Genomic DNA, 90,714 nt, shown 5'->3' with positions numbered 1-90,714 from the left:
CGAGTAACTCGTAGGCTCATTATGCAAAAGGCACGCTGTCATCCCGACGAATCGGGACTCCAACCGTTTGTAAGCACATGGTTTCAGGTACTATTTCACTCCCTTAATAAGGGTTCTTTTCACCTTTCCCTCACGGTACTGGTTCACTATCGGTCACGAGTGAGTATTTAGTCTTAGGAGATGGTTCTCCCGGATTCCCACAAACTTCCACTTATTTCGTGGTACTTGGGAATATATTTGGAAGAGTCATAATATTTTCGCTTACGAGGCTGTCACTCTCTGTGGCCGGTCTTCCCAAACCGTTCAACTAATATTATGATTTTTTACTCTCCGAGTCAATGGCAATAGACTCAAAATATATCCCTCAACCCCGTCAATCCTACGGTTGCCACCATTAACAGATTGATCGGTTTAGACTCTTTCCCTTCCGCTCGTCACTACTCAGGAAATCACTATTGTTTTATTTTCCACCGGGTACTTAGATATTTCAGTTCCCCGGGTTAGCCTCAACTACCCTATGTGTTCAGGTAGAGATAAGTGCGTATTACCGCACTTGGGTTGCCCCATTCGGAAATCTACGGGTCGGAGACTGCTTCCGTCTCACCGTAGCTTATCGCAGGTAGCCGCGTCCTTCTTCGCCTACTCGTGCCAAGGCATCCACCATGTGCCCTTAGTAACTTAACCAAAAAATTTATTCTAATGTTATGCTTTTGTTCGCATTTATATGAAATTGTTAAATTTCTATGGACATGATATTTGTATCCTAGTAAACTGATTTATAAAAATCAGTCTTACTCTTTCAATATTTCAAAGAACAACCTTGTGGAGCTAAACGGGATCGAACCGTTAACCTCCGCCTTGCAAGGGCGGCGCTCTCCCAATTGAGCTATAGCCCCTTAATAATCATTCATTAAGGGATTTTCGGTTTTGAGCTTTAGAGAACATCCCAATTTGTGGGCCTGAGAGGAGTTGAACCACTGACCTCACGCTTATCAGGCGTGCGCTCTAACCATCTGAGCTACAGGCCCAAATCTAAAGACCTTGCGGTCCTGAACTCATACAGTATTTAAAGAACATAAAAAAATGGATACATCCGGGAAGGGATGATAAAATGACGCTGTTCTCTTAGAAAGGAGGTGATCCAGCCGCACCTTCCGGTACGGCTACCTTGTTACGACTTAGCCCCAGTCACCAGTTTTACCTTAAACAGCTCTCTCCTTGCGGTTGAGTCACTGTCTTTGGGTACCCCCGGCTTCCATGGCTTGACGGGCGGTGTGTACAAGGCCCGGGAACGTATTCACCGCGCCATGCTGATGCGCGATTACTAGCAATTCCAACTTCATGGAGTCGAGTTGCAGACTCCAATCCGAACTGAGGCCGCTTTTTAGGGATTGGCTCCATCTTGCGATTTTGCAGCCCGTTGTGGCGGCCATTGTAGCACGTGTGTAGCCCTAGGCGTAAGGGCCATGCGGACTTGACGTCATCCTCACCTTCCTCACTACTTGCGTAGGCAGTTCCATTAGAGTGCTCGGATTGCTCCGGTGGCAACTAATGGTAAGGGTTGCGCTCGTTGCGGGACTTAACCCAACACCTCACGGCACGAGCTGACGACAGCCATGCAGCACCTGTACTTATGCCCTTGCGGGAAAGCTGCTTTCACAGCCGGTCATAAGCCTTTCAAGCCTAGGTAAGGTTCTTCGCGTTGCATCGAATTAAACCACATGCTCCACTGCTTGTGCGGGCCCCCGTCAATTCCTTTGAGTTTCAACCTTGCGATCGTACTTCCCAGGTGGAGTGCTTAATGCGTTAGCTGCGACACCGAAAAAATCCGGCATCTAGCACTCATCGTTTACAGCGTGGACTACCAGGGTATCTAATCCTGTTTGCTCCCCACGCTTTCGCGCCTCAGCGTCAGTTATGGACCAAGAAGCAGCCTTCGCAATTGGTGTTCTTCCAGATATCTACGTATTTCACCACTACACCTGGAATTCCGCCTCTCTCTTCCACACTCAAGTACAGCAGTATCAATGGCAGTTTTGCAGTTGAGCTGCAAGATTTCACCACTGACTTGCTATACCGCCTACGCGCCCTTTACACCCAGTGAATCCGGACAACGCTTGCCCCCTACGTATTACCGCGGCTGCTGGCACGTAGTTAGCCGGGGCTTCCTCTGAGCATACAGTCATCCAAATTAATAATCTGTCTTTCGTCTGCTCTCACAGGAGTTTACGATATAGAATACCTTCATCCTCCACGCGGCGTTGCTGGGTCACACTTTCGTGCATTGCCCAATATTCCTCACTGCTGCCTCCCGTAGGAGTCTGGACCGTGTCTCAGTTCCAGTGTGACTGATCATCCTCTCAGACCAGCTACTGATCGTAGCCTTGGTGAGCCATTACCTCACCAACTAGCTAATCAGACGCAAGCCTATCCCAAGGCGGTAAACCTTTAACAACATATCCATGCGGATCCGCTGCATTATGAGGTATTAGCGCCGATTTCTCGACGTTATTCCTTACCTTGGGGCAAGTTACTTACGCGTTACGCACCCTTGCGCCACCATCAGGTCAGATTGCTCCTTCCCTCAAGTTGACTTGCATGTGTTAGGCACGCCGCCAGCGTTCGTCCTGAGCCAGGATCAAACTCTCCGTTGTAAATTGATTGTAAGCCTTTATAACAGTTTTTGTCATTCTATCATCTGACTTCCGCCAGATGCATCCATTATGTAAAAGAACATTTTTTCGTTTGCTGAATTTTTCAGAAACGGGCTTCCAACTTACGAAAAACTTCCTATTCAAGTCAAGCAAATTAAAAATTAATTTTACTTTTTTTTATAAAAACTTTTTCGTGTCAGTACCGCCCGGTTAAGCGTCATTCAGTATGTTTAAGAACTAAAAATAAACAGTCTTCAAACTTACGACTTTTTCAAATTCTGTGCAAGAGCAAAATCAAATATTTTTTATTTTTTTTGCTTTTTCCTTGGCAGTTGCCTCGTTTGCGCACATTCATTAAGAAAAGAACTTAAATAATTCTAAAAATTTGAGCCACTAATAAAAGGGTTTTCCTCGTAATTTCCAAATTATTTCTTCATTATTTTTTATTTTTTTTGGATCAGTTCTGCTTTTTATCCGGATTTTGTGCACCAGTTCAGTCCTGTTTCTGAGGATTTGGTTCCCGTAAATTTATGTTTTTACAACAGGTTAGCACTGATTTATTTGCCGGTATTATACACTGTATTTTATTGAAATATTTTCCGTGGTAGTGCCTTGTAGAACTGGCTTCTACTATACAGATTAGGTTCGATTACAGTGAATTTGGAGGAAATGGAGAACGGTTGTCTTTTGAATTAGAACTCTGAATTTGAAAATCGACGAACTTTACCGACTGGTAAGCGACAGAAATACATTCATTTCTTCGTCGCAATCCCCCCACTTGTGGTTAAAGCCAACAGGCTATTTTTTTCAGCCTTCAGCAATTCAGCCCTCAGCCTTCAAATTTTCAGCCTCCTGCCCTCAACCCTCAAACTTCAAAGAGTGTATTCTTTTTCTAAGTTCCAGATAGTTGGGGAGGATTTTTCTGAGTTCGGCGTGGAATCTGGCGGAGTGGTTCATTTCCTTGAGGTGGCAGAGTTCGTGGATGATTACATAGTCAATGAGTTCGGGTTCGAGCGCCATTAGCATGGGAGAGAGGAAAATTTCCTTTTTCATCGTGCAGAAGCCCCACTTCCCCCGCATTTTTTTCACTCTGATGAGATTTGGCTTAAAGCCATGTTTCGCTGCAAGATGCTCTGCACGGGGTATGAGATATTTGGCGGCCGTTCCGCTTAGGAATCCCTTGTAGAGCTCTGAAGTGGTCTCCCCGGCACCCTGCGGGCTCTCAATGGTGAGTTCCGAAGTGTCGCGATTGAAATTTACGATATGCTTCCTGAGGAAAAGATTGTAGTAGTGGTTTACTCTAATCTCTTCCCCAAAAAGTTTGTAAGGCGATTCCTCTTTTTTAACGAGGAGGTGGAGGTGTTTTTCGAGAAATTTCTTCTTTGAATCGAGAAACTTTCTTGCCTCTTCAAATGAACCCCTCTCGGGAATAACCAGCTCAAAGAGACCATACTGATTAATCCTTATCGCAACACTCTTCGCCCTTTTGCTCCTTCTTACAGAGCAACGGATTTTGTGCCCCGCGATCTCAATTTCGAGCAAATCGGCGTGTGGTTTCATCTGTTCTTTTTATAGGTTGAACCCTCTTTGGTATCCTGAAGAGTTATTCCCAACGCATTCAGCTCATTTCTGATCTTGTCTGAAAGGGGATAATTCTTTTCTTTTTTTGCATCAATACGGAGTCTGATCAGCAGTTCAATCAGTTCGTGTTCCAAACCTGCATCAGCAGCTTCAACTTTCTCCGTGCGAAGAATTCCAAGGACACCCTCGGCAGTCTTTTTCAGGAATTCAAGAGCGCCCTCATAAAACTCGCGGGTTAAACCCTGTCCCGATGCAATTATTGTATTTACTTCCTTTATAAAGTCATAAACAACCGCAATTGCCTTGGGCGAGTTGAAATCGTCATCCATTGCATCTTTAAAAGCCTCATAACTTTTGCTGAAATCGTATTGGGTCGCACTCGAAGCGGGTCCCGATGCAAGTCCTTGTTTAAGGTTCTCAAACAGATTATTGAGTTTTTCAAGTCCTCTGTCAGCACTTTCCAAGGCTTCGGCAGTAAAGTTAAGGGGCGACGCATAATGAGTCTGAGCATAAAAAAAGCGAAGTGTCTCAGGTTTGTATTTTTTAACCATATCTCTAAGATTAAAAACATTACCGAGCGATTTCGACATCTTTTCATTGTCAATATTCAGAAAACCATAGTGCATCCAGAACCGTGCGAAAGGCTTTCCTGTGGCTCCCTCACTTTGGGCAATCTCATTTTCATGGTGAGGAAAGATCAAATCACTTCCGCCGGCATGAATATCAAAGGTTTCACCGAGATGTTTGCACGACATCGCCGAGCATTCGATGTGCCAGCCGGGTCTCCCTTTACCCCATGGACTTTCCCACCACGGTTCTCCCGGTTTCGCCGATTTCCAAAGTGCAAAATCAAGCGGACTTCTCTTAATCTCATTGACTTCCACACGGGAACCCGACTCAAGATCATCGATATTCTTTCCCGAAAGTTTTCCGTAACCGGGAAACTGACTGATTTCGTAAAAAACATCGCCGTTTACTTCATATGCTTTTCCGTTTTTTATCAAAGCCTCAATCATGGCTATGATTTCAGGTATGTGCTCCGTTGCTCTTGGATTAACATCCGCACGCAATAACCCGAGCTTGTCTATATCTTCGAAAAAAGCATCCGAAAACTTTTTCGCCACTTCCGTGGAATCAATTCCGAGAGCATTCGCCTTGTTTATGATCTTGTCATCAATATCCGTCAGGTTCATAGCAAATTTCACCTTGTACCCTGAATAGATCAGGTATCTCCTGACAATATCCGACATCACAAACGAGCGGGCATTTCCTATATGAAAATAGTCATATACCGTTGGTCCGCAGGAATAAACCGTAACATGCGGAGGATTCAAAGGAATAAATTCTTCTTTTTTTCGAGTAAGCGTATTGTAAATTTTTAACATAACTGTCTGCTATTATTTAAATAATGTAAAACCTGTATTAATTCCAAAACCAACCAGCTCATAGATCATAGCTAATACCTAATACCTAATACCTGATCCTCAGTTTTTCGATAAGCTGTTTGATGTCATTCGGCAATTCCGAATCGAAACGCATAAATTCTTTGGTGTGGGGATGAATGAACCCGAGAGTTTTAGCGTGAAGTGCCTGCCTTGGCATCAGATCGAGGAGGTTATCGACTCTTGCCCTTATTCCGGGAAGCTGATCGCCGTATCTTATTACTCTTCCGCCATAAAACTCATCACCGAATATAGGATGTCCCGTTCCGCTGAGATGAACCCTGATCTGGTGGGTTCTTCCTGTTTTTAATTTCAAACTTAAAAGTGTGGCGAAGTCGAACTCCTCAATCACTTCATAAAAAGTGTGGGCAAACTTTCCTTCGTTTTCAGTCATCGTGAAAAGTTTTCTGTCCCTTTTGCTTCGGGCAATATATGACTGCACTTCCCCTTTTTTCTCCTTGAAAATTCCCCATGCGACCGCCTGATATTCCCTTTCGATGGAATGCGCGGAAAACTGTGCTGCGAGCCTGTGATGGGTTACATTATCTTTTGCGATAAGGAGCAGACCGCTCGTGTCTTTGTCAATTCTGTGAACGATTCCCGGTCTTGTTGCCGGATCGTTAATATCACTTAGTTTCTGATTGTGGAAAAGGAGCGCGTTTACCAGAGTCCCTGTGTAATGTCCGATTGATGGATGAACAACAAGTCCCGGAGGCTTGTTTATTATCAGCAGATACTGGTCTTCAAAAACTACATTTATGGGGATATCTTCAGGTTCAGCAACTTCGGGTCGGGGGGCAATTGGAAGGGTAAGAATAATTTCATCCCCCGGATTCACCTTGTAATTGGATTTTATTATCTTCCCGTTCGCGGTTACGAGGCCTGCTTCAATAAGTTTTTGGATTCTGGTGCGGGTTGCGTTCTCAACAGAATTGGCGAGAAAAGTATCTACCCTTTCCTTCTTTTTCCCGTCAGGAATGTCATATCTAAAGATCTTTTCGGTTATTATCTTCGACATCTGCAGGTTTCTCAGCCTTTACTTCAACCGTTTCTTCTGAAATACTGATCTGTCTGGCAGTCGTTACCGGTTTTTCTTCCGACTCTTCAGAAGTGTTTCCTGTCTCTTCGGAGGTGCTTCCTGCCTCTTCGGAAGTGTCGCCGGCTTCAGGTTCTGTTGCCTTTTCTTTATGCTCTTTTCCGTAGAAGATAAAAAGAACGGCCACACCGAGAGAAACTGCCACATCTGCTATATTAAAGATAGGGAAACTGTCTATGTAGTAACCAAAAATCTTTACATCGAACACTACATGGAAGAAATCAACTACATGCCCGTAGAAAAGAGGAGCATAGCCGTAAAGCACACCATAAAACACCCTGTCGATCATGTTGCCGATGGCTCCACCCAATATCAGGGCAAGACCAACAGCAGCACCCTTGTTTTCGGATGCTATCTTGTTGATGTAATAAATGATGAATCCGCCCGCAAAAAACGAAACGAGCGAAACCAGCACTTTAACAATGGGGTTAAGTTCTATTCCAAAAGCGATCCCTTTGTTTTCCACGAAAGTTAAACGGAAAAAATTTCCAAGCACTGGCATGGTCTGCCCAAGATACATCCCGTCATATTCGATTCCGAGAAAAGGTATGGAAAACCCCTTCACCGCCAGTTTGGTTATCTGGTCGATTACAACGAGTATAAATGCAAAATAAATTAACTTTCGTGCGAACTTGTCGCTGATAAAATTCTTAATACGGTTTCTTCTTCTTTTCTTGTTTGATCTTGATTGGGAGACAATGCTGACTGTGAGGCACCGCAAGGAGTCTCTCTTTTGGAATCAGAGGACAAGTCTCGCATAAATTCTGAGGCTCATCAATACATTCAACACACAAACCGTATGTGCCTGCATCAATTCTCTTCAGCGCTTCATCAAGATAGCCAAGAAATTTCCCTTCGCGCTGTGCATAAAGAAAGGTTTTTTCACGCTCCATGGCATCAGTTCCCTGTTCTGCCATGTGGAGAGAGTAAGGTGAATTCTCGTTGATATACTCTCCTGTAGTCGGGTCCATCATTCTGTCGCGTAAATTTTGTAATTGAACGATGATCTCGTCTCTTTTTTCAAGTATTACAGCGCGGAATTCTTCCAACTCCTCTTTACTATATCTTGTTTTTTTGGGAGAAGTATTTTCTCCGCCCGGAACTTTGGTTTCTTCCATTGGAATCTCCTGTTCGTATCCTTATGATTTGTTAATTTCGATTAAGCAAGTAAGCTCGCCGATTTTCCATTCCTGTTTATAACCTGAGTTGAGCTCACCTGTGGTCAATTCCTCGGCTAATGTTTCACCCTGTATATATGACTGAAAATTGCCAACAGCGGTCTTTAGTTCCATATCACCGGAATAATTAATTCTGATTTTATCAGTAACCTCAAATCCGGCATCTTTTCTCATGTTTTGCACACGGTTCACAAACTCTCTCGCGATACCCTCTTCCTTCAGTTCACTTGTTATCTCTGTGTCGAGAGCAACGGTGAATGAACCTTCGGACTCCACGAGCCAGCCTTCAATCTCTGTACTTATAATTTCTACATCAGACGGTGCCACTTCAATTTCGCCACCGGCAACCGAAATATACACATTCTCTCCTTTGGAAAGGATGGATATCTCGTTATTGCCAAATTCCCTTATCGCTGCAGCTACGGGTTGTACACCCTTGCCGTGCTTAGGTCCGAGTGTTTTGAAGTTCGGTTTTGCTGTTTTTTTCACAATTCCCGAATCATCGGTCAGAATTACAAGTTCTTTGATGTTAACTTCCTCAAGCACCACATCTTTCATTGTCTCCAATGGTTCCTTCAAATCACCCGAGACTGCAACCATAATTTTCTTTAACGGTTGTCTTACTTTAAGATTGTGTTTTGCCCTCATGGAACGCGTGATGTAAACCACTTTCTGAACGGCTTCCATCTTGGCTTCAAGGTCAGTATCTATATAAGTCACCTGCGGGAAGTAACAAAGATGTACCGATTCGGGTTGCCCTTGCTCTGCAGCAGTCAACCTCTGATACAAATCTTCTGCCATAAAGGGGGCAAAAGGTGCGATCAACTTTGAAACTGTCATTAAACACTCGTGTAGTGTCTGATAAGCTGAAAGTTTGGCGTCAGTAAGCTCCGATTTCCAGAATCTTCTTCTGCTTCTTCTAACATACCAATTAGAAAGTTCATCTATTGTATAACTCATCACAGCCCTTGCAGCTCTGGTTACATCATAGGCATCCATCGAGGTTTCATACTCTTTTACGAGCGTATTCAACTTGGATATGATCCAGCGGTCGATCTCGGGTCTCTTTGTGTAATCAACGAGCGGCCTGTCATTCGCAAACTTGTCGATATTGGCATACAGTGAAAAGAAAGAATATGTATTGGCAAGTGTACCAAAAAACTTTCTCTGTATGTCGCCAAGGTCTTCTTCATTAAAAAGAGTCGGTTTCCATGGCGGATTGTTTGCCACGAGATACCAGCGGGTTGCATCAGCTCCATATTTATCAAACAGCATGAACGGATCAACTGAATTGCCGCGGCTCTTCGACATCTTCTTCCCCTCTTTGTCGAGGATCAGATCGTTCACCAGAATGTTTTTGTAAGCAGGTGAATCGAAAAGCATTGTCGAAATAGCGTGCAGTGTATAAAACCAGCCTCTTGTCTGATCAATTCCCTCGGAAATGAAGTCAGCGGGGAAATTTGCTTCGAACCACTCCTTGTTTTCAAACGGATAGTGATACTGTGCAAATGGCATCGCACCTGAATCGTACCATACATCTATCAGTTCGGGTGTTCTTCTGAAAACTTTTCCGTCCTTTTCAAAAACTATTCTGTCCACAAAAGGTTTGTGAAGATCGACAGAATCAAGTTCTGAAACCGGTGTCCGTTTTCCCTCATACTCGTAAATACCCTGTTTCAGCTCTTCAATGCTGCCAACTGCGAACATATCCTTTCCGTCATCAGTCACCCAGATCGGAAGTGGAGTCGCCCAGTATCTGTCTCTCGAGAGAGCCCAGTCCTTGTTATCCTCGAGCCAGTTGCCAAATCTTCCGGAACCTATCTCTGGTGGTGCCCAGTTGATGGTTTTGTTTAGTTCCACCATACGGTCAGCAACAGATGTGGTTTTTATAAACCACGATTCTCTTGCGTAATATATAATGGGCACATCGTCGAAACGCCAGCTAAAGGGATACGAGTGCTCGATGGTCTCTTTTTTATAGAGTTTTCCTTCGGCTCTCAATTTTTGTATAATTCCGTTGTCGGCATCCTTAACAAACTGATCTGCAAAGTCTGTTACCTCTGCGGTGAATCTTCCTCCACGGGTAACAGGTTGGAGCATCGGAAGTCCGTAAACTTTTGAAATTTCATAGTCATCCTGACCGAATGCAGGAGCGATATGCACAATACCGGAACCGTCTTCCGTACTTACAAATCCGGCATTAATGGTGTAAAAGGCTTTTTTGTCAGGGGTTACATAATCCATCAACTGTTCGTAATCAGTACCTGCCAAATCCTTGCCCAGGTAACTTTCAAGTATTTCATAATCTTCACCAAGAACAGAAAGTCTCTCTTTTGCAAGAACGATTTTTTTCTCTTTGTGCAATACTTTAACATATTCAACTTCGGGACCAAGCGCAAGCGCAACATTTGAAATGAGTGTCCATGGAGTTGTTGTCCAAACGAGAAAATGGAAATCCTGATCTTTCGCTTTGAAAAGAACATAAACCGATGGATCTTTAGTCATCCTGTAACCAAGTGCAAGTTCGTGGCTCGAAAGCACAGTCTCTGCTTTTGGATCCTGTGGAACTATCTTGTAATCTTTAAAGATAAGTCCCTTGTCGAAAAGTGTTTTAAGCGACCACCATACCGATTCGATGTATTCATTTGTACAGGTTACATAAGCCGACTCCAGGTCGATCCAATAGCCCATCCTGTCGGTCATCTTTTCCCACAAATCTTTATATGTAAAGACAGAGTGACGGCAGGCATCATTGTATTTTTCGACACCGAATGCAGGAATATCCGATTTGCTCTTTATCCCAAGCTGTTTCTCCACCTCAATCTCAACGGGCAAACCATGTGTATCCCAGCCGGCTTTCCTGTGCACCTGATATCCCTGAAGAGTTTTGTAGCGGCAAATCAAATCCTTCAGCGTTCTCGCCATTACATGGTGAATGCCCGGCTTGCCGTTTGCTGTTGGAGGACCTTCGTAAAAAGTAAAACTTTTATCCGCAGGTCTCGTTTCAACTGACTTCTCAAAAATCTTCCGGTCTTTCCAGAATTCAAGAACTTCACTCTCTATTTCAGGATACTTAAAATTCTCAGGATATGGCTTATACATCTTTTCTGTTATCTCTTTTCTTTATTACGACTGCTTTTTATACTGCTCAAGTAAATTCTTCTCGGTATAAATCAGCATTTTTATTTCGTTTTCAAGTTTTTCTTTTTCCTGCTGTTTCTTCAGCACTTCCTGTTCGGCATTAAACCTGATTTTCTCTGCCTCAAGCTTCGCCGATTCTATAATAAGGTCTGCATTTTTTTCAAAAAATGTAGCTCCAAATATAGGGTCTTTTTCTGAATCTTCATGCGAAATTTCTTGTGACCCTGATTCAAGGGGCCGGTATTCTTCTCCCGGAGATTCTCCCTCATATTCAGAAGTTTCCAAGGTTTCTTCCTCAACCGGCTCCTCAGCAACCTCCTCTTTAACACTAAACTTAAGAGTTGGCACAGTTCCACCTGCAGGTTCTTCACCTGCTTCCGGTTCAGAACCGGCGAGACGGAGTGCACTGCTGTTTCTTCCGAAAAGCACAAACGACGAGACAATCACCCCGTTTATTGCTGCGTTTACAAGATATCTGAAGGTTTCAGTATCTGTGGTTTTTCTGACTACAAAGAACATTTCGTGGCTTATTGCCCCGAGTATCCCCAACAACATCCCGGTCAAAGCGAAAAGAAATGAAGTTCTTCTGTCGAACCCCTCCCCGATCAACCATCCCGCGACAAATGAGGCTATCAGCAAAATGAAGATCCTTGAGTAATATACAGAATCAACTTTGAATACCCCGTCAAGGAAGTATGCCGAACTTGCAGCAACCGCAACCGAGAGAATAAAGCCGACTGTTCCGACAAATTTTCGTGTTGTCATTTTATTCTTTTTATTACCTCTGTAAATATTTTGGTCATTCTCGGCTCTGCAACTGCTGCCGCATCAAGCATCTCCTGAAGTGTAACCGGTCTAAGTGATTCGGGGAAACACTCATCTGTCACGATACTCATTCCCAATACTCTCATTCCCATGTGGTTTGCAACTATATTTTCGGGAACAGTTGACATTCCAACCACATCAGCACCGATAGCCCGCAAAAATCTGTACTCGGCTCTCGTCTCAAGATTTGATCCCGATACAGCCACATAAACTCCCTTATGGACTTTAATTTTGTTATCAAGAGCAACATCTTCCGCTAAAGCTATCAGTTCGCGGGAATACGGTTCGCTCATGTCAGGAAATCTTGGTCCAAACTCTGTGTAGTTTTTCCCTATCAACGGATTGTCTCCCAGAAGATTTATGTGGTCAACCATGATCATCAGGTCGCCTCTCCTGTAATTGGGATGCATGCCACCACAGGCATTCGAAACAAATAGTGTGTGCACTCCCAAAAACTTCATTACTCTCACAGGCAGAGTGATCTGCTGCATGGTGTACCCTTCGTAGTAATGAACCCTCCCCTGCATCGCAACCACTTTCTTGCCAAATATGGTACCAAAGATAAGTCTTCCTTTGTGCGAATCGACAGTCGGAAGCGGGAAATTGGGTATCTCTTCATAATCAAGTGTGAATTCTATGTCAATTTCTCTCGCCACACCTCCCAGACCGGTTCCCATGATTATGCCAAATTCGTAGTTCCCGGTTGTCTTTGTTCTGATAAATTCAACAGCTTCTTTTACTTTTTCCAACAGATTTGTCATTTTAGTCTTCCACAATATTATTTATGTCAATTTTATCTGAACTTCCCGTAAAGAAAAGCTCCGACAATTTTTTTCGTTTTTCTTCTTCAGAAGCGGCAGTATCATTTCCTTTTATCTCTGACTGAGCAACCTCTTCCCTGACCGGAAGGTGATCAATAAAGCCGGCTTCTTCAACTGATTCGACTTTTACGGGAGATTCCGGAACCGCAGTAACGGCCGGTGTCTCTCCGATTACAGATTCCTGTGTCTCTATAATAGCAGATAGTCTTGCGAGTATATAAGCCCTTCTTTCTTCCAGTCCGGCTATATGCTGTTGCAGCTCGATCGCTTTTTGCTGAGAATCCGCCAGAAGCTTTTCAGCCTCCAATTCAGCGCGTCTTACAATCTCCGCAGCTTCTTCATGTGCTTTTTGAAGTGCCGTTCCCGAAGATTCCTGGGCAGCAATCAAAGCCTTCTGCAAACTGTCCTCAATGGTTTTATATCTCTCCACATCAAGATTAAGATGATCTATTGTTCTTCGGAGAGTCTCATTCTCTTTGATGGCAGATTCCACCTCATCGGCTACTTTCTCAAGAAAATCTGTGACTTCCTTTGTGTTGTAGCCTCTGATTTCTTTCGAAAACTCCTGCCGTTTGATGTTTACGGGTGATAATTTCATTCTAATTTCTTTCACCAAAAATGGCTGTGCCAATTCTTAAAAAAGTCGTTCCTTCTTCAATTGCAACATTGTAGTCCCCTGTCATCCCCATCGACAGCTCTTTCACAGATGTGTAACCCGATCTGATCAGTTCATCACGAAGCACCCTTGTTCTCACGAAGGCATCCCTTATTATTGTAATGTCATCAACAAAAGGAGCCATCGTCATCAGTCCTGTAACCGAAATATTATCCATCTGCGATGCTGCTTCAGCCAGGGAAAAAATTCCTTCAGCCTCACTTCCCGATTTGGTCGCTTCAAACGACGACTTAAATTCAAGGAATATCTTCTGTATCACTCCTTTTTTCTCTGCCTGCTTTTGAATCTCGGAAAGAAGTTTCAATGAATCAACTGAATGGATGTATTCAGCATTCCCGGCAACATACTTCACTTTGTTGGTCTGAAGTGAACCAATGTAATGCCAGACAATATTTTCTGACGAAAGTTCAGCAAATTTGTCCCTGAATTCCTGGGCGTAGTTCTCCCCGAAATGGGTCTGACCGGCGGATATCGCTTCGCGAATCCGGTCTGTTCCAAATAATTTGCTTACAGCAACCAGAGTAACTGAATCAGCTGCCCTGCCTGTGGCAAGACATTTGTTGGCAATCAGTTCTTTTAAATATTCTAAGTTTTTTCTAATCATAATAAATAAGTCCGCTAAATTAGAATTTTCCCGGCAATTAATCAATTGTTTTTTGGATTTTGGAAAAGTTGAGAGAGTGAGAAGGGATTAAAACAGTTTAAAATGATAAAAGCGGGATGAACCCGCTTTTATCAGACTTATAATCATCAAAAAGATTACAAGAAATATTCTCCGGAGAGATTATTTTTTCTTTGTTTCTTCTTTTTTGGTAGTGTCAGCTTTTACAGTGGTGTCAGCTTTAGCAGTTGTGTCAACTGTTGGTGCTGGAGCTTCAACTTTTACTGAATCAGTAGCTGGTGCAGCTTCTTTCTTTTTTCCACAGCCTGTAAGAACGAACATTACTGGTAACAAGAGAACGAGACCGAATTTCACGATTTTCATTTATTTACTCCAATGAGTTTGGTTAAGAATTAAGTGTTTGATTTTTTTGTAAAATTTTGCTTTTTGAAGAATGTCAAAAAACTACAGTGGAAAAATACGATGCATAAAATCGTTGCGCAATAGCTGTGACATCTTTTTACAATTCCTTGACTTTAAGCGACAATTGCAACACTTTACCCCCCGTTTTAGTCACATATTTTGAATTTTTACAGCTTTAAATTTGCGGAAAAATTCATTAATAACAAAAAATAATTTGATACCGGTGAATTATCCCGGATTTTTGGTAAACTGTCTCGATGTGATAATGAATGATTCTTCACATTTCGTTAATTTTAAGTTGTCTTTAAATTATTTTATTTGGAATGAAAAATGAGTGAACTCGAATTATTAGTAAAAATCAGGGAAAACGCTGCCCGTAAAAAGCGTACAATCGTCCTCCCGGAATCGCATGACGAAAGAGTCCTTAAGGCTGCAGAAATTATCACCCGTGAGGGTATTGGAAACGTAATTACACTCGGCAACGAGGAAAAGATAAGAACCTCTGCCGCTGCACTTGGCGTCAATCTGACAGGTGTCAGAATAATCGATCAGGAAAAATCGGAAAAACTCAGCGACTTCACAAACATCTTCTACAATCTCCGCAAACACAAAGGTATGACCATTGAAGAAGCGCGTGAGACGATGAAGAGAGATATATTCTTCGGTGCCATGATGACAAGAGAAGGTATGGCTCAGGCAAGCGTTGCCGGTTCAACAGCTTCCACGGGTGATGTAATGCGTGCGGGAATTCTTTGCATCGGTACAAAGGAAGGAATTTCTATTGTCTCGAGTTTCTTCCTGATGGTTTACCCTGAGATAACATACTCTTTTGGTGACTGTGCAGTAGTTCCCGATCCTGATGCTGCCCAACTCGCTGATATAGCCATCTCAACTGCCGACAACCATAAAATCCTGACTGGTGAAGAACCTTATATTGCGATGCTCTCCTTTTCAACCAAAGGTAGTGCAAAACATAAACTTATTGATAAAGTTCTGGAAGCCACAGCAATTGTAAAAGCAAAAAGACCCGATCTTAAAGTTGATGGTGAGCTCCAGTTCGATGCCGCTATTGTTGAAGGTATAGGGAAGAAAAAAGCTCCGGGAAGCGAAGTGGCAGGAAGAGCAAATGTTCTGATCTTCCCCGATTTGCAGGCAGGTAATATAGGTTACAAAATAGCCCAAAGACTCGGAAAAGCAGAAGCCGTTGGCCCGGTAGTTCAGGGTCTCAAGCTCCCCTTCTTCGATCTCAGCCGCGGTTGCAGTGTAGAAGATATCGTAAATACATCGGCTATTGCTCTCCTGATGGCGGGCAACTAACCAAATATCATTTTTCAGGAAGAAGAGACCCGGATGGTACCTCCATTCAACTCTCTCTTCTTCCTGATAAAATCAACTTCACTATTTCCCTATCTTGTCCAGCTCTTTTTGTACTTCATCCATTTTTTCATCGAGCTGCTTCTTTTTCTGATCAAACTGCTTTTTCAGTTTCTCTTTTTCTTCTTTCACTTTATTTGAATCGAGCAGATCGTTCAGTGTAAGGGTATCTCTTCCTTTAACCGAGTCTTCTGTTTTTGTGCTGTCCTTTAAGGGGGGCCCCTCTTCTTTTTTTGCTTTGCACCCGGTAATTACAACCGCTGCCAAAAGCAATATCACGACAAGTGAATATTTCATTATCTTTCTCCGAATCTTTTATTGTTTGACCGTTCTTTTTCTTTGACTTCTTAAAGTCTGAAATTGTTGCTGTCAAAATTATGAATGTTTAAAATAAAAAAACCCGCCTTTTTTACGAGACGGGTTTTTATTAGCTTGTTTGCTAAATCGTAGATAATACCGGAGTGTTGAATCCATTTACCTTCACTGTTTCTATAGTCACATTGGCTACGCCTGCATCTATCATGTCCAATGCCCTGGCTGCTCCTTTTGAGAGATCAAGCTCGAGACTGTAATGTCCGGGACCTCTGTCTGTAACTGTAATTATAACGGACTTGCCGTTTGCTTTGTTTGTTACCCTCAATATGGTACCAAATGGGAGCGTTCTGTGTGCTGCAGTAAATTTCTCCTGATCAAATACTGCACCGCTTGCGGTCATCCTTCCATGGAAGCCGGGCCCGTACCAGGTAACTTTCGCGTCTTTAGGATTCGAGAATTCAAGAATTGAAGAATATTTCCTGACAAGCTCTGCAGATTTTGCAGGGATTTTCGAAAGGGAAGATTCTTCAGCTTTTGCTTTCGGATTTTCAACACTAAAACCGGTTAATATCAAGAGCAACACAAACAAGAATGATTTAAGCACTTTGCTCAAGTATAACCTCATTATTTTTAAGAACATTTTATTTTTATGATGCAAATGTATCTGAAGCCGTTTCCCCTCTTCAATGAAAAATCACATTTTTTGGCTCATTTATGAGGTTCCCGAATAATCGAACAATTTGGTCTTAAAGTCGGTTTCGTTGTCCCCAAACTTAATCAGACACTTAAACCTTTTTATTATAACAGGTTAGAGTCTTCATCATAATTTTTTCTCTCCTGATTCTTTTATTACCTTATTCTGACAATCTCAAATTTTTTAGCTATTTTTCGGGCACAAATCTGTCAGTTAATGAGTATAAAAAAATAAAAACGAGAGAATAAAATGTCCGGAAAAAGATTTTTTTCAATTTTTGCTGCTCTTTTGATGGCAGCCGCTGCATTTGCGGGTTTCAAAATACAGGACTCGAAGGAACAGCCTGCCATGTTCAGACTCGCTGCAAATGGGCAATTCAAGCCCGGTGACACAGTCAATTTTCAGATTGTGAACAACACCGAGGATGAGAATTTTCAATTCACTGTCTACACAGTCTCAAAGGAATATGAATTCATCAGTGAATATCTCGCAACGAGAGCTTACGGCAGATTTGACATCTGGACGAAAGATGGCACCTACCTCAAGTTCATGGACAAAGTGAGGGAATTCAGCAAGATAGTGACTCCGAGCGGAAGTTATTATTACGATGCCACCACGGTTTCGGCAGGTGTGTTCGATAAACCCGGCATATATATTATTAAAGCATTCAATTCAGGCAAAGTTGCCTACCTTCCGGTCTATGTCTCGGCAAAAATGATGATTGTAAAAAAAGGAGAGAACAACCTTCTTGCATTTACAACGAACGCTGAAACAGGTGAAATCCTTATTCCCGAAGCCACTACTCTTTATGCAGGCGGCAGCAAGATTGCATCTGTTACCCCCGGTAAAGACGGTCTTTCAATGATGGATCTGAAAGGAGTTTCAGCGAAAGAGAACGCCAGCAGCCTCATAATTTCTAAAGTTGAAGGTGAACTCGTTTATTCCGATCCCTACATCTTTTTCGGACAGGGTGAGGGCAAAAGATATTTCTCATCAATTTACACCAATCAACCCGTCTATCGCCCCGGTGCAGTGATTAATTATAAAGGCATCATCCGTTACCGTGAAGACGGAGAGATGGGTGTACCTTCAAAAGAAAAAGTTTCTGTTAAAATATCCGATCCGGCAGGCACTGAAGTATTGAAAGAGGAACTTCTTCTCGACGATTTCGGATCCTTCTATTCGTCGTTTAAAACCAATACATCGTTCAAACCGGGTACATATTACATTAATGCCCAATATGGTGAGAACTACTTCTACTCTTCCTTTTCAATTGAGGAATACAAAAAACCTGAATTCCGTGTAGCCGTTAATACTGAGAAATCGTCCTTCTTTAATGGTGAAGAAATAAAGGGGAAAGTTCAGGCTGACTACTACTTCGGGCAACCTGTTGCAGGTGCAACTGTAAAAATAAGAGTTATGAGAAAACCTTACCGTGTGCCATGGTGGCTTGGAAGTGAGTATGCCTGGTACTATAAGGCATGGTATCCTTATGATTATGGGAATTACGAATATCTGAAGGAAATTACCGGTACTTTAAACAGCGACGGATCATTCGCCTTCTCCTTCAATTCCATAAATGATTCAGTGGCAAGTTATACTTACTCATTTGAAGCCAATGTTACCGACCAGTCACTACGCGAAATCAAAGGATCTTCTTCGGTCACTGCCTCGGTTACTGATTTTATTGTGACTGCAGGTTCGAGCCGGTATTTTGTAAAACCGGGATCAGAAGTGACGATAACCGCCAATTCTTATAACTTTGACCTCACTCCTGTTTCAAAGGAATTGTCAGTCGTCATAAACAAAACCACTTACATCGAAAATAAGCCACTGACAGAGACAGTCTACAAAACAGAAGTGAAAACCAACGACAAAGGTCTTTCTTTCATCAATTACACTCCGCAATCGGAGGGTTACTATACCGTAATGGTATATGGCAGAGGCTCAAACGGAAGATCCACACTCGATGAAACCTCTTTCTATTGCTTCTCGGGAAGTGGCTGGTACTGGTATGGCGAAAGACAGGAAGCCAAAATCGTCACCGACAAGGAAACCTATATTGCAGGTGATACCGTTAAAGCAATGGTCTTCCTTCCGGGGAAACCACAGGCTGGAGTTATCACAATAGAGCAAAATTCAATTATTAAAGCCGAAGCGATAAAAATCGTCAATGGTTATGGTGAATATTCATTCATCGCCGACAAAAAATACTATCCGAGCTTTAATATCTCATTCTCCGGAGCTTTCAACTCCTCCTTCGTTTACGCTTTTAAAAAGGTCGGTGTCATAAACGAAGAGGCTAAACTTGATGTGAAGATCAACCCCTCAAAATCGAAGTACAAACCGGGTGAAGAGGCTGAATACCTGGTGAAGGTTACCGACAACAACGGCAGACCCGTTAAAAACGCACAATTGTCTTTTGGTTCGGTGGATGAAGCCATTTATGCGATCAAAGCAGACAACACACCTTCTCTTTATGAGTCTTTTTATAAAGACGAATACTACTACACTCAGACCACAAACTCACTTGAAGGAAAATACGGTCAGTCTGTCAGCAGACCGGTCTCTCTACTTGACACTAAATATTCAGCCGAAGATCCTGCAAAACCAGGTTCAGGAACTTCTTCACTTGAAGTTAAATTCAAAACGGCAGATAAGGAAAGTCTGGAAGATAAAACAATCGAGATACTCATTACCAATGGTTCGATTATACGGAAAGGGGGAGTGGATGGTATAAACTTCACCCGTTTTACGAATCTGCCCGAAGGAGAATACGATATTTGTCTCTCTTTGGTCAATGTCGTATATCCGATTAAAAAAGTGGTGCTTGCCAAAGGTAAAAGCACCTCTGAAGAGATTTATCTTGATCCCTACAAAGAAGAGATGGAGTTTTATTTTTCAGGTTACCTCGGAGGCGGAATGGTAAATAAAACCATGTCTGCCGATGGTGCCGCAATCGAAGAAAAATCGTCTCCCTCTCCTCCATCCACAAGAGACGGTGAAAAGGAAGTGGTGGTCAGGGAAAACTTCAGTGATGCACCTTACTGGAATCCCGCGGTAATTACCGACGGAAGTGGTGAAGCCGAAATTTCCTTCAAACTTCCCGACAATCTTACTTCGTGGAGATCCACAGTAAAGGTTATCACCAAAAACACCTTCACGGGCGACGCCATCAACAATATCTTTGCAGCCAAAGACCTCATGATCCGTCTTGAAACTCCCCGGTTCTTTAAGGAAGGGGATACGACAACCATAATCGCCAATATTCACAATTATCAAAGTTCTGAAGCAAAAACAAAATTTAAATTCAATTTTACAAATCTTACTCCCCTCTCGTTTGAGGTAAAAGGGGTGGTTGCGTCGAAGAAAACTGCCAATTCGTTTGAAGCACCAATTCCAACAAAGGGACTTGCAACTGTCGAAATAAAAACAGTAATACCTTTTGTTAATTACACCAGCGAAATATATTTCGAAGCAATCTCAGACCAGGAATCTGATGCCGTGAAAATCACGGTACCTGTCATCCCCATTGGAATCAAGGCAGTCAATTACCTCAATTCCATTTTGCAGACCAGCGACAATGAAAAAACCGTCGAGTTTAATATCCCTCAGGGTGTGAACCTCAAAACGGTGAATCTGTCTCTTGCCCTCAGTCCCACTCTGGCTACTTCACTTCTCCATTCTCTTGATGGACTGGTGGACTACCCCTATGGCTGTGTGGAGCAAACGATGAGCAGATTTCTCCCTGCTCTCATAACCGCAGGCACTCTGAAGCAATTGAATGTCCCGATCAGCTCTTCGACTCTGGAAAAACTTCCCGATGTCATAGATAAAGGACTCGCAAGGCTCTACGATTTCCAGAATCCACAGGGCGGCTGGGGATGGTGGAAAAATGACCCGGTTAATCCTTATATGACTGCTTATGTTATGTATGGATTCAACATGGCTCAGAAACTTGGTTACAAGGTTGATCAAAACAGCTACAAATCAGGTTTCAATGCGTTGACAGGTTTGTTGCAGGAGAAAAATGTGGACAGGGTTACCGCAGCCTACATTGCATGGGTCTATTCTGAATGCGAACCTACTGCCAAAAAGAATCCAGTCTTCAACAAATTGATCGACGAGCTTCTTGCTGATTCCCTGAACCCATATGCTACCGCAATTCTCGGACTGACTTACAACACCACAGGTGATAAAAAAACAGCAGCAGCAGTCCTTCAGAGATTGATGAAATCCGCTCAGGAAGATCAGAACTTCATCTCCTGGGGAAGGGATAAATATTACTCATGGCAGCAGGATAAGGTGCAGTCAACTGCTTTTGCCCTGAAACTTATGCTCGCAGTTGATCCGAACTCACCCGCAATCATCAAAGCGGTAAGAACACTGATCAGGGAGCAAAAAGGAAAGGGATGGCATTCAACCCAGCAAACTGCAACTGTTATTTTTGCTCTGACTGACTATCTGAAAATGACAAATGAACTTGAACCCGACTATTCCGCCGAGGTATTTATTAATGGAAAACAGGTGAGAAAAACCTTCTTCGAGAAGGACAGACTCGCTCCCGATGATGCCAACATCAAACTGAGTTATGCCGCATTTCCGTTTGTACACGGTAAAAATACCATAAGGATAGTGAAAAAAGGGAAAGGGACTCTGTATGCGGGTGCCGAAGTGGAGCTCTACTATCCCGACATCTCCTTTACCAAGGATCAAAATTTCACCATCACAAAAGAAGTTTTCAAACTGACCGAAACAAGATCGGGAAACAGCATCATCTATAAAAAGTCGAACCTCGACAAAGTCAAATCAGGCGATCTTCTTCTTGTGAAAGTGAAAGTGAAAACCAACAGAAGTGACGATCAGTACATGATGGTTGAGGATATGTTCCCCGCCGGCTTCGAAGTGGTGAATGATGACAACCTCTACAATATCGAAGGTGAGTCATCGTACACAGGTTACTGGCCCGGCTACTGGAACTGGTTCTATGCTGACAAGGAAATTCGTGACTCGAAAATAACCTGGTTTGTCACTTACGCACCGCAGGATATGGAATTTACATATATCATCAGGGCCCAGGTTCCCGGATACTACTCATCAGCTCCTGTGTATGCCGGTCTGATGTACTACCCTGAAATAAGAGGCTACGGCCCGAGAACGCTCTTCCGAGTGCTCCCAAACTAAAAGGTCTTAAATAAACGAAGGGCACACATAATAAATCATTGATCCTTATGTGTGCCCTTTAATATTTTACATTCAAGGGAAATATAGTGCCGGTTAAAGCGAAAGCATCTCTTTAAATTTAATCGACTGCCTTCTCGAAACTTCAACCTTCTTGCCATCTTTCATCTTCACAAGCAGACCACCGTTGAGCCAGGGCTCTATGTTCTCGATATATTTAAGATTGATGATATGCTTCCTGTTTGCCCGGAAAAAAGTGCGGCTGTCTAGTCTCTCATCGAGATAATTTAGAGTCTTCAGTATTAATGGCTTTTGATCCCTGAAAAACAGTCTTACATAATTGCCTTCCGACTCGAAAAGCCTGACTTCTTCAAGTTTCACAAACCAGCATCTGTCACCGTCTTTTACAAAAACCTGATCTTCAGCTTTCAACTGCTTGCTTGCATATCGGAGCTCAAGTTCTTCATCCTCTTTTTTCTCGAGCTTTATCTTCTTCAATGCCTCGGTCAGTCTTGCCGGATCTATCGGTTTAAGAAGATAATCGAGAGCGTTAAACTCAAATGCCTTAATTGCATATTCATCATAGGCAGTAGTGAAAATCACCCGGGGCGACCTGTCAAGCTCTTCCAAAAGGTCAAATCCGGTCTTCCCCGGCATCTGAATGTCAAGAAAAATGACATCAGGGTCGTGAGTCTTTATCTTTTCAACTGCTTCATCCACATTCGCGGCTTCATCGAGAATCTCCACTTCTGGATGCTCTGAAAGAAGTCGCCTTAACTCATTTCTCGCTAAACGCTCATCATCAACGATAATAGCTTTCATTTTCTATTCCTCCGGTTGGGATTTTTATTTCTGCTCTTACTTTTCCGTCACTTTCCGAAATGGTGAACGATGCCTTCTCTCCATAGAGGATAGAAAGGCGGTTCTTTGTGTTTGCCAAACCGAAACCTTTCGAGTCTGCCATCAATTTATCGTCAAGTGAACCGGAATTTAATATTATTAAAACAAGATCATCTTTTTCTTTGTAAGCCCTGATTTGTACTTCCCCGCCTTTGGGAAGTTTTGATACCCCGTGCTTAATGCCGTTCTCCACCAGCGTTTGTACCATCATCGGTGGTATCTCAACAAAATTGACAGAGGGATCAACTTCTATCAAGAATCTCAATCTCTCTTCATATCTTACCTGCTCAAGCGAAAGGTAGTCGTTAACGGTACGGATTTCATCTTCGAGGGGAACGGTCTCGCTCCTCTCTATATTAAGAGAATATCGAAAAATATTCGAAAGCTGTGTAATCGATTTTTTGGCTTTTTCAGGGTCTTCCTCTATCAAAGCCCTAATTCCGTTCATCGCATTGAACATGAAGTGGGGGTTCAACTGCGATTTCAAAGCCTTCAACTCAAAATCCTTCACGGCTGCTTCCCATATCAATCGCTCGATTTCAACTTTCTGGAAATTCTCGAAAAAATGAATCGCAAAATAGAGAATCGACCAGAGCAGCACTATTATCGAGAGATTGATCCAGTTTATCAAAATGTTGGGAAGTGTAAATAATTCCCGCACCGATTCCCCTGCGAGCAGGAAAAAAGCCATAACCAAAAGGAAAATGAGTATCGCCACCGTAATGGAGCCAAGGAAAACTCTGGGCGCCAGGGCTCTTGGTTCAAGTTCCGCCCAGCCATATATCCTGATTATCTCTCTGTAGATATGCGTAAACAGAATTCCCGATATAGTAAGAGTCGGAATTATGAGATAAAGAAACCGGTCGGTGGATTCGGAAATATTTCCGTCAGCGCGGGCTGAAAGTACAATCAGCAGATTCAGGAGGGAGTAACCGCCCCATCCCGATAATTGGGAGACCCAATAAACTTTCTGTCGACTGTCCTGCAGGAAGTTTCTCATTTTCAGCCGTTTATTGATATGTAAAATGCTTAATCTGCTCCCCTTTTATTCCAAGATCCGTCATCGCTTCTATCCCGAGTTCCAAATGCAATGCTGCAAACTTTCTCGTAACTTCCTTGTCCGACTCTTCGGTCTTAATTCCCTCAGGTAACATCGGTGTATCAGAGACCAAAAGCAGGGCACCTCTTGGAATCTGATTTACAAAACCAACCGTAAAAAGGGTGGCAGTCTCCATATCAATTGCAATGGCATTTATCTCCTGAAGATAATCCTTAAACTCTTCATCCCACTCCCACAGTCTTCTGTTGGTGGTGTAGATAACGCCGGTTCTGTATTCCAGATCCCGTTCTACAATTTTCTGAGAAACAAATTTGTGAAGCTTAAAGGAAGGAAGTGCCGGCACCTCAGGAAGTGCATAATCGTTGCTCGTTCCCTCTCCCCGGATGGCAGCTATCGGAAGAATAAAATGCCCAAGTTCTGTCGATCTTTTTAGTCCTCCACACTTCCCCAAAAAGAGAACTCCGGAAGGTTCAACAGCGCTTAGCAAATCCATCACAGTGGCTGCATTCGCCGAGCCGATACCAAAATTTATGATCGTCAACCCGTCGCTGTTTGTGGCGGTTTGCATCGGCTTTCCGATTCCCTCAATTTCACAATTAAACTTTTGTGCAAACGCCTCCACATAATTGTGAAAATTGGTCAGCAAAAAATATTTCCCAAACTTCTCAATCGGTGTGCCTGTGTATCTGGGAAGCCAGTTTTTCGCTATCTCTTTTTTAGTGATCATCAATCTGAAAGCCGGATAAATTTAAAAAATTTAATCTGATAAGTTAATATTTTTTTCATTGTCCACCATCTGCGTTCATTGATTCAGTCTGAATAAAAAAAGGCTGCCATTTTACAGACAGCCTCTTTCATCTACAACTTTCAGCTACCGGAAGAACTACATCTTTGCAGAGATCATTTCTTCGGGTCTTACAATTTTATCAAATTGCTCCTCTGTGAGGAGACCGAGCTCCAAAGCGGTTTCCTTGAGAGTTTTGTGTTCTTTATGAGCCTTTTTCGCAATTTTTGCAGCATTATCGTAGCCGATATGAGGATTTAACGAAGTGACAAGCATAAGAGAATTGTCTACATGCTTCTTTATGTTCACGCGGTTTGCTTCAATACCAACAACACAATGGTCGGTGAAGCTTTCGCAGGCATCGGCAATCAGCCTGACTGACTGAAGAACATTGTAAATTATCACAGGCTTGAATACATTGAGTTCAAAATTACCCGATGCACCGCCAAAATTGACCGCCACATCATTCCCGAAAACCTGTGCACACACCATTGTCATTGCCTCGGACTGTGTCGGATTAACTTTTCCCGGCATTATGGAACTACCGGGTTCATTCTCCGGAAGGTTCAACTCTCCGATACCCGATCTGGGGCCGCTTCCCAGCCATCTTACATCATTTGCTATCTTCATCAGCGATGCAGCGAGGGTTTTCAATACACCGTGAAGCTCGACCATGGCGTCATGTGCTGCGAGCGATTCAAATTTATTGGGTGCAGTTACAAAAGGAAGCCCTGTCAGTTCGGCAATCTTCGCAGCTCCTTTTACTGCAAATTCGGGGTGAGTATTTAACCCGGTACCAACAGCGGTGCCACCGAGAGCAAGTTCATAAACGAACGGAAGTGAATTATTGATCCTCTTTAGTCCGTTGGTCAACTGTTGAGCGTATCCGCTGAATTCCTGTCCGAGTGTCAGAGGTGTGGCATCCATCAGATGGGTTCTGCCAATTTTTATAACATCCTTGAATTCTTCAGATTTTGCTGCGAGTGCATCACGCAATTTGGTAATCATGGGAATGAGTTTTTCATTCACAGCCATTGCTGCTGCAATATGCATCGCAGTCGGAAATGTATCATTTGAGGATTGTGCTTTATTCACATCATCATTCGGATGGATCGGCTTTTTGCTTCCGATAACACCACCCGCAAGCTCAATTGCGCGGTTGGCGATAACTTCATTTACATTCATATTCGACTGTGTTCCGCTTCCCGTCTGCCAGACTACAAGGGGAAAATTCCCTTCGAGCTTGCCGTCGATTACTTCCTGAGCCGCTTCTGCGATAAGTGCAGTCTTCTCTTCACTCAAAAGACCAAGTTCTTTGTTTGTCAAAGCAGCAGCTTTTTTCAGAATGCCAAATGCTTTGATCAATTCAGCGGGCATTTTCTCTCCGCCGATCTTAAAATTCATTAAGGATCTTCCCGTTTGTGCTCCGTAATATTTGTCTGCGGGCACCTGAACCTCACCCATGGTGTCGGTTTCAATTCTATATTCCATTTCACCTCCGAAAAAAAAATATTTGTTTCAACTAAAATATAAGATGATAATCATGTGTCGAACAATTACCTCATTTTTTTCATTTTTTTTCAGAACTTTCTTCATTTTATCTAAATAATGTCTTATATTAAGACACTTAATTAATTGCCACTTTGCTTATTTCCATTATGCCAGCTAACGCGGAGAACTCCAAGATCAGCACTTCCCCAAAACCGGCTCTTACTCTTTTACTCGAGGTAAACGAGGATAAAGGTGCCAAGATTGTTTACAGCGAAGGAAAAGTCTCCCAAAGAGCAGAGGAGATAATCAACTCGCAGGCTGCATCCGTTAAAGACTTTAAATCCTTCTCGGCTCTGATTCAAAAACTGGAGAAAGAATTAAAATTCGCATCCTCACGAATCAATTCAGTCGACGATCTTAAAACTCCCGGTGCTGCTTTCTATGAAGTGGAATTCTCTGCGGTCACAGGACAATATTCCGGATCACAGTCCGGCACAAAAACTGCCGTACCTGGTGATTTACAACAGATGAATGTGGCACCCCGTCTCACCGGATTTTCGCGGACTCTCTCTTTCCATGTGGATACTCCAAATTCGCGAATAACGGAATTGACCGGTGATATCGACTGGTTCTTCTCTCCCGGTTTCAAACCTGAAAATATTTCCATAACCGCACTGATGAGAAAAGTGCACCCTGCTGACTTCCGACAATTCAAACTTAAATTAAGAGGTGCTCTACAGGGCGACACTTCTGCAATTAATTACCGGATTTACTCCGACGACCAGCAACTCAAGTATGTAAGGCATTTCGTTCATACCGTCTCTTCAGGAGGCAGGATTACCGGAATCTCAAACCTGATCGTTGATGTCACAGATGACAAGGAACTGATAGGTAAACTCCGAAGCTCCGAAGAAAAATTAAGAATACTCTTCGAAACCGCTGATGACCTTATTTTTGTCCTCGACCAGACGGGGGGTTTCTCCTCCGTAAATGCACTCGGGGCGCTCTCTCTTGAGTTTCTCCCCGAAGAAATGATCGGGAAGCATTTCATCTCTTTCATCGATGAACCGGAACGGAAAGTGATCGCGATTTCCTTCAAGGAACTGCTCAAAGCTTCCAAACTTGTCACCTTCGAGGCTGCATTCATCACTAAGTTCGGGAAAAGGCTCACTTTTGAAATTAATGCCCGCCCTGTTTACTCACAAAAAAACCGGTTCGACGGAATTGTAGGTATAGGTCGAAATGTAACATCCCGAATCCATGATCATGAGATGATGAATGACCTTAACAATAAGCTCATCGAAGCCAACCGGATTATCTCCATCGAGCGGGATCGTGTAAAACAAAGAATCTCCGTACTCGAAGAGCTGAATCATCTTAAAAGCGAGTTCGTCGCCAATATCTCACACGAGCTTAGAACACCGCTCGCTTCTATCATCGGTTTTTCTGAAACAATTGACTCTGATACCGATATGCCCGAATCAGTAAGAATTGACTTCAACAAAATCATTCTCACTGAATCGAAACGGCTTGCTGATCTGATAAACGATGTACTCGATATCTCAAAACTTGAGGGCGGGAAGGTCGTGCTCGATAAATCTGATTTTGATCCAATCGATCTCATTGCCGAGGCAGTGTCAGAGTTCAGAAAAAATGCCGATGAAAAATCCATCACCATTCTTGAGGAATATCCCGATGTTCCGGTGATAATAAATGCTGACAAAGAAAGATTGACACAGGTCTTCGAAAACATTATCAGTAATGCTGTAAAGTTTACTAATCCCGGCGGCAGAATCACAATCTTTGTCCGGTTAAGAAAAAATGAATTGGAAGCCATAATCAGTGATACAGGAATCGGGATTCCTAAAAAAGATTTACCTTATATCTTCCAAAAATTCTATAAGGTCTCGAGAACAGACAACTCTCTTCCTGGTTCAGGACTCGGACTTGCTCTCGTGAAGCAGATAATCGACCTGCACAAAGGATATATTAATCTTAAAAGTGAAGAAAACAACGGAACCACGGTAATCATCAAATTACAACTCAATCCTAAGAGGTATTCCAACAATGGATAAATTGATATTTGTTGTCGACGACCAGGCACCAATTCTAAGGTTGCTTACCTATTGGGTTAGCGAAAAATGGAATTACAAAGTAAAAACTTTTGATAATGCCGAAGAGATGCTCGCTTCACTTTCAATGAAACCTGATCTCATTCTCCTCGATATTATGCTCCCGGGAATCAGCGGAATTGAAGCCCTCGCTGAAGTGAAAAAATTTGATCCAAAACTTCCGGTTATTATACTTTCCGCACAAGGAAGAGTGGATGTGGCGCTCGAAGCCCTGAGGATTGGTGCATATGACTATTTCCCGAAGCCAATTGATACCCAAAGACTTGAACCTGCGATCAGAAATGCCCTCAAAAATTATGACCTCGAAAAAGAACTCGAGAAAGTCCGCGAAAATGTAACCCAGACCTACAGCTTCAGCAATATTATCTCTGCCGACGGCAAGATGCAGGATGTCTTCAAAATGGTCACTAAAGTCCTCGATAACGACATCACCGTGCTTATTCATGGTGAAAGCGGTACGGGAAAAGAGCTTATCGCCAAAGCCATTCATTACAACGGTATCAGAAAATCCTACCCTTTTGTGGTCGTAAACTGCGCTTCCATACCCCGTGATTTGATGGAAAGCGAACTCTTTGGTCACGAAAAAGGCTCGTTCACAGGCGCTCACCAAAGAAAAATGGGAAAATTTGAACTCGCAAACAAGGGTACCATTTTCCTCGATGAAGTTGGTGAAATGGACATCTCCCTCCAGTCAAAACTTCTTCGTGTTATTCAGCAGAAGGAATTCGAAAGAGTCGGCGGCACCGAAACCATCAAATGTGATGTCAGAATCATTTCCGCTACCAACCGTGATCTGAAACATGCAGTCGAAAACAAGGAATTCCGTGAAGACCTTTTCTACAGATTGAATTCATTCCCGATCAATCTTCCTCCGCTCAGAGCCAGAAAAGGGGATATTATCGTGCTTGCTGAGCATTTTCTGCAGCACTTCAATCGTAAGCTCGATAAAAAATGCCTCGGCTTTACCCCGAAGGCATTAAAACTACTTTTTGATTACGACTGGCCCGGCAATGTGAGGGAAATGGAAAACACCATCGAACGATGCCTCATCCTCACTGAAAATGATACTATTGATGTCGAAGACCTGCCTATGCATATCAGATCGGCTACACCCTCTGTCGAGGAGTCGAGCGTTGAGAAATTCCTGAATTCCCCTGTTGTGCTTCCCTTTGAAAAAATAAAGGAGGAAGCAATCAGACATGCCCTCAAAGTGACAAAAGGGAATATATTAGAAGCAGCAAAAAAATTGAAATTGGGAAGAGCTACTATCTACCGCCTCATGAGCAGATACAGAATCAATCCCGAACAACCCTGAAACAATTAAATAAAGGAGTTATAAATGAACTTTAAAGTCGAAAAAAATGGTGATGTGGTCGTTGTTGCTGTTGCACTTCAGAGAGCAACATTGAACGAAGCTGAAGAATTTAAAAAAATACTACTCGGTCAGATCGACCTTGGAAGCAAAAAATTAATCGTCGACCTCTCGGTTTGTGAATTTATCGATTCAACATTCCTTGGCGCCCTCGTGGTTACACTTAAAAAAATCACTCAGCATCACGGCGACCTTAAACTCGTTGGATTTCAACCCGCAGTCCAGTCGATGTTTGAATTAACCAGAATGTATAGAATTTTTGAAGCTTTCAATAACACACCGGATGCCATAAAGAGCTTCAACTGATATAATGCCTGAACCTGAGAAAACCTTTAAAGCCAGAATTCTCCTGGTCGATGACGATGCTTCCCTCTCCAGACTGTTTCAGTACAGCCTGAACAAGGAAGGATTCGACTGCCAGACCGCCTCCAATGGCCTTGAAGGTTTCCACAAAGCCAGGCAGATTTTGCCTGATCTCATCATCTCAGATATCATGATGCCGAACCTGAACGGGTTTGAGTTCAGAAAACTGGTGCTCGAAGATCCGCTGGTGCAGAAAATTCCGTTCATTTTTCTGACCGCAAAGTCAGGGGAAGATGATATCCTTGAAGGATATGATCTCGGAATTTCCGACTATGTCGTGAAAACCTCCGGTCCCAAGGTTCTGGTGGCAAAAGTTAATGCTCTTTTGAAAGACCTGGAAAAAGAGAGAGAAAAAGCCGTCTCTGAAATTCACAAGGCAGCCGACAATATAAGTCTGAAAGTGGTGCCTGACTCCCCTCCCGAAATTGAGGGCTACTCTCTCGCACACTGGCATCAACCCTTTGGTGGTGTTCCCGGAGGTGATTTCATAGACTACTTCGATGTGGACAGCGAAAAAACCGTCCTCATACTCGGCGATGTCATGGGTAAGAAGTGGGGTGCCTGGTATTTTGCCGTCGCCTATGCAGGCTACATCAGAAGTGCAGTCCGTGTCATTTTACAGAATTCCAAGGAGCTTTCTGCCAGTTCAATTCTGCGGGAAGTAAATCTTTCAATTTATCATGATAACAAGATATCAGATGTATTTGCCACTCTGTCAATAGTTCTGCTTAATAAAAAAACCGGCATCGTAAACTACTCAGGTGCCGGTGATCTTCCTTTGGTCTGGTACAATTCCACTAAAAGAGAGGCTAAGTTTCTTCAGTGTAACGGCCTGCTACTCGGATTTGCAGAAAATGGGGAGTATGATGAAACCTCTGTTACCCTTTCTCCCGGCGATTCTGTTTTCCTATATACCGACGGCATAACAGAGGCGAGCGATCCTACGGGAATCCAGTTTGGCAAGGAGAACCTCATCAAACTTATTGAACTTATGCCTGCCCATCTTGATCCGGTTACATTTATTAAAAACAGAATGAATGAATATACCAACATGAAATTCGATGATGATGTCAGTGTCATCGCCTTGAAAAAGATTTAAGGGTTTCACCATTTTGCAGTTTTTCTATCACTCCTGTCCATATTTTTAATTACACATTTTACTAATTTTTTTGGTTTACGGCCCAATGAAAAAAATTTTCACCCTCTGTATCTTTCTTCTTACCCTGACCTCCCTCAACCACTCCCAGGAAATATACAAGAAAGTTAAAATATTCCCAAACGATCTTAAACAGGATATCGAACTTCTGAGAAGTCATCATGTAATCATTGATGAAGCTTTTATGGGAAAAGACAACTCAATTTCTGTTTTTCTCTCTGCAAAAGATGTGGAAAATCTCCAAAAATCAGGTGTCCGCTACGAGATACTTATAGATGACTGGAATGAATATTATAAAAATCTTCCCGTGCTTACTGAAGAGGAAAAACTCCAGGTAAGGCAGTCGAGTAAAGAAACCTGGGGAGTCGAAGGACTCGGATATGGTTCGATGGGTGGATATTACACCTATGCTGAAATAAATGCCCAGCTTGATACGATGAGAGCAAGATTCCCAAATCTCATCACTGTAAAGTCAAGCATCGGTACCACAGGACAGGGAAGACAGATATATGCGGTAAAAATTTCAGATAATCCTGATGCGACAGAAAATGAACCAAGAGCTCTCTATACCGCTCTGACTCACGCAAGAGAGCCTGCCGGTATGATGAGTGTTATTTACTATATGTATTATCTCCTCGAAAACTACAACACCAACCCTTCGGTAAAATATCTTGTTGATAACCGTGAAATCTGGTTTATCCCGTGTATTAACCCCGACGGATATGAGTATAACAGATCAACCAACCCTTCAGGCGGTGGTCAGTGGCGGAAAAACAGAAGTCTGAACAGCGGCTCCTATGGTGTTGATCTCAACAGAAATTTTGGTCCTTACACCTACTGGAATTCACCAAACGGCGGGTCGAGCACAACCCCCTCCGATATCGACTACAGGGGTCCCTCAGAGTTTTCAGAACTTGAGACACAGGGATACAGAAACTTCGTTATCGGTAAAAACTTCAGGACAGCCCTGAATTATCATACCTACAGCAATCTGCTCATATATCCCTACGGCTGCTGGACTTATCTTGCTCCCGACTCCGCAATTTTCAAAGAGTTCGCCGCAGACATCGTTGCAATGAATGGCTATTCACCCGGAACCGCATGGCAGCTTCTTTATCCTGTTAGGGGAAGTTCCGACGATTTTCTTTACGATGGTGACATCGAAAACAACGGCAAAATCTTCGCAATGACCCCCGAAGTTGGCGGTGACGCTGATGGATTCTGGCCCCCTCAGTCAAGAATTTTCCCTCTCGCCATCGAGAACCTTAAGCCAAATCTTTATTATACCTGGGTTGCAGGTGACTTCGTTAGCCTCTCAAATTACCAGATGAACAAACAGTATGTTTCACCCGGCGACCAGGTTGAGATGACCGTTACAATGAAAAACAAGGGACTCTCAGGGGCTGATAATCTCACCGTCACTCTTGAACCTGTATCCGGATTTGTTTCTGTCGGTAACGGTACAATAAATATTCCCACCATCCCCTCACGAGGCACATTCACAACTTCAACTCCTCTTTCGTTTGCGGTTTCACCCTTTGCGCCCGTTGATACCCTTTGTAAACTGAGACTTGTCACTTCGAAAAATGGTGTGACCATGGGAATTGATACAATTGGTTTTGTTACGGGTGTACCTCAATTCGTATTTAATGATACTACGAATAACCCGTTAACTCTCTGGACGATAACAGCTACACCATCCACCCCAAAATGGGAAGCCACTACAACAGCTTTTAATTCCGCTCCTGTTTCATATACAGATTCAAAAACCGGGAATTATGCAAGTAATGCTACCGTGACGATTGCAACAACAAATCAAATCAATCTGACCGGTTATGCCAATCCCAAACTCTCCTTCTTTACGAAGTGGGATATTGAAACTCAATGGGACTGTGGTGTTGTGATGATTTCGACTGATAACGGCACCACCTGGTCTGCTCTTGCAGGATCATTGTCAAAACCGGCATCGGGAAGCGGTAAGCAGGTTCCTGTCGGCATGCCAATCTATGACGGAACTACATCCAACTGGAAAAGGGAAGAAATAAATCTTTCAGCCTATGCCAACAAGTCAGTTAAAATAAAATTTGAGCTCAGGACAGATGGTTCTCTGGTGAAAGATGGCTGGTATATCGATGATATCGGTATCTATGTGTTCTCTGCTCTTCCGGTGGAACTTGCCGCTTTCACGGCTGTAAAGGAGGGTGAATTCGTCAACCTGAAGTGGACAACCGCTTCCGAACTCAATAACAAGGGTTTTGAAGTGCAACGGTCTGTCGATGGCTCAGTCTGGATCAACGCAGGTTTTGTCACCGGAGCAGGTACCAAAGAATCGCCTTCGGAATATTCCTTCTCTGACAGAATTACGGCTTCAGGCTTAATCTCCTACAGATTGAAACAGACTGATTTCGACGGAACATACAAATTTTTCGGTCCTGTCGAAGTGGAGTCGGATGTGGCTCGATCATTCTCTTTGCAGCAAAATTTCCCCAACCCGTTCAATCCTGAAACAGTGATTTCCTACAGTACAGCGGTTGAGGGGATGGTTACCATTAGTGTATATGATATTCTCGGGAAAAAGGTTGCAACTTTGGTGAATGAATCACAGAAGGCAGGAAATCATCAGGTTAGTTTTAAACCTGTGGATCTCGTATCGGGAATCTATTTCTACGAAATGGTTACTCCGGGATTTTCAAAAAAGCTTAAAATGCTCTATTTGAAATAACCGCAGCATCTTTTGAAGAGAAGAAGTGATTTATCTGTGAATTGAATTACTTCTTCTCTTCCTTTCTGGACATATACTTCCACGAATCTTCCAAAACCTTAAATCCGTATTTCGCATACAATCCGTGTGCATCCCTGGTGGCAAGCATAAATCTGCACCCTTTTATCCCCGGGTATGCCAGAATAAACTCCATCAGTAATTTTGACAGTCCCTTCCCCCGATGCTCCTCAAGAACGAATACATCCGCCAGATATGCGAATCTTGCAAAATCAGTTACTACCCGCGAAAAACCAACCATCTCATCATGGAAAAATATACTGAAGCAAAGAGAATTTTTAATGGCTCTTATGGAAGTCTCCGGTGGTATGTCACTTGCCCAGTAACTCCTCTTTAAATACTGGATAACTGTCGCGTAATCCACCTTCTCACTGTCGGTGGTAAAAGTATATTCTCCGAAAGATTTTTCCCGTACCATAAAGCTAACCTTCCTTTATTCTTGCCACGGTCTTTGGATCATTCAATTCTCTTTTTGCATCCAGTGCAATCCAGTTCAGTTTTTCGCCGTCAGAAAGTATCCTCTCACATGTGATGAGAGCGTGTTGCCTGAGTGTTTTGTTCTTCTTTCCAATCTGCCTGATCGCCCAGTTTACAGCCTTTTTTACAAAATTTCTTTTATCACTTGCTCCTTCATAGAGGTCGTCAAGCCAGTCGATAAAAAGTGAGTTTGGCAGCTTTTTACCATGGACTGCCAGCACTGCCATAAGAACAAAACCCTGCCGGCGTCTGAATTCCTCGTCACTTCCGATCCACTCATTTACTTTCTGAATTACCCAGTCACACTTTCGAAAAAGGTAGATGGCTGCCCCGTCGGTCAAATCCCAGGAAAGCATCTCGGGCATCCACTCCTCGGCGTCATCGACAGTGAATTTTTTAGGATCTGCAATCATAAATGAAAGAATTCTCGCATCATGGTTTCCGGTTCTCCAAAGGGCGAGTGACAATTCATGATCTTTTTTTATCTTTTTTGCAATCGACTTTATTCTGGGAAGCGGGACACCGAAGGAAGAGACCGCCCTGATGCCAAACCTTGCTCTTCCTTCTCTAACATCTTCCCTGCCAAAAGCCTCCAGCTCAGAAAGTACTTCTTCTGTTGTCATTTTCTTCTGTGATTGTCAAATTTATCGAAAAGACCCCCATAGAGGAGATCGGTTGCCTGTGCCCCGGTAAGCAAATCATGCGGGAAACCCGGCTCTATCGCGGTAAGATTGTCAAGTTCCTTCATAAATTCCGCAGGGATCTCAAAATCAAGACAGCCAAGACTGTCAACAATCTGCTCTTCTTTTCTGGCTCCGATGACCGGAATAATTCTGTAGCGGTTTTGCCTGTGCCAGTTCATCGCCACCTGGGTCGCTGATACCCCAAGTTTACCGGCTATTTCCACGACTTTTCTTGTGATCTCATTACTTTTATCACTTCTCCTTACGCTTCCGGATTTTATTCTCCCCTCCGCACCCGGGTCCTGAAGATATTTGCCTGAAAGTACTCCACCGGCAATGGGAGCCCATGAAGTGCAGGTGATGTCATATTGCTCACACATCGGTAAAAGGTCTCTTTCGGCATCCCTCTTCAGCAGATTATACTCGGCTTGAAGTGCAACAAACTGTGACCATCCCTTCAACTCAGCCATCACCTGTGCGGCTGATACCACCCAGGCAGGTGTATCTGAAATTGCGATATAAGTCACTTTCCCCATCCTCACCAGATCATCCAAACCCCGTAACACTTCATCCATTGGAGTGGTGAAATCCCACATGTGGACATATAAAATGTCGATATAGTCAGTTGCGAGCCTCTTCAGACTTCCTTCAACAGACCGGAACATGTTTTTCCTGCTGTTGCCGGCATCATTCAAATCCCCTCTTTTGGTATACAGGCTGTATTTGGTGGCAACCACGAATTTGTCCCGTTCACTTCCCATGAATTCAGCAAGATATTTCTCACTCGTCCCCTCGGTATATCTGTTCGCAGTATCGATAAAATTGCCTCCTGCCTCTGCAAATCTGTCAAAAACCTTCCTGCTTTCCGCCTCATCGGCTCCCGATCCCCACTCTGTGCCAAATGACATGGCACCCAGACATAACTCTGAAACCTTTACACCGGATCTTCCCAGCAATTTGTATCTCATCTTCTTTTTCTCTCAAATATTTATTAAAAAATCTGTGAAATATACAAAAGTTTACGAACAGGTTTGTAACGGGGGAGAAAAATCTCCATTCTCCTGCTTTCACAACTTAAAAGGTTATATTTGGTTTCAGTTTTATTTATTCTATACAGGTTTTTCCATGAAGCAGACATTTGCTTTAGTTTTGTTATTTATTGCTGTTTCCACTAATTTGATGGCTCAGAACCCCGTCCGCGTTAAGATAAACGAGGTTATGGCCTCCAACACAAATACAATACGCGACCCCCAGTTTAATGAATTCGGCGACTGGGTCGAACTCTACAACCCTGACTCGATCGCTGTTGACATCTCGGGATATTTCCTGACCGACATTTTCAGCGAACCACAGAAGTGGCAGTTACCCGCTTCAGGTGTTATAATCCCCGCAAACGGATTTCTAATTATCTGGTGCGATGATCATAATACCGGACTGCATGCCAATTTTAAACTGACCGCGAGCGGCGAAATGGTGGGGCTCTTCGGACCCAATTCTTTAATAATCGATACGATGCGTTTTGGAACTCAAACGAGTGATATCTCTTATGGCAGATTTCCCGATGGTGAAAACAACTGGTACACTTTTTATCCCGCAACCCCCGGCACTATAAATTTTGAATCAAACATAACAGCGCGCTGCCCCGATCCGGAATTTACTCTTACAGGTGGTTTTTTCCCCTCACCGGTAGATGTCTCATTATCAACCTCAATGGCCGGAAGTGAAATCAGGTACACAACTGATGGCTCCGAACCAAAAGCAAATTCGCGGCTTTACTCTTCTCCGGTTCATCTCGACTCAACGACCGTTATTAGAGCAAAGACTTTCAAACTGCAAAGCCTCCCTTCAAAGACGATAACCAATACATATTTTATTAATGTAACCACAGATCTCCCTGTTTTTTCCCTCTCAACCGACCCGGCAAATTTCTTCAGCGATACGGCCGGTATCTATGTACAGGGAACCAACGGCATTACCGGTTACTGCTCCTCAGGACCCAGAAACTGGAATCAGGATTGGGAACGCCCTGTCTCCCTTGAGTTTTACGAGACTGATAAATCACGAGCTTTCAAAGTGAATGCCGGTGTTAAAATTTACGGCGGCTGTACACGGCTTTATCCCGAAAAATCGCTTGCAGTCTACATGAGAGATAAATACGGCGATTCAAAAATTCGTTATAAAGTGTTCAAAGATTCATATCTCTATGAATTTAATAATCTGGTTCTTAGAAATGCGGGACAGGACTGGTACCGGACAATGGTAAGAGAGGGGATGATCTCCTCGCTCATCAAAGGTAAGATGAATATCGATCAGCAGGAATACCGGCCATCCATTCTCTTTATTAATGGCAGATATTGGGGAATCCATAATATCCGGGAAAAACTAAACGAACATTATATAGAATATCACTATAATGTGCAGGAAGCCGATCTCGATCTGATTGAGTATTCTAAAGTGGCGGATGTAAGCACGGGTGATTCCGTTGCATATTATGAAATGTACAACTTCCTGAAAAACAACGATCTTGCTCTCCCTGCGAACTATGATCATGCAAAATCGATCATCGATATCGACTCTTTTATCGATTATAATGTGGCAGAGATATTTGGTGCAAACGGTGACTGGCCTGCAAACAATGTGAAATTGTGGCGTGAACGAAAACCCGGTGCGAAGTGGAGATGGCTCCTCTATGACCTCGATTATTGCTACAACGGCAATTCTCAGGGGATGTATAACACCAATACTTTGAGATATGCACTCGATACAACAAATACCATTTCCACAAATCCTCCATGGGCTACGCTCATCTTCAGACGCCTGATGATGAACCCGGAATTCAAAAATGAGTTCATTCAGCGGATGGCTGCTCACATAAGTACAACTTTTGAAACTTCCCGTTCATTGTCGGTTCTCGACAGCATTCGTGGTTTGCTGGTGAACGAAATGCCAAAACACAAGGTTCGCTGGCCCAATTCCATCTCTTTCGGCGCAACCTGGGATGTTCAGATTGACCTGATACGGGAATTTATAACTCTCAGACCGGGATCGATGCGGCAGTTCTTTTATGACAGATTTGGACTCCCCGGCTCTTTTTCAGTTCATCTTACTTCGAATGATTCAACAGCCGGAAGTGTAATTGCCCATACCGTACCGATGAAGTGGAATGCCAAACCTGTCTTCTTTAAAGGGGTTCCACTCAAATTGAGAGCCTTGCCAAATGCAGGCTACCGCTTTGTAAGATGGGAAGGATTTGTAAGCGGAACCGGTGAAAAGATTGAGATACTTCCGACAGCGAATATAACTCTTAAAGCAATTTTTGAGCCCTGGACACCTGCCGATTCACAACTGGTGATAAATGAGATAAATTATAAAAGTAACTCACTTTACGATACAGGTGACTGGATTGAGATATTCAACCCCTCAAGGCAGGCTGTTAATCTTTCCGGCTACAAGGTAAAAGACTCGGGTGAGGGAAATGAATTCATCCTTCCGGAGGGTTCAATAGTCCCGCCGGCTGGTTATCTCACCGTTTGTGAGGATTCTGTAAAATTTAAGTTTTTCCACCCTTCGGCAGCGAATTATAAAGGAAATTTCCCTTTCGGCCTTTCGAGTGATGGTGAGACTGTCTTCCTTTTGGATCCGTTCGACAATCTGGTCGACAGCGTTAAGTACGGAATTTCAGACCCGTGGGACCCCAAAGCGAACGGCGACGGTTATTCTCTCGCACTGGTAAATCCGACTCTCGACAACACCCTCGCCTCATCGTGGAGAACGGGTAAAAGACTCGGGACCCCTTCTGCTCAGAATGATGTATACACAGGTATATTGAAAACTTCTGATATCCCCTCCGATTTTAGCCTTAGTCAGAATTTCCCCAATCCATTCAACCCGGAAACCAAAATTCTTGTTACACTTCCCGGGAAAAGTGAATTGAAGTTGAAAATTTTTGATGTGCTTGGAAACGAGGTAAGTATTCTGGCGAACGGTGAATTTGATGCAGGAAGTTATGAATTTATTTTCGATGCCACCGGGTTGCCCAGTGGCATCTACTTCTATCAAATGTCTGCAGGAAGGTTTAACTCTGTAAAGAAAATGGTTGTCCTCAAATAAGAGGGCAACCTGCTCAGAGAGTCAGGTTTCCCGTCGCCTTGTCGCATGCGGCAATCAGTGTCTGACGGGTGAATGGCTTTGAAATGTAGTCGTCACACCCTGCCTTCAGGAATATCTCCCTGTCGCCCACCATTGCATATGCTGTAACTGCAATTACCGGGACATCCTTGTATTCAGGCATCTTTTTTAGTTCATCGAGAACCTGAAATCCCGTGACTCCTTTCCCGAGATTAATATCCAAAAGAACCAATGAATACCTGTTCTTTTTTATCATCTCCAGGGCTTCCTGGATTGTGCCCGCTGAATCCACATTATAATTATCTTTCAGGAAAGCTCTTGAAACATCAATTGTAACTTCGTCATCATCAATGATAATGACATTCTCTTTTTCCCTCATGGCAGCAACACTCGCTCCTTTTTTTGGTGAACTTACTGTGTTATCTTTATCTGTTATTATCGTCTCCCCGATCGCTCTGTCGATCGGAAGTTTGAAAGTAAATATGGAACCGAAGCCCAACCTGCTTGAGACAGAGACGGTTCCGCCCATAATGTTTATAAATTTCTTTGTAAGCGACAAACCAAGCCCTGAGCCCTCATAACCGCGTCCCCAGCCCTCACTCGCCTGCCTGAACTCATCCCATATCAGAGTCTGATCCTTCTCTGAAATACCAATGCCGGTGTCCGTGACCTGTACTGTCAGCCATTTTCGACCCTCCGACTCCTCTTCGCCTGCAAATATTTCCACCTCACCCTTGTGAGTAAATTTAATGGCATTATCCACCAGATTACTCAAAATCTGGTCGAACAACCTGGCATCCACCTGACACATCAACTCTGATTGATCCGTTTTCATCCCTATTCTCAAGCCTTTGTTCCTTGCAGCGGCTTCGTAACGGTGAACAACCTCCTGAACCAACCCGTTTATATTTAAAACAGTATAATTCAGCTCTGTTTTCCCCGACTCAATTCTTGAAAGATCAAGGATAAGATTCAGGGTTTGCATTAATCTGGTGGCTGAATGAAAAATTATCGAACCTATGTGCCTCGACTCCTCGCTGAATTCGGGCTCCATCATCATTTCGGAATATCCGATTATCCCGATCATCGGGGTTCTGAGCTCATGACTCATGTTGGCAAGGAAGCTGGATTTCAGCCTGTTGGCTTCCTCTGCCTTTTCCTTTGCCTCTATCAACTCCGTCTCTGTCTTTTTCCTTTCTGTAAGGTCCTGTGCCAGCCCGATGACTGCATCCTGATCATAGAAGGTTCCTTTATAAAATTTGAGAAGCTTCGGAAAAACATCCCCATTGCTTCGGATACCCCAAAACTCCAGTTCCTGGGGTTCTCCTGCAAATGTTTTGTTCAATTTCTCTTTGAGCAATGCAAGGTCATTCTGTCCCGGTGCCGAAAGGAAATCGAGTTTTTTTCCGATCAACTCTTCCCGCGGGTAACCATACATTTTTGAGGCACCTCTGTTCACATCGAGAAAATCTCCATCGATCTTTTGCACAAAAATTGCTTCATCTACTGTATCAAAAAGTCCCCTGAAACTCTTCTCCCTTTCCGCAAGCGCTTTTAAAGTAAGATTGTGTTTCTCTCCCGCAATCAACATCCAACCGAGAAGCATTTCGCCAACAGGATAAATGAGAAGTACCGGAATTCCTATTTTTGCAATGGTCGACATTCTGGTGGCATCAGGCAACAATATCGTGCATGCCATCATACCGATGTGAACGAGAAGCCCGAACAGATACAACTCGCTCAGAGAAAGCCTGATGAGACTGTCTTTTCTTACCTGCCTCCATATTAATCCGATGGTTCCTGTCACGATTACGACTGCCACCCCCATGTTTGCACCATCGCCACCCATACTTATTCTATACAGGGCAAGCATTACCATTCCGATTATGGTGGGAATCGTGCCAAAAAACAATCCTGCAATCGAAATCAACACTGAACGGGTATCAAAAACAACTCCTTCAGACAGTACCCAGGGCGTTCCCATAAGTGCAATCCCAATAGCACCCGTGAATATTCCTACAAGTATTTGTTTGAAATACCTGTTCGAAATAAAACTCAACCCCCGGATTAAATTATAAATTAAACCGAGAGCTACGAGCAGGGCTGTATTTTGAACCAATCCAAGGAAAATGGAATTTCCCATTAATTATGTTCCGGCTGCATGAAAGGGTGCTTTCCTGACAAAATTGTTCGCAAAAAACTTATCGTCCCTTGCGGAATATACTAAATTATTTAAATATTATTCCAGGTTAACAGGATTTACAATGATATTTTAGAGTTGAGAATATCTGCCAGAATTGGTTTTAAGCCTGAAAAGAAAAATTCCACTGCAATAACCATGACAATAAGTCCCATCAATCTCATCAAAACATTGTTACCGGTCTCACCGAGTAGATTTATGATTTTCGAAGAACTCAATAAAATAATCCAGGTAAGAAGGAGTACAAGGACAATCACCAGCACGAGTACTGCTTTCATCTCTATCGTAACCGCCTGTTCCATTAGAACGATAGAGGTTGTAATAGCTCCGGGACCTGTAATCATGGGTATGGCAAGCGGTGTAATTGAAATGTCGTTAACATAGCTTCGAATTTCAGATTCTTTTATTTTCACCGTAACCAGGCGGGCTTGAAGCATGTCCATCCCCATCATAAAGAATATGACACCTCCCACCACTCTGAAACTGTTTACCGATATTCCGAAAAATTTAAACAACAACTGCCCTGAAAATGCAAAAAGCAACAATGTTATCAATGCTGCTATCGACGCCTTCTTTGCCGTCCTCGCCCTGTTTTTCTCATCAAGCGAGGCTGTCATTGTCATAAAGACAGGCATCGTAGCCACCGGATTTATCAGAGTAAAAAATGCCACAAAACTAAGTATTCCAAATTGAATCAGTTCGTTCATGCTTATGTAAATTTGTTATAAAACAAGCCAAATATAAGCATAAAACAATTAGAAGAGACAGTCAACTGCCCTTACTACCGCCTCTGTTGAAAACAGGAAATTATTATTCATTTTGAGTATAAAAAAATGCCCTCTGCGGAATTGATTATTTTCAGTTTTTTGTGTAAATTGAAATCGTATTTAATAGTAATATGCCATTCCCCATTAATTATTGAACTTATGAAACTTTTCTATTTTCCGGCATTAGCGCTAACACTGATTATGTTGTCAGGATGCGATTTTCCCTTCCCGAAAGAGGAGAAAACCACTCTCCCCAAGGGGCTTGATGCACATACTGAAAAACTGGGAACGGCCTTTCACAAACCGGGCTTCAAAGACCCGTTCTCACCCGTTTCAGGATGCAGCAGCGGCTCGTGCCATCAATCCAATCTTAAGGGAGGAGCCGCTTTTATCGAAGGAAAAGACAGAATTGCACCATCATGTTACCAATGCCATGGAGAAGAATGGAATGAAGATTAAGCTTTTTTATTTTATTTTTCTCATTGTGATGTTGCTGGTTATGGCAGGATGTACCACCGTGAAGCCTTGGGAAAAAGGACTTTTGGGTGACCCGATTATGATGATTGATTCAAATCCCCTCGAGAAGGGAATTTTTGAACATCATCTCGACTATCGCGAAGGATCTGTCGGTGGCACGGGAGCACAGAGTGGAGGATGCGGTTGTGGTTAGATCTTTAATTATCTTTCTGATTCTGGTAACTCTCTCATTTGGTCAGAATCTGCCCGAAAACGAGTTGCAAGTCAATCTGAACGGTTATTTCGACAACTTTGGAGTAGTCGTCGCCTATCCCGTTATTTCTGTTACAAAACAAATTGGAGCCACCACTTCAATTAATGGACGGTATCTCGTCGACATGATCTCGGCCGCATCAATGAAAAGTCTTTTCAGAGTGGATGGTGTCACCTCTGCTTCCAAAAGAACCGAGGGTGAAGGCAAATTCCCCGACGAAATAAGACACGAATTTACGGGTGGAGTCACTCAGCTTTTTGGCGAGGTAAAAGCCTCGTTGAATGCAATCTATTCCACCGAGCATGATTACTATTCCAGAACCATTGCGGCCGACATTTCACTCCCTTTTGCATTAAAAAACACTATAATATCTTTGGGTGTTGTAAAGAGTTGGGATATTGTCGCTCCTGACAACAGAGACTGGCAAAAGGATAAAAATGTTATTTCCCTCAGTGCAGGACTTACTCAAAATATTTCACCCGCATGGGTAATGCAAATGAACCTGTGGTATTCAAACAATACCGGTTTCCTGAATGATGCCTATCAGGTGGTTGCCATTAATGAACTGGGCAGGGTGCGATTTTACTCCCCTGCTTATCCCGATTCAAGAGACCGACGGGCTGCAAGTCTGCGAACAGTCTTTTCTCTCGATGAACTCTCGTCACTGCAACTGGGTTACAGATATTACTGGGACACATGGGATATTTCTTCGAATACTGCGAATGTCCTTTATCAAAGACACCTGAGTAAAAATATAAGAGCGGCTCTTGGATGGCGAATCTACAATCAGACCAAGGCATATTTTTTCCTGCCTGAATATTCGGGACCCGTTGAACTTATGGCTGTCGATTCAAAACTGAATGAATCAGTGAGTAATGAGTTTGAGTTGAGCTTTAAATTTGCAAGTGATGTCTTTAAGAACACACCTTTGCTCAACTCGATTATGAAAGAAACAGCAGAACTTTCGGTCGGACTCAATTTTTATATGAGGAATACTCTAACGCCCGACTGGCACAGCCGCTACAGAATGCTCTATGCATATATTTTCACACTCGGTTATAAATACAATTTTTAATTTCGGAGCATCATATTCATGAAAAGAAGAGATTTTATCAAAACGGGAGCATTAATGGCGGGAGCATTATCCCTCCCTTCGATTGCAAAAAGCTTCACACCGGCGGAGCTTGTGACAGGATCATCCCTCGCCATTATTACAAATGACGCCGATGCTGCAGCAGCTCTTGCTCAGTCATTCTTCGCAAAAACCGGAGCATCTGAAAGACTGAAGTACGAGGAATTCGACCTCGCAGGAGAGTTTCTTGGTGATATCGTTTTCATCGACAAGGGAAAACTTGTCAACTTCCGTTCGGAGCATGATCAGAAATCGGGACTCCTGGCGGAAATATCATCCAAACTCGGCTTGCCTGCAAAATTGACAAATCCAAAATTTGTAAGATTTCTCTCTGTTGCCGATACTTCAGACGAAAATAAATCGATCCGGATTTTTAGCAACAATTCCCTCGTTAAAGAAATTAAACTAAACAACGAACTTGTCACATTCAGCGTGGAAGGTGCACAAGGGACTTCAGAGTTTCAACTCTCCAAAGCCGGTATTAAAGTTGTCGGTGCCCCCTGTGGTCACAAAACATGTATGAAACTGGGATCCGCCTCAATCGCCGGAGAATCCCTGATCTGCATTCCCAACCGGGTAAGAGCCGTTGTTTACGGAGCACAGAGCAGTCTGTTTGATGCCATTTCGCATTAGTTTTTTATTGTGGCTGGGAGCATGCTCCCTGCTGGCTCAGGACACGACCCTTCTTTACGAGGTGAATGCCTCAAAGAATCTTATCGGAACTGTCGTGGATGTTAAGGTGTTCGCGGGTGACATCCAGAAGGCTAAAAAAACTTTGTATCTCGCTTTCCGCGAAATCGAAAGAATCGATTCACTTCTTGCCTGGCAGATTCCCGCATCTGAAATATCCAAAATTAACGAAGCTGCCGGGAAAGCTCCCGCCAAAATATCGTTTGAAACCTTCTCCATTTTGAAACGCTCAGCTCAATATTCTGAACTTTCCTCAGGCATTTTTGATGTCACAATAGGACCTCTCACACAACTCTGGGGTTTTAACGGAGACGATGAACCTTCAGATGTTCCACCGGCAAACAAGATTGACTCCTGCAAACAGCTTGTCAATTTCAGGAACCTTTCACTCAATGAAAAAGATACCACAGCATTTTTGCAGTTCAAAGGTATGTCGATTGACCTTGGTGGTATCGGGAAAGGGTACGCCATCGACAGAGCATCCGACATATTAAAAAAGTACGGCTTTACCTCTTTCCTTTTTAATGCCGGCGGTGATATCCTGGTATCGGGGATGAAAAATGAAAATCAGAAGTGGGTTATCGGAATCAAGCATCCGCGCGATGAGGGGAAACTAATTGGCAGTGTAGAGCTTGCTGACCTTGCCATCGCGACAAGTGGCGACTATGAAAGATATTTTGAGAAAAACGGTGTCAGGTATCATCATATCATTGACCCTCGAACCGGATATCCCGCTACCGGGAGCACCAGTGTTTCTGTAGTGGCAGAGTCTTCAGAAAAATCCGATGCCCTGGCTACAATTCTTTTCATCACCCAGGGGGACACATCATCTTCTGCACCCGATTATCTCATCATCGATTCTAATCTGGTCAGACACTTCTCTCCAAAATTCAAATCTAAATACTCCTTCGTACAGAATTGACATAAAAAAAAGCCCTGACTTTCGTCAGAGCTTTTCTTTTGCTGCCCCGCCAGGGGTCGAACCTGGGCTCTCCTGATCCAGAGTCAGGCGTGTTGCCAATTACACCACAGGGCAATAATTTCAAATTGAGACTGTAAATATACGGATATCAGATTTAATTTACAAAATCAAAAAAAAAGAGGTTGCTCAAATGAACAACCTCTTTAATCTTTTTAGTCAGGAATTTTAATCAAATCTCCATCTTGCACCAAGTGATACCGACACTCTTTTTGCTTTTGAAGGGCTGAAGAGGTACTGGAAATCGTAGGTTGCACCATCAAAGTATATTTTCCATATTTTGAATCCTCCACCGAACGACCAGCTTGCAATCGTACCACCGCCTACCGAGAATCCTGTCCTGAACCATGGTAGCCAGCTTGCTTTTGGATTCCACTCCATTCCCATCGACCATCTCATTGCAGTACTGTTTCCGGGTTGATCATTGAATCCAAAATTAAAATCTGAAGCGAATAACCAGTCACCACTGCTGCCACCAGTTTTGAAGGCGGTTCCAAACCTCAATGCTCCGGGTAACGCGGTCGAAAATTCACCGGTCGATCTTGCTTTACCTTTAAGAACATTAACTAGTGAATCTCTCTGTTTTTGATCGAGAAGATCATTCAGGAAGACTCCACCTTCGGCTTTAAACTCGGCAGTCTTCTGTGTCCAGTTTATCGAACCAATATCAGTAATCGCCAAACCGATTGACCATTTATCATTGATCTGAGCTGCAAACCCAAGATCGATTCCAAATCCGGTTCCTCCCGGTGAGGGGAACGGGAAGAAATTCTTCCCTTTTTGTATATCAGTTGAATCAAAGTCATACTTGATACCAAAATCAGGCGAGAATGCAGAGATTGCTCTGTAGTCACCGGTTCCGGTTAGCTGATTATTCGCATCGAAACTGAAACTGGTCCTGATGTAATCAATAGCGGCATAGCCGTATCCGTGTACCAGATTCATTGTAATGCCTGCAGAGACCTGTTTCCAGTTGAATAGCTTAAAGTCTCTGGCATATGTCAAACCATACTTTCTCATCCAGTTGGCACCGAACTTCGTACCACCAAAATCATATGACTGATTTTGAAGATTACCTTCCAGAGCAAGTTTGGCAAATGTTTCCGGAATTACGGCTTTGGAATAGAATTGATCGGTAATGTTGAATCCGAAAGCACCTATCGAAGGACCCGCATTGTATGTAGCAGAAAACATGGTGAATGAAGCACCCACAATCATACTGCTCTCATCTTTGAACAATTCTCTGAACCTGAGTTCATCGTCATTAGTAAGATATCTGCCGGTTGTTTTTCCGGAGGCGTCAGTAGTTCCACCAAAGAAATAATTGTAGTCGTCGAGGGTCATGAAATCGAACCCCGCTCTTATATTGATGGGTCCAATTACGGAGAACTCAAATGTTTTTGGCTCACTCCATGTTATTAGTGCAGGGTTGGCACCCAATGCATATACACCACGGGAAGTTACAGTCATGGTTTTTCCCATTGCGGTGGCAACAGGATCAGAACTGCTGGCTATGCCCCCTCCGTTCTGCGCAGAAATTAAAGAAGAGAAAATCACCAATGCCAATACTGAATATTTAAAAGTTTTCATAGTGTTACCTCTACTTTCCTGCATCTACTTTATAAGAGAATTTACCGAAGGCTCGTAACTTGAACAGATCAAGTGCATAGAACTTGACCGGCAGTCCATTCGCTCGAGAGGTATTTATCCGCATTTCGAGAATAAGATGCTTGACTTTTGTAAAGTTTCTGAAGTCGGCATTTAGGAGAGTCATTTTGATACTGTCTTTAGCTGCCGCAATTACACGGTCATCAGAGCCAACGGTTGCTCCTTTTATTGTAAGTACTGAATCATTTCCGGTATTTTTGGGAATGATATTCATTACTGTCTTATAATCTTTGTCAACAAATCTGCCACTAACCCTCAAACCTGCTGCAAATCCGTTTTCAAATACCATGGTCACATCTGCAGAATTGGAATTGTTGAGCTTGGCAGTATCTCCGGTTGCAATGTCTACAGCTACAGTGTCAGAAATCGTACCGTTGGTAATACCAACATGGAATGGGAAATCCAGTTTGCCGATACCATAAACCGAGTCTATCATCTGAGCAGTACCCTCTTTAAAGTTGGGATTCAGAGTGGTAACACCAACAACCGTCATACGGTTTGGAAGTGTATTCTGGAAAGCCAGAATAAACTGCTCCACTTTCACAGGGTCAAGTTTGATGGTGGTTTGTCCGGTACCGAGTGTCGTGACAGGAAGATCCAGTTCAGCGGTATTTACTCCGTTTGTTCCTTTAAGTTTACCGGTAAACCTCACTTCGAAACTCGTTGCTTTCTGAACTATTAATTTTATATCAGAATCCTGAAGATCGAGTTTTCCGAATCTGAATTTACCTTGCAAGTCGTTTAGATTAATTCCGATATCTGTCTCTACAATTCTGAGCTGTACCGGTTTCACTTTTCCTGTGATACTCGAAATTACGAGATTTGTCATGGAAACAGTGGAAACCAGACTGTCTGTACTAAGAAGTGTATTTACAACTCCCGGCTGAACAGTATTTGTTGCAGACGCCGAATAGGTGATTGTGTTCTTAAGTACGCCTCCGGAATTTACAGTGTAATCTTTCAGACTTGGAATCGAGAAAGTCCCTGTTCCTTTTGCAGGAACATTTATCACCTGACTGAATGCTGATCCGTCCGGTTTTTTCAACTCGTTAACACTCATCGTGACCTGAAGAGGCATGTCTATGGAGTTCTTAACAGAGATATCCAATTTTCCCGAATCAAATTTCATCAGGGAATACTGAGTGGAGTCATCTATCGCCACCACATCACTTTTCACAATTGGATTTTGCTGAGGAATTACAGTCTTGACACCGCTCACACTGAGATTTGCGAAATCGGCTGTAATCTTTGTAACCGGATTAGCCGGAAGGAGAACCGACTGCCCACTGCTGCCCGTTGATGATAAGAGCACCTCAATCCTTAAGGAGTCCACCAATTTCTGTCCCGTAAGTGGGAACGATATGGTTCTTTCCTGATTCTGAGTCAGTGTGAATGCTGTATTATCGGTAAGCAGACGGGAGTTTTCAGCTATTGAAGCCCCTCTGTATGTGTAGTTCTTTCCTGCTCTCACGATAATCCTGCTGATGCTCAAGGGAATGGGGCCATTTTCGTTTCTTAATTTCAGGGACATGGTGCCACCATCAAATTCAGCCACTTCGAAAGAACTGATCTTCTTGATATCCTGAACCACCAATGTGTTGGTAATCGGGGGAACAATCTGATTCTGACCCGGCGTAACATTAAGCCACTGGGTCATTTTTATCTCTTCACTAATGGACGCAACAGCGTTCACCTTGATGGCACCAATGGTTGTCTTTATGCTCTTCACAGGAGCATCAAGTGTCATTCTGTTTTCAATCTTGACAGAGTTGAGATCCTGAAGCTGTTCATAAATTATTATGGCGGTGTCGCTTCTCACTTTCAGGTTTGCTGTATCTCTCTCTACAATCTCCTTTAAAGTGTAGGACCTGTTCACGAACGGTAGATTAAGTTCGACATCCCACACAGGGGCAATCGGCTCCTTGATCTCACACCCGGATAAGAGCAATAGTGACAATACGGCGATTATACCGGTAATTCCGGTAAAACTCTTCTTAAAATGCTTCATTGCGATCTCGGTTCTATAATTATTAACGATAACTATTAAAATTAGTTATAATTTGAATTGTTTGCAAATGATTTATTTATAATCGGGGCTTTTTATGAAAAAAAAGAGCACTAAAAGGCAAATACAGGTTATATCCTGCATTTTCCTTCAAATGCTCTCTAAATTTATGCGTCCACTCGACTCTTTGCGATTTACTTGAGCAGCAGCATTTTTTTACTGATTACGACACTCCCGGCTCTCAGTTCATACATATACATTCCTGAGGGCAAACCTGCAGCATCGAATGATGCCTCATAGACTCCGGCTTCCTTCGATTCATTCACCAGTCTGGCCACTTCCGTTCCCATTATGTCAAATACTCTGATCAGCACATCCGACCTTTCGGGTACTGAATAGCGAATCTTTGTGGAAGGGTTAAACGGGTTTGGATAATTTTGATCGAGAGCGAATGCAGACGGTATCTCTGTTATCGTTTCATTCGTCGAGGTCAGACTTCCCTGAGTACTTCCAACGAGATCTGAAAAATGGGATACTCTTACTCTTATGGAATCAGGAAACAGCTCTGTGGTAATTCCCGTCAGATCAAATGTATTTGTTGCAGTCAGGTAAGCAAATGCCAGCACAGCAACAGGATTGATACCTGCCATTGTGAGGAATTGATTGAACTGTTGCGACCGCATCAGGACCAGCCTGAATTTGTTTGGTGATGCGAAATTGAAAGGTGAACCCAATGGATCAAGTCCGTTAAATGAGTAAACCTCTATCCTCCAGTTGATAAACAGGTTTGCCAGATTTGCGGGATTGAATAATCCATTGGAACAATTTACTCCGTTCAGCGTAATTCGTACCTGAATATCCTGGTTTATACACCCGTCTTCAAACATGATGTATGAGCCAACCATTGCGTTGTAGAGTGATTGTGCAACATTATAAGGTGCAGGAAGATTCTTTGCTTGAAAAGCATATTTCTGCCCCTCACGAATGGTGTCATTCCAAATGGAAAACTGCGGTGCGTTTGTGCATTTGATGGAGATGACCACATTAATCTTGTTCTGTTGAGCAAACAATATGCCCGAGAACAGAATAACAACCATGAAAAGTGTAAATCTTTTCATATGGACTCCTTGTGATGATGATGTTGTTGTGTTATTAAAACCTATTAGGCGGCAACCCGAAGGGTTACCTTAGTTGCATATATTGGGAACGAAATTTAACAAATAAACAGACAAATGCAACACTTTTTAATCGAAAAATATTACTATTGCCTATAGAAGTGATGCAGATCAAAAAAAAAGCTGCCTTTTAAGGGGCAGCTTCAAAAATAATCGATCAGTTAAACTTTTCCGTCTTGGGAGGCGGAAACCCAAAAGCAGGCTCCTGTTGAAAATCGACATTTATTTCACCGAATCTGGATTCATATTTATCGATGTTATCAGCCAGGGCTCTTAGCAGCATCTTGGCATGCTGTGGTGTCGTTATTATCCTCGACATCACTTTTGCCTTCTGAATACCCGGGAGTATCCTTGTAAAATCGATCACAAATTCCGCAGGGGAATGTGTGATGAAAGCGAGGTTGGAATAAATTCCTTCCGCCTCTTTCTCTCCAAGCTCCACATTGAGTTGTTGCTGTTGAGGTATTGCTGTATCTTTTGGATTCTGATTCATTGTTATTTCATTTCTGATAAAATTTTCTGAATTTCTTCAGCTTCTTTTGTTTTGCTCAATCTCGAGTAAGCTTTGAAAAGAAGGTCATAGCCTCTTCTCTCTTTTGGTGCTTTCTCGGTAAATTTCTTGGCGTTTTCTACACAAAGTTCGAATTTAGGATTAGCCTGTGGTCTTCCGTCCTCTTTCATCTGATCTGCTTTCTTAAGGATGGTAAGTCCCCAGTTGTAGTAAGCAAATGCTTCGTAGTAGTAGGCTTCATAGAAAGTAGGGTCAATCTTCAGAATCTCAGCGAACTCAACAACTGATGCTGTATAGTTCTGAATATTTGTGAGGAAAATACCGTAGTAGAGTCTGCTAAGTTTGTTTGTCGGGTTTTTCTTTACTTCACCCTCAAAAAGTGCGGCACCTTCTTCTGCCTGATTCAGATAGCCATAAACCATTGCAAGAGTTGCTAACAGGGTTTCATCACCGGGGTGTTTGTTCAAGCCTGTGATTGCTGTCTTTTTAGCAGTTGTAAAATTATCCTGAGCAGCTACGCTGTCTGCGCTGTTTTTATTTGCTTTGTAGGCAGTATTTTTAGCTTCACCTCTTTTTATGTAAATTTCGGCGAGCTGAGCATATGCATAGCTTGGTCCCTGTTTGTCAATAATGGTCTGAAGTACGGGGATGGCTTTGTCTGTTTCGCCTTTGTTCAAATAGATCATGGAAACTATTTTGTAGGCTTCAATTGAATCGGGCTCAAGTGAAATCGCTGTATTGAATTTCTCAATTGCTTTATCGAGAAACATTGCTGTCGTATCTTTCGATTTCGACTGTGCAGCTTTGTTATAGTTGTTTACACCGGCATTGAACGATTCTGCCCAGGTAGCCTGTGTAAGAGCATCAATCTCTTTTTTGAATTTCGAGCTGATCTCAAGTGATTTGTTGAAATTGTAAACCATTCCTTTGATATCTTCTTTTTCTTTTTTCACGATTCCAAGAAGATAGTAACCTTCGTCACTTTTCGGGTTTTTTGCAATTTCCTTGTCCAATGATTCAGCGGCTTTTTCCCAATTCTTCTGCTGAATGTAAAGTTTTGCGCTTGACATTTCTGCGGAAGAACACTGATATCCCGAGAACATCAATCCCAGAAGGATCATTCCTGACAAGAGGATGTTAATTCTTTTCATTTTTTCTCCAAAGTTTCACAAATTATGGTACCCTAAATTACTCAAAATTCATTGTTTAAACAAGATTTATAACCGGCATTCTATTATTTTATCAAACTATCCTCAAACAAAATTGATTTTCTTCTCTAATAATGATAAATTTAGTATTTAAAAAGAGGTTTTTATTGACAACTGAAGAAATTATTAAAACTGTACCCAAGGTGCTCCTGCATGAACACCTTGACGGGACTTTGAGACCCGAGACCATTATTGAACTCGCCCGTGAAACGGGATACGATAAACTGCCAACTCAGGACCCAGTGGAACTGAGGAACTGGTTCCACCGTGGAGCCAACAAGGGTAACCTCGTTGAATACCTGCAGGGTTTCGAACACACATGTGCTGTAATGCAAACGAGAGAGGCTCTCACAAGAGTTGCTTTCGAGATGATTGAAGACATGTACAATGACGGTGTTTGTTATGTGGAAATAAGGTTTGCTCCCATTTTCCATACTCTCAAAGGGCTTTACATGGATGATGTGGTTTCTGCCGTCCTTGAAGGTCTTGAAGAGGGAAAGGCTAAGTATAAAGTCGAATTCGGCCTGATCCTCTGCGGAATGAGGAACATGAAAGATACACTTGAAATTGCTGAACTTGCAGTAAATTTCAGGGAAAAAGGTGTCGTTGGTTTCGATCTCGCAGGTGAAGAAGGCGGTTATCCCCCAAAAAAGCATATCGAAGCGTTTCAGTATATCCAAAGAGAGAATTTCAATATTACCATCCATGCCGGTGAGGCCTTTGGCAAGGAATCAATCTGGCAGGCAATTCAATGGTGTGGAGCCCACAGAATCGGTCACGGTACAAGACTCGTGGAAGACATGATTATAGCTGAAGATGGTCAAACAGTTACAGGAATGGGTGACCTTGCCCAGTATGTGCTCGACAAAAGAATTCCGATTGAGTGCTGCCTCCTGAGCAATGTACACACAGGAGCTGTTGAATCCCTTGAAAAGCACCCCTTCAAGATTCTCTACAAAAACAAATTCAGAGTCACGATCAACACCGACAACTGTCTGATGAGTGATACCACGATGACCAAGGAATTTGTAACAGCAGTTCAGATTTTTGACCTCCACCTCGACGATGTGGAAAAAATAACAATTAATGCAATGAAATCCGCTTTTATCCATCATAATGAGAGGATCCGCCTCATTTACGATGTGATTAAACCGGGATATCTGAAAATGAGAGAAAAACTCACTTCACTTCAATTATAGGATAACATGAAGATCGCGCTTAGAAATTATACACTCGATATCGAAAAAAGTGATAAAAAAGTACTGACACAGTTTGTGAAACAGGCTGTAAAACAGACGAGTGGAAGTCAGGAAGTCGGAATGGTTAAACAGAACAGAATCTTCTCCACCATTCTCGACAAAATCAATGAATCCGATTCCGTAAAGTTTACCAAAGATGAGTATTTTACTCTGAAAAACATGGTCGTGGCGAACCACAACCACTTGAAAAAACAGATAAGCAAAGCAGGTTTTTTCAAAAAGTTTTTTTTCTCCTCGCTTGAAAAACAGTACGGAAAACTCTTGACCAAATATTTTCAGGAAAAATAGTGATGGTAAAGGAAGAAAGAATTATCAGAGCTCCTCACGGTTCCACCCTCTCCTGCAAGGGATGGGTGCAGGAAGCTGCGATGAGAATGTTGATGAATAATCTCGACCCCGAAGTTGCAGAAAATCCTGCAGAACTTATTGTCTATGGCGGTAAAGGGAAAGCAGCCCGCAACTGGGAATCGTTCGATGCAATTGTTGAATCACTGAAACAACTCGAAAACGATGAAACCCTTCTTGTTCAATCGGGTAAACCTGTTGCAATTTTCAGAAGTCATCCGGATGCTCCCAGGGTTCTTATTTCGAATTCGATGCTGGTGCCCCGCTGGGCAAACTGGGACGAATTCCGCCGTCTTGAAGCCCTCGGACTCACCATGTACGGTCAAATGACAGCCGGCAGTTGGATATACATCGGCACTCAAGGCATTCTGCAGGGGACCTACGAGACATTCGCTGAGTGTGCCCGCCAGAAATTCGGCGGATCACTTAAAGGGAAACTCCTTCTCACCTCCGGTCTCGGAGGAATGGGAGGAGCACAGCCTCTTGCTGCCACCATGAACGGTGCCACATTCCTCGGAATTGATGTCGACAAATCCAGAATTCAGAAAAGAATTGAGACAGGTTACATCGATATTCTTAGTGAAGACCTCGACGAAGCTCTGAAAATCGTTCTCGATGCCAAAGAATCTGGTGCCAACATCTCAGTTGGTCTTGTTGGAAATGCTGCCGATATTCTTCCCGAACTCCTGAAGAGAAATGTAATCCCCGATATCGTTACTGATCAGACATCTGCTCACGATACATTGAATGGTTATGTGCCAATGGGGATGTCGTTCGAACAGGCTCTTGCACTTCGGAAATCAGACCCAGACAAGTATATTACCCTTGCGAAGGAAACTATTGTTGTTCATCTGAAAGCGATGCTCGAATTCCAAAAACGGGGTTCGGTCACTTTCGATTATGGAAACAATATCCGTGGCGAGGCACAGGCAAATGGCGTGGAAAATGCTTTCGATATACCCGGATTTGTTCCGGAGTACATTCGTCCGCTTTTCTGCGACGGAAGCGGTCCTTTCCGTTGGGCAGCCCTTTCGGGTGACCCGGAAGATATCTATGTAACCGACGAGGCCGTTAAAGCTGCATTTCCTGAAAACACTTCTCTTATCAACTGGCTTGAGCTTGCAAGAAAAAAAGTCCATTTCCAGGGACTTCCTGCGAGAATATGCTGGCTAAGCTATGGTGACAGGGCTAAAATGGGATTGATTTTCAATCAGCTCGTAGCGGATAAAAAAGTGAAAGCTCCAATTGTAATTGGCAGAGATCATCTTGACTGCGGTTCTGTAGCATCCCCTTACAGGGAAACAGAAGCAATGAAAGACGGCAGCGATGCCATTGCCGACTGGCCCATCCTTAACGCTCTCATTAACGCTGTTAACGGTGCCTCATGGATATCAGTCCATCACGGTGGTGGTGTTGGAATTGGTAATTCCATTCATGCCGGGATGGTTATTGTAGCTGATGGCACGCCCGAGGCTGCAAAAAGAATAGAAAGAGTCCTTACTTCAGACCCCGGTATGGGAATAGTAAGACACGCAGACGCCGGCTACGACCGGGCAAAAGAAAACGCCCGCAACAAGTCGGTTAAAATACCCATGTTGAAATAATCATACGGAGAAAAATATGTCACTTAAAGTATTGATCGCTGATCAGTTTCCTGAAAAATATATTAATATACTGAGATCAAAAGATATTGAAGTACTCTATCAACCAAAACTCGGCGAAAACGATCTTCCTGAAGCTGCAAAAGATGTTGATATTATCGTTGTCCGTTCCACTAAAGTCAACGAACAGACTATTAATGCAGCCGAAAGGTTGAATCTCATTGTTCGTGCAGGCGCCGGTGTGAATAACATCAATATCCCCGCTGCCAACAAAAAAGGTGTATATGTAACCAACTGCCCCGGCAAAAACTCGATTGCAGTAGCAGAGCTTGCAATAGGTTTGATGGTTGCCATCGACCGTAAAATCCCCGACAATGTGATCGACTTCAGAAATGGTGTCTGGAACAAAGGTCTCTACTCGAAAGCCCAGGGAATTTACGGGAAAAACCTCGGAATCATCGGTTTTGGTAACATCGGCAAAGAAGTTGCCGCAAGAGCTACCGCTTTTGGTATGAATGTTTACGCTAAAGATATCTCCCGCGTTGAAGGTTACGGTGTAAAAGAATTTTCTGAAATGGATAAAATTCTTCCAATTCTCGACATAATCACCATCCATCTTCCTCTGACTGACGGTACAAGAAAACTTTTCAACAAAGACATGTTTAAGTTGATGAAACCAAACAGTATCCTTATCAACACTTCCCGCGCCGAAGTAATTGATGAAGATGCCCTCCTCGAAGCTATCGAAGAGAAAAACATCTTCTGTGGATTCGATGTGTTCACCGGCGAACCGGAAGGTAAGGCAGGTGAGGTATCATCAAAACTGATGAACAACAAAAACATCTACATCACCCATCACATCGGTGCATCCACCGAACAGGCTCAGGATGCTGTAGCAGAAGAAACTGTGAATATCATCAGAGGCTACATTAACAGTGGTGTTATTGCTCACTGGGTAAACAAAGCCCGTTGGGAAGAATCTCATTACCAGCTCATCGTAAAACACTACGACAAACCGGGTGTTATCGCTTCAATCCTTAATGTAATGAAAAAAGATGAAGTGAATATCGAAGAGGTTGAAAATGAAGTGTTTGCCGGTGGTTTGGTTGCCAAATGTACCGTCAAATTAAAACAACCTCTCACTGACGGTGTCCTTGAAGAAATCAGGAACATCCCTGAAATCATCAATTTGGCGCATGTGGCACTTTAGAGCTATTAGCTATGAACTATGATCTATGAGCTGATCTTGCGATTTTGTTTGTAGCCATACGAAGTTGTTTATTACCGGAATGTGAAGTCTGACTTTGTATTCCGGTTTTTTATTTTAAATCGGGGTTTTGTGAAGTTCCGGACTGAGGTGTAACTGCTTAGGGGATTAGACGAGAGTATATTCGGGAATGTCTTCTGTCAGATTGTAGTAGTACGGTACAGAAATCAGGTTCTTGAGTGATTCGACAATTTCATCACTGAATTCAAACGAAAGATGATGAAGGTTTTCCTGAAGGTATTCCAGCGTTCTTTCAGATACACCGGTTGTTGAAAGCCAGTCGCCCCCGAACTCGAAAAGGGCATCGTTCATTTCCTTCACTTTCCGGTGAACCGATTCAAGTGCCTCTTCCCTGGATGCAACGAGTATGTATGAAATGGCGGGATACTGGAGGCATTCGGTTGCTTCCTCCGCAATGTTCATTCCCAGTTCATATCTGCCGGAAAGATAGTTGTCATCCCCAGCTACCAAAAGATTTTCCACCTGACCGATATCACCACTGTAGGAGGTCATTTTGGGGTCGATTCCGTACAATTCCCTGAAGATCACTCTCACCAGAGTAATATCATGAAATGAAATATCGCCTTTCATGGTGATTTCATTTACATCCTTTTCACCCGGTTTGAAGTAGAGAAAGTTTGTGGAGAATACCGAATCAGCCACAATTCCGTAGAGACTGGAAACGACGAAATCGCCTCCTTTGTGCAGATCAAGAGGTGGTACAAGGGCAAGGTCTATTTCTCTGTTTTTTACTGCATCGAGAAGTTTGGAAACGGGGAGGAACAATATTTCACACTCAAGCTTGCTCTTTAAAAATGTGGCAAACATGCTCGTGACAATATTCGGGGAGATACCTAATTTCATTTCGTAATAAAAAAAAGAGGCTGCAGCAAACTACTCTGCCGCAGCCTGTTTATCGCAAAACAACAAAAATTAACGAAGGTTCTTTGATTTGATCTTGGCTGCTTTTCCTGAAAGATCTCTGAGATAATAAAGTTTGGCTCTGCGAACCTTACCTTCTCTTACCAGTTCAACTTTTGCAACCTTGGGGGAGTTGAAAGGAAAAATTCTTTCTACACCAACGCCGCTTGAAATCTTGCGGACGGTGAATGTCTTGTTTTCAAGGCTTCCCTTGATACCAATTACATCACCTTCGAATGGCTGAATTCTTTCCTTGTCTCCTTCAATTACCCTTACATGAACTCTGACCCTGTCACCAATATTGAAATCGGCGAATTCGGATCTTTTTTCCTCCGGGATGAAATCATAGAGGCTTGTCATACCTGTGCTCCAATCTTATTTATCTTTTTCCAATAGTCTGTTAAAATTTTTGATTGATCTTCCCGCCATTCCCTCACTTTTCCGTGATCTCCCTGAAGCAATACTTCAGGAACGGACAAGCCTTGGAACTCCGCAGGTCTCGTATAGCATGGTGCACCAATCATATCACCATCCTGGAATGAATCGTCCAATGCCGACTCGCTGTCATTCAATACACCCGGTATTATTCTGACAACGGAATCAACCAGAACCATGGCGAGCAGTTCACCACCTGTAAGGACAAAATTGCCTATCGATACTATCTCTGTGGCAAAGGCTTCCCTTACTCTGTCGTCTATTCCCTTGTAGTGACCGCAAATTATCATTATGTTTTCCATCAGTGAATACCTGTTGGCATCCTGCTGATCATAAATTTTACCATGCGGTGCGGTAAAAATTATCGCGTCATAATCTCTTTCAGACTTCAGTTTCTGAATACAATCGAAGAAGGGTTCCACTTTAAGAACCATTCCGGCACCACCTCCGAAAGGTTTATCATCTATCATGCGATGTTTGTCGTATGCGTGATCCCTCAGGTTGTGGACATGTATCTCAACTTTGCCTTTTGTTTGTCCCCTTTTTATGATACTGTTGTTCAACGGGCCATCGAAGAACCCGGGAACAGCACTTATAATATCAATTCTCATCGTCATAACCCGGGAAATCGTCGCTCAACACGAGAAGTTTCCCTTCAGGTGAAAATGACTTTATGAACTCCTTTACCGCAGGAACGAGTGTTTCTTTTCCCTCTTTCGAAACCACATACACATCATTCGCCGGTAATACCATCACATCTTCTATAATACCCAGCTCCTGATCCTTGTAGACCACCTTGCTTCCAATCAGATCATGTATGTAAAAAGTATCTTCAGGAAGTGCAGCTATCTCAGTCTCAGGTATAAACAATTCCTTGCCCGTGAACATCTCAACATCCTTGTCGGAATCAAACTTCTCGAACTTGACAAGCAAATCCTCACCGTCAAATTTCACCTTCTCAATCTTGAGAGATTTCAAAGAAGCATAGAACTCCACAAAGACCGTTTTAAGTTTAAAAAAACGGTCAGGAAAATCGGAGAAAGACTGTAATCTTAAATAGCCACCTTTACCGTAAACAGAACTTATTTTGGCAATAAGAATATATCCGTCCACAGTAACAGCAGGAATTAATCAACTATTTCAAGAATAACTCGCTTGCCTTCTTTGGCAGCGACTGCAGTCAATAGTGTCCTTATCGCCTGTGCGGTTTTTCCTTGCTTTCCGATAACTTTTCCGATATCATTAGCATCCACCCTCAGTGCGAAGACAACTTTTTTTTCTTCCTCTGATTTGACTTCAACGATAACCTTGTCAGGCGCATCGACAAGATGTTTGGAGATGAATTCAACAAATTCCTTCATTCGGAATCCTCCATTAGAGCAAGGGGCTTTAAGATAGTACTAAGTACAGACCGAACTAAATGTTCTCTTCAGAAGAAGCACCCGTTACTTCTGCTGTACCTTCAGAACTCTTTGGCTCTTCGACTACTACCGGAGCCGGAGCAGCTTTAACTTCTTTTACTGCCGGTGCGGGAATGTTTTTTCCTTCTCTCCATTTAGCCATGTTGGCTTCGATGACATCTGCAGGGAAGTTTTTCCTGAGCATCTGTCTCTTGTAGAGTATACCGGTCTGACGAAGCAAGCTTCTAACTGTGTCTGTTGGCTGTGCACCAAATCCCAACCACTTTAATGCAATCTCTTCATCGATGATTACTGTATGTGGTTCGTCTTTTGGATTATACTGACCAACTGCTTCAAGATATTTGCCATCTCTTGGCACGCGTGAATCTACTGCGACAATTTTATAAACGGGCTGTCTCTTCTTGCCCATTCTTTTGAGTCTTAATTTGACCAAATCTGGTTTCCTCCGGATATCAAAATATGTTATTTCTGTTTTCTAAAAAAGTTATTCTTATTTAATCTGGTGATCATCGTCTGCATCTCTGTGAATTGCTTGATCAACCTGTTCACATCCTGTATTGTGGTGCCACTTCCTCTTGCTATTCTGCGACGGCGACCACCGTTCAATATTTTAGGGTTGCCCCTCTCCACTCTGGTCATCGAATTGATTATAGCCTCAACCTTTACCAGTGCATTATCGTCAACCTGAGCATTTTTCATTTGATTCGGTATCCCCGGTATCATTGAAATAAGGGATGACAAAGAACCCATTTTCTTTATCATCTTTATCTGCTTCAGGAAATCATCAAAATCGAACCTGTTTTTACGCAGCTTCTCTTCAAGTTCTTCCGCATCCTTCTGATCGAACGCCTCCTGAGCTTTTTCAACCAGACTTACAACATCTCCCTTTCCAAGTATTCTCGAAGCGAGACGGTCGGGATAGAATATGTCAATTGCATCGAGCTTCTCACCCGTACTGATGAACTTTATCGGTTTGCCTACCACTTCCCTGATCGAAAGAGCACAACCGCCTCTTGAATCACCATCGAGCTTGGTCAGGACAATTCCGTCGAAATCAACTTTATCGTTAAACGACTTGGCCGAGTTTACAGCATCCTGTCCTGTCATCGAATCAACAACAAAAAGAACCTCTGTTGGTTTCACTAATTCTTTAATATCAGCTACTTCCGACATAAGTTCTTCGTCCACGTGCAATCTTCCCGCTGTATCAATTATGATAACATCGTTACGGTTCTCTTCTGCAAACCTGATTGCATCCCCGGCTATTTTGCGCGCGTCCTTTACCTCGAGCGAAAACACAGGAACATCTATTTGAGCACCGAGTGTTTTTAACTGGTCAATTGCTGCAGGACGATAAATATCCGCAGCCACCAGCAAAGGTCGTTTTCCCATTCCCTTGAATCTTCTGGCAAGCTTCCCTGAAAAGGTGGTTTTACCCGACCCTTGCAAGCCGACAATAAGGAGAATGGTCTTTCCGGAAGGGTTCAGACTCAGTTCCTGCGACGAACCTCCGAGAAGATCAACCAGCTCATCATAAATGATCTTGGTGATCAACTGTCCCGGGGTGATGGAAGTGATAACCTCCTGCCCCATCGCCTTCACCCTGACACGCTCAATAAAATCTTTTGTAACTTTGTAGTTTACATCCGCATCAAGAAGAATTCTTCTTATCTCTCTTACCGTCTCACTAACATTCGACTCGGTAAGCTTCCCTTGCCCTCTTATTTTCTTGAGGGCTAACTCCAGTTTATCGCTAAGATCCTTAAACATTTAAAGGATTAACCTCTAAGGGCATTAGCGCCCGAAACAACTTCCAGGAGCTCTTTGGTAATCGCAGCCTGTCTTGCCTTGTTGTAAGTCAACTTAAGCGAGGAGATAAGCTCTGATGCATTCGTCGTGGCATTCTCCATCGCGGTCATTCTTGCTCCGTGCTCAGCAGCATTGGAATCGAGAAGTGCCTTCCACAATTGTGTTTCAAGATACTGTGGAAGAAGAGAATTCAAAATTTCCTTCTGCGACTTTTCAAAGATAAACAAATCGCCGGAAGTTCCTTCACTTACTTCTATCGGAACAGGTAAAAATTGTGAATGAATCACTTTCTGAGAGATTACCGACTTAAATTCGTTATAAATAAAAGTAACCTTGTCATATTTACCTGAAAGAAATCCCTGTATCGCCGACGGAAGGATTTTACCCACATACGAAAAATTAAGACTGTTGAACAATCCTGTCACATCACCGGCAAGATTTACATCTCTTTTTCTGAAGTGGTCGTAACCTTTTTTTCCTACGGTGAACAACACGGGCTCAATCCCTTTACTCTTCAAATCAGCAACATAATGTGTAGCTTCTTTGATGATATTGGTGTTGAATGCACCGCAAAGTCCTCTGTCAGCGGTTACCACAATGATCAGCTCTGTCTTCACTTCACGCGTTAACACAAAAGGATTGGTGAGCTTGTCATCCTCAGTAAAAAGATTGCTTACAAGACTTCCGAGTTTGTTTGCATAAGGTCTGGCACTCACAATAGCTTCAGTGGCACGACGCAATTTGGCAGCCGCTACCATTTTCATAGCTTTTGTAATCTGCTGGGTGCTTTTTACACCCTTGATTCTGTTCCTTAGGTCTCTAAGAGTTGCCATTTCTTAATGCAATTAATTCTTGAATGTTGCTGAAAATTCTGCAACTGATTTCTTAATAAGTTCTTCAACAGCAGGTTTAATTTCTTTGGCTTCCCTGATTCCTTTAAGGATATCAGGATACTGTCTGTCAATGAACTCGAGATATTCTCTCTCAAACCTCTTAACTGATTCCACAGCGACATTGTCGAGATATCCCTTGGTACCGATAAATACACTCACAACCTGTCTCTCTATAGGAATAGGATGGTAAATGCCCTGTTTGAGCAATTCCACCAGTCTTGCACCTCTAGAAAGGGTTCTTTGTGTTGAAACATCGAGATCACTTCCGAATTTCGCAAATGCCTCGAGTTCTCTGTACTGAGCAAGATCGAGTTTCAAGCTTCCTGCAACCTTCTTCATTGCCTTTATCTGAGCATTACCACCAACACGGGATACGGAGATACCCACATTGATAGCAGGACGAACGCCGGCATTAAAAAGGTTTGGTTCAAGATAAATCTGACCATCTGTAATCGAGATAACATTCGTTGGAATATATGCCGACACATCACCTTGCTGGGTTTCGATGATTGGAAGAGCTGTTAAGCTTCCGCCACCGAGATCATCGCTGAGTTTTGATGCTCTCTCAAGCAATCTTGAGTGGAGATAGAACACATCACCAGGATATGCCTCACGACCCGGAGGTCTTCTCAAAAGGAGTGACAACTCTCTGTAGGCTGCAGCCTGCTTCGAAAGATCATCATAAATTACCAGTGCATGTCTGCCGCTGTCTCTGAAATATTCACCAAGACATGCTCCCGAATATGGAGCAATAAACTGAAGTGGTGCAGGATCTGACGCGGATGCCGAAATAACGGTTGTGTAAGCCATCGCTCCTGTTTCCTGGAGCTTTGCTACCACCTGTGCCACTGTCGATCTTTTCTGTCCGATGGAAACATAGATACAGTAAACAGGATTAACACCGAGGGCTTTTGCTTCCTCAGTGTGTGTAAATTTCTGATTGATTATGGCATCAACTGCAATTGCGGTTTTTCCGGTTTGCCTGTCGCCAATTATAAGCTCTCTCTGTCCTCTTCCGATAGGAATCATGGCATCGATGGCTGTAATACCGGTCTGAAGCGGTTCCTTCACCGGCTGGCGTTGCATTACACCAAGAGCTTTTCTTTCAATTTCCTGATATCCTTCAGCCTTGATGGCGCCTTTACCGTCGAGGGGAATGCCAAGAGGTGTAATCACTCTTCCAAGCATCGCTTCACCAACAGGCATCGAGGCAACTCTTCCGGTTCTCTTTACTTCATCTCCCTCTTTTACAAGAGATGAATCGCCGAAAAGAGCACAACCCACGGAATCTTCCTCGAGGTTGAGAACCATTCCAAAAACATCATTAGGGAACTCAACAAGCTCGCTCGCCATAACTTTGGAAAGACCATATACTCTCGCTATACCATCACCAACGGAAAGAACCGTACCTGTTTCATAGATATCAGCTTCCGATCGCTGGCCGGATAATTGATCTCTTAATATCGAAGCAATTTCATCCGGTTTGATTTTTATCATATCTCAAGTCCCATTTTTAATTTTTGTTTAGTGATTCGCCGGCGCGGCTGAATGTTTTTCTCAGTTTCTTCAACTGATTCCTGACTGATGCATCTATTATTATCTCATCAGTCCTGGCTATAAAACCGCCTACCAATCCGGGATCAGTCTTAACACTCACTTTGAGTTTACACTTAAAGTAGTCTTCAAGCTCTTTCTTAATTCTGGCAGATTCTTCGGGATCAAACTCGAAAGCGGAGGTTATCTCCACCTTCTTGAAACCTCTGTCTTTATCAGAAACATCCAGAAATGCCTGAAACACTTCGTAAGTATTCGAAATTCTCTCTTTTTTGGCGAGGAACCCGATAAATCCGGTTAACGACTCATCAACCTTGCCTTCAAAAATCTTCATGAGGATGGCAAGTTTGTCCGAGTCTTTAAATACAGGAATCCCAATGATTCTCTTAAGGTTGGGGTTTTCGTCGAAAATTCTCAGAATGTCTTCTGCATCCTGAAAAATTTTCTCGAATTCCGGAACCGCACTGATCGAAGAGTAAAGGGTAGAAGCATATTTGACGGCTACCTTGCTGAAAGACATTGTCAGTTGTTCCTTATCTCGTCGATGTATTTATTAACCAACACTTTGTTCTTTTCAGCATCAAGATTAGCTCTGATCACTTTTTCGGCTGCAGCAACGGTAACATCGGCGACTTTCTCAATCACCCTGTCTACCATTTCCCGCTCAAGGTTTACAAGCTCGGAATCGAAATCTTTTCTCTTTTTGTCGAACTCTTCTTTAAGATCATGAGCCATTTTGGCTTTCTGCTCTTCGAAGTATTTCCGGCTTTCCTCGATCTGTCTCTTGGCAGCTTCATCATTTTCCTGACGCACCTTCTCGTTTTGTGCAATCAGCAGATCAGCTTCTTCCTTCGCCTTCTTTGCGGCTTCCAGAGCATCCTTTATCCCCTGTTCTCTTGCATCAAGAGCACTGAGAATAGGCTTCCAGGCATATTTGGCAAGAACAAGTAGCAATACAATGAATGTGAGAGTGGTCCAAAAAGCCAGACCGCCATTCACATCAAGCAAACTTGGCTTGCTGCCAGCATCCGAAGCTGTTAGAAAGACAAACGAACTAAAAGTCATTTTATTACCTTCTGGTTAATTAGCCTTATTTACCGGCGAGGATGAAGCAAATAACCAATGCGAACAGTGAGATACCTTCAATAAGAGCTGCTGCAATGATCATAGTGGTTCTGATACCACCACCTGCTTCAGGCTGACGGCCTGTTGCTTCCATTGCTGCGGCTGCCAATTTACCAATACCAAAGCCACCGCCGATGATTGTTAAAGCTGCACCGATACCGGCTGCCAAATGAGCTAAATCCATTTCATTCCTCCGTATAGAATTTTTTGTTTTCTTTAATGGTCCTGATGCACTGCCATACCTATAAACACAGCAGATAACATCGTGAATATGTAAGCCTGTAGCATTGCTACAAGTATTTCGAGCAAGTATATAAAAAGTGCCATACCAACTGAGACAGGTGCCACAGCCAGTGTGTTCATTGCAAATATCAATCCAATAAGGGCATATATCACTATGTGACCGGCGGTCATGTTCGCAAAGAGACGAATCGCCAGTGCAAAAGGTTTTGTGAATAACCCGAGCAACTCAACCACGATCATAATCGGGAGGAGAAAGACCGGGATGCCGTGTGGAATAAGTCCTTTAAAATAGCCAAAGAAACCGTTTTTCCTCATTCCTCCCCATTGTGTAACGACAAAGGTCGCGGTCGCAAGAGTAGCTGTAATTGAGATATTACTCGTTACTGTTGCAGAAAAAGGAATTAAGCCAAGGAAATTGGCAAACAGAATGAAGAAAAATGCAGTCAACAGATACGGAACAAATTTTTCGTATCCCCCGCCAATACTCGGTTTTGCAATTTCATCGCGTACAAAAAGTATAAGAATCTCGACAGCACTTGTCAGTCTGTTGGGAATCTGAGTCTTTTTGTATCGCTTCGCAACCCTGATAAGCAGGAAAGCAAGCAAAATGGCAGCCAGCCACATGAATACTATGTGCCGGGTTATTACGACATGAATATCACCAATGTAAAACTCAGGCAGCATAATCTTGCCAAACGGGGAGAAGTCAAGATAATTACCATCCATAATGTGGTGTAATATCCAGTCACTGCTTTGGCTCCCGCCGTTTCCGTGTGCTTTGCTTAACGAGTCAGTTATTGCTTTTGTTGTATCACTGTACATTTTTGGGAAGCGTCTTCTTCTCTGATTTTACTAAATAGATCAATTGTAGAGTCAGGTACAAAAAATAAAAAATAAAGACTGTAATTATATAATATTTTTGGCTCAAATTCAAGAAGTGGAGCAAAAATATTATAAATATTGCTGTAAAAGCCATCGAAAGTGTCATTGCACCGAGAACAATTACCATAAAATTTCTGTCATCTTTTTTCGATGCATACTTTATGGCCACCACCCCCAGAGCAAAATTCAGGGCTCCGGGAAGTTGTGCCCAGAAGAACTCCCTCACAGGGAATAACCCTTCAGGAGCTGCTATCATGGCAATTAAACCCGTTAATGCGAAGATTATTATCATCAGAACTGATGCAGCCAGTACCTTTTTATCTGTTGTCATTCTTCAATTTGTTTTTCTTTTCGAGATCCATCACGGTCTTGATAAAATTATAAATACCACCTGTTCCCCCAATAAGGGCAAAAATCCATAACCAGTGGGAAGTCTGGTACTTTTTGTCCAGCCAGTCACCGATTAAAACCATTCCAACGATGGTCACGGCGAGCTGTATTCCAAGCCCCATATAGGGAGCAACCGCTCTAAAACTTTCAGCTATGCTGTCTTCTTTTTTATTCAGCATTCACCGGCTCATCAGAGATTTCCTCCTGACCGTCTGTCGGGAGTTCGATATTCTCTGCAATTCCGTCTTCCACTTTACCTTTGTAAATTCCCCCTTCTTCTATCACGAGACTCTTACTCCGGATGTCACCGGTCAATTCACCTGTAGGGTTGATCTCCACCTTCTCTGATGCGTAGGCGTTGCCTTTAACTTTCCCGGCAATTGCGATACTCTCGGCTACAAGATTTCCGGTAATTTCAGCGGTTTTACCGATTAATAGCAGGCCATCAATCCTGATGTCACCTTTTAGTTTGCCATCGTATCGCATATCGCACGCACCCTCGATTTCACCTCTTATTACCACATCAGCAGAGATAACCGTTATGGGTTTGTACATTTTTTTTACTTTTTTCAATTTCATAGCTGCACTATTTCTTGTAACCTTTTTTATCCTTCATTGTCTTTGGTGTAACTTGTTCCCCTGCAGGCTTTTTTTTGTTACTGTTCCTCAGGCTGTCATTTTTTGCAGAAACTGCTGAGTCTTTCAAGGTAAGAAAAAACTTCATTCTCTCGTTTTCAGCCTTAATTGCGTTCATTTCGTGAACAAGAGTGACAACTTTTTTATTAAGATTTGTGATAAGCGCCTTGTCCTCGTCTGAAAGTTCGGCATGAACATTTACCAGTTCATTTAATGCGGTGAATCGAAAGAGCAGAAGGGAGAAGACAAGTATGGCCGCAACAATTGATGAAAGATACAGCATCCCCTTTCTGAACCCTATGACGGTAACAGGAACTCCGGAATGATTGTCCGCCGGCAACAAAAGCAACCGGAACTTTAACTTCTCAATCTTCTTCCTTATTCTGTCCATTTACACTTCATTAAATTTTTGGAGTATGTCATCAAAACCAATCATGCCTCCCCTTATAAGCACAGGATTTTTTTCAGTGAGATCAATCACTGTAGAGGCTATGTTTAAAGGTGGTTTTTCACTGTAAAAAATTGCATCCACTTCGTGACTGAACTCCTGTGAAATCTGCGAAAAATCATTCATCGCGGTCTCATCACTCCGGTTAACACTGGTTGATACGAGTGGCATTTTCAGTTCGGAGGTCAGTTTTCTGCAAAAGTTGTGGTTTGGTATCCTGAATGCAACGGTGGTATCACCCATAATGTTTTTGTAATAGGGATTTAACTTCAAAACCACTGATACAGGGTTGGGCCATAGAGAGAGAAGAAAATCTGCGTGCGATTCATCAGCGAGTTCAACATGTTTCAGCACCATTTCTATGTCACTCGCAAGCAGGATGAACTTTTTAGAAATGCTGCGTCTCTTGATTACTGTTACTTTTTGAAGCGCGTCTGTATTGAAGGGATTCGCCCCAAATCCGTAAATTGTATCTGTCGGGTAGATGAAAACGCCGCCTTCAAAGTAGATGTGGATTGCCTTCTGTATAGAGTCATTTAATTTATCGTCAATATTAAGTTTTAAGGTGTTTTTATGTTCGGTCATCAAGTATTTCCTTTACTTTTCGTATGACTTCATACGCTTTAATTTTTGTTCCGCACTCAAAATGCCCCGCGGGACACTTTTTATGTCCGTGAATACCGCACGGTTTGCAGCTCACATCAGAGGATAAGTGGTGACTTTTATCCGAGTAGCCGTAGAATCCGAATTCAGGTACAGTAGAGCAGTAGATTGTGAGAACCGGGGCACCGGCTGCCATGGCGAAATGAGTAGGTGCACTGTCATTCGTTATTACAAGTTCAGAATGACTCATCAGTTCAACAGTCTCCGCCATTGAAAAAATTCCGCAACTGTTTATTATTTGATCTCCGGCAATCCTTCGTATCTCTTCTCCTGTATCCTTCTCACTGCTGCTTCCCGAGATGATAATTTTATAACCTGCAGCAGATAGCCCGGATGCAATTTCGGCGTAGCTTTTCGATGGATATCTCTTTGTCTCCCAGACACTACCCGGCGAAATCAAAATTATTTTCCCACTCCCTGTTGCTTCAATAAATCCCATGACTTTTTGCCTCTGCTCTTCACTCACAGCGAGTTCAGGATATATTTTCCATTTGTCACCGGGATAATCCATGATCATATTCAGGTTCCTTTTTACCTCATGATCACTAAATACATACGGAATTTTTTTATCGTACAGGAAAGAGAAGGACGCAGTATTGAAACCAATCGACTCATCACCGCCGGCAAGTGTGACTAGAATTGTCGTCCGGAATGATCGGTGAAGTGAATAGATTGCAGAGTAGCCGGTTTCTTTGAGTCTGGCTGCAAATTTCGCCAGTCCCCTGAAACCTTTGTACTCTCCCCGTTTGTCAAAGGGAATTACATTGGAAACTGATGGTGATACCTCAAATATCTCCTGACAAACTGGCGAACAGACAATATCAATCTGCCCTTCAGGGTCCAATCGTCTAAGCTCCTGAATAAAAGGAAGGGTCAGAATCGAATCGCCCGGGAAGGCAGTCTGCACTACAAGATACTTTGCATTAGTCAATATTTCCACCTGTTATGCATCCAAAACCATTGTTCCGGATATTTTCTGATGTACTCTTCGAGAATAGCCGTATGCCGCCTGCTGATCTCGACAATTTTTTCCTGTTTCCCCTCGGGCAGGTTTTCCATGGAAACTTCACATACTTCCGTTACATAAGTGTTGTCACTCTGTCGTATGGTTATGGAAAATATTATTGGTGCACCTGTTTTAAGCGCAAGTACAGCAATGCCTTCGTTTACGGCAGATTGTCTCCCAAAAAAGGGGACTCTGATACCATCCTCCGGACCCCTTTGATCGCCAACCACGGCGATTATTTCTCCGTTCTTCAATGCTCTGAATAATGTCATAGCAGCATTTCCGGTCTTGTAGATGTGATTCCCCCACTTGGTTCTCTGTTTTTCCATCCATCTCGTTACATAATCATTCCGCTGAGGCTGTGCCAGGGCTGCAAACCGGATTCCCATTTTTCTCGAAAAACCAAGCGCAGCCACTTCCCAGTTGCCATAGTGAGCGGTCATCAGAATCACTCCCTTCCCTCTTGCGTGGAAGTCCTGAACGAATTTAACCGGCTGGTCTCCGAAATAATCCTTTATTTCCTCGTATTTCATCGCAGGTATTGTCATGATTTCGATAAATGTCTTCGCACTGCTTATATAGCACTTTTTTGCGAGAATTTTTCGTTCCTCCGGTGTCATCTCAGGGAAGGCTATTTCCAGATTCTTAAGGACAACTTTTAGACGAAGTTTGAGGAGGTCGTGGAATATAAATGTAAGAAAGGGCGCAAACAAGTACGCCCTTTTAAATCCTGCGAGACAGAATATCTTGCTAAATAAAGAAAAAAGGATATATTCTAAAAGGTTTTGCAATGCTACTAAATCTCAAAATTTGTAACTTGCAATATAACCAATTACAATGTCTTTATTCTGTTCTGCCAGTTATCATCCCGTAACTCGCCCCGTTTTGTGGAGTGAAGGAGCTTGTAGTCGCCAAATCCGGAGATATCTCCAAATACAAATTCAACACCACCTTCGACATCATCGTAATTCCATATCTCATAAGGTTTTGTGTCAAGTTGCGACGGATAACGGTTAACTTCGCTTGGTCTGCCATATACAATGTGAACTCTGCCACGATCGGTCTGCCAGCCTTTTCTCTGGAAAGATGAATACGCCTGATTAGCATACTCTATTCTTTTGTAATATTCTCTTTTAAACTCATTAACTGCTGTAGTGGGGTCGGAATCTCTGTTTCTCCAAAAAGTAAACATAAAATTCCTTTTACCTTCGAGCTCTTTAAGCTGGTCCCACTGTTTTTCTTCAACTTTGGAAATGATATACTTTGCCTGACCAAATGCCTCTTCTATCTCTTCTTCACTCATGGTGGCAAATTCAGAAGAAAGAAACTCGTTATCGGAGTATTTCGTCGCAACCGTATCCACTACTTTGGAATTGAAAACATACAATTTCTTCGATGCCATTGCAATTTCATTTGAGAGTGAATCAAACAGGGCAATTGTCAGATTGTATGATCCGGTGGGGAGTTTTGAGATATTCACAGTGTTTGCTTCGACTATCGAAGCATTTTTTCTGGGGATGTATCTCCTCTTACGGCTTACTTCCTCATTCTTGTCGTTTGTAAGAACCCGCTCCAGTATTAGAAGTTCGGGATCAGTCTCTTTATTTAAATTGTACAATTCGACATAATAAAAAATCACAGGAAGATTTTCGCCAAACACTGTGGAAACATTTGGTACAACTTCAAAGGTGTTTTTATAGAAAGTGGATGAATCGTTATCTGATTTTTCGATTCTTGTAGCCACTTCAATGTCACTTACATTAAATTTCGTTTTCCCAATATCCTTCAACTGAATATTGAATTTTGCTGTATCATTCCTTCCTTCAGTCATCAAATCTTTTACCGAGAAAGCAAATCTGTACTCCCCGTGCCGCAATTTGAATCTAAGAACACCTGTTAAATTATTCTTTATTGAATCGTAAACGGGGGAAGTGAAATTATATTCCCTTTTGAAACTGGCTTGGCTGGTTTTTATATCCTCTATAAATATGCCTATTGAACCTTGAATAAAATTTTTATTTTCCTTTTGAAAGGGGGTAAAAGCATTTTGATAGAAACTGTAATAAACTTCAACTATTGCCGAAGTGTCATCACCCGCAAAACGGGCATAATCAAGATCGAAAAGGGGCTTCTTTTGGGCAAGTGCGAATAAACTGAAAAACAATACCAGAACGACTGTCTTTTTCACCGGAATCACTCCATAATATGGCTGATAAAAAAAAGGCGCCCGATGATTACGGACGCCTTCACAAAAAGTAAATCGATTACTTAAACGATAACTTTACCGTAACTATGTGGTTTGGATTTGGGAACTCTTTAACCTGACGGAAAGCATAATCTACAACAACTCCGATTTCGTCGGTTAGTTTGTAGTTGACACCGGCTCCGAGATTGACACCGAATATGTTGTCCTGATTGTTGGCTGTCTGCAATGCATAACCGCCTCTAACAAAGAACATATCCTGGAATCCATACTCGAGACCCAACTTAAACTGGTCTTCGAAAGCGTTATTGTTTACAAATGTACCACCCAGCATGAGTTTGTTATCTTTGTCAAAGTCAAACTTGTAAGCAAGACTGAGTTCAAAGAAGCTCGGTATCTGGTAAGGTTCAGTGACAGCCTGGTAGTTGCCACCGGTTGATCCAGGAATCGCTCCCGGTACATTTGTCTTGAATTGAAGATCCTGACCTGAATACTGCATATTGGTTCCGATATTCTTAACCGCAGCACCTATGGTAAGGTTCTTGTCAAATCTGTACTGAACACCAAAATCGAGAGCAAATCCTGTAGCATTGGTGTTCATGATTGTTTCAGAGATTACCTTGGCATTGACGCCGATGGATACTCTGTCAGTGATAATTTTCGAGTAGGTCAAACCTGCAACCAGAAAGCCTGGTGAATAGGTTGTTCCATCTCCATCCGGTGTGTTTATGGTTGTCACCGGTATATCACCGAAATTCATCGATTTGAATGATAAAGCTATTGAACCGAAATCTCCAAGGCTGGTTCCCGCAGCGAAGTAGGAAATATTGATGTCTGCTATATAAGACATATAGCTGAACATCGCTTCGGTTTTCCTGTCAACATCCAACCCGGCAGGATTATAGAATATAGATTCCATACCGGTAACACTGGATACGAACGCGCCTCCTGTAGCTATGCCGCGTGCTCCAACAGGTATAAGCAACTGGTCTGCACCGGTTGTACCCTTGCGGGATATATCACCTGCATAGCTTGGCAGTACGAAGGCGAGTATTAGCAGCAATGATAAGTATCTTTTCATATTAAGTTAACTCCTAATTTCTGATTCCAAGTATGGCGGCAGCTTTTACACCGCCACCCACTTTGTGTTAGAACCTTTGTATCTGCTTTTGCGGCATAATTATTGCAAATTTAAGTATTTTTTCACCGTATTCAGGTGATTTTACTATGGCCAGGTACATACCCGACGCAACTCTGAGGCCATCACCGTTCTCCAGATCCCAACGAAGGAATGGCGAGGTTGGTGACGACTTGTCATTTGTTGTGAGTGTACGAACCAACATACCCGACAACGAGAATATTTTAATCGTTACATCCGTTGGCATATTTGTAAATGTGACATACGGATTGTCTGGTGTGTTACCGTTGTAACTTGACTGTGGATTGTATGCGAACAATGGATTCGGATATACATTCACTTTGTCAAAAAGGGCTTTCTTTTGATCTGTTGTAAGATCACCACCCTTTTGTGTCGCAAATGTAAAGATATCATTCACATACGGATATGTCGAAAGCGGAATTTTCAGAGTATCACCTGCTGCATAGAACACAGCCGGATCCATCTTCTGTAAACCTACTACATACATTCCGGCGAGCCAAGGTGAACTTGCAATAGCTTTGAAACTGGCATCATATATGTTTGGATCTGCTGCTGCAGGTACTGTGTACCCTTTAGCCAAATCTGCCCATACTTTTGTACCTGTACCAAAATCACCACCGGTGAGCTGTTTCTGCGAACCGGTTGCATCATAAGGCATGTCAAAAATGACAATGTACTCTCCGGTCATCTTGATCGAATCAGCGGGATCCCACTGTCCATCAGGATTTCCTTTAAGGAAAGTACCACTGACATCCCCGGCAATACGGGTTGACATTTCAATAAATCCTACTGCGAGTTGTTTTTGCTCACCGTACTTGGAATCAACAACCCATGCGGTAAACGGAACATCTACAAATCCTTCACCAAGTTTTCCGACAGGTCCTTTACCGGTTGTATCCGCTGCTGTTGCAATTGCTCCAGCATATGTAAAGTTTGAGTTCCTTTGGAAAGATGATCCTGTAAATCCTTGCAGATATCTGTAGGCTTTACCGGAATTCGGAGCGAACCTCAGTTCAACTCTTCTCATCTTGTCGGCTGACATATATGATGAAAAGTTGACACCGGATGAGTTCTTTGGAAGAACTATTTTCGCCGAACTTGGGATATCAGCACCGGTATAGTACACACCGGTATATGATGTTGTTGGAGCGAATGGTCTGTACCATCTGGTTCCTGAATAAGTAGCGGATCCGAGTTCTGCAGATACCGGAGTTACCTTAAGAAGGAATCCGTCCGTTACCTTTCCGGCTACAGTTGCAAGTGTAGTGTCAAATTTTGCTACCGAGTCAAGCAGAACAGCATTTGTTGTTTTGTTTCTTAATCTGTAGTAAACAGAATAAGGAGTTTTAACTGCCTGATTCTTGAAAAATTCAACATTGTAAGTATCGCCTGTCAACTTTTTATTGTCAACAACCACATACTGTACCTTACCGTTTGAAGGTCCCTGTGACATCTGCGCTGTTGAACCTTCGGAAGCCGGGACATACATATTCTCACCATATGCTACAGGGAAAATCGAAGTCTCATACTCCTCTATTGCACCTGAGCGGGCGATATAGTCGCCTGCAGGGCCGTAAACGATAGATTTGTTCTGATCGTATGGTCCCTTCAGGAATATTGCAGCATGATTGACCGCGTAGGCTGTAACTGTGAAGTAGTATGTCTGACCTTTGACAAGCGGATCTCCGTTAAAAGGATTTGCAGAAATCTTTATGCGGAGTCTGCCGCTTGAAGGATCGGCATAGAGTGCAGAATCGATTTTGAACTCAGGTAACTGGTCCGCAAACTTTAATTCCTGATTACCGTTTGCAAATAGAGTATAGATGCCTTTTATCGAATCGTTGAGCGCATAATTTGCTACTATTTTAGAGTTCTCAACACCTTCGATAACAGACTCTTTGGAGTTCGTTCTGTAAGCTGTTACATAGAATCCTTTAACTCTTCTGTCGATGTTCAATACTGTATCAACAGCACGATACTTAAGCTGATCGTAAGTATCAAAGTTAATATCTATGAAGCCTGCACCACTCGTTGAAGTTCCGGTAACAAGAGTCGGTTTAACCGGTGGAGGTGGTGGTGGTGAAGGGAAGTTAGAATCAAAAAGAAGCTGAGCAATTTCCGAGTACTGTTTTGCAATAGTAACAGAATTCTTGGCGTCTGATCCTCTTCCGAGAACATAAGCTACAACGATATCAACAGGAACACCTTTTTCAAGTTTGAAAGGTCCTGTGTTCGACATCTGGCGCTGATCTGCACCAGTGTTGTTGATCCAGCCGACATTGGTAACAGGGTTACCTGAGTATGAGAATCTTGGATCAACTGTTGCACAGTCTACACCACCACGGACTTCACCAAACGCCCAGGTACAAGGATTGAGAGCATCTCCTACACGGTTTTTTCCTTCCATGTAGTTTCTTGCTTCCTGACGGGTGTTAGGATCACCATGTGTGGGGTGACTTTGGATGTAGTGAATAAAGGATGAAAGTCCCAGGTTCTTGGATCCCGGAAATGATGAAATTCCTCTTACCTGACCGCCTACATAGTGAGCAGTATCAAGTGGAATATCAATTCCGTCATCCCATTTCCCGTTGTTGTTTACATCTGTAAATGTAACGCCCGGGATATAGGATTTTGGTCCCTGGAAAAAGTCGATTAGGAATGTCGGAGGATTTGAACCGTATTCCGCATCATCTCCATCGTTATAAACATAACCGGCATTGATTACTGTATCAGAACCAACAAGATCGTCATAAGCATCACCGAGATCGGGATCTGCCCAAACACCGAAATAAACTGAGTCCATAACATCTGCAACCGTACCGGTATTCAAAATTGAATACCTGAGGAACATCATGTTACCTACAAAGCTTTTAGTATTGAAAGCAAATACTGTTTGACGGATCTCAATACCCTGAGGAGAAACATCATTGAATCTTCTCAAAGCAGGATCTGTAGCATCGTTATAAACACACCAGGCAGTTTCATCACCAATAAGGTCAGGTCTGTCTTCTGTGTTATCCCATTTACCATTGCCATTTTTGTCTATCGGATCATAAATACCATCACCATCGCCATCGTAGAAATACGCGCCGAGTTTAACAGCATCTCTCCACTCGTCCCATGCCGGAGCAAAATCGCCTTCTGCAGCTCTGAGTACATATATCTGAGCTTTAGAGTCGTTTCTGCCACCTGCTACAGTACCCGGAACATAATCCTGGATACGGGAAGCTGATGCAACTGCGTTGGTCCAGAGCACTCCATTGGTCTTGCCGCTAAGGAAGAAACCTCCTGAAAACAGGAAGACAGTTCCCGCGAAACGACCACCGGAAGTGTTGCCTCCGGTCTCGGGATCGAAAATAGACACATCACCCATAACACCCGATCTGTTCATCGGAATGTTAAGGTTATTGATAAACATTCTGTAGGAGTCGCCGGCTTTCAGAGAAGGAGAATTGTTGTTCCCTTTGCCTCCGCCTTTGCCTCCGTTGTCATTACCTCTGAACCCAAACGACACTAAACCTGTCGCAAGGATAAAGAGGAGGATGAATTCTTTTATATATATTTTTTTGTTCATATTCCAAGTTCCCAATATTATTTACCGGATTGACTTGTAAAGTTAACTTTGAAACCAAGCTTTATGAGTCTTGGAATACCGAAGTTGCCAGGATTTCTTTCAAATGCACGGTAATCTGATTTGTAGATTGCCGGATTTGGAGTCGATGCTGCAGTTCTCTGACCTTCGAGGGTATTGATCCAACCGGTAGTATAAGGATCGCCTGAAGACTGATAAACTGAAACAGGGTTGTCTGAATCCAACAGGTTCTCAATCCAGAGGTAAGGAGTCAAGATGAAATTGCTTATTCTGAAAGCTTTTTCAAGTTTGAAATCCACTCTGAAGTTGCCGGGACCGTAAGCTGAGTTTACATAACCTTTGGTATCGCCATAGTTTGTTGCACCGGCAAGAAGGTTCTGTGACTCGAGCGGGGTATACGGTCTTCCGCTGTTGAATCTGAGCAAAAGATTTGCTGCAAGATTCTCGAGGAAGCCAAGCTGACCCTGTGGAACAAAGAAATCGATGTTAACAACACCGGTGTGTCTCTGATCGAAATCGAGAGGGGCAATTACTTTTGGAATTTCACCATTGTTGTTTCTGAAAGCAGCAGTGAATGATGATCCCGTTGATGATCCAGTACCTTCTGCGATAGAGTAGGTATAGTTCAACGAGAATGAGAAGTAGCTGATTCTTGAAACATCAAGTGAAAGTGCAAGACCTTTTATGGTTCCAAAATCTGTGTTTGTTGGGGTAATGTATCTCAACAATTCGCCACCTTCAGATCTTCTGAAGAACACGGTTGCTGAGTTTACAAGTCCTTCAGTGTTTTTGTAGAACGCAGTCAGGTTAACTGCAGCAATATCACTGACAACATGACGGAAACCAATTTCATACTGGGTGGTAATTTCGCTCTTTACATGACCATTGTTTACACCAAGATTGTTATCAGTAACAAGGGAACCGAGGTCCTGATAAGTTGTGTAAATCTGATCGAGTGAAGGTTGCTGTATGAATTTACCATACTGGGCATGGAATACTGTATTAGCACTAACAGGGAAGCCCAACCCGATTCTTGGTGAGAAATAGATCTCAGCTTCTTTTGACACAAAGTCAGCAGCATCGAAATTATTCGGATCACCAAAAATATAAGGATAGAGCGGGTCTCTTAAGATGTCGGCTTTTGTATCGAAATAATCGAATCTGATACCAACATTAAGTACCATGTCAGAAAGCTCAAATCTGTCCTGTAAGTATGCATATGCAAGCATAGGAAGTTTTGGCTCGTTGGCATCGCCCTTTGAAGTAAGGGTTTTTCCTGTGAAGTCATATCCAATTGCTGTTGGTTGAAGTCTTCTGTATCTTTCCTGATCTGAAAGACCTTTAAGATTGTCTGAAGCCAGACCAACGGGTCCAATTGAATAAAGTCTGATGGTTGTATAGTTAAAACCACCACCTGCTTCAAGAAGGTGTTTACCCATCTGTGCGGTGAAGTCGAAATCAGCGGTTAAAGCTGAGTTGTTGTTCAGGAAGTAACCGTTGTTAACTCTGCCGTACTTTGAGAAAATACCATATTCATCGAAGTTAACTCTGCCACCGTTAAATGGAAGCGTAACTCCTCTTGCAGCATTGGCGATACTGTCACCATAGGCTTCAAGGTTGTTAAACCAAACGCCATCACCTTGTTCGTTTTTATACAGTTTGTAGCCAACATTCAGGTTCCAGAAAGCGTTCTTGCTTACATTCTGAGAAATACGGGCAGAAAGTGAGTAGTTCTCTCTTTTTACCAGTGGATTGTGCTCAGCATTACTTTTTATGTAAGAATGTGTGTAAGCATTAAATTCTCTGAAGTTAATGTTTGCTCCAACACGGACTGTCCAGGATTCACTCAACCTGTGAGTGGTTCTTCCTGTAAATCTCCATACACTTGCACTGGAATTTGGACGGGTTGCCGAGTTCATACCAACTGAAGGAACTTCAAGTGCGATCGCGCTCGGATCCTGATCGAGGAACCAGCCTCTTTCTGCAGAGAGGAAGAAGGTATGGTCGCCGTTTCCGGGAATGTATGGACCACCGAGGGTGGCAGTATAAAGGTTATATCCATACTTATCTGTAAATGACGATGTCAGAACATCACCAAAGAAAGTGTAGAACGGATTACCTGATTTCGTAGTAACATTCACGATACCGGACTGAGCCTGTCCATATTTGGCTTCATATCCACCAATTTGGAACGAAATCTGCTCGATAGCGGCGTTACTTACTTGTGAATAGTTAACTCCTGAATAAAGGTCGTTCTGAGGTACACCGTCAACGATATAGAGAACTTCTCCGCCTCTACCACCTCTGACATTAAGGGTGGCATTTCCTGATGCTCCACCGGAGCCTTCAGTCATTACAACACCGGCGTTCAATCCGGCGATATTCTCAACACCTTTTACAGGCAATTTCTGAATTTCTTCAGCATCATAGACTTTAGTGGTGTTTGTCGACTTCTCTTCAAAGAATTTCTTGTCAACAATTACCACTTCGTCAAGTGTGACACCTGAAGAAAGTTCAACATTAAGTTCCTCTGTGATACCGGCAACAATTCTTATTCCTTGGAATGTTTTTGTTCCGTAACCAACATATGAAACTTCGACACTGTATGTTCCCGGGTTGATATTCAACACGAAGTACATACCGTTAATGTCTGATGCGGCACCAAGTCTGGTACCTAAAATTTTAACATTTGCTCCGATGATAGCTTCTCTTGATTTGGAATCAACTACCTTCCCGGTAAGTTTTCCGACACCGGATTGCGCCAAGCCGGTTACCGAGAAGAGCGAAACTAACAGAAGTCCTAAAAAGAGTTCTTTCAAAATCTTCATCCCTGATCCTCCAAAGATGTTGGATGATGTGATTTGCAAAAAATTGTGCAGCTTATTTATTAGTTATAAATGGCGAACCCCACTTTTCAGCAGGGCTCGCCTAATTCTTCATTACCTAAGTGAACTTCCGGTAATTACTTGAGGAGAACCATTTTCTTGGTTTCTACAAAGTTTCCGGCGGTAAGTTTGTATACATATGTACCTGAAGCAAGTTTTGCAGCGTCAAAATTCACAGAATATGAACCTTGTTCTTTTACTTCATTTACCAATGATGCTACTTCTCTACCGAGCATATCGAATACCTTAAGGGTAACATTTGCTCTTTCACCAACGGTGTATTTGATTGATGTTGAAGGATTGAACGGGTTAGGATAGTTCTGTGAAAGAACAAATCCTGTTGGGTTCGATTCGTTTTCAACACCTGTTGCTGTGAATGTATATCCGGCAGCATAAATAACTGATGGCTGTGTATCATAGGTTGCGTCAGGATAGTATCCTGTGTAACCTGCAGGGTAGTGATAGAATACATAGGCAGTGTATGAACCGTTGCCATTGCTCTTTACATATGGAGCCATGTGATGTGAATTTTCATTCATTCCAGGGCTGTCTGTAAGATTAACAGGAGCTGACCATTCGCCACCATCTACAAATCTGTAGGAAGCATAGATGTCAACAAGACTGTCTGTAATGGTGCGTGGAGCATTCCATGTAGCAACCATGAGATTTCTGTCTTTATCGAATGCTATGTAGGTATCAGGACCGGTCTGACCAAGTCCAGGACCTGTAAGTTTTGTATAGGAGCTGTCGCCAATTCCTTCAAACACAACTTTTCCGTCCCAGCCGTTTGCTGTTTCGAAGATTTCAACTACTGAGTTCAAACCGCTGTTGTTGTCAACAGTTGTATCGGTTACCTGGATCAGGAAGTGTACGAAACCGTTTTTATCAACATTCATGTCACCCTGATAGGAAACAAATGCATCGCCTTTTTTGTAATCATATACTCTGTCATATCTGGCAAGAGCAGGGATGTTTCTGAAATCAGCAATTTTGAATGTCGACCAGGTAGCGCCATTGTCAGTTGATTTTGAGTAAGCAGGTACCCAACCCGAGGTGATCGGGGTCTGAAGAGGAAGTGTACCTAAAACACCATAGTAAAGAACACCATTGTTTGATGCTCCACCTAATGTTACAGATCCGCCTTCTTCGAATGCAGCGCTCTCCCATGATGGAGGAGTCAAGGTATCAACAGCCTGGAAATCAGCGGTTTTCCACAGTTTTAAAGCTGCATCTACCTGATTGTCCGATGCCCAAAGTACCAATGGAGCATTATCACTTGCGAAAGTTGGAACCTGTGATGAGAAAGTACGGCCAACGCCTACTTCGAGGATGGCTACTGTGCTTCCTGCACCTACTGATTCATCTGCGCCAGCACCTACATCACCAAAAGCTGATGGGTTGAGCTGTGGCCATGAGAAAGCTACGAGACAGTCTGTCAATGCACTTCCCTTTGTTGGGTTGTTGAAGGTCATTGATGGATATCTTGCAGCCTGTGTAACGCTGGAGTTGATAGCAGGGGTTACTCTTGTCCAGTTTGCACCGTCTGTTGAGTAGTTGTAGAACAACTGGCTTGTTGTGCCATAGGTTGCTCTTCCTCTGTGTACCAGCATTATTGCACCTGACCAAGGATCGAATGCCATTGGATTCAATGCACCGATTGCAGGTCCGAAAGTGTTACCCATGGTGTCAACAGCTACCCAGTTGAGTGCTGATGGACCCCATGTTGGCACACCACCGGTAAGGGGAACTGATGCTGTTGTTTCAACAGCGGGTTCAACTTTTACCGGAGCGTGTTTGCTATATTCGCTCTTGTTCTGGGCTTGAAGTGACATTACCAAGGTAACGCTTGCAAGCAAAAAGAGTGTTCTTTTAAGCATAGGATACTCCTATTTATTGATTGGTTTTGGATTGTTATTTAGAAAACTAAGCGAAAAACATAAAATATTAACTTTATATTACTCACTTTTTATCACAATGCCAAGAGAATTCAACAGATGTTGCGCTTACACACACCATTTATCTGGTTTTCCTGCCATTTATGACAATTTTTCAATCACTTGTGTATTCAATCTTGTGCTTTATCCTCATATTATCAAAAAAGTAATATTGAGGACAGGGAAATTATTCAAATATTTTTTTTCAAACAACACTTTTTTGAAAAAAAATAACAAAAATTTAATTCAGGATTTTCTTTTAATAAAGTGCGAATTACAAAAATCTTAAAATTTTTGAAAGGTAATTAGATGTACGGGGTTATTTTTTGTACTATCACTTGTTTCTGAACAGCCCCGATTATTGTGTCAACCACTTGTCCGTTCTTAAAGAGCAACAAAGTCGGAATGCTTCTAACCCCAAACTTTACTGCAGTTTCAGGGTTCTCATCCACATCCAACTTGCCTATCTTAATCTTTCCGTCATATTCGCCGGCGAGCTGTTCCACAACAGGTGCAATAGCACGGCAAGGTCCGCACCATACAGCCCAAAAATCGATAAGAACAGGGATGTTTGAATTGGTTACTTCGTCATTAAAATTCTGGTCGGTTATTGTTACCGGTTTCATAAAAGTCCTTTCTGTTTAAATGGTTTCGCTATTCTGACCTACATAACTCACTATGTCTTCACCACCGTCAACATTAATAACGCCGCCACTAACCCAACGGGCTTCGTGTTTACAGAGTAGAGAAATAATGTCAGCCACATCTTCAGGGGTTGTCAGTCTGCCACCGGGATTCTTCCTTCTCGCCACTTCAAGCATAGGTACACTTCCCGGAATCTTCCTGAGCGCCGGGGTGTCAGTAACACCTGCCATAATTGAATTGGCAGTGATACCAAATTGTCCGAGTTCACTTGCGAGTTGCCGGATATGCGATTCCAAAGATGCTTTTGCTGCAGATACAGCTCCGTATGAAGGAATTATTGCATGACCGCCGGAGCTGGTCATTCCAAAGATTCTTCCTCCTTCCGATAATAAACCTGCCTGAAACAGATCCTGGACCCAGTAAACAAGGGAATGTGCCATGACATCGAGTGTCATTTCCATTTGTGCTTTTGTAATATACTTCCCGCCGTCTGTCGGAACAAATGGCAACAGTGTCCCGAATGCCAGCGAATGCATCACAACTTTTATTTTTGGGTGGGTCTCTTCAGAGAGAAGACTTTCAATAATTTCCTGTCTTTTCTTCTCATCTGCTGCGTTCATGTTGAAGAATTTGGCTTCAACACCATAGCTCTTTATTTTATCAATGATCCCGTTCACGAGAGGCATATTGACCGCCCTGTCTAAATGCACTCCAATGATGTTGTATCCGTCTGCTGCAAGCCTTATGGCTGTTGCTCCGCCAAAACCTGACGAGGCTCCTAAGATCAGCGCATAATACTTGCCGGTGGATCCATTACTCATAGATGTAACCTTCTTTGTAGATTAAATAGAAAATAGAGTTGCAATAATACAAAATTTGTTTTACAACATAAAGGGATTAATTTATTTTCATTTTGAATTTTACCTGTCCACCATAAGGTTTTCTTCACCGACTATTTCACCCAACTTGTTGATGATATTCCTGTTTACACTTATCTTTTGAAATGACGTTCTGAATATCCTTGGCCTTACCTTACCGTTTTCCCTCTCCAGATATTCGAAAAATATCTCCACATTTCCGGGGCTCGCTACTGATATGTCATAAATTTTCCCAAGTGCATCAAGCGGAAGACGGGCGGGGTCGATCGTAATTTTTAACCGTCTCGTAAATTTTTCGATGCAATTCTCAATTGGCATGGCGTTTTCAACAAGTATTTTTACTGAATCACCATTAAGCTCTGCAGTCCCGTTGAAATAGAGAACCGCCCCGTTGGTTATCAGACTGATGTGCCTCTCATATGCCTTTGCCCACATGGTACACTCAAACATGCCGCTTAACCCGTTCACGGTGAAGTTGGCAAAGGTCTGTCCTTTTGCACTGATTTTTGTTTCAAGATTGTTGACTACGCCACAGAGACCCACAGGTTTTCCATTGATAGTCTCAAAATTATCGACATTCGATGTGAACGAAAAAGCCCGTTCCTCAAGTTCATAAGCCGACATGGGATGGTTCGAAATGTAGAATCCCGTAACTTCCAGTTCACTCATGAATCTGTCATCCGGGCTCCAGTCCTCAACCTGCGCCAGAGACGGCTCCACGATGGTCTCCTGAAGAACATCCTCACCAAACAGGCTTGCTGTACTGTCATCGTTCAGTTCACGAACATTCTGCCCGAATGTAATTATCTCAGGGATCGACTCAAAAATCGCCCGCCTGTTGGTATTGATCGAATCGAATGCACCTGCCATAACCAGACCCTCCATCGCCCTCTTGTTTACAAGTCTAAGATCGACGAGCGACGCAAATTCATAAACACTCTTGAAATCTCTTCCCAGTTTTTTTCTTGCAGCGATTATACTGTCAACTGCTGTTTCACCTACATTTTTTATCGCGGAGAGCCCGAATCTTATCTTTTTTCTCTCGACAGTAAAAAATTTGGCAGGCTTGTTTACATCGGGTGACAAAACTTCGATACCCAGTTTACGACAGTCCTCAAGAAACAGGGTAACTTTTTCCTGCTTTCCAAACTCATGCGTCATGTTCGCTGCGAGGAACTCCTCTGTAAAATGAGCCTTGAGAAATGCCGTCTGATATGCCAGATAAGAGTATGCAACAGCATGGCTTTTGTTGAATCCGTAGTTTGCAAATTTATCTATCAAATCGAAAACCTCACCCGCTGTTTTCGCCTCAACACCATGCGCTTCGGCAGCCTCAACAAATATCTTCCGCTGCTTCTGCATAGCCTCCACATCCTTCTTACCCATTGCACGACGAAGGATATCCGCTTCTGCAAGAGACATGCCTGCAAGTTGATTCGCAATTCTTATTACCTGCTCCTGATATACGATGATACCATAGGTCTCCTGTAAAATCGGCTCAAGTTTTGGGTGCAGATAGGTTACCCTCTGTCTTCCATATTTCCTGTCGATAAAGTCATCGATGTTTTCCATCGGACCGGGCCTGTACAAAGCATTCATAGCTGCAAGGTCTTTTATTGACTGAGGTTTCAGTCTTTTCAAATGCTTCCGCATCGGCACCGATTCAAACTGAAAGATGCCTGTCGTCCTTCCGTCTGCAAACACCTCGTAGGTTAGCTGATCGTCCAATGGAATCGAGTCAATATCCTCGACCCACTCCTCCTCGGGTCTGGTTTCCTTTACCATTGACAAAGTATCCTCAATAATGGAAAGAGTACGAAGCCCGAGGAAGTCCATTTTAAGGAGACCCGCCGCTTCAAGTTCCTTCATATTATACTGAGATACTGCCTCCATGCTCGAGGTGTCAACTACAGCGAGTGGTACATAATCACTTACATCACCGGGAGCAATTACCACACCCGCGGCATGCTTGGATGCATTCCGGTTCATCCCCTCCAGTGTTTTCGCATACTTGAAGAGCTCGATCATCGTGGGATCGGTGGTCTTGGAATAATCTTTTAGTTCGGGAACTTCTGCGAGTGCCTTTTCGATACTGTAAACCTTGCCGAAGATGGAAGGTATGAATTTTGTAATATAATTTACTATATGCAGAGGGACATTTAGCACCCGTCCCACATCCTTTATCGCAGCTTTCGATGCGAGTGTGGAAAAAGTTATAATTTGAGAAACCGACTCTGATCCGTATTTCTGCTTGACATAATCGATCACCTTGCCCCTTTTTTCATCTGAAAAATCAACATCAATATCAGGCATCGACTTTCTTGCAGGATTCAAAAATCTTTCAAAAAGGAGATCATAATCAAGAGGATTGATCTTTGTTATACCAAGCACGAAGGCAATCAGCGAACCGGCGGCAGAACCTCTTCCGGGTCCTACTGCAACACCCATATTTTTCGCCGCATCGATAAAGTCCTGTACGATAAGGAAATACCCTGCAAACCCCATCTCCTTGATTGTTTTAAGCTCGTACTCAAATCTCTCTTTCAGCTCTTCGCTTTTCTCACCGGGAAACACTTCATCAAACTTCTGCCGTGAAAGATACTCGAAATAGCCATCGAGACTCTGTTCGGGTGATTCCGCAGGGATAGGGAATTTGGGGAAGAAATATTCCTTTTTATCAAGATTAACATCACATTTATCGGCAATTTCAAGAGTGCTCGCTATCGACTCGGGATAGTCCTTAAAGAGAGAAGTCATCTCATCCTGCGACTTGAAATATATCTGATCAGTACCGTATCTTAAACTTTTATAATCAGTCTCCCCCCCTTTTTCAGAGAGTTTCAGCAGGATATTGTGTGCGATGGCATCTTCGCGTTTAATGTAGTGGCAATCGTTCGTAGCGACAAGTTTGATGCCCAGTTCTTTCCCGAGTTTTGGCATTCCGTCAAGGATCAGTTTGTCATCGGCAATTTTATGATCCTGAATCTCGAGATAGAAGTCATCACCGAAAATCTCCTGATACTGTTTCGCCACTTCCTTAGCTTTTGCGTAATCCCTTCGTCTAAGGTAGAAGGAGACTACCCCTCCCAGACAGGCAGAAGTACAAATCAATCCTTCGGAATACTCCTTAAGAAGTTCCAGATCAATTCTTGGCTTGTAATAGTAACCTTCCAAAAAACCTCTGGAGGAGAGTTTAATCAGATTCTTAAAGCCCTGATTGTTCTTTGCAAGGAGTATGAGGTGGTGGTATGCTTTTTTTCTGTTTCCGGTGACGGGATCCAGTTCAACAGTTTTGTCAAATCTGCTCTTGTTCTCTATGGTGATGTATGCTTCCATCCCGAGGATCGGTTTCATTCCCGCTCCCTTGGCAGCTTTATAAAACTCCGGAATGCCGTACATAACGCCATGATCCGTTAGTGCGACAGCATGCATCTCGAATCCGGCGGCAGCCTTCACAAGGCTCTTTACCGTGCATGCAGCATCCTGCAAGCTGTAGTGTGTGTGATTGTGTAAGTGTACAAATTTACCCATACCTATCCCTTCCCGGTGGAACCAAACCCGCCGGAGCCTCTTTCTGTTTCACTTATAATTTTTGTTTCTTCGATTTTTGCGCGGTAAACCCTTCCGAGTATTAGCTGGGCTATTCTGTCACCACGCTTTATTTCAAAGTCTTCCTGACCGAAATTGAAGAGGATTACTTTAATTTCGCCGCGATAGTCTTCATCAATGGTTCCGGGAGCATTTAATACCCCGATGCCGTTTTTAAAAGCGAGGCCACTTCTTGGTCTTACCTGAATCTCATAACCTGCCGGAATCTCCACCTGCAGATTAGTGGGAATTGCTGCAAATCCACTTTTTGGAATCACAACGCTCTCTTCAATTCCCGCTCTGATATCCATTCCCGCAGCACCATCTGTCTGATACTCCGGAAGCGGGATATCCGACATCAAATCGTTTATTCTCTTGAATTTAAGCAATAAATTTTCGTTCATATTAATTCCTCTTAAATTTCTTTGGCAGACCCTGAATCAAGTCGCCGATTATTTTTAATTCTCTCGGGCTCATTACTCCCGTCACAACGAGGAGAGCAAGATAACCCAGACTCAATCCGAGTTTTATAAATACTGAAACAGACTGCCCTGAAATAAACAAATAATAAACTGCAAATACTCCTGTAATCAAAATCAGGATTGTAAATATTTTTCTGAACTCATAATCAATTTCAAAAAGCTTTCTGCCATAGTAGAAGAATGCAACTGCTATCACGACATAACATCCGAGTGTGGCAAGCGCAGCCCCCATCATACCAAAAACAGGTATAAGAAGGAAGTTTAGCACAATGTTTACTACAGCCCCGGCTCCCAGCAGGACAGGAATCGGAATGCTCTTCTCTTTGATATAAAAAGAAGCATTGAAGTTAACATAAAACCCGTAAAAGAGATATCCCAGAAGAATGACCGGAATGATATTTCTGCCCGACCAGAATGCCTCCCCCAAAAAGTGAACCCTGCCATACCCCAGTTCTGTGATATTCTCAATAAACAGAGAGAGAATCACCACAATTACACTTCCTGCGATGGTAAAGTATGTGAAAACTTTTGAAAAGAGTTGCTTCGCATTGTCATCCGAAGCGTGCTTCAGGAAAAAAGGCTGCCATGCAAACTGGAACATGCTTACAAAAAGCATCATGAAAATGCCGAGTTTATAGTTCGCATTGTAGATGCCGAGAGTTTTTAGATCGGTAAGCCTCTCCACAATTGGTTTATCAATCACCTGCATCATCATGGCTGCGAATCCCGCCGGGAGAAAAGGAAGTCCGAATTTTAGTATCCGTTTCAGGAGTGAAAAATCATATTCGGTTGATAAATTCGCATGAACATAAGGAATTAGCGCCAAAAATGAATAGATTGATGCCACGAGATTTGAAATGAGTACTGCTTCCACCCCCATCTTGAAGCCGAGAATCAGAATAAAATTCAACCCGATGTTTATCAGGATATTTATCACCCGTATTTTGGAGAATAAAAGGGCTTTGTTTTCCAGCCTGAGATAAATAAAAGGAAGTACGGTCAGTGCATCAAGTGCCAGGATATTTATGGCATAAGATATCAGGTGTTCATATTTCCCCGATACGGCAGCATCAATGCTGATCGAAATCCCCAAATATGGTTTCAAAAGGAAAAGAATAACTGAAAAAACCGCTGTCGATGTTAGAATCGTTAAATATGAAGTTGTGAATACTTTTGGTGATCCCCGGTTTTCCTTCATTGAACCCATCTTAAGATAAGCTGAGTCCATTCCGTATATAAACACGATATTAAATATCGCCATATAGGAGTAGAGGTTAGCCACCACTCCCATGTCATCGGGATTAAAGATATTACTGTAGAAAGGGACTAAAACAAAATTAAGGAAGCGGCCAACTACGGTTGAGATTCCATAGATAACCGTTTCCTTGGAAAGTTGCTTTAATTTGTCAATCATTCTTTGGGTTTGAGCTTCAGATCGAGCGAAATATCGAGTGCTTTGACGCTGTGGGTGAGTGCCCCTATTGAAATGTAGTCGACGCCGGTCTCTGCAATTTCCCTTACATTTTCAAGGGTTATCCCTCCCGATGCTTCGAGCAGACAGGTGTTGTTTGTTATTTCCACCGCTTTTCTGATCTCTTCCACGGCGAAATTATCGAGCATAATAACATCCACACTACTTTCGAGAGCCTCTTTAAGTTCTTCAAGATTTTTTACTTCAACTTCGATTTTGTATGAAGTCTCGTTTTCAGTCTGATGCTCCTTTACTGCTCTTACAGCCTCGGAAATCGATCCGGCAGCCTCAATGTGATTGTCTTTTATCAGATACATGTCATAAAGCCCTGTCCGGTGATTGAGGCATCCGCCTGTTTTCACAGCAAGCTTGTCGGTAAGTCGCAAACCGGGAGCTGTTTTTCTCGTATCGAGAATCCTGACACTGGTTCCTTCCACAGCTCTTGCATAGCGGGCTGAAAGTGTTGCAATTCCTGACATTCTTTGAAGAAAGTTCAGTGAAGTCCGCTCTGCCACAAGTATCGAGGCTGCGTTTCCCTCAACCTCAATCAGTATGTCACCTTTTTTAATCACGGATCCATCATCAAAAAAGACATTGAACTCAACAGTTTCATCTACGAGCTCGAAAACCTGACGGGCAACTGCTACTCCTGCAAGCACTCCGTCTTCCTTCGCCCGGAATATTCCCGTGGCAGGACGGTTTTCTTTAATAATTGCTTCTGTGGTAATGTCGCCGCTCTTTATATCTTCTTCGAGAGCGGACTCAATTATCCTGTCAATCTGTTTCAGATATCAGTCCTTAAAATATTTGTCGATCAGTTTATTAAACAGTTCCGGTGACCTTACGGGTTTTCCGGTAGCCACACTTACAAACGCATGCTGGGTGTAACCCGTGGCAATAAGCCTCTCACCCACTCTTATTGTATAATCAATTTTCAATTTTGCCAACGGTTTGCTGCTCATTGACGACTCAATTTCAATTATCTCATCGTAATATGCAGGCGAGTGAAACCTGATATATGTGTCGTAAAGCGGAAGCATAAAGCCCGCCTCTTCCATCTTCTTGTATGACATTCCCATGTCACGAATCAATTCTGTTCTGCCAACTTCAAAAAATTCAAGATATTTGCCGTTATAGACAAATTTCATCTGATCGGTATCAGCATACCTGATTCTTACAGTCGTTACGAACTTCACCATCCGCTATTCCTGAAAAGAGCCAATTCCGGCGAATTTTTCAATTCTGTTTTCAACCAGTTTATCAGGTTTTATCTTAACCAGATTTGCGAGTTCTTCAGTAATGACCCCTTTAAGGATTTCCGCCATCTCCTGATGATCTTTGTGAGCACCACCAAGCGGCTCGGGAACGATTCGGTCAATTACTTTCAGCGGAAGAAGATCCTGTGCGGTAAGCTTCAGTGCCTCTGCTGCCTGTTCCTTGTAGTCCCAGCTCCTCCAAAGGATGCTTGAACATGACTCGGGACTGATCACTGAATACCACGCATTTTCCAGCATAAGGATTCTGTCACCAACTCCCATACCAAGTGCGCCTCCGCTTGCTCCTTCACCAATGATGACTACAACAATCGGCACTTTCAGTCTTGCCATCTCCAGAAGGTTTCTGGCAATAGCTTCCGCCTGACCTCTTTCTTCTGCTTCGAGACCCGGAAATGCTCCCGGAGTGTCAAGAAGTGTAACAACCGGCAGGTTAAATTTCTCTGCAAGTTTCATCAGGCGAAGGGCTTTTCTGTATCCTTCAGGATTCGGCATGCCAAAATTGCGGTAAAGATTACTTTTGGTGTCTCTTCCCTTTTGCTGACCTATTATCATGACCTTGAAATTACCTATCATGGCGAATCCGCCAACCACGGCCTTGTCATCACCAAATGTACGGTCACCATGAAGTTCCATGAAGTTGCTGGTCATGTTGTAGATGTAGTCAAGAGTGTATGGTCTGTCAGGGTGTCTGGCAAGTTGAACCTTCTGCCAACGGGTAAGACTGTGGTAGATGTTCTCTTTCAGTTGCTTTACCTTGTCCTCGATCTTCGCTATTTCCCCATCTATCTGGAGACCGTCTGAAGCTTTTTTCATCTCGACGAGTCGTTCTTCGAGTTCAATTATCGGTTTTTCAAAGTCTAAAATTGTCTTTGCCATGTTACTGTTCGTTCATTAGTTTATTAAAAGTCTTGCCTATTATTTCCAAATCAAGCCAGATATTTTGATTTTTTGCATAAAAAATATCCGATTTGGCAGAATCTTCATCTTCATCCATGTCTGTATACCAGAATCCGGTCAATCCCTTTTTCCCAAGCCAGGGTTCACCTTTGGGGGCTTCTTCTTTCGGTCCGACAATACTGCATTCACCTTTCAACACCCTCCACATCCCTTTTATGAAAGTATAAAACCGGCTTTCTCTCCCGGAAATCATTTTTACGACAAAAAGAAATGGAAAAAGGAAAAATAAGATAAAAAGTGAGAAGAGAATATCAAAGGATTTCTTTATTATTTTATGCAGAGGGAACCCGATGTTGTAATTCACCTCAAAAAGTTGAATCTCGTTCAAAATTGAAACTTCAGATTTGCTCACC

At 42.9% G+C, this 90,714-nt stretch carries 77 protein-coding genes, 3 tRNA genes, 2 rRNA genes and 1 pseudogene (2 of these 83 only partly in view); 17 read left to right on the top strand and 66 right to left on the bottom strand.

The window, feature by feature from the left end:
• From J0L60_06035 to J0L60_05965, 15 genes and pseudogenes are all read right to left on the bottom strand, one after another.
• Positions 1–685, bottom strand: a 23S ribosomal RNA gene (locus J0L60_06035); it reaches 2,318 nt to the left of the window's first position.
• 138 nt (positions 686–823) lie between these two features.
• A tRNA-Ala gene (locus tag J0L60_06030) sits at positions 824–896 on the bottom strand.
• Positions 897–954: 58 nt separating this feature from the next.
• Positions 955–1,028, bottom strand: a tRNA-Ile gene (locus J0L60_06025).
• A gap of 101 nt (positions 1,029–1,129) precedes the next feature.
• A 16S ribosomal RNA gene (locus J0L60_06020) occupies positions 1,130–2,654 on the bottom strand.
• The 16S and 23S rRNA genes sit together here with 2 tRNA genes alongside, the layout of an rRNA operon.
• 858 nt (positions 2,655–3,512) lie before the next feature.
• Positions 3,513–4,214, bottom strand: a complete 702-nt coding sequence (locus tag J0L60_06015; protein ID MBN8545676.1) for a M48 family metallopeptidase — start codon at positions 4,212–4,214, stop codon at positions 3,513–3,515.
• The gene (locus J0L60_06010; GenBank protein ID MBN8545675.1) at positions 4,211–5,620 is read right to left on the bottom strand and encodes a cysteine--tRNA ligase; all 1,410 of its coding nucleotides are present in this window, start codon (positions 5,618–5,620) and stop codon (positions 4,211–4,213) included. The genes J0L60_06015 and J0L60_06010 overlap by 4 nt, the downstream gene beginning before the upstream one ends.
• A gap of 85 nt (positions 5,621–5,705) precedes the next feature.
• Positions 5,706–6,695 carry an RluA family pseudouridine synthase gene (locus J0L60_06005; GenBank protein ID MBN8545674.1) on the bottom strand — a complete coding sequence of 330 codons (990 nt, stop codon included), beginning with the start codon at positions 6,693–6,695 and terminating at the stop codon, positions 5,706–5,708.
• Positions 6,664–7,494, bottom strand: a complete 831-nt coding sequence (locus tag J0L60_06000; protein MBN8545673.1) for a signal peptidase II — start codon at positions 7,492–7,494, stop codon at positions 6,664–6,666. Before J0L60_06000 ends, J0L60_06005 begins: the two co-directional genes overlap by 32 nt.
• Positions 7,424–7,837 (bottom strand): annotated as a pseudogene (locus J0L60_05995) (conjugal transfer protein TraR). The gene J0L60_06000 and the pseudogene J0L60_05995 overlap by 71 nt, the downstream one beginning before the upstream one ends.
• 75 nt (positions 7,838–7,912) lie before the next feature.
• A complete protein-coding gene (locus J0L60_05990; protein ID MBN8545672.1) occupies positions 7,913–11,053 on the bottom strand; it encodes an isoleucine--tRNA ligase in 3,141 nt (1,046 codons plus the stop codon).
• 24 nt (positions 11,054–11,077) lie between these two features.
• Positions 11,078–11,857: an AtpZ/AtpI family protein gene (locus J0L60_05985; protein ID MBN8545671.1), complete on the bottom strand. Its 780-nt coding sequence runs from the start codon at positions 11,855–11,857 to the stop codon at positions 11,078–11,080.
• Positions 11,854–12,678, bottom strand: a complete 825-nt coding sequence (locus tag J0L60_05980) for a purine-nucleoside phosphorylase (protein ID MBN8545670.1) — start codon at positions 12,676–12,678, stop codon at positions 11,854–11,856. Before J0L60_05980 ends, J0L60_05985 begins: the two co-directional genes overlap by 4 nt.
• A gap of 1 nt (position 12,679) precedes the next feature.
• Positions 12,680–13,336 carry a DivIVA domain-containing protein gene (locus J0L60_05975; GenBank protein MBN8545669.1) on the bottom strand — a complete coding sequence of 219 codons (657 nt, stop codon included), beginning with the start codon at positions 13,334–13,336 and terminating at the stop codon, positions 12,680–12,682.
• Position 13,337: 1 nt separating this feature from the next.
• Complete coding sequence (locus J0L60_05970; protein ID MBN8545668.1) at positions 13,338–14,018, bottom strand: YggS family pyridoxal phosphate-dependent enzyme; 681 nt, start codon at positions 14,016–14,018, stop codon at positions 13,338–13,340.
• A gap of 180 nt (positions 14,019–14,198) precedes the next feature.
• Complete coding sequence (locus J0L60_05965; GenBank protein MBN8545667.1) at positions 14,199–14,399, bottom strand: hypothetical protein; 201 nt, start codon at positions 14,397–14,399, stop codon at positions 14,199–14,201.
• 369 nt (positions 14,400–14,768) lie between these two features.
• On the opposite strand from J0L60_05965, the gene pta reads away from it, so the two are divergent.
• Positions 14,769–15,755, top strand: coding sequence for a phosphate acetyltransferase (gene pta / locus J0L60_05960; GenBank protein ID MBN8545666.1), 987 nt, complete (start codon positions 14,769–14,771; stop codon positions 15,753–15,755).
• A gap of 81 nt (positions 15,756–15,836) precedes the next feature.
• Here the strand turns inward: pta and J0L60_05955 are convergent, their stop codons facing one another.
• Both J0L60_05955 and J0L60_05950 read right to left on the bottom strand, forming a co-directional pair.
• On the bottom strand, positions 15,837–16,109 hold the full coding sequence (locus tag J0L60_05955; protein MBN8545665.1) for a hypothetical protein: 273 nt from the start codon (positions 16,107–16,109) through the stop codon (positions 15,837–15,839).
• 142 nt (positions 16,110–16,251) lie between these two features.
• Positions 16,252–16,752, bottom strand: coding sequence for a septal ring lytic transglycosylase RlpA family protein (locus J0L60_05950; protein MBN8545664.1), 501 nt, complete (start codon positions 16,750–16,752; stop codon positions 16,252–16,254).
• Between the two features lie 318 nt (positions 16,753–17,070).
• Here J0L60_05950 and J0L60_05945 point away from each other — a divergent pair, with 318 nt between their 5' ends.
• A complete protein-coding gene (locus J0L60_05945; protein MBN8545663.1) occupies positions 17,071–22,005 on the top strand; it encodes a hypothetical protein in 4,935 nt (1,644 codons plus the stop codon).
• A 93-nt stretch (positions 22,006–22,098) separates the two neighbouring features.
• On the opposite strand, the gene J0L60_05940 is transcribed toward J0L60_05945, so the two are convergent.
• The 4 genes from J0L60_05940 to fumC form a co-directional block, all read right to left on the bottom strand.
• Positions 22,099–22,824: a response regulator gene (locus tag J0L60_05940; GenBank protein ID MBN8545662.1), complete on the bottom strand. Its 726-nt coding sequence runs from the start codon at positions 22,822–22,824 to the stop codon at positions 22,099–22,101.
• The gene (locus J0L60_05935; protein MBN8545661.1) at positions 22,805–23,902 is read right to left on the bottom strand and encodes a histidine kinase; all 1,098 of its coding nucleotides are present in this window, start codon (positions 23,900–23,902) and stop codon (positions 22,805–22,807) included. The genes J0L60_05940 and J0L60_05935 overlap by 20 nt, the downstream gene beginning before the upstream one ends.
• 10 nt (positions 23,903–23,912) lie before the next feature.
• Entirely contained in the window at positions 23,913–24,689 is a 777-nt protein-coding gene (locus tag J0L60_05930) for an AMP nucleosidase (protein ID MBN8545660.1), read from the bottom strand.
• A gap of 156 nt (positions 24,690–24,845) precedes the next feature.
• Positions 24,846–26,237: a class II fumarate hydratase gene (fumC, locus tag J0L60_05925; protein ID MBN8545659.1), complete on the bottom strand. Its 1,392-nt coding sequence runs from the start codon at positions 26,235–26,237 to the stop codon at positions 24,846–24,848.
• A gap of 167 nt (positions 26,238–26,404) precedes the next feature.
• Here fumC and J0L60_05920 point away from each other — a divergent pair, with 167 nt between their 5' ends.
• The 5 genes from J0L60_05920 (at position 26,405) to J0L60_05900 (ending at position 33,982) form a co-directional block, all read left to right on the top strand.
• Positions 26,405–28,312: a PAS domain S-box protein gene (locus tag J0L60_05920; GenBank protein ID MBN8545658.1), complete on the top strand. Its 1,908-nt coding sequence runs from the start codon at positions 26,405–26,407 to the stop codon at positions 28,310–28,312.
• A complete protein-coding gene (locus tag J0L60_05915; protein ID MBN8545657.1) occupies positions 28,305–29,684 on the top strand; it encodes a sigma-54-dependent Fis family transcriptional regulator in 1,380 nt (459 codons plus the stop codon). The genes J0L60_05920 and J0L60_05915 overlap by 8 nt, the downstream gene beginning before the upstream one ends.
• Positions 29,685–29,708: 24 nt before the next feature.
• Positions 29,709–30,047: an STAS domain-containing protein gene (locus tag J0L60_05910; protein MBN8545656.1), complete on the top strand. Its 339-nt coding sequence runs from the start codon at positions 29,709–29,711 to the stop codon at positions 30,045–30,047.
• Between the two features lie 4 nt (positions 30,048–30,051).
• Positions 30,052–31,203 (top strand): SpoIIE family protein phosphatase, encoded by a 1,152-nt coding sequence (locus J0L60_05905; GenBank protein ID MBN8545655.1) that lies wholly within the window; start codon positions 30,052–30,054, stop codon positions 31,201–31,203.
• Positions 31,204–31,288: 85 nt separating this feature from the next.
• Positions 31,289–33,982, top strand: a complete 2,694-nt coding sequence (locus J0L60_05900; GenBank protein MBN8545654.1) for an immune inhibitor A — start codon at positions 31,289–31,291, stop codon at positions 33,980–33,982.
• A gap of 46 nt (positions 33,983–34,028) precedes the next feature.
• Here the strand turns inward: J0L60_05900 and J0L60_05895 are convergent, their stop codons facing one another.
• The 3 genes from J0L60_05895 to J0L60_05885 are packed head-to-tail and all read right to left on the bottom strand — an operon-like array spanning position 34,029 to position 36,167.
• Entirely contained in the window at positions 34,029–34,457 is a 429-nt protein-coding gene (locus J0L60_05895; protein MBN8545653.1) for a GNAT family N-acetyltransferase, read from the bottom strand.
• 4 nt (positions 34,458–34,461) lie between these two features.
• Positions 34,462–35,139 carry a DNA alkylation repair protein gene (locus J0L60_05890; GenBank protein MBN8545652.1) on the bottom strand — a complete coding sequence of 226 codons (678 nt, stop codon included), beginning with the start codon at positions 35,137–35,139 and terminating at the stop codon, positions 34,462–34,464.
• Entirely contained in the window at positions 35,136–36,167 is a 1,032-nt protein-coding gene (locus tag J0L60_05885; protein ID MBN8545651.1) for an aldo/keto reductase, read from the bottom strand. Before J0L60_05885 ends, J0L60_05890 begins: the two co-directional genes overlap by 4 nt.
• 157 nt (positions 36,168–36,324) lie before the next feature.
• Between J0L60_05885 and J0L60_05880 the strand changes: the two genes are divergently transcribed.
• Positions 36,325–39,309 carry a CotH kinase family protein gene (locus tag J0L60_05880; GenBank protein MBN8545650.1) on the top strand — a complete coding sequence of 995 codons (2,985 nt, stop codon included), beginning with the start codon at positions 36,325–36,327 and terminating at the stop codon, positions 39,307–39,309.
• A gap of 13 nt (positions 39,310–39,322) precedes the next feature.
• Here J0L60_05880 and J0L60_05875 read toward each other — a convergent pair whose 3' ends face one another.
• Positions 39,323–41,470, bottom strand: a complete 2,148-nt coding sequence (locus tag J0L60_05875; GenBank protein ID MBN8545649.1) for a response regulator — start codon at positions 41,468–41,470, stop codon at positions 39,323–39,325.
• Positions 41,471–41,586: 116 nt separating this feature from the next.
• Positions 41,587–42,234: an NAAT family transporter gene (locus J0L60_05870; protein ID MBN8545648.1), complete on the bottom strand. Its 648-nt coding sequence runs from the start codon at positions 42,232–42,234 to the stop codon at positions 41,587–41,589.
• Positions 42,235–42,453: 219 nt separating this feature from the next.
• Between J0L60_05870 and J0L60_05865 the strand changes: the two genes are divergently transcribed.
• Genes J0L60_05865 through J0L60_05845 form a run of 5 tightly spaced genes read left to right on the top strand, consistent with a single transcriptional unit; the run spans position 42,454 to position 45,768 of the window.
• Positions 42,454–42,753, top strand: a complete 300-nt coding sequence (locus J0L60_05865) for a hypothetical protein (GenBank protein ID MBN8545647.1) — start codon at positions 42,454–42,456, stop codon at positions 42,751–42,753.
• Complete coding sequence (locus J0L60_05860) at positions 42,749–42,964, top strand: DUF4266 domain-containing protein (protein ID MBN8545646.1); 216 nt, start codon at positions 42,749–42,751, stop codon at positions 42,962–42,964. The genes J0L60_05865 and J0L60_05860 overlap by 5 nt, the downstream gene beginning before the upstream one ends.
• Positions 42,888–44,099: a DUF3570 domain-containing protein gene (locus J0L60_05855; protein ID MBN8545645.1), complete on the top strand. Its 1,212-nt coding sequence runs from the start codon at positions 42,888–42,890 to the stop codon at positions 44,097–44,099. The genes J0L60_05860 and J0L60_05855 overlap by 77 nt, the downstream gene beginning before the upstream one ends.
• Positions 44,100–44,117: 18 nt before the next feature.
• Positions 44,118–44,789: a NusG domain II-containing protein gene (locus J0L60_05850; protein MBN8545644.1), complete on the top strand. Its 672-nt coding sequence runs from the start codon at positions 44,118–44,120 to the stop codon at positions 44,787–44,789.
• Positions 44,773–45,768 carry an FAD:protein FMN transferase gene (locus J0L60_05845; GenBank protein MBN8545643.1) on the top strand — a complete coding sequence of 332 codons (996 nt, stop codon included), beginning with the start codon at positions 44,773–44,775 and terminating at the stop codon, positions 45,766–45,768. Before J0L60_05850 ends, J0L60_05845 begins: the two co-directional genes overlap by 17 nt.
• A gap of 41 nt (positions 45,769–45,809) precedes the next feature.
• Here J0L60_05845 and J0L60_05840 read toward each other — a convergent pair.
• From J0L60_05840 to J0L60_05815, 6 genes are all read right to left on the bottom strand, one after another.
• A tRNA-Gln gene (locus tag J0L60_05840) sits at positions 45,810–45,882 on the bottom strand.
• A gap of 111 nt (positions 45,883–45,993) precedes the next feature.
• Positions 45,994–47,415, bottom strand: coding sequence for a hypothetical protein (locus J0L60_05835; GenBank protein MBN8545642.1), 1,422 nt, complete (start codon positions 47,413–47,415; stop codon positions 45,994–45,996).
• Between the two features lie 10 nt (positions 47,416–47,425).
• Complete coding sequence (locus tag J0L60_05830) at positions 47,426–49,501, bottom strand: hypothetical protein (GenBank protein ID MBN8545641.1); 2,076 nt, start codon at positions 49,499–49,501, stop codon at positions 47,426–47,428.
• Positions 49,502–49,692: 191 nt separating this feature from the next.
• Complete coding sequence (locus J0L60_05825; protein ID MBN8545640.1) at positions 49,693–50,616, bottom strand: T9SS type A sorting domain-containing protein; 924 nt, start codon at positions 50,614–50,616, stop codon at positions 49,693–49,695.
• 214 nt (positions 50,617–50,830) lie between these two features.
• Positions 50,831–51,166, bottom strand: a complete 336-nt coding sequence (locus tag J0L60_05820) for a DUF3467 domain-containing protein (protein MBN8545639.1) — start codon at positions 51,164–51,166, stop codon at positions 50,831–50,833.
• Positions 51,167–51,168: 2 nt separating this feature from the next.
• On the bottom strand, positions 51,169–52,335 hold the full coding sequence (locus J0L60_05815; protein MBN8545638.1) for a hypothetical protein: 1,167 nt from the start codon (positions 52,333–52,335) through the stop codon (positions 51,169–51,171).
• Between the two features lie 131 nt (positions 52,336–52,466).
• On the opposite strand from J0L60_05815, the gene J0L60_05810 reads away from it, so the two are divergent.
• Genes J0L60_05810 through J0L60_05795 form a run of 4 tightly spaced genes read left to right on the top strand, consistent with a single transcriptional unit; the run spans position 52,467 to position 56,807 of the window.
• Complete coding sequence (locus J0L60_05810) at positions 52,467–53,591, top strand: adenosine deaminase (GenBank protein ID MBN8545637.1); 1,125 nt, start codon at positions 52,467–52,469, stop codon at positions 53,589–53,591.
• 6 nt (positions 53,592–53,597) lie between these two features.
• Positions 53,598–53,939 (top strand): hypothetical protein, encoded by a 342-nt coding sequence (locus J0L60_05805; GenBank protein MBN8545636.1) that lies wholly within the window; start codon positions 53,598–53,600, stop codon positions 53,937–53,939.
• Between the two features lie 2 nt (positions 53,940–53,941).
• Positions 53,942–55,600: a urocanate hydratase gene (hutU, locus tag J0L60_05800; GenBank protein MBN8545635.1), complete on the top strand. Its 1,659-nt coding sequence runs from the start codon at positions 53,942–53,944 to the stop codon at positions 55,598–55,600.
• Positions 55,601–55,616: 16 nt separating this feature from the next.
• Positions 55,617–56,807: a phosphoglycerate dehydrogenase gene (locus J0L60_05795; protein ID MBN8545634.1), complete on the top strand. Its 1,191-nt coding sequence runs from the start codon at positions 55,617–55,619 to the stop codon at positions 56,805–56,807.
• A gap of 165 nt (positions 56,808–56,972) precedes the next feature.
• Here J0L60_05795 and J0L60_05790 read toward each other — a convergent pair whose 3' ends face one another.
• The 34 genes from J0L60_05790 to J0L60_05625 all read right to left on the bottom strand — a co-directional run.
• Positions 56,973–57,728 (bottom strand): hypothetical protein, encoded by a 756-nt coding sequence (locus J0L60_05790; GenBank protein MBN8545633.1) that lies wholly within the window; start codon positions 57,726–57,728, stop codon positions 56,973–56,975.
• A 69-nt stretch (positions 57,729–57,797) separates the two neighbouring features.
• The gene (gene rplS, locus J0L60_05785) at positions 57,798–58,145 is read right to left on the bottom strand and encodes a 50S ribosomal protein L19 (protein MBN8545632.1); all 348 of its coding nucleotides are present in this window, start codon (positions 58,143–58,145) and stop codon (positions 57,798–57,800) included.
• Entirely contained in the window at positions 58,142–58,831 is a 690-nt protein-coding gene (gene trmD, locus J0L60_05780) for a tRNA (guanosine(37)-N1)-methyltransferase TrmD (GenBank protein ID MBN8545631.1), read from the bottom strand. The genes rplS and trmD overlap by 4 nt, the downstream gene beginning before the upstream one ends.
• Complete coding sequence (gene rimM / locus J0L60_05775; GenBank protein ID MBN8545630.1) at positions 58,821–59,333, bottom strand: 16S rRNA processing protein RimM; 513 nt, start codon at positions 59,331–59,333, stop codon at positions 58,821–58,823. The genes trmD and rimM overlap by 11 nt, the downstream gene beginning before the upstream one ends.
• Before the next feature lie 14 nt (positions 59,334–59,347).
• The gene (locus J0L60_05770; GenBank protein MBN8545629.1) at positions 59,348–59,581 is read right to left on the bottom strand and encodes a KH domain-containing protein; all 234 of its coding nucleotides are present in this window, start codon (positions 59,579–59,581) and stop codon (positions 59,348–59,350) included.
• A 55-nt stretch (positions 59,582–59,636) separates the two neighbouring features.
• The gene (rpsP, locus tag J0L60_05765) at positions 59,637–60,050 is read right to left on the bottom strand and encodes a 30S ribosomal protein S16 (GenBank protein ID MBN8545628.1); all 414 of its coding nucleotides are present in this window, start codon (positions 60,048–60,050) and stop codon (positions 59,637–59,639) included.
• A gap of 53 nt (positions 60,051–60,103) precedes the next feature.
• The gene (gene ffh, locus J0L60_05760) at positions 60,104–61,411 is read right to left on the bottom strand and encodes a signal recognition particle protein (GenBank protein ID MBN8545627.1); all 1,308 of its coding nucleotides are present in this window, start codon (positions 61,409–61,411) and stop codon (positions 60,104–60,106) included.
• 8 nt (positions 61,412–61,419) lie between these two features.
• Positions 61,420–62,283, bottom strand: coding sequence for an ATP synthase F1 subunit gamma (gene atpG / locus J0L60_05755; protein ID MBN8545626.1), 864 nt, complete (start codon positions 62,281–62,283; stop codon positions 61,420–61,422).
• Between the two features lie 12 nt (positions 62,284–62,295).
• Positions 62,296–63,840, bottom strand: a complete 1,545-nt coding sequence (locus tag J0L60_05750; GenBank protein MBN8545625.1) for a F0F1 ATP synthase subunit alpha — start codon at positions 63,838–63,840, stop codon at positions 62,296–62,298.
• A 16-nt stretch (positions 63,841–63,856) separates the two neighbouring features.
• Positions 63,857–64,417: an ATP synthase F1 subunit delta gene (atpH, locus tag J0L60_05745; GenBank protein MBN8545624.1), complete on the bottom strand. Its 561-nt coding sequence runs from the start codon at positions 64,415–64,417 to the stop codon at positions 63,857–63,859.
• A gap of 2 nt (positions 64,418–64,419) precedes the next feature.
• A complete protein-coding gene (gene atpF / locus J0L60_05740) occupies positions 64,420–64,962 on the bottom strand; it encodes a F0F1 ATP synthase subunit B (GenBank protein MBN8545623.1) in 543 nt (180 codons plus the stop codon).
• Between the two features lie 25 nt (positions 64,963–64,987).
• Positions 64,988–65,206: an ATP synthase F0 subunit C gene (locus tag J0L60_05735; GenBank protein ID MBN8545622.1), complete on the bottom strand. Its 219-nt coding sequence runs from the start codon at positions 65,204–65,206 to the stop codon at positions 64,988–64,990.
• Positions 65,207–65,238: 32 nt separating this feature from the next.
• Entirely contained in the window at positions 65,239–66,087 is an 849-nt protein-coding gene (gene atpB / locus J0L60_05730) for a F0F1 ATP synthase subunit A (GenBank protein MBN8545621.1), read from the bottom strand.
• The gene (locus J0L60_05725; GenBank protein MBN8545620.1) at positions 66,077–66,478 is read right to left on the bottom strand and encodes a hypothetical protein; all 402 of its coding nucleotides are present in this window, start codon (positions 66,476–66,478) and stop codon (positions 66,077–66,079) included. The genes atpB and J0L60_05725 overlap by 11 nt, the downstream gene beginning before the upstream one ends.
• Entirely contained in the window at positions 66,465–66,716 is a 252-nt protein-coding gene (locus J0L60_05720; GenBank protein ID MBN8545619.1) for an AtpZ/AtpI family protein, read from the bottom strand. Before J0L60_05720 ends, J0L60_05725 begins: the two co-directional genes overlap by 14 nt.
• Positions 66,706–67,092, bottom strand: a complete 387-nt coding sequence (locus tag J0L60_05715; GenBank protein ID MBN8545618.1) for a polymer-forming cytoskeletal protein — start codon at positions 67,090–67,092, stop codon at positions 66,706–66,708. The genes J0L60_05720 and J0L60_05715 overlap by 11 nt, the downstream gene beginning before the upstream one ends.
• A gap of 31 nt (positions 67,093–67,123) precedes the next feature.
• A complete protein-coding gene (locus J0L60_05710; GenBank protein MBN8545617.1) occupies positions 67,124–67,564 on the bottom strand; it encodes a hypothetical protein in 441 nt (146 codons plus the stop codon).
• On the bottom strand, positions 67,565–68,206 hold the full coding sequence (locus J0L60_05705) for a threonylcarbamoyl-AMP synthase (protein MBN8545616.1): 642 nt from the start codon (positions 68,204–68,206) through the stop codon (positions 67,565–67,567).
• Positions 68,193–69,215 carry a glycosyltransferase family 9 protein gene (locus tag J0L60_05700; protein MBN8545615.1) on the bottom strand — a complete coding sequence of 341 codons (1,023 nt, stop codon included), beginning with the start codon at positions 69,213–69,215 and terminating at the stop codon, positions 68,193–68,195. The genes J0L60_05705 and J0L60_05700 overlap by 14 nt, the downstream gene beginning before the upstream one ends.
• Complete coding sequence (locus tag J0L60_05695; protein MBN8545614.1) at positions 69,212–70,081, bottom strand: lysophospholipid acyltransferase family protein; 870 nt, start codon at positions 70,079–70,081, stop codon at positions 69,212–69,214. Before J0L60_05695 ends, J0L60_05700 begins: the two co-directional genes overlap by 4 nt.
• Positions 70,082–70,122: 41 nt before the next feature.
• Positions 70,123–71,478 carry a GWxTD domain-containing protein gene (locus tag J0L60_05690; protein ID MBN8545613.1) on the bottom strand — a complete coding sequence of 452 codons (1,356 nt, stop codon included), beginning with the start codon at positions 71,476–71,478 and terminating at the stop codon, positions 70,123–70,125.
• A 76-nt stretch (positions 71,479–71,554) separates the two neighbouring features.
• On the bottom strand, positions 71,555–72,574 hold the full coding sequence (locus tag J0L60_05685; protein ID MBN8545612.1) for a PorV/PorQ family protein: 1,020 nt from the start codon (positions 72,572–72,574) through the stop codon (positions 71,555–71,557).
• A 67-nt stretch (positions 72,575–72,641) separates the two neighbouring features.
• Positions 72,642–76,226 carry a hypothetical protein gene (locus tag J0L60_05680; GenBank protein MBN8545611.1) on the bottom strand — a complete coding sequence of 1,195 codons (3,585 nt, stop codon included), beginning with the start codon at positions 76,224–76,226 and terminating at the stop codon, positions 72,642–72,644.
• 17 nt (positions 76,227–76,243) lie between these two features.
• Positions 76,244–79,072, bottom strand: coding sequence for a TonB-dependent receptor (locus J0L60_05675; protein ID MBN8545610.1), 2,829 nt, complete (start codon positions 79,070–79,072; stop codon positions 76,244–76,246).
• A gap of 134 nt (positions 79,073–79,206) precedes the next feature.
• Positions 79,207–81,006 carry a T9SS type A sorting domain-containing protein gene (locus J0L60_05670; protein MBN8545609.1) on the bottom strand — a complete coding sequence of 600 codons (1,800 nt, stop codon included), beginning with the start codon at positions 81,004–81,006 and terminating at the stop codon, positions 79,207–79,209.
• A 362-nt stretch (positions 81,007–81,368) separates the two neighbouring features.
• Complete coding sequence (trxA, locus tag J0L60_05665) at positions 81,369–81,689, bottom strand: thioredoxin (GenBank protein MBN8545608.1); 321 nt, start codon at positions 81,687–81,689, stop codon at positions 81,369–81,371.
• 15 nt (positions 81,690–81,704) lie between these two features.
• Positions 81,705–82,529 (bottom strand): SDR family oxidoreductase, encoded by an 825-nt coding sequence (locus tag J0L60_05660; GenBank protein ID MBN8545607.1) that lies wholly within the window; start codon positions 82,527–82,529, stop codon positions 81,705–81,707.
• A 99-nt stretch (positions 82,530–82,628) separates the two neighbouring features.
• A complete protein-coding gene (gene dnaE, locus J0L60_05655) occupies positions 82,629–86,117 on the bottom strand; it encodes a DNA polymerase III subunit alpha (GenBank protein ID MBN8545606.1) in 3,489 nt (1,162 codons plus the stop codon).
• Between the two features lie 2 nt (positions 86,118–86,119).
• Positions 86,120–86,578: a dUTP diphosphatase gene (gene dut / locus J0L60_05650; protein ID MBN8545605.1), complete on the bottom strand. Its 459-nt coding sequence runs from the start codon at positions 86,576–86,578 to the stop codon at positions 86,120–86,122.
• Between the two features lies 1 nt (position 86,579).
• The gene (locus J0L60_05645) at positions 86,580–88,070 is read right to left on the bottom strand and encodes a polysaccharide biosynthesis C-terminal domain-containing protein (GenBank protein ID MBN8545604.1); all 1,491 of its coding nucleotides are present in this window, start codon (positions 88,068–88,070) and stop codon (positions 86,580–86,582) included.
• Complete coding sequence (gene nadC / locus J0L60_05640) at positions 88,067–88,915, bottom strand: carboxylating nicotinate-nucleotide diphosphorylase (protein MBN8545603.1); 849 nt, start codon at positions 88,913–88,915, stop codon at positions 88,067–88,069. The genes J0L60_05645 and nadC overlap by 4 nt, the downstream gene beginning before the upstream one ends.
• A gap of 3 nt (positions 88,916–88,918) precedes the next feature.
• Positions 88,919–89,326, bottom strand: a complete 408-nt coding sequence (locus J0L60_05635) for an acyl-CoA thioesterase (GenBank protein MBN8545602.1) — start codon at positions 89,324–89,326, stop codon at positions 88,919–88,921.
• A gap of 3 nt (positions 89,327–89,329) precedes the next feature.
• Positions 89,330–90,280, bottom strand: coding sequence for an acetyl-CoA carboxylase carboxyltransferase subunit alpha (locus J0L60_05630; GenBank protein MBN8545601.1), 951 nt, complete (start codon positions 90,278–90,280; stop codon positions 89,330–89,332).
• A 1-nt stretch (position 90,281) separates the two neighbouring features.
• Positions 90,282–90,714, bottom strand: partial view of a glycosyltransferase gene (locus tag J0L60_05625; protein ID MBN8545600.1) — the final stretch only. Its footprint extends 1,553 nt past the window's final position; only the last 433 of its 1,986 coding nucleotides appear in the window; its start codon lies beyond the right edge, outside the window; the stop codon is at positions 90,282–90,284.

Source organism: Ignavibacteria bacterium (assembly GCA_017302895.1).
GTDB lineage: Bacteria > Bacteroidota > Ignavibacteria > Ignavibacteriales > Ignavibacteriaceae > UTCHB3.
Note: the sequence above shows the minus strand (reverse complement) of the source record. Positions and strands in the feature narration are given on the sequence as shown.

Excerpts from the sequence above, each read along its gene's own strand:
- J0L60_05635 (MBN8545602.1), bottom strand. The coding sequence starts at position 89,326 with ATGGTGAAGTTCGTAACGACTGTAAGAATCAGGTATGCTGATACCGAT.
- J0L60_05725 (MBN8545620.1), bottom strand. The coding sequence starts at position 66,478 with ATGACAACAGATAAAAAGGTACTGGCTGCATCAGTTCTGATGATAATA.
- J0L60_05675 (MBN8545610.1), bottom strand. The coding sequence starts at position 79,072 with ATGAAGATTTTGAAAGAACTCTTTTTAGGACTTCTGTTAGTTTCGCTC.
- J0L60_05905 (MBN8545655.1), top strand. The coding sequence starts at position 30,052 with ATGCCTGAACCTGAGAAAACCTTTAAAGCCAGAATTCTCCTGGTCGAT.
- J0L60_05835 (MBN8545642.1), bottom strand. The coding sequence starts at position 47,415 with ATGAAAACTTTTAAATATTCAGTATTGGCATTGGTGATTTTCTCTTCT.
- trmD (MBN8545631.1), bottom strand. The coding sequence starts at position 58,831 with ATGAGAATTGATATTATAAGTGCTGTTCCCGGGTTCTTCGATGGCCCG.
- atpF (MBN8545623.1), bottom strand. The coding sequence starts at position 64,962 with ATGACTTTTAGTTCGTTTGTCTTTCTAACAGCTTCGGATGCTGGCAGC.
- J0L60_05985 (MBN8545671.1), bottom strand. The coding sequence starts at position 11,857 with ATGACAACACGAAAATTTGTCGGAACAGTCGGCTTTATTCTCTCGGTT.
- J0L60_06005 (MBN8545674.1), bottom strand. The coding sequence starts at position 6,695 with ATGTCGAAGATAATAACCGAAAAGATCTTTAGATATGACATTCCTGAC.
- J0L60_05825 (MBN8545640.1), bottom strand. The coding sequence starts at position 50,616 with ATGAAAAGATTTACACTTTTCATGGTTGTTATTCTGTTCTCGGGCATA.
- J0L60_05720 (MBN8545619.1), bottom strand. The coding sequence starts at position 66,716 with ATGCTGAATAAAAAAGAAGACAGCATAGCTGAAAGTTTTAGAGCGGTT.
- J0L60_05815 (MBN8545638.1), bottom strand. The coding sequence starts at position 52,335 with ATGAAAAGAATTAACATCCTCTTGTCAGGAATGATCCTTCTGGGATTG.
- J0L60_05895 (MBN8545653.1), bottom strand. The coding sequence starts at position 34,457 with ATGGTACGGGAAAAATCTTTCGGAGAATATACTTTTACCACCGACAGT.
- J0L60_05930 (MBN8545660.1), bottom strand. The coding sequence starts at position 24,689 with ATGATCACTAAAAAAGAGATAGCGAAAAACTGGCTTCCCAGATACACA.
- J0L60_05820 (MBN8545639.1), bottom strand. The coding sequence starts at position 51,166 with ATGAATCAGAATCCAAAAGATACAGCAATACCTCAACAGCAACAACTC.
- hutU (MBN8545635.1), top strand. The coding sequence starts at position 53,942 with ATGGTAAAGGAAGAAAGAATTATCAGAGCTCCTCACGGTTCCACCCTC.
- fumC (MBN8545659.1), bottom strand. The coding sequence starts at position 26,237 with ATGGAATATAGAATTGAAACCGACACCATGGGTGAGGTTCAGGTGCCC.
- J0L60_05850 (MBN8545644.1), top strand. The coding sequence starts at position 44,118 with ATGAAAAGAAGAGATTTTATCAAAACGGGAGCATTAATGGCGGGAGCA.
- atpB (MBN8545621.1), bottom strand. The coding sequence starts at position 66,087 with ATGTACAGTGATACAACAAAAGCAATAACTGACTCGTTAAGCAAAGCA.
- J0L60_05750 (MBN8545625.1), bottom strand. The coding sequence starts at position 63,840 with ATGATAAAAATCAAACCGGATGAAATTGCTTCGATATTAAGAGATCAA.
- rplS (MBN8545632.1), bottom strand. The coding sequence starts at position 58,145 with ATGACAAGCCTCTATGATTTCATCCCGGAGGAAAAAAGATCCGAATTC.
- rpsP (MBN8545628.1), bottom strand. The coding sequence starts at position 60,050 with ATGGGCAAGAAGAGACAGCCCGTTTATAAAATTGTCGCAGTAGATTCA.
- J0L60_05735 (MBN8545622.1), bottom strand. The coding sequence starts at position 65,206 with ATGGATTTAGCTCATTTGGCAGCCGGTATCGGTGCAGCTTTAACAATC.
- J0L60_05645 (MBN8545604.1), bottom strand. The coding sequence starts at position 88,070 with ATGATTGACAAATTAAAGCAACTTTCCAAGGAAACGGTTATCTATGGA.
- J0L60_06010 (MBN8545675.1), bottom strand. The coding sequence starts at position 5,620 with ATGTTAAAAATTTACAATACGCTTACTCGAAAAAAAGAAGAATTTATT.
- J0L60_06015 (MBN8545676.1), bottom strand. The coding sequence starts at position 4,214 with ATGAAACCACACGCCGATTTGCTCGAAATTGAGATCGCGGGGCACAAA.
- J0L60_05705 (MBN8545616.1), bottom strand. The coding sequence starts at position 68,206 with ATGACCGAACATAAAAACACCTTAAAACTTAATATTGACGATAAATTA.
- J0L60_05630 (MBN8545601.1), bottom strand. The coding sequence starts at position 90,280 with ATGGCAAAGACAATTTTAGACTTTGAAAAACCGATAATTGAACTCGAA.
- J0L60_05940 (MBN8545662.1), bottom strand. The coding sequence starts at position 22,824 with ATGAAAGCTATTATCGTTGATGATGAGCGTTTAGCGAGAAATGAGTTA.
- J0L60_05845 (MBN8545643.1), top strand. The coding sequence starts at position 44,773 with ATGCCATTTCGCATTAGTTTTTTATTGTGGCTGGGAGCATGCTCCCTG.
- J0L60_05890 (MBN8545652.1), bottom strand. The coding sequence starts at position 35,139 with ATGACAACAGAAGAAGTACTTTCTGAGCTGGAGGCTTTTGGCAGGGAA.
- J0L60_05975 (MBN8545669.1), bottom strand. The coding sequence starts at position 13,336 with ATGAAATTATCACCCGTAAACATCAAACGGCAGGAGTTTTCGAAAGAA.
- J0L60_05790 (MBN8545633.1), bottom strand. The coding sequence starts at position 57,728 with ATGAAATTAGGTATCTCCCCGAATATTGTCACGAGCATGTTTGCCACA.
- J0L60_05955 (MBN8545665.1), bottom strand. The coding sequence starts at position 16,109 with ATGAAATATTCACTTGTCGTGATATTGCTTTTGGCAGCGGTTGTAATT.
- J0L60_05880 (MBN8545650.1), top strand. The coding sequence starts at position 36,325 with ATGAAGCAGACATTTGCTTTAGTTTTGTTATTTATTGCTGTTTCCACT.
- J0L60_05965 (MBN8545667.1), bottom strand. The coding sequence starts at position 14,399 with ATGAAAATCGTGAAATTCGGTCTCGTTCTCTTGTTACCAGTAATGTTC.
- J0L60_05710 (MBN8545617.1), bottom strand. The coding sequence starts at position 67,564 with ATGGACAGAATAAGGAAGAAGATTGAGAAGTTAAAGTTCCGGTTGCTT.
- pta (MBN8545666.1), top strand. The coding sequence starts at position 14,769 with ATGAGTGAACTCGAATTATTAGTAAAAATCAGGGAAAACGCTGCCCGT.
- J0L60_05935 (MBN8545661.1), bottom strand. The coding sequence starts at position 23,902 with ATGAGAAACTTCCTGCAGGACAGTCGACAGAAAGTTTATTGGGTCTCC.
- J0L60_05920 (MBN8545658.1), top strand. The coding sequence starts at position 26,405 with ATGCCAGCTAACGCGGAGAACTCCAAGATCAGCACTTCCCCAAAACCG.
- J0L60_05715 (MBN8545618.1), bottom strand. The coding sequence starts at position 67,092 with ATGTACAAACCCATAACGGTTATCTCTGCTGATGTGGTAATAAGAGGT.
- J0L60_05970 (MBN8545668.1), bottom strand. The coding sequence starts at position 14,018 with ATGATTAGAAAAAACTTAGAATATTTAAAAGAACTGATTGCCAACAAA.
- dut (MBN8545605.1), bottom strand. The coding sequence starts at position 86,578 with ATGAACGAAAATTTATTGCTTAAATTCAAGAGAATAAACGATTTGATG.
- dnaE (MBN8545606.1), bottom strand. The coding sequence starts at position 86,117 with ATGGGTAAATTTGTACACTTACACAATCACACACACTACAGCTTGCAG.
- J0L60_05980 (MBN8545670.1), bottom strand. The coding sequence starts at position 12,678 with ATGACAAATCTGTTGGAAAAAGTAAAAGAAGCTGTTGAATTTATCAGA.
- J0L60_05805 (MBN8545636.1), top strand. The coding sequence starts at position 53,598 with ATGAAGATCGCGCTTAGAAATTATACACTCGATATCGAAAAAAGTGAT.
- J0L60_05660 (MBN8545607.1), bottom strand. The coding sequence starts at position 82,529 with ATGAGTAATGGATCCACCGGCAAGTATTATGCGCTGATCTTAGGAGCC.
- J0L60_05915 (MBN8545657.1), top strand. The coding sequence starts at position 28,305 with ATGGATAAATTGATATTTGTTGTCGACGACCAGGCACCAATTCTAAGG.
- J0L60_05680 (MBN8545611.1), bottom strand. The coding sequence starts at position 76,226 with ATGAACAAAAAAATATATATAAAAGAATTCATCCTCCTCTTTATCCTT.
- J0L60_05945 (MBN8545663.1), top strand. The coding sequence starts at position 17,071 with ATGTCCGGAAAAAGATTTTTTTCAATTTTTGCTGCTCTTTTGATGGCA.
- atpH (MBN8545624.1), bottom strand. The coding sequence starts at position 64,417 with ATGTCTTTCAGCAAGGTAGCCGTCAAATATGCTTCTACCCTTTACTCT.
- J0L60_05990 (MBN8545672.1), bottom strand. The coding sequence starts at position 11,053 with ATGTATAAGCCATATCCTGAGAATTTTAAGTATCCTGAAATAGAGAGT.
- atpG (MBN8545626.1), bottom strand. The coding sequence starts at position 62,283 with ATGGCAACTCTTAGAGACCTAAGGAACAGAATCAAGGGTGTAAAAAGC.
- J0L60_05910 (MBN8545656.1), top strand. The coding sequence starts at position 29,709 with ATGAACTTTAAAGTCGAAAAAAATGGTGATGTGGTCGTTGTTGCTGTT.
- J0L60_05900 (MBN8545654.1), top strand. The coding sequence starts at position 31,289 with ATGAAAAAAATTTTCACCCTCTGTATCTTTCTTCTTACCCTGACCTCC.
- J0L60_05830 (MBN8545641.1), bottom strand. The coding sequence starts at position 49,501 with ATGAAGCATTTTAAGAAGAGTTTTACCGGAATTACCGGTATAATCGCC.
- J0L60_05670 (MBN8545609.1), bottom strand. The coding sequence starts at position 81,006 with ATGCTTAAAAGAACACTCTTTTTGCTTGCAAGCGTTACCTTGGTAATG.
- J0L60_05810 (MBN8545637.1), top strand. The coding sequence starts at position 52,467 with ATGATAAATTTAGTATTTAAAAAGAGGTTTTTATTGACAACTGAAGAA.
- J0L60_05885 (MBN8545651.1), bottom strand. The coding sequence starts at position 36,167 with ATGAGATACAAATTGCTGGGAAGATCCGGTGTAAAGGTTTCAGAGTTA.
- trxA (MBN8545608.1), bottom strand. The coding sequence starts at position 81,689 with ATGAAACCGGTAACAATAACCGACCAGAATTTTAATGACGAAGTAACC.
- J0L60_05770 (MBN8545629.1), bottom strand. The coding sequence starts at position 59,581 with ATGAAGGAATTTGTTGAATTCATCTCCAAACATCTTGTCGATGCGCCT.
- J0L60_05875 (MBN8545649.1), bottom strand. The coding sequence starts at position 41,470 with ATGGGAAATTCCATTTTCCTTGGATTGGTTCAAAATACAGCCCTGCTC.
- J0L60_05865 (MBN8545647.1), top strand. The coding sequence starts at position 42,454 with ATGAAACTTTTCTATTTTCCGGCATTAGCGCTAACACTGATTATGTTG.
- J0L60_05685 (MBN8545612.1), bottom strand. The coding sequence starts at position 72,574 with ATGAAAAGATACTTATCATTGCTGCTAATACTCGCCTTCGTACTGCCA.
- J0L60_05870 (MBN8545648.1), bottom strand. The coding sequence starts at position 42,234 with ATGAACGAACTGATTCAATTTGGAATACTTAGTTTTGTGGCATTTTTT.
- ffh (MBN8545627.1), bottom strand. The coding sequence starts at position 61,411 with ATGTTTAAGGATCTTAGCGATAAACTGGAGTTAGCCCTCAAGAAAATA.
- J0L60_05795 (MBN8545634.1), top strand. The coding sequence starts at position 55,617 with ATGTCACTTAAAGTATTGATCGCTGATCAGTTTCCTGAAAAATATATT.
- J0L60_05950 (MBN8545664.1), bottom strand. The coding sequence starts at position 16,752 with ATGAGGTTATACTTGAGCAAAGTGCTTAAATCATTCTTGTTTGTGTTG.